The organism is Klebsiella sp. GG_Kp175 (assembly GCF_040062325.1).
Lineage (GTDB): Bacteria > Pseudomonadota > Gammaproteobacteria > Enterobacterales > Enterobacteriaceae > Klebsiella > Klebsiella quasipneumoniae.
Genome location: NZ_JBEAFX010000004.1, coordinates 112255 through 223283, shown reverse-complemented (window position 1 = coordinate 223283; position 111029 = coordinate 112255). Strand labels below are relative to the sequence as shown.

Sequence of the window (111029 nt, the reverse complement as noted above, 5' to 3'; positions counted from 1 at the left end):
GGCGATCCTGGTGACCCACGATCGCGAGGACTGTCCGCCGACGGGGCGCTGCCTGACGATGGAGCGCTGGCAATGAAGAGCAATAGCGTGCAAACCTGCGTTACCGCAAAGAAATCAACGCCTGGCAAGCGGAGAATACGCCCTCCACTTTTTACCGTCGGGCATTTCGATGAAACGTGTTTCTCAATTGACCGCACTCGCCCTGTTCATGGGGCTTGCTGCTTCCACCACCTTCGCCGCTGAAACCATGCCAGCGCTCACTCTTTCCCACCTGCAACAGCAGCACGGCGTGGCCATCGACACCCGCCTGAGCGCTTATTACAACGGCTGGCCGCAGCGCGCCAACGGCCCGGAAGGGCATGAGCCGCAGGCGCTGAATCTTTCCGCCCGCTGGCTCGGCGCCATGAGCGACGAGCAGCTCCGCGGCTGGGCTAAGCAGCACCAGCTCCAGGCCGATACCCCCCTTGCGCTGTACGGCAGTCCTGAGGATAACGCCAGCGTCGCGGCGCGACTGAAACAAGCGGGCTTCACCCGGCTCAACACCCTGAGCGACGCCCTGAGCCAGGGAGACCGTCTGCAAAAGCTGCCGCACTTTGAACAGCTGGTTTATCCGCAATGGCTGCACGACCTGCAGCAAGGGAAAAGCGTGGCCGCCGCCCCGGCCGGCGACTGGAAAGTAGTTGAGGCCGCCTGGGGGGCGCCGAAGCTCTATCTGCTGAGCCATATCCCGGGCGCGGGCTATATCGATACCAATGAGGTGGAGAGCGAACCGCTGTGGAATAAAGTGTCCGATGCGCAGCTGAAGGCGATGCTGGCGAAGCACGGCATCCGCCATGACACCACGGTGATCCTCTACGGTCGCGACGTTTACGCCGCGGCGCGTGTGGCGCAGATCATGCTGTACGCCGGCGTCAAAGACGTGCGCCTGCTGGACGGCGGCTGGCAGACCTGGTCCGACGCCGGTCTGCCGGTGGAGCGCGGCATGCCGCCGACGCCGCAGCCGGCGCCAGATTTTGGCGCGCCGATCCCCGGCCAGCCGCAGCTGATGCTGGATACCGAGCAGGCCCGCGGCCTGCTCCACCGTCAGGACGCCTCGCTGGTCAGCGTCCGCTCGTGGCCGGAGTTTATCGGCACCACCAGCGGCTACAGCTATATCAAACCGAAGGGCGATATCGCCGGCGCCCGTTGGGGCCATGCCGGAAGCGACTCCACGCACATGGAAGACTTCCATAACCCGGACGGCACCATGCGCAGCGCCGACGATATCGCTGCCCTGTGGCGCCAGTGGAACATCCTGCCGAACCAGCAGGTGGCGTTCTATTGCGGGACCGGCTGGCGGGCCTCGGAAACCTTCATGTATGCCCGGGCCATGGGCTGGCCGCACGTCGCTGTCTATGACGGCGGCTGGTACGAATGGAGCAGCAACCCGCACAATCCGGTCGCCCGCGGCGAGCGCGGCCCGGAAAGCAGTCAGTAACCCCCCCCCACCAGCGCGTCGCCACCAGCCGGCGACGCGCGCTTTCCCGCTCACGCCACCCGCTTTAAGGTCTGGTAGCCGCTGGCGATACGCGTCGCCGTCGTCAGCCAGCACAGCGCGCCAAACAGCCACGCCAGCCAGGCGAAATGCGCCGGAAACAGGCAGCCAAGGACAAACAACAGGATGGTCTCCGTCCCCTCCGTCAGTCCCCCGAGATAGTACAGCGATTTATGGGCGTAGCCGGGATTGGCGATCTGGTGCCTGGCCGCCAGGGCGGCAAAAGCGAGAAAGCTGCTGCCGGTGCCGATAAAGGCAAACAGCAGCCAGCCGCCCGCCAGGGCATTGTTCAGCGGATCCGCCAGAATAAAGCCGAACGGCACCAGGGCGTAAAAGAGAAAATCCAGCGCAATATCGAGAAAGCCGCCCGCGTCCGTGAGCCCGCGCCGCCGCGCCAGAGCGCCGTCCAGGCCATCCAGCAGGCGGTTAAGGAGAATGGCCGCCAGCGCCGCGCCATACCACCCTAATGCCAGAAATGGCAGAGCCAGCACGCCGATGGCAAAACCGAGCAGCGTCAGCCTGTCTGGTGAAATACCCGGGCGGTCAAGCGCGCCGGCGACAGCGTTAAGGAGGGGTTTGAGGCGAGGATGCAGGTGGCTATCAAGCACGAGGATCTCCAGCAGAGTTGGCGGTTGTCAGTGAAGGTCTATGGCGGTGATAATAGGCCAGTTTGGCCTTATTAACGTTGATGCTTATGCTAAAAATGATTGAAGTTGTCGCCGCCATTATTGAACAGGATGGCAAAATTCTGCTGGCGCAGCGCCCGCCCCACGCCGACCAGCCGGGAATGTGGGAGTTCGCCGGCGGCAAAGTGGAGCCAGGTGAAAGCCAACCGCAGGCGCTGACCCGGGAACTGCAGGAGGAAATGGGCATCATCGCCCACCCGGCATGCTATATCGCCAGCCATCAGCGGGAAGTCTCCGGTCGTCAGATCCATCTGCACGCCTGGTGGGTGCCGGATTTTCAGGGCGTGCCGCTGGCCCACTATCACAGCCAGCTGCGCTGGTGCCTTCCTGCCGACGCCTTAACCCTCGATCTCGCCCCGGCCGATATCCCCCTCCTGCACGCCTTTATCGCCCGGCGCCCGTCCCTTTCCCTCCGCTGATCCGCTCGCCGCCTCGTCATCGTTTTTAGTTATGACGGGCGGGCAATTATAAATTTTGCTGACGGCTTAATTTTTCCTTGCTTGCCTAAGGATTAGCGGTGTTATAGTCGGAAAATCGGTTTTTTCAAGGACCGAATCATAATAAATACATGCAACCACAACCATAAGGGGAACTTATATCTATGGATCAGACGTGCACTCTGGAAGGCTTTCTCACCCGCGTTCAACAGCGCGATCCCCATCAAACCGAATTTGCTCAAGCCGTCCGGGAGGTCATGACCACCCTGTGGCCTTTCCTTGAGGAAAATCCGCGCTATCGTCAGCTTGCTTTGCTGGAACGTCTGGTGGAACCGGAGCGCGTGATCCAGTTCCGCGTGGTGTGGGTGGACGACCGCAATCAGGTCCAGGTCAACCGCGCGTGGCGCGTGCAGTTCAACTCGGCCATCGGCCCGTATAAGGGCGGAATGCGCTTCCACCCGTCGGTAAACCTGTCGATTCTCAAATTCCTTGGCTTCGAGCAGACCTTCAAAAACGCCCTGACCACGCTGCCGATGGGCGGCGGGAAAGGCGGCAGCGATTTCGATCCTAAAGGCAAGAGCGATGGCGAAGTGATGCGCTTCTGCCAGGCGCTGATGACCGAGCTTTATCGCCATCTGGGCCCGGATACCGACGTACCGGCGGGCGATATCGGCGTCGGCGGCCGCGAGGTCGGCTTTATGGCCGGAATGATGCGTAAGCTCTCCAACAACAGCGCCTGCGTCTTCACCGGTAAAGGCCTCTCATTCGGCGGCAGCCTGATCCGTCCGGAAGCCACCGGTTACGGCCTGATCTACTTCACCGAAGCGATGCTCAAACGTCACGGCCTCGGCTTCGAAGGCGCTCGCGTGGCGGTTTCCGGCTCCGGCAACGTCGCGCAGTACGCCATTGAGAAAGCGATGGAGCTTGGCGCGCGGGTGGTCACCGCCTCCGACTCCAACGGCACCGTCGTTGACGAAGCGGGCTTCACCAAAGAAAAACTGGCCCGCCTGATCGACATCAAAGAGCGTGCCCACGGCCGGGTGGCCGACTACGCCCGCGAATTTGGCCTCACCTATCTCGAAGGCCAGCAGCCGTGGTCAGTGCCGGTGGATATCGCTCTGCCTTGCGCCACCCAGAACGAACTGGATGCCGACGCCGCTCGCCAGCTGATTGCCAACGGTGTGAAGGCCGTGGCGGAAGGCGCCAACATGCCAACCACCATCGCCGCGACCGATCTGTTCCTTGAAGCTGGCGTGCTGTTTGCCCCGGGCAAAGCGGCCAACGCCGGCGGCGTGGCGACGTCCGGTCTGGAGATGGCGCAGAACGCCGCGCGCATGGGCTGGAAAGCGGAAAAAGTGGATGCCCGTCTGCATCACATCATGCTGGATATCCACCACGCCTGCGTGCAGTACGGCGGTGAAGCGAAGCAGACCAACTACGTGCGCGGCGCCAATATCGCTGGTTTCGTCAAGGTGGCGGACGCCATGCTGGCCCAGGGCGTGATTTAACCTCCCCTCACGCCATCCCGGCGGCTGCCCGCCGGGATGTCTCTCACGATGACATCGTGATCACCACTTTCCCCAGATGCTGACCACTGTCCAGACAGGCATGCGCCTCGGCAATTTCCGCCATCGGGTAGCTGGCGTAGATCATCGGCTTGCATTTCCCAGCCTCAAGCAGCGGCCAGACGTGGCGCCGCAGCGCCTCGGCAATCTCCTGTTTCTCCGCCGCCGTCCGGCCGCGCATGGTGGAACCGGTGACGGTGGCCCGCTTGAGCATCAGGGTCTGAATGTCGACCTCATGGGCCATTCGCCCGCCCATAAAGCCGATGATGACCAGCCGCCCGTCCTTTTTCAGCAGCCCCAGGTTGCGGTTAAAGTAAGGGCCGCCCACGATATCCAGAATGACATCCACCCCTTCATCGTTGGTCAGCTGATGAATTTTCTCAGCGAAATCTTCGGTTTTGTAGTTGATCGCCGTGGCGTAGGGCCGCAGCGCGGCAATTTTTTCGTCCTGGCCGACGGTGGCATAGACGGTCATCCCCAGCGCGTTACACAACAGGATCGCGGTGGTGCCAATCCCGCTGGCGCCGCCGTGGATCAGAATGCTCTCGCCGGGCTGCAGCTTACCGAGCTGGAAAACGTTCGCCCACACCGTGAAGAAGGTTTCCGGAATGGCGGCCGCTTCGCTAAAGCTGAGGCCAGCCGGGATCGGCAGCGTCTGGCCTGCCGGGACGGCGCAGTATTCGGCATACCCGCCGCCGTTGGTCAGCGCGCAGACGCGATCCCCGGGGGCAAAGGCCGCAACCTGCGCACCAACCTTCACGACCACGCCCGCCACCTCGAGGCCGGGCACGGGGGTAACCCCCTCAGGCATGGGATACAGACCCTGGCGCTGCAGAATATCCGGCCGGTTGACGCCCGCCGCTTTCACCTCGATGAGCACCTCATGCTCCCCGATAGTGGGGATCTCACCTTCGCGGATCTGTAAAACCTCCGGGCCACCCGGTTGGCTGATAGCGATATATTTCACGGGTCCTCCTTATCGCCTGTCAGAGAATTAAGCAAGGCATCGGGAAGGGCAATGGGCGCCCCCGTTCTGCGGGGCGATCGTCCCCCCCTTCCCGGCTGTTTAGTGTAGACCATTGACCAGTCTGGCGGAGAAACGGCGGCCGTGGGGAATGGCCTCCTCACGGCCGCCGGGCAGGTTATTGCGGCGGCGGCGCGGCATCCTCTGCCGCTTTTTTGCCTTTCGCTTTGCCTTTACTGAACGATTTTTTCGCCCCGCCCGGCGCCACCAGACCGCGGAACTGGCGCACCGGCGTGCTGCGCGCCTGCTCGATTAGCTGATACAGCGTGCCCACCAGCGGCTGCATAAAGTCCTGATAGCGGCACTGTTTCTCGCTGATTTGCGTCAATACCGACTCCCAGTGGGCGGTCATGTCCGGTCGACCGGCCATCTCCGGCAGGGAATGAATCAGCGCCCTTCCGGCCTCCGAGGAGTGGATATAGCGCCCCTTTTTAGTCAGGAAACCGCGCTTAAACAGCAGCTCGATAATCCCGGCGCGGGTTGCTTCGGTGCCGAGGCCGTCAGTAGCGCGGAGGATCTTCTTCAGATCTTTATCCTGCACGAAGCGGGCAATCCCGGTCATCGCCGACAGCAGCGTGGCGTCGGTAAAGTGGCGCGGCGGCTGCGTCTGGCGCTCCACCACTTCGCCCCTCTCGCACAGCAGTTCATCGCCTTTGGCCACCACCGGCAGCGGCGTGCCGTCGTTCTCTTCATCGCGCTCTTTGCTGCCAAGCAGCGTCCGCCAGCCCGCCTCGGCCAGAAAACGCGCTTTGGCGACAAACTTACCGTTGGCGATCTCGAGGTCAATCTGGCATTTACGGAACACCGCGTCCGGGCAGAACTGCATCAGATACTGGCGGGCGATCAGGGTGTAGACCTTCGCTTCGTTATCGGTGAGTTTGACCTGGCTGCTGCGGGCGGTCGGGATAATCGCATGGTGCGCGTCGACCTTTTTATCATCCCAGCAGCGGTTGCGGATCTCCGGATCCACCACCGGCTGCGGCAGCAGATCCGCCGCATGGACGGCAATCGCATTCAGCACCGCATGGCGGCCGGCGAAATGTTCTTCCGGCAGGTAGCGGCTGTCCGAACGCGGATAGGTGATGAGCTTGTGGGTTTCATACAGCTTCTGGCAGATATCCAGCACGTTTTGCGCGCTGAAGCCGAAACGTTTGGCCGCCTCAATCTGCAGCGCCGACAGCGAAAACGGCAGCGGCGCGGGTTCGGAATCGCGCTTATCGTTATAGCCGGTCACCAGCGCCGGCTGGCCTTCAATACGCTTAACCACGTGCTCGGCCAGCGGACGATGCAGCAGGCGCCCTTCTTCATCCTGGTAAGGTTCGCAGGCTTCACTCGGCACCCAGGTCGCGACAAAGCGCTCCTCCTGCGGCGTGACGATATGCGCTTTGACATCGAAGAAGTCTTTGGCGACGAAGTTTTCAATCTCTTCATCGCGGCGCACCACCAGGCCGAGCACCGGGGTCTGCACCCGCCCCACGGAGAGCACCCCCTGATAGCCGGCGTTGCGCCCCAGCAGGGTATAGGCCCGGGTCATATTGATGCCGTACAACCAGTCGGCGCGCGCCCGCGCCAGCGCCGACACGCAAAGCGGCACAAACTCGCTGTTAGCGCGCAGGCGGTTGATCGCCCGCTCAACCGCCTGCGGGTTAAGATCGTTTATCAAACAGCGCTGCACCTGCTGACGCTTCTCCGGCGCCAGCTGCAGGTAGTCGAGCACCTCATCCACCAGCAGCTGCCCCTCACGGTCGGGGTCGCCGGCGTGGATAACCTCCTCGGCCTCGCCGAGCAGGCGCTTGATGACATTCAGCTGTTTGGTGACCGAAGGTTTTGGCTGCAGCTGCCATTTCTCCGGCACAATTGGCAGATCGGTGAGATTCCAGCGGGCATAGCGGCTGTCATAGACGTCCGGCTGCGCCTGCTCCAGCAGGTGACCGATACACCAGGTGACCACCTGCCCGTTGCCGCACTCAATAAAGCCATCGCCTTTGCGATGCGGTTTAGGCAACACATCGGCGATAGCCCGACCGAGACTCGGTTTTTCTGCAATAAACAACCGCATCGAATCAACGGATCTCGATCATGGGTCGTCCGCCGCGGGCGGTCACCAGCTCGCCGATGGCGGCCAGCTTAATACCGAACTCCGCCGCGGCAGCCTGCACTTCCGCCTCCGCCTCCGGGGTCACCGCCAGCAGCAGACCGCCGGAGGTCTGCGGGTCGCAGAGCAGATCGCGCCACTCCGTCGGCATCTCGCCCATCAGATGGCCGTAGCTGGCAAAGTTGCGCCCGGTGCCGCCCGGCACCGCGCCGGCGGCGATATACTCCTCCACCCCCGGCAGTTTCGGGATATCGGCATAGCGCAGTTGCGCCTGCACGCCGGCTCCGCGACAAACCTCGCTGAGGTGGCCGAGCAGGCCAAAGCCGGTGACGTCGGTCATCGCCTTCACCCCGTCGATAGCGGCAAACGCGGCGCCGGCGAGGTTCATCTGGCACATGGTCTCCGTCGCCAGCCCCTGATGCTCCGGCTTGAGCAGCGATTTTTTCTCTGCGGTGGTCAGCACGCCGATCCCCAGCGGTTTGGTGAGATACAGTTTGCAGCCCGCCTGCGCGGTGCTGTTTTTCTTGATGCGCTCGGTGGGCACCACGCCGGTGACCGCCAGACCGAAGATCGGCTCCGGGGCGTCAATGGAGTGGCCGCCCGCCAGCGCGATCCCGGCCTGCTGGCAGGCAAAGCGCCCGCCCTCCACCACCTCGCGGGCGATTTCCGGCGCCAGGGTGTTGATCGGCCAGCCGAGAATGGCAATCGCCATAATCGGTTTCCCGCCCATGGCGAAAATATCGCTGATGGCGTTGGTGGCGGCAATGCGGCCAAAGTCGAACGGATTATCGACAATCGGCATAAAAAAGTCGGTGGTGCTGACGATTGACGTGCCATTACCGAGATCGTAAACGGCGGCATCATCGCTGGTTTCGTTGCCGACAAGCAGGTTCGGGTCGACGAACTTCGCCTGCTCGCTATGCAGGATGGTTTCCAGCACTTTCGGGGAAATTTTACAACCACAACCGGCTCCGTGGCTGTATTGCGTTAAACGAATGGCTTGCTCGCTCATGGACATCTCCTGTCATTGCAATCCCGCTATGTTAGCGCCCAAACGCCAGGGTGGTAAGTACGACAGTCTGAAATCGCTTATGGTTGCTCATTAAGCAGACAAAAAGCCGTTTTTGCGAGACGCGGCAATTTTTTCCCGACCATTTTCACTTTTACTTAAAGATGACAGAAATGTGACAACACAGGACTGTCTTCTCTGGAATGATTATGACGTAAGGAAATTCTAATGAAAAAGCGTGTTCTTGCCCTTTGCCTGGCCAGTTTTTTCTCCGTTAACGCCTTCGCACTGGTTCCCCCCGGTAACGATGTCACCACCAAGCCCGATCTCTACTATCTGACCAATGCCCAGGCCATCGATAGCCTGGCGCTGTTGCCGCCGCCGCCGGCGGTGGGCAGTATCGCGTTCTTAAACGATCAGGCGATGTATGAGCAGGGGCGCCTGCTGCGCAACACCGAGCGCGGGAAGCTGGCGGCAGAGGATGCCAACCTCAGCGCGGGCGGCGTGGCTAACGCCTTCTCCAGCGCCTTTGGTTCGCCGATCACCGAAAAAGACGCGCCGCAGCTCCATAAGCTGCTGACCAATATGATTGAAGACGCCGGCGATCTGGCGACCCGCGGCGCGAAAGAGAAGTATATGCGCATTCGGCCGTTTGCCTTCTACGGCGTCTCCACCTGCAACACCACCGAGCAGGACAAGCTGGCGAAAAACGGCTCTTACCCGTCCGGGCATACCTCCATCGGCTGGGCCACCGCCCTGGTGCTGGCGGAGATCAACCCGCAGCGGCAGAACGAAATTTTGAAGCGCGGCTATGAGCTTGGCGAGAGCCGGGTGATCTGCGGCTATCACTGGCAGAGCGATGTCGATGCGGCGCGCATCGTCGGCTCCGCGGTGGTCGCCACGCTGCACACCAACCCGGCCTTCCAGCAGCAATTGCAGAAAGCCAAAGACGAATTCGCCAAAACGCAGAAGTAACGTCATCACCGTTGAACTCCCGGATACGGCGCCTGGCGCGCCTTGTCCGGGCGACAAATCGCGATTGATTCGAAGGGTAGGGTTTGAAGGCCGGGTCAGGCGCCAGCCGCCGCCCGGCATAGATGCGGCTCCGAGCTTGCTGCCGTCGCCCGGCGGCGCTGCGCTTGCGCGGCCAGCCGGACGGTTCCCTCTCCCTCCGGGAGAGGGCCAGGGTGAGGGGAAGCACTGCAGTGTGGTTGTTTATGTTATCTGTGGCTTCAGCGTAGTTTGCGCTCCCGGTTAATCGTCTGCGTTATGTCACTCATGGCGCCGGGAGCGCACAGGGGGCGGCCAGTCGCCGCCGCCCCCTGTACCCCCGGGCTCCGGCCAGCAAAATCGCCGCTGCGCGGTCCCTTCGACTTATCCCTGCAGGCTTCGGGTCGGGCCGAGGCAGCGTCCATGCAAAACACGGCCCTCAGCCCGCATCCATGCGGGCTGCCCCGGCCTGCCGGGAACGTCTCAGCGATTTTGAGGCCGCCAGCACCGGCAGTTTCAGCAAGAAAAGTGAATAAATTAACGACAGGTCGTACGAACGTAGGCCGGGTAAGGCGACAGCCGCCACCCGGCACAAAATCGGCTCCGTACCCGCTGTCCTTGCCCGGCGGCGCTGCGCTTGCGCGGGCCTACAGACAGTCAGAGCCGGATGCGTTGGCCGGGTAAGGCGCAAGCCGCAGCCCGGCATAACACCCGCTGACTCAGAATCGCGTCACAAACGGCGCGGTATCCGGCAGGGCAATGGTGGTTGAGGCTTTCAGCTGCGGCGTGCCCAGATAGAGGAAACCGACGATTTTATCCTGCTCGCGGCACTCGAAGCCGGCGCGCACCACCGGGCTCTCGGTCAATGCTCCGCTGCGCCAGATGCCGTTGAATCCCTGAGCCAGGGCCGCCATCTGCATCGCCATCACCGCGCAGCCAGCGGACATCTCCTGCTCCCAGCGCGGCACCTTCGGGTGGTCTTCACAACGCGCCACGACGGTAATGATTAGCGGCGCGCGGAACGGCGCATTTCGGGCTTTCTCTATGCCCTTCTCATCCTGACCGGCCTCCCTGGCCCCCTTTTCCAGCAACTGACTGAAGCGTTCGCGGCCGTCATCGGCGATAATGAAAAAGCGCCACGGCTGCAGGGTGCCATGATCCGGGGCGCGCAGCCCGGCGCGCAGAATGTTTTCCAGCTGTTCGCCAGCCGGGGCCGGTTCCGCCAGGCGGGAAGCGCTGCGGCGATTAAGCAGTAGGTCGAGAGCATCCATCTGTATAACTCCTGTGATGTCATTTTTCATAAAATTAACATGCACAAGGATTTTGTTACAGCGCGGTCGGTGATTCCTGCTGACAACCGACGGCTCACTCTTTAGGATAGCCAGACGCGGCGGCCCCTGCGGCCTGCCCATTTTTAGATAACGTTAGGGAGAAGACATGCGAACCCTTTGGCGACTGATTGCCAGCTTTTTTAAATGGACGTGGCGGATACTCAACTTTATTCGCAAACTGGCCCTCAATGCGATCTTCCTGGTACTGGTGCTGGTGTGTATCGGCATCTGGAGCCAGTTCAGCAGCACCACCAGCGAACATGCCGCCCGCGGCGCGCTGCTCCTGGATATTACCGGCGTGGTGGTGGATAAACCTTCCGCCAGCAGCAAACTCGGCGTGATAGGCCGCCAGCTGTTTGGTGCCAGCTCGGACCGTTTGCAGGAGAATTCTCTGTTCGATATCGTGCAGACCATCCGTCAGGCGAAGGATGATCGTAATATCACCGGTATTGTGCTGGATCTGAAAAACTTCGTCGGCGGCGATCAGCCGTCCATGCAGTACATCGGTAAAGCGCTGCGCGAATTCCGCGACAGCGGCAAACCGGTCTATGCCGTCGGCAGCAGCTACAGCCAGGGCCAGTACTACCTGGCGAGCTTTGCCAACAAAATCTGGCTCTCGCCGCAGGGCGAGGTAGACCTCCACGGCTTCGCCACCAACGGGCTGTATTACAAGTCGCTGCTGGATAAGCTGAAAGTCTCCACCCATGTCTTCCGCGTCGGCACCTATAAATCCGCCGTCGAGCCTTTCATTCGCGATGACATGTCCCCTGCCGCCCGCGAAGCGGACAGCCGCTGGATTGGCGAACTGTGGCAGAACTACCTCAACACCATTGCCGCCAACCGGCAGATCACCGCCCAGCAGCTCTTCCCGGGCGCCCAGGGCATTATCGATGGCCTGCGTAAAGTGGGCGGCGATACGGCGAAATATGCGCTGGACAATAAGCTGGTGGATGAGCTGGCGACCTCCACGGAAGTGGAAAAAGCGCTGACCAAACAGTTTGGCTGGAGCAAAGCGGATAACAATTATCGGGCGATTAGCTATTACGACTACAACGTGAAGACGCCGTCTGACCAGGGTTCCGCTATCGCGGTGATCTTCGCCAACGGCGCCATCATGGACGGCGAGGAGACCCCGGGCAACGTCGGCGGCGACACCACCGCAGCGCAAATTCGCGATGCGCGCCTCGACCCGAAAATTAAGGCCATCGTTCTTCGCGTGAACAGCCCTGGCGGCAGCGTGACCGCCTCGGAAATCATTCGTGAAGAGCTGGCGGCAGCCAAAGCCGCGGGTAAACCGGTGGTCGTTTCAATGGGCGGCATGGCGGCGTCCGGCGGCTACTGGATCTCCACTCCCGCGGATTACATCGTGGCGAACCCAAGCACCCTCACCGGCTCCATTGGCATCTTTGGGGTGATCAACACCGTGGAAAATACCCTCGGGTCGATTGGCGTCCACACCGACGGCGTCGCCACGTCGCCGCTGGCGGATATCTCCAGCACCAAAGCGCTGCCGCCGGAAGTGCAGCAGCTGATGCAGTTGAGCATTGAGAACGGCTATCAGCGCTTTATCACCCTGGTGGCTAACGCCCGTAAGAGCACGCCGGAGAAAATCGACCAGATAGCCCAGGGCCACGTCTGGACCGGGGAAGATGCCAAAGCCAACGGTCTTGTCGACAGCCTCGGCGATTTCGACGACGCGGTGGCCAAGGCCGCCGAGCTGGCGAAGCTGAAAACCTGGCACCTTAACTACTATCAGGAAGAGCCAACCTTCTTCTCGATGGTGCTGGACAGCCTGACCGGCTCGGTACGCGCCTCGCTGCCGGCCGCCATTCAGGCCTGGCTGCCTGCGCCGGTGGCCGCGGCGGCCGAGACGGTGAAAGCGGAAAGCGACAAGCTGGCGGCGTTCAACGACCCGCAGAACCGCTATGCCTTCTGCCTGACCTGCGCCAACATTCGTTAATACGCAGCGGCTGCCCCGTCTCACGGGGCAGCCTTTTTTCCGCACCTGCCAGCGCCGCCACAAAGCGAGCGGCCAACACTGTATTTTTTCCTCCGTCTCTTTATACTGCGCCTGTCTACGACCAACCTAAGCGATGCTATGCAAAAAAAATCGATTTACGTTGCCTACACCGGTGGGACCATCGGTATGCAGCGCTCCGAACACGGCTATGTACCCGTTTCCGGCCATCTGCAGCGTCAGCTGGCGCTGATGCCGGAGTTCCATCGTCCGGAGATGCCGGACTTCACGATCAATGAATACCAACCGCTGATGGACTCATCCGATATGACCCCTGAGGACTGGCAGCACATCGCCGACGATATCCGCAGCCATTACGCGGAGTATGATGGCTTTGTGATCCTCCACGGTACCGACACCATGGCGTTTACCGCCTCAGCGCTGTCGTTCATGCTGGAAAATCTCGGCAAACCGGTGATTGTGACAGGGTCACAAATCCCGCTGGCCGAGCTGCGTTCCGACGGCCAGATCAACCTGCTCAATGCCCTGTACGTCGCCGCCAACTATCCGATTAACGAAGTGGCGCTGTTCTTCAACAATCGACTGTTCCGCGGCAACCGTACCACTAAAGCCCATGCCGACGGCTTTGACGCCTTCGCCTCGCCCAACCTCGCGCCGCTGCTGGAGGCCGGGATCCATATTCGCCGTCTCGGTACCCCGCCGGCGCCGCAGGGCCGTGGGGAGCTGATTGTGCACCCCATCACCCCGCAGCCGATTGGCGTGGTGACGATTTACCCCGGCATCTCCGCCGACGTGGTGCGTAATTTCCTGCGCCAGCCGGTGAAAGCGCTGATCCTCCGCTCCTACGGCGTCGGCAATGCCCCGCAGAATGGCGAGTTTATTCAGGTGCTGGCGGAAGCCAGCCAGCGCGGCATTGTGGTGGTCAATCTGACGCAGTGTATGTCCGGCAAAGTGAACATGGGCGGCTATGCCACCGGCAATGCCCTCGCCCAGGCGGGAGTCATCAGTGGTTTCGATATGACGGTGGAAGCGACGCTGACCAAGCTACACTATCTGCTGAGCCAGCAGCTGGACGTTGACGCCATTCGCGCGGCGATGCAGCAGAATCTGCGTGGCGAACTGACCCCTGACGAAGCTTAAGGAGGAAGTATGGCACATCGAGCGCTGTTACTGGTTGATTTGCAGAACGACTTCTGCGCCGGCGGCGCGCTGGCGGTTCCCGAAGGCGACAGCACCGTCGAGGTGGCCAACGCGCTTATCGACTGGAGCCTGGCGCGCGGCGAGCCCATCGTCGCCAGTCAGGACTGGCATCCGGCGGATCACGGCAGCTTCGCCAGCCAGCACCAGGTGGAGCCCTACACTGTGGGCGACCTGGACGGCCTGGCGCAAACTTTCTGGCCGGATCACTGCGTTCAGCACAGCGAAGGCGCGGCGCTGCATCCCCTGCTCAAGCAGCAGGCGATCGCCGCCGTGTTCCACAAAGGGCAAAACCGGGTCATCGACAGCTACAGCGCTTTTTTTGACAACGGTCACCGGCAGAAAACCGAACTGGACGGCTGGCTGCGTGGTCAGGGGATCGTGGAGCTGACCGTTCTCGGCCTCGCCACTGATTATTGCGTGAAGTTTACCGTGCTGGATGCTCTGGCGCTCGGCTACGCGGTCAACGTCATTACCGACGGCTGCCGCGGGGTGAACCTTCAGCCGCAGGACAGCAGCCAGGCGTTTATGGAGATGGCCGCCGCAGGCGCCACGCTCTATACCCTTGATGACTGGCGGGAAACCCACGCCTGATCCTTCACCCGGCGCTTCCGCGCCGGGTCTTCTTCTGCCGCTTCGTTATCGTCCATAAATTGAACTCTCTCGCAGTTTCAACAAGTTATTGCTGGTAGTCTGGCAAGGCTGTTTTTTCGCCACGCCATTTCCGTGGCGCGGTTATTTTTTTATGTCAAAGAGGAACCACTATGAAACGTTTGCCCTTGCTGGCAGCCTTGCCCCTGCTTTGCGCTTCCGCGCTCTCTGCCCAACCGCTGATGTCCGTCGGCTATTTCAACGGCGGCGGCGACGTCACTGCCGGGCCGGGCGGGGATATCGACAAGCTGGACGTCCGGCAGATCACCCATCTCAACTACTCGTTTGGCCTTATCTATAACGATGAAAAAGACGAGACCAATGCGGCCCTGAAGGATCCTGACCATCTGCACGAGATCTGGCTGTCGCCAAAGGTGCAGGCGGATCTGCAAAAGCTCCCTGCCCTGCGTAAACAGAACCCGGACCTCAAGGTCCTGCTGTCGGTCGGCGGCTGGGGGGCGCGCGGTTTCTCCGGCGCGGCGGCAAGCAAAGAAACCCGTAAGGTGTTTATTCAGTCTGCGCAGGAAATTGTTGAAAAATATGGTCTGGATGGGATTGACCTCGACTGGGAGTTTCCGGTCAACGGTGCGTGGGGGCTGGTTGCCAGTCAACCGGCCGATCGCGATAACTTTACCGCGCTGTTAAAAGAGCTGCGCGCAGCGTTTGGTACGAAGAAACTGGTTACTATTGCCGTGGGCGCCAACGCCGAAAGCCCGAAAAGCTGGGTGGATGTCAAAGCGGTGGCCCCGGTGCTGAACTACATCAACCTGATGACCTACGACATGGCCTACGGCACGCAGTACTTCAACTCGAACCTGTATGACTCCAGCCACTGGCCGACGGTCGCCGCGGCGGATAAATACAGCGCCGATTTTGTGGTCAACAATTACCTGGCCGCCGGGCTTAAACCCAGCCAGATGAACCTCGGGATTGGTTTTTATGGCCGGGTACCAAAACGGGCGGTCGAGCCGGGGATCGACTGGAGTAAAGCGGATGCGCAAAAGAACCCGGTCACCCAACCCTATTTTGGTCCACAGCAGATCGCGCTGTTTGCCTCGCTGGGCTATGACCTGAGCAAAGACACCTACGTGAAATACAATGATATCGTGGGCAAATTGCTCAACGATCCGCAGAAACGCTTTACCGAGCACTGGGACGATGAGGCGAAAGTGCCGTGGCTGTCGGTGCAGTCCACGGAGGGCAAGCCGCTGTTCGCCCTTTCCTATGAGAACCCGCGCTCGGTAGCCATCAAGGCGGACTACATCAAGGCGAAGGGCCTCGCCGGGGCGATGTTCTGGGAGTATGGCGCCGATGACCAGAACCAGCTGGCCCGCCAGCTGGCGGAATCCCTGGGGATCAAACACTAATCGCGGCTGTTCCTCCGCCGCATCGTCGCCGCCGGGCGGCGTGACGCAGGCAGCATCGCCTGCAATGCAGGTATATCGCGCCGCCCGGGATAGGTTATGATGCCTGTTATCCGCTGCGCCAGGGGCTGGCGCAGCTTAACCGTTTGACAGGAGGCAGGGGGCCATGGCCTATATCCCCAAAAATTACGCACGTCTGGAAGTGGGTTATCGCGAAAAGGCGCTCAAGCTCTTTCCCTGGGTATGCGGACGCTGCTCGCGGGAGTTTGTCTACTCCAATCTGCGCGAGCTGACGGTGCACCATATCGATCACGACCACTCCAATAACCCGGAAGATGGCAGCAACTGGGAGATGTTGTGCCTCTACTGTCACGATCACGAACACTCCAAGTACACCGAAGCCGATCAGTATGGCTCCACGGTGGTGGCCGGCGAAGATGCGCAAAAGAGCGTCGGCGAGGCCACCTACAATCCGTTTGCCGACCTGAAAGCGATGATGAACAAAAAGTAAGCGAAGCGGCTGACCGCCGGGCTCGGTCGTAGACGCTAACCCTTCCGGCGCCGGATCACCCGACGCCGGAACCTCTCCCCGCCGGCCGGCAGTTTATTGCAGCTTCACGGTTGCGATCGGCTTCGGCACGATACCGAAATCTTCCTTCAGCTGCTGTTTGCTCTTCATCACCATCTGCCCGCGAGTATCGATGGTCATATGCTGGGCGTCGGTGTTATACCGGGCCTGCCACAGCATCACCAGCTGCAGGCTATTTTCCTTCTGCTCCGGCGTCAGCGCCACGCCATCCGGCCATTTTCCCAGCTCCACCGCCGTCGCCAGACGCTGATACACTTCCGGGGTCATGCTGTCGATAATTTGCTCAATATCCATCTTCCGCTCATCTCCACCTGGAATAATTTGCTGAATCGTTTCTTCAACCCTTGATCTGCTCGCCGTTCTGCTCATCGGTGAAGCTGAGCGACGCCGAATTCACACAATAGCGCTCGCCGGTCGGCTGCGGGCCATCCGGAAACACGTGACCGAGGTGGGCATCACAATTTCCGCAGCGGATCTCTATGCGCTGCATGCCGTGGGAGCTGTCGTCCAGATAGCGAATGGCCTCTTCGCTTACCGGCTCGTAGAAGCTCGGCCAGCCGCAGCCAGAGTCGTACTTGGTCTGGGAGTTGAACAGCGGCGCATCGCACACCAGGCAGTGATACACGCCATTTTTCTTGTTGTGCAGCAGCCGTCCGGTGAAAGGCGGTTCGGTACCATGATGTTGGGTCACGTAAAACTGCATTTCGCTCAAGCCGTTTTTCAGCTCTTCCGGGGAGGGTTTATTTGCCATGGGCTTACATCTCGCTTTGCAATGGACAACTTTCGCCCCAATTCTAACAAAACATTAACAATGAAGCGTACACTTTTGTTCTAAACTTATCCGGTGCCCACAGGCAGCCAGATAATTGTGACTTAAATCACGTTTTTATCTTAAATGCCCTTTAAAATTCCGCGCGCAGCCCCCATATGGAATTGGGCTCAAAGGGAGAGTGAGGCAAATCAATCGCGCAAAGGTCTGCTCAGGATTGATTTGTCGCAATGATTGACACGATTCCGCTTGACGCTGCGTAAGGTTTTTGTAATTTTACAGGCAACCTTTTATTCACTAACAAATAGCTGGTGGAATATATGACTATCAAAGTAGGTATCAACGGTTTTGGCCGTATCGGTCGCATTGTTTTCCGTGCTGCTCAGAAACGTTCTGACATCGAGATCGTTGCAATCAACGACCTGTTAGACGCAGAGTACATGGCTTACATGCTGAAGTATGACTCCACTCACGGTCGTTTCGACGGCACCGTTGAAGTGAAAGACGGTCATCTGGTCGTTAACGGTAAAAAAATCCGTGTTACCGCTGAACGTGACCCGGCTAACCTGAAGTGGGACGAAGTTGGTGTTGACGTTGTTGCTGAAGCAACCGGTATCTTCCTGACCGACGAAACCGCTCGTAAACACATCAACGCTGGCGCGAAAAAAGTCGTTCTGACTGGCCCGTCCAAAGACAACACCCCGATGTTCGTTCGCGGCGCTAACTTCGACACTTACGCTGGCCAGGACATCGTTTCCAACGCATCCTGCACCACCAACTGCCTGGCGCCGCTGGCTAAAGTCATCAACGACAACTTCGGTATCGTTGAAGGCCTGATGACCACCGTCCACGCTACCACCGCTACCCAGAAAACCGTTGATGGCCCGTCTCACAAAGACTGGCGCGGCGGCCGCGGCGCAGCTCAGAACATCATCCCGTCCTCTACCGGCGCTGCTAAAGCAGTAGGTAAAGTACTGCCAGAACTGAACGGCAAACTGACCGGTATGGCGTTCCGCGTTCCGACTCCGAACGTATCCGTTGTTGACCTGACCGTTCGTCTGGAAAAAGCAGCGTCCTACGAAGAAATCAAGAAAGCTATCAAAGCCGCTTCTGAAGGCGCAATGAAAGGCGTTCTGGGTTACACCGAAGACGACGTTGTTTCTACCGACTTCAACGGCGAAGTTTGCACTTCCGTATTCGATGCTAAAGCGGGTATCGCACTGAACGACAACTTCGTTAAACTGGTTTCCTGGTACGACAACGAAACTGGCTACTCCAACAAAGTTCTGGACCTGATTGCCCACATCTCCAAATAAGTTGAGATGAAAAAGTAATCTGTAAGAGCGACTTCGGTCGCTCTTTTTTTTGTCTGCAGAGATAGGATTGCACAATGATAAATAAAATTTTTGCTCTCCCGGTGAATGAAACCATTTCGCCCGTTATCTCCCGTCGCCAGCTGGACGACCTGGAGCTGATTGTCATCGACCATCCGCAGGTGAAAGCCTCTGTGGCGCTGCAGGGGGCGCATCTGCTCTCCTGGAAACCCGCCGGTGAAGAAGAAGTCCTGTGGCTGAGCAACAACACCCCGTTTAAACAGGGCGTCGCCCTGCGCGGCGGCGTGCCGATTTGCTGGCCCTGGTTTGGCCCATCGGCGCAGCAGGGCCTGCCGTCGCACGGCTTTGCCCGCAACCTGCCGTGGACCCTGGAAGGCCATGATGAAGACGACGGCGGCGTGATGTTGACCTTTGCGCTGCAGAACAGCGCCGAAACCATGAAGCTGTGGCCGCATGAGTTCACCCTCTATGCCCGCTTCAAGCTGGGCAAGACCTGCGAAATCGAACTGGAAGCCCACGGCGAATTTGAGACCACCTCTGCCCTGCACAGCTACTTCAACGTCGGCGATATCGCGGCGGTGAAAGTGAGCGGTCTTGGCGAGCGCTATATCGATAAAGTGAAAAATGCCGAAGAAGGCGTTCTGAGCAACGGCGTGCAGACCTTCCCGGATCGTACCGACCGCGTCTATCTCGACGCCGAAGGCTGCAGCGTGATCCACGACGACGCGCTCAGTCGCACTATCGACGTGGTGCATCATCATCAGCACAACGTGGTGGCCTGGAACCCGGGCCCGGCGCTGTCCGTCAGCATGGGCGACATGCCGGACGATGGCTACAAAACCTTCGTGTGCGTCGAAACCTGCTGCGTGACCCAGCCGCAGAAAGCCAGTGAAGAGACCCCGTCTCGCCTGGCGCAAACCATCAGCGTGAAAAAACGCTAAGCGCAAAAAGCCCCGTTTATCACGGGGCTTTTTCTCTTCTCCACCAGGATGCGCTGTGGGTTAAACCATATCCAACCGGGTTTTCCGCGGCGGCGGTGGATAGAGGCGGTCCAGCTGCGCAAGCTCTTGCGGGCTGAGAACGAGATCAAGCGCGGCGGCATTCTGCACCACATGTTCAATACTGGCCGCTTTCGGGATCGCCAGCATTCCCGGATGACGAATCACCCAGGCCAGCAGCAGCTGCGCCACCGTCACGCCCCGCTCGTTAGCCATTTTGATGATATCGGTATGCTGAAAAAGTCCATCGCGTAAGCGCCCCGCCTGCGCCAGCGGACAATAGGCCATCACCGGCAGGGTGTGCTGCTGGCACCAGGGCAGGAGATCGTATTCAATGCCCCGCGACGCGAGATGATAGAGCACCTGATTGGTGGCGCAGCGTTCGCCACCCGCCGTGCGCCACAGCGCCTGCATATCGTCGGTGTCCAGATTGGAGACGCCCCAGCGGCGGATTTTACCCTCGGCCACCAGCCTTTCCATCGCCTCGACCGTCTCCTCTAGCGGGATATCGCCCCGCCAGTGCAGGAGATACATATCCAGATAGTCGGTCTGCAGCCGGCGCAGACTGTTTTCACAGGCGCGGCGCATCGCCGCGCCGCCGGCGTGCCAGGGATAGACTTTGGAGACCAGCACTACCCGGTCGCGCAGGCCGCGGACCGCCTGGCCCACCACCTCCTCCGCCCCGCCGTCGGCATACATCTCAGCGGTATCGATTACCGTCAGGCCATGGTCGATGCCCGCGCGCAGTGCAGCCACCTCCTGCTGACGCTGCGCCGCGTTCTCGCCCATATACCAGGTCCCCAGCCCGATGGCCGGAACTGCCGCCTGCTCGCCAAAGCATACTGTTTTTTTCACCATCGTCTCCTACTTAGCGCCCTGCACCACCATAAAGCAAAACAGGGCACGAAGCCCTGTTTTGATGCATAAAGCGCACTGTAATAATGCACAATCAGAAGGTGTAAGTGATCCCGGTTGAGATCAGACCGCTCCAGGATTTGTCCACCATCGGGCTATCGGTAATTTCATCCGACAGACGGGTGTAGCGCGCAATACCGTATACGCTCCAGTCGCCGAGGAAGCGATAGTTGGCCGACAGCTCCAGATACGGGTTCCAGCTGCTGTCCGGATCGTAGCTGCGCATGCCGCTACGACGGGACTCGTGCTGCGAGACGCCATAATAGTATTCGTTCTGATTGTCGCTGTTCCACTCCACGCCGATGCCCGGTGTCAGCGTCAGGTTCCCGTTGGTGTAGCGGTACAGCCAGGCGAGATCCCAGTTGATGCCGTTGCTGTTATCCAGCGTATCGCCGGCAATCGTCGTGCGCAGGAAACCATAGGGCGTGTTGTGGACATAAGAAAGACCGGCCATCACGGTTGATTTACGTTTATCCAGGCGACGCATTTGTTCGCTATCGCTGTCGCCCGGCTTGAAGTACATCGGCGACCAGTAAGCCGTTATCGACAGCTTATCATTGGTGTCATTCCACAGGTAGTAACCCCCACCCAGACCGTGGAACCAGAAGTTATCGCTCTCATAACTAATGACCGGCACCGGATAAACATCCGCATCATACTGCTTGTACGGATGCTCAACGATGCCGACGCCAGCGCCAAGCGTGAACTTCCCATCGGCATGCGCCGCGCTGGCGGAGGTCGCAATCAGCACGCCGAGTGCCAGAAGTTTGATTTTAGTCACAATCCATATTCCCGTTGTCAAATAATCAGCCCGTGCAGTTTACCGTCGTAGGTCTCATGCCTCAAATTCTTTACCCGATATGACACAAATCGTTCACTTTCCCACCCTTCTCTTACCATCTGGTGACAGCCCGATGACAGCTTCACGTCCCGGCGAAGCAAAAAGCGTCTTTTTCAGGATGAGTTATTGATATGTCATTGAAATTGATTTTCTGCGTCATGCAAGATTTCTAAATGCATCTACGCTTAAATTTAGAAGGTGTAATTGCAGGGCACATTCACGCTACCCCACCCGCAACCTGGCATAAGGGTTGCTGGATACCAGGAGAGCGATGTTCAGCTTATGTCTTCCGGGGGCCCCCACTATTCATATGAACGGCTCTCAACCTGTGCTAAAAAACGAAAGGACGGCATGCCATGAATATATTCGATCACTATCGCCAGCGCTATGAAGCTGCCAAGGACGAAGAGTTCACACTGCAGGAGTTTCTTACCATCTGCCGGCAAGATCGCAGTGCCTATGCCAATGCGGCAGAACGTCTGTTGATGGCCATTGGTGAACCCGTCATGGTTGATACGGCTCTCGAGCCGCGGCTATCCCGTCTCTTTTCAAACCGGGTTATCGCACGCTATCCGGCGTTTGAAGAGTTTTACGGTATGGAAGACGCCATTGAGCAGATCGTTTCCTACCTCAAGCATGCCGCCCAGGGGCTGGAAGAGAAGAAACAGATCCTCTATCTGCTGGGACCGGTGGGCGGGGGTAAATCATCGCTGGCTGAACGGCTGAAAGCCCTGATGCAGCGCGTGCCTATCTATGTGCTGAGCGCCAACGGCGAGCGCAGCCCGGTTAACGATCACCCGCTGTGCCTGTTCAATCCGCAGGAGGATGCGCAGATCCTTCAGAAAGAGTATGGCGTCCCTACCCGCTATCTCGGCACTATTATGTCGCCATGGGCGGCCAAACGCCTGCATGAGTTTGGCGGCGATATCACGAAATTCCGCGTGGTCAAAGTCTGGCCATCGATTCTCGAACAGGTCGCCATCGCCAAAACCGAACCGGGCGATGAAAACAACCAGGATATTTCGGCGCTGGTGGGTAAAGTGGATATCCGCAAGCTGGAACACTATGCGCAGAACGACCCGGACGCCTACGGCTACTCCGGTGCGCTGTGCCGCGCCAACCAGGGGATCATGGAGTTCGTCGAGATGTTTAAAGCGCCGATCAAGGTGCTGCATCCGCTGCTGACCGCGACTCAGGAAGGTAACTACAACGGGACCGAAGGGATCTCCGCCCTGCCGTTTAACGGGATCATCCTTGCCCACTCAAACGAATCGGAATGGGTGACCTTCCGTAATAACAAAAACAATGAGGCCTTCCTCGACCGCGTCTATATCGTCAAAGTGCCTTATTGCCTGCGGATCTCCGAAGAGATCCGTATCTATGAAAAACTGCTCAACAGCAGCGAGTTGACTCATGCGCCATGCGCCCCGGGCACTCTGGAAACGCTGGCGCGCTTCTCGATTCTGTCGCGCCTGAAAGAGCCGGAAAACTCGAGTATCTACTCGAAAATGCGGGTCTATGACGGCGAGAGCCTGAAAGATACCGACCCGAAAGCGAAATCCTATCAGGAGTATCGCGACTACGCCGGGGTGGATGAAGGGATGAACGGGCTCTCCACCCGCTTTGCCTTTAAGATCCTCTCAAGGGTGTTTAACTTCGACCATGTTGAAGTGGCGGCCAACCCGGTGCATCTGTTCTATGTCCTGGAGCAGCAGATTGAGCGCGAACAGTTCCCGCAGGAGCAGGCCGAGCGCTATCTGGAGTTCCTCAAAGGCTATCTGATCCCGAAATACGCCGAGTTTATCGGCAAAGAGATCCAGACCGCCTATCTGGAATCCTACTCCGAGTATGGGCAGAACATTTTCGATCGCTATGTCACCTACGCTGACTTCTGGATCCAGGATCAGGAATACCGCGATCCGGACACCGGCCAGCTGTTTGACCGTGAATCATTGAATGCCGAGCTGGAGAAAATTGAGAAGCCGGCCGGGATCAGCAACCCGAAAGACTTCCGTAATGAAATCGTCAACTTTGTGCTGCGCGCCAGAGCCAACAACAGCGGACGTAATCCGAACTGGACCAGCTATGAGAAACTGCGCACGGTTATTGAGAAGAAAATGTTCTCCAATACCGAAGAGCTGTTGCCGGTCATTTCGTTTAACGCCAAAACCTCAACCGATGAGCAGAAAAAACACGACGACTTTGTCGACCGCATGATGGAGAAAGGCTACACCCGCAAACAGGTTCGCCTGCTGTGCGAGTGGTACCTGCGGGTTCGTAAATCGTCCTGATGCGTCCAGCCCGGCGGTGCGCCGCCGGGTCAACTGCAGCTGAATGATGATAAGTAAAGTTGGCTAATGCAGTACAGGAGGGCATATGACCTGGTTCATAGACCGACGCCTGAACGGGAAAAACAAAAGCGCCGTCAATCGTCAGCGCTTTTTGCGCCGTTATAAGGCGCAGATTAAACAATCAATCTCCGAGGCCATCAACAAGCGCTCGGTGACCGATATTGAGAGCGGAGAATCCGTCTCGATCCCGACGGACGATATCAACGAGCCGATGTTTCATCAGGGTCGCGGCGGACTAAGCAACCGCGTCCACCCGGGTAATGACCATTTCGTGCAAAACGATCGGATCGAACGCCCGCAAGGGGGCGGCGGCGGCGGTGGCAGCGGTCAGGGGCAAGCCAGCGCCGATGGCGAAGGGAAGGATGAGTTTGTCTTCCAGATTTCAAAAGATGAGTACCTGGATCTGCTGTTTGAAGATCTCGCCCTGCCGAACCTGAAGAAAAATCAGCACCGGCAGCTAAACGAGTTTAAAACCCATCGCGCGGGTTTTACCTCTAACGGGGTGCCGGCCAACATCAGCGTGGTGCGTTCGCTGCAGAACTCGCTGGCCCGTCGGACTGCGATGACCGCCGGCAAGCGCCGTGAACTGCGCGCTCTGGAGGAGGATCTGGAGACCATTAGCCGCAGCGAGCCGGTGCAGCTGCTGGAGGAGGAGCGCCTGCGCAAAGAGATTGCCGAGCTGCGGGCTAAAATTGAACGGGTGCCGTTTATCGACACCTTTGACTTACGCTACAAAAATTACGAAAAACGGCCGGAGCCCTCCAGCCAGGCGGTAATGTTCTGCCTGATGGACGTCTCAGGCTCGATGGACCAGGCCACCAAAGACATGGCCAAGCGCTTTTATATCCTGCTGTATCTGTTCCTCAGCCGGACCTATAAAAACGTCGATGTGGTCTATATCCGCCACCATACCCAGGCGAAAGAGGTGGATGAACACGAATTCTTCTATTCTCAGGAAACCGGCGGCACCATCGTTTCCAGCGCCCTCAAGCTGATGGATGAGGTGGTGCAGGCGCGTTATGACCCGGCGCAGTGGAACATCTACGCCGCCCAGGCGTCGGATGGCGACAACTGGGCCGATGACTCCCCACTGTGCCACGAACTGCTGGCGAAGAAAATTCTGCCGGTGGTGCGTTATTACAGCTATATCGAAATTACCCGCCGGGCGCACCAGACCCTGTGGCGCGAGTATGAACACCTGCAGGCGACCTTTGATAATTTCGCCATGCAGCATATTCGCGACCAGGAGGATATCTACCCGGTATTCCGCGAACTGTTTCACAAGCAGTCCTCTAAAAGTGAAGCGTAGTTAAATAAAATCAGCCAGTTAGTGTCACCTGCTGGCTGATTTATTTTTTAAATGCTTTTATTTCTCTATTAATCAATACGCCCATTTTTTGTGCAGAATAGATGCAGCTGCCTCATCGCAAAATGCTTCTTTCCCCCATGTTGTACATTCCAGGTACAAATCCCTAACCCTGTGTATTATAACTGCCTAATCTGCTTCAAACATTCACGCGATCGTCAGCGTTGCACTGTTTCCACTCTCAGGAGCCTGCTATGACCCCTTTTTATCAATTGACCGCCACCCGCCTGCGCGGCCAACCTCTCTCCATGGCTGACTATGCTGGCAAGGTGGTTCTGGTGGTGAATACGGCCAGCCATTGTGGCTTCACGTCACAGTATGCTGGCCTGGAAGCGCTCTACAAAAAGTACGCGGCTCAGGGGCTGGTGGTGCTTGGTTTTCCGTGCAACCAGTTTGGCAAGCAGGAACCCGGCGGTGCGGATGAAATCGAGCAGACCTGTCACGTTAACTACGGCGTGAGCTTCCCGATGTTTGCGAAAGTGGACGTCAACGGCCCCGCTGCACACCCGCTGTTTCGTTATTTGAAACAAGCGTTGCCCGGCGTGCTCGGCGGACGGATCAAGTGGAATTTCACCAAGTTCCTCATCGGTCGCGACGGCACACCCCTCACGCGTTTTGCGCCGTTCACGACACCGGAGAAAATGGAGGCTTCCATTGTTGCCGCCCTCAAGCGCTGAGTGTGCAGTCATTCCACGTTCACCCAACGGTGGCTGTCTGCCCATACAAGATAGATGTTGGTTCCTGGCCTGTAGCCGACCGCGCCAGCTGTCGCCGGAACGCCCCATTTCACGTCAGGGGCTGTAAACGCGCAAAACCGTAAGATGCTATATGCGAAGCGCCTGTTTCTGGTTGACGAACTTATCAGTTGCGGGAGAATAATGCTGACAAACGCATGCCAGCTTATTCCCGTCAGGATCGCGCAGGTAGGCCACATAAAAGTCGGGGCCATAGGCGGGGCGTGTGCCCGGTGCGCCTTCATTTTGCCCTCCTGCAAGAAGGCCTGCGGCATGGAACTGTCTGACAATCTCTGCGTTATCAGCCTGGAATGCAAACATTGTCCCGTTTCCCGCCGTTGCGGAATGTCCGTCAAAAGGAGGGCAAATACAAAAGCTGAACGCCTTATCCGGATTATTTTTATCTCCCCACATTGCCCAGCTGTCTGTCCAGGCAGGCAGACGTGAGTAGCCAAGAACATTAAAAATAGCGTCATAAAAATCTACTGAGCGCTGAAAATCATTGGTACCTATCGTGATATAAGCCAGCATCTTATGACATCCTCTTTGCCGTTTCCCAGAACAGGCAGGATACCTCTTAACGTAACAATAAACGATTTCCTCTGATGCGCCTGACGCCGTTTGCCGTCTGAGCATCGGCGGTTTCGACATAGCCCGACCTGTTAAACGCTGGCGCAGTTGAGCGGTCCAGGGTTAATTAACCGGTGACGTCAGTCGATCTCACGCGGCCAGCAACCGTCTGTTGCTGGCCGATCTTCCACCTGCCCGGTCATCAGTCTACAGCGGCGACACGGCCTCAACTTCATGCTGAAACACGTAGGGGTCGGAGAGGAGTTCGAATACTTCATCGTCCGGATAGGTGACCGCGACGTGATAGTCTTCGCCTGCGAAGGCTTTGACCGCCGCGAGATCCTGCCAGTAGGTGGCGAGAAAGAAATGCGCCCATTCGCCCTGGTTTTCCCGGCGCACCAGGGCGCCTCTGTTGCCGGCGATGCTCTGAGCGTGTTCCACGCCGGTCCGCTCGAGGTGGCGGGCAAACCCCTCAGCATGCTGCAATGGCACACAGCCGTGCCAGGTCCTGACAATCATTTGCATTCTCCTGTGGTGATAAACATCTCACCCTAACATCGACAGGCATTTCTGGGGGAGCGCAACAATGCGGCGCTGGCCACAACACAAAATTATTTTGCCGGACGGGGATATCCTCTCACTCTGCACGATTTTTGACTGCGGAGCAGCATTGGGCCGAATATTGCGCGGCGAGTATCGCTGTTAGCTGGCGCGGAAAAAATCGTGGCTCGTCAGCCTCGGGCAGTCGTATCGCTACACGCCCAAGCCGCGCCCCTTCAGGGCATCGCCAGCCGATCCTGATGGGCCGCAAAGAGGGTGATGAGATGGTCGGCGATAACCCGCACGCGTCTGGACCCGGCCAGGTCGGAATGCATCACCAGCCAGAGAGTCTGATCCGCGCCGATCTCCGGCTGCAGGCACTGCAGGCCGCTGGCCCGGGCCATAAAGTGCGGCAGAACGCCCAGTCCGAGGCCCGCGGATACCGCGGAAACCTGGGCCACGAGCGTATTGGCTTCGACTTTACACGGCCGGCCGCGCAGGGTGCGCGCGATCCATTGGGCGGCCGGCAGGTGCTGGTGAGTTTCCGGCCACCCCACAAAGTCCGCCTCGCTCAGCGACAGGCCGTCCGCACCAGCCAGATAGCCGGCGGCGCCATAGACGCCAAACCCCACCGTCCCCAGTCGCTTTAACGTCAAATGCCCGGCCTCAGGCTTGACCATGCGGATCGCCAGATCGGCATCCCGACGGTGCAGGTTCACCGGCTGCACGCCGCTCAGCACCTCCACCCGCAGCTCGGGATAATGGTCCAGGAGCCCTTTCAGGGAGGGCAGAATAAAATGCGTGGCCAGGTTATCCGAGGTGGCCAGGCGGACAACCCCGGCGACATGCCCCTGCAGTTGCGCCGCTTCGCCAAACGCCAGGCCTGCGTATTCCAGCGCCTCGGCCCGCGCGAGCAGGGCTTCGCCATCATCGGTCAGGCGATAGCCGCTCTGATGGCGGCTGAAGAGCGGAACGTTCAACGCCTGCTCCAGCCGATCCAGCCGGCGGGAGACCGTGGCTATCCCCATGTTCATCTTGTCGGCGGCGCCGCTCAGCGTTCCCGCCCGGGCGATGGCGAGGAATATGCGCGCATCATCCCAGTTAAATTCTGCGGTCATTTGTTTTCCATTTATGGAAAACGACTCTCCGTTTTCCGCTATTTTTTATCAGTTTCGCAGGGATGATACTGCACGCCACTCGCGGAGACAACCAGGCCATCCGGTCGCCTGCTCTCTCCTCACCTGAACGTCCGTGTACCGCGCGGAACGCTCCTTTCCTAAGGATACGCCTGATATGAAAGAGATTGCTTTACCCCTCCACCCGGCGCCGGCGCGCGTCTGGATAGCCGTCGTTGCACTCGGGATCTGCGCCTTTTCAATCGTCACCAGCGAACTGGCGCCGGTGGGCATGCTCAGCGCCCTGGCGGCGGATTTTCACCAGACTGAATCCGGCATGGGTCTCGCCGTCACCGCCTATGGCTGGGTGGGCGCCCTGGCGGCTCTGCTTTCCGGCGCAATGCCGGCGCGTATTTCCCGCAAGGCGCTGCTGGTCGGGCTGATGCTGATCCTCGCGCTTTCCTGCCTCGCCGCAACCCGGTCTTATTCGATGTTCGCCCTGATGAGCGCCCGCATGATTGGTGCCCTGGCGCATGGCGCCTTCTGGGCCTTAATTGGCATCGTCGCCGCGCAGATGGTGCCGCCGCACCGGCTGGGGCTGGCCACGGCGATCATTTTTGGCGGCGTGTCGGCGGCAAGCGTAGTGGGGGTGCCGCTGGCGAGCTTTATCGCCACCCTGGCGGGCTGGCGATACGCGTTTATGGCGATGGCCTTGCTGTCACTGGCCGCCGCTGCGGTGCTGTGCTCGACGCTGCCCGCGCTGGCCGCCCCAGCCCCCGTCAGGCTGCGCGTTTATCGTGATATTTTCCGCAATCCGCTGCTCGGTGGCCTGTATGGCGCCACGGCATGCATCATTACCGCTCACTTTGCCGCCTTCACCTACATTGAACCGCTGCTGATAAATCTGCAGGGAGTCCCGACGACCGCCCTCTCCGGCCTGCTGCTGCTGTCAGGGGTTTCCGGGCTGCTGGGTAACGTTATCGCGGGGAAGCTCATCGATCGTCATCTGAAGGGGCTGATTTTCGCTGCGCTGCTGCTGAGCGGGGGCGCGTTGGCGATCCTTGGCACCGCCCGTTTTGCGCCACTGCCATTCTGTTTTAGCGGGCTACTGTTAGCCCTGTGGGGCACCGGCATCGCGATTGTGTTCGTCGGCTTACAGACCTGGCTACTGCGCAGCGCGGTCGCGGTCGCCCAGCCGGCGTCAGCCATTTACGTGGCCATTTTTAATGCCGCCATCGGCACCGGGGCGCTTGTCGGCGGCCAGCTGATCGCCTCAGCTGGCCTGTCGGGAATGGTGTGGCTGGCGGCGGGGACCATGGTGGGCAGTACGCTGCTGATCGCTCTGCTGAAAGCGCCCTCGGGCCGCTAAACGCTGCCCTGTAAAACCGCGTTTTCACGGTCCAGCGTGAAGACCTGCCACACGACGCGGGTCGCGCTCAAGGTAAAAATGGCCGTCGCCAGCGTATTTTCCTCATCAGGATCGTCGGGAGACAGCCGGTAAATCGGTAACAACGGATCCTGCTGGTCGGAGAGCATCGCTTTCGCTGTCACGCCATCCAGCGGCGGGTTCGTCGCCAGCCACGCGTCCAGGCGCCGCTGGCGCGAGCCGGAGCTGCAGGTCACGATCTGTTCAATAGCCGCAAGCTGGGGATGGATCAGATGGTTGGCATGCCCGCTGGTGGCGGACAACGCGAGCACCGAGCTGCCGGAGCCGGTGGCTTCCACGCTAAACAGACGGCTATCGCCCATCTGGCCCAGGATGTGGTGAAACGCGCCCGCGCGAGGCGTGGCGCTCAGCAGAGTGACGGCTTCCTCTAAGGTGGTGGCGTTCAGCGAGGCGCGGGCCAGAATCTGGCGCGGCATCCCGTCCGGACGATGCACGGCGCGAATATTGTTGACCGTATTGACTATCCCCTTCTCATTCACTGCGAAGGTATGTCCGCACAGGGAGCCGGGATAGGCGAAGCTGGTAAAGGCGAGGCCCACGTCCGGGGTTATGCTGACGATGGCGCAGTCTTCACGCAGCTGCGGGAAGCCGTCTTCATTGTGCGCAATGATCAACTCGCCCTCTGCGCTTCTCCCCGCCAGAGTGGTGCAGCCATCCGACGTCGAACGCACCAGATCGCCGCGACAGTTCCAGGCGAACACCTCATCCACCGGCGCCTGCAGCCCCTCCGCCATGCCCTCCAGCTCCTGCCAGATCAGCGGGAACTGAGCCTGCACGGCTGCGCGCATGCGCTGGGTCTGTTCCGTCGTTTTCAGGGCGGCCACCGTTTGCCACAGCGCCGTTTGCCTGATTTTTGTCTGCCAGGCCTCACGACCAAACGCGCCAAGCTGCTGACCGACCGCAAAAGCGGAACCTCGGATTGCGATTGTTTTCATATTGTCATTATTCACTTATGTTCAGGATACGTGTTGCAAAAACTCTTGCAGACGCGGATTGCTGCTGGCCGTGAGCAGCGCCTCAGGTGAACCATCTTCGGCAATAGTGCCGCCATCAATAAAAATCAACCGGGAAGCCACCTCTCTGGCAAAGCCAATCTCATGGGTCACAATCACCATCGTCATGCCCTCTTCGGCCAGCGAGCGCATGACCTTTAACACCTCATGCCGCAGTTCAGGATCGAGGGCGGATGTTGGCTCATCAAATAACATCATTTTGGGTTTCACCGCCAGGGCGCGAGCTATCGCCACACGCTGCTGCTGACCGCCCGAGAGCTCGGCAGGATAGTGGTTAGCGCGTTCACGCAGCCCCACGCGATCCAGCAACGCCAGCGCCTGCTCCCGCGCTGTGGCCTTGCTCTGCTTGCGCACGCGAAGCGGACCGAACATGACATTCTCCAGGGCGGTCAGATGCGGGAACAAATGAAACTGTTGAAACACCATACCGGCTTCGCGGCGAATATCACACTCATTCGCGTGCGGATCCGTAATATGCATGCCCGCCACCAGCAGCGTGCCCGAGGAGATCTCTTCCAGCTTGTTAATACAACGCAGCAGGGTCGATTTTCCCGAGCCGGAAGGACCGATGATCACCACCACCTCGCCCGCTTCAATCTTTAAATTGATATCGTGCAGCACCTGAGTGGCGCCGAAGTTTTTCGCCACCGCGCTAAATTCAACCATGCTCATAAAATATGGATCCTTTTCTCAACTTGTTTTAGCAGGAAGCTCAGGCACAATGTCAAAAACAGATAAATCATCGCCACCGCCGTCCACACCTCCAGCGCCCGAAAGTTGCCGGCAATAATCTCTTGTCCCTGACGGGTTAATTCTGCCACGCCAATCACAATAAACAGCGACGTATCTTTAATACTGATAATCCATTGATTGCCTAATGCCGGGATCATCCGCCGAAAAGCCAGCGGCATAATGACATGCCACAGGGTGCTGCGCGGCGATAATCCCATCGCCAGGCTGGCTTCTTTAAATCCTTTATTGATCGACAGAATCGCGCCCCGGGTGATCTCCGCTATATAAGCCCCGGAGTTAATCACAATGGTGATAATGGCGGCAGGAACCGGGTCAATACGCACCGGCAACACCATCGGCAGGGCGAAGTAGATAAACATCACCTGCACCATAATTGGCGTCCCGCGGATTAATTCCACAAACACCAGCGATACCGTTTTGGATATTGTCCCACCTAATGCGCGGCAGGTCCCGGCCAGCAAACCAATGATTAATCCACCTAACAAACCTGATAACGAAATAATTAGCGTCAGCTGCAAGCCTTGCATCAGCAGCGGCAATGCATCCCAAATATAGCGACTGTCAAAATTCATGCTTCTACCCGTAAAGAAAATATGAGGTCGGATCGCTCCGACCTGGCAGGGTTATTTCGGCTGTTTAGCAAACCACTTTACGTAAATCTTGTCGTAGGTACCATCGGCGCGCAGGGCCTGCAGGGCCTGGTTGACTTTTGGCGTCAGGCTGCTGTTTTTCTGCATCGCAAAGCCATACTGCTGTGGCAGAATGCTGTCCGTCTCACCAGTGGATTTGACCTTGCCATTACCCGCCGTCTTCACGTAGTAAAGGACATTCGGCGAATCATGAACGACGGCATCGAGATTACCGGCCTGCAGGTCAAGGTAAGCGTTATCGATATTCGGGAACTCGATGTAATTCGCTTTATATTTGCTTTTCATAAAGCTGGCTGCCGCCGTCCCCTGCTTAAGGCCGACTTTTTTCCCGGTCAAATCACTGAATTTAACAATGGAATTGTCGGTACTTTTCACGGCTATTAACAGGTCGGCATTATAATATCCTTCACTGAAGTCCACGACCTGCTTGCGCGCATCGGTAATCGTTATTCCCGCCATCGCCACGTCCAGATTACGCGACTGCAGACCGGGGATCAGGCCGCCGAAATCCATCGGCCTTAATTCGTAGCTGATATGCATTTTCTTCGCAATCGCGTCCCACAGATCGATATCAAAGCCGACATATTTATCGCCTTGTTTAAATTCAAATGGAACAAAGGCAGTATCGACACCCACCGTTATTTTATCTTCTGCTGCTGTAACAAAACTGGCTGAACAAATAACTAATGCCAGCGTCAGCTTTAATTTCTTAAATAATCCACTCATAATTACCCTCAGCGTCAGTGAAATAGCCTACAACGAACGTCACCCTGCGAAATATCTCGCCGGAAGAACCAATAACAAGAGCTGATATACCGGGCGCAGTTTTATGCGCCCGAATAAAAACGATAACTTATGCAGAAAACAGAGAGTCAGAGGTAGCCGGTGCTGGCGTCTGGGCGCTGTTCATCACCATGGAGAGAAAACTGTAATAACCGTTTATTCCAATCAGATCCACCACGCCCTTCTCGCCCCATAACTCAATGGCTTGCTGCCAGGTCTCATCGCTGACCTTTTGCTGTTGATGCAGCTGCTGACAGAAGTCATAGACCGTCTGCTCATCGGGCCGGAGATCCACGGGCCGGCGCCTTTCCTTAATCGCCTGAACCGCCGCGGCAGCGATCCCTTTCTCGCGTGCTATCGGCGCATGGATCGCCCACTCAACCGGCTGCGACCAGTGCCGCGCGGTCAGCAAAATCGCCAGTTCAGAAAGACGCTGGCCCAGCGCGCTGCGATAGCGCAGGTACTCCCCCATACGCTGGGCATGGGCCATCAGCTCGGGGCTCCGCAGCAGCGGTTCAAAGGGCGGCAGCAAGGCGCCGCGCGGTCCGTTGATAATCTCTTCCGCTAACTGACGCTGCTGAACATCCCATTCCTGTTCCGCCAGGGGCGGTAAACGATTGCTCATAATTTCCCCGTCTCTTCACGGATCACGCAGTTCAGGGTATCGACCACAAAATCGAGCTGCGCCGGGGTGATGATAAACGGCGGTGCAATCAGAATGTGGTCGCCAGACTGGCCATCGATGGTGCCGCCCATGGGATAGACCATCAGTCCACGCGCCATGCAGTTTGCTTTGATCGCAGCGTGCAGCTTCAGGGAAGGATCGAACGGCGTTTTGTCGTCTTTATCACGCACCAGCTCGACCCCCGCAAACAGGCCGCGTCCGCGCGTATCACCGACATGCGGTAACTCCCCCAGCACCTCGCGCAGCGCCTTGTGCAGATAGGCGCCCTGCTGTTTGACGGCGTCCAGCAAATTATCCCGCGCGATCACTTGCTGCACCGCCAGGGCTGCCGACGCGGCGGTGGCATGACAAATGTAAGTGTGACCATGCTGGAACAACCCGCTGCCCGCCTTTAGCGCGGAGACGATAGTCTCACTCGCCAGCACCGCCCCAATCGGCTGATAGCCTCCGCCGAGTCCTTTGGCGATGGTTACTAAATCGGGCACCACGTCATCCTGTTCAAACGCATGCAGCGTCCCGGTCCGCCCCATACCGCACATCACCTCATCCGCGATGTACAGGATGCCGTATTTGTCGCACAGGCGGCGGACCCCTTGCAGATAGCCCGGCGTCGGCGGCGTGGCTCCCGTCGTCGCCCCCACCACGGTTTCGGCACAGAAACCGATGATCGTTTCCGGGCCGGCCTCAAGGATGGCTTGCTCCAGCTCATTAAGCAGGCGCTCGGTATATTGCTGTTGGGTCTCGTCAGCCCGACGATCGCGGTACTCATTGCAGGCGGAGACGCGGATAACATCCATTAATAAGGGAGCAAACTGACGACGGCGCCATTCGTTCCCCCCCACCGCCAGCGCGCCCAGCGTATTGCCGTGATAGCTCTGTTTACGGGCGATAAAGCGGGTGCGCGATGGCTGGCCGATCTCCACAAAGTACTGCCGCGCCATCTTCAGCGCTGTCTCTACCGCCTCAGAACCGCCCGAGACAAAGTAGGCGTAGTTAAGCTCGCCGGGCGCCGTGCGGGTGAGATGTTCGGCAAGCTGCTCGACGGCATCGCTGGTGAAAAAGCTGGTATGCGCATAGGCCAGCCGATCGATCTGGCGGTGCATCGCCGCCAGCACATCAGGATGCGCGTGTCCGAGGCAGGAAACCGCCGCCCCGCCGCAGGCATCAAGATACGGTTTTCCCTGGGCATCAAAGATATAGGCCCCTTGCGCACGTGAAGCCACCATCGGCGTGCTACGCAGGCTGCGGTGAATGACATGACTCATACTGGGTTCTGCTCCTGAATCCGCTACATGAATTGAGCGTATCTTGCAGGATCCATTTGGATCACGTCAACGAATTAAAGATATAAATGCATCCTTTATTCTTATAATTGATACATTTGAATCATTTATCAGGACTTACCGGGGATCACGTAGGCGCCAGACTCAATAAGATAGCGTTCGGCATTTTCAATTTTACTCACCGCCTCCCGACCGTGGCGCACCACCAGCATCGCCAGCAGGCACTCCACCAGGCCCATGCCGGAGACCACGGAAGGGAAAAATGACGGACTGTCGATGGAGAACAGCAGCGTGCAGTCTGCCGCCTGCGCTAAGGGGGAAACCGGCGAGTCGGTAATGGCGAGGATCTTCGCCCCGGCCTGCCGGGCTGCCTGTAAAACATCCAGTGATTCGCGTGAATAGGGAGCAAAGCTGGTGAGTAAGACGCAGTCCCGGGCGGTTAGTTCGCGGGTAAAAACTTCGATATTGCTGGCCAGGCCATCGATCAATGACACCTGGCGGTTAAACAGTCGATAGACATAGAACAGCGACCACGCGATCGGAAAGCTGGCGCGGAATCCGCAGATATAGACATTCTCCGCGCTATCGAGCAAGGTCACCGCCTGCTCCATCTCCTGGGCATTTTCATTTTGCGTAAAGGTCAGATTCGCCTGATGCGCCTGAAAAACCTCTTTATACAGCTGCGTTTGCGTCCCGCGGGCCATCATTTTTTCCGCTTTTGATACGTATGTATCATTGCGCAGCCCCAGATCGTCAATGAAATCACTTTTCAGCTCGCTCCAGCCGCGGTAGCCCAGCCGCTGCGCCAGACGCAGCAGCGTCGCCGGTTTTACCCCGGCTTCCGCCGCGAAGGCACGCATTGATAACACCACCAGCTGACTGGCATTTTGCAGTGAGAACTCGGCGGCGCGTTGCAGCTCGGGCGACAACCCGCCGAATTCATTAATGATTTTTTCCCTGAGATTCATGGCAGCCACTGACTGGTTTTAAGTGAAAGCTATCTAATCATATTTGAGATCAAGACTCTATAGGCTGGTATAACACCCGGGGGCCATCCTTTGCGCTCCTGAGCATGGCGAACCGCGGTGCCCGTCACTTCTCCAGCCAGTCGATAAAAAACGCCATAAACGCCGACACCTGCGGCGGTTGCAGCTTTCGCTGGGGAAAGACAAACTGCAGCCCAACCTCCTTGCGGTCTAAGGGGCTAAATCCGGTGAAGCGATCGGCAAACAGCACCTGAAGCCGCCCCTCCTCGACATCCCTCTTCACATCCCACCATGATTTACCGGCGATCCCCGCCCCGCTGAGCGCCCACTGCCGCAGCAACGCCCCATCGTCGCAGACCATCGCCGGCGTCACCCGGATGATCTGCTCTTTTCCCGCCTCCTCAAAGCGCCACTCGTTCATCACCACACCATGCCGCTCCAGCGCCAGGCAGCGGTGATGATGCAGCGCCTCGGGCGAAGCCGGCGTTCCAAGGGCGGCAAGGTAAGCCGTCGAGGCCACCAGCACCCGGTGGTTAGGACGGATGTGGCGGATGGCCAGGCTGCTGTCCGGCAGATTACCGACGCGAATGCTCATATCCAGCCGGTTGGCGACCAGATCCTCCACGCGCTCGCCTAAGTAGACGGAAAAGGTCACTTCCGGGTGACGGCGGGTAAAGTCGACGATGGCCGGGCTAAGGTATTGTCGGCCAAAGTCGGAGGGGGCGGAAAGGCGAATATCGCCGCTCAGGACGCCCTCTTTTTGCGTCAGCAACGACTCGGCGTGGCGCGCCTCCTCCAGTACGCGCCGCGCGGCATGATAAAAATCTTCCCCCGCGTTGGTCAGGGTGATAGCGCGCGTGGAGCGATGGAACAGGCGGGTCTGGTAACGCTCTTCCATCGCCTTCAGGCGGGCCGTCATGGTGGCCGGCGAAAGTGACAACCGTCTGCCGGCGGCGGAGAGTCCCCCCGCTTCGGCGACTGCCACCAGCAGCGCCATATCTTCCAGTTTGCCCATTTTTCGTATATCCCGAAAAGTGAATCTATTTTTCGTCTAATTATCAAAATCAGCTCCCGACTGTAAAGTGATTTCCATTCCACTTCGCAAGGGACACCACTATGAACACGCTCTCACTTTTTGATCGTCATCGCATCGGTACGCTGCCGCTGAAAAACCGTATCGTCATGGCTCCCATGACCCGGGCGCGCGCGCTGCAGCCGGGAAATATCCCCTCCGCGCTGATGGCGGAGTATTACCGCCAGCGCGCCAGCGCGGGATTGATCGTTACGGAAGCGACGCAAATATCTCCCGAGGGACAGGGATATTCCTGGACGCCCGGCCTGCATTCCGCAGACCAGATTGCCGGCTGGCAGTTGACGACCCGAGCCGTACATCAGGCCGGCGGCGTTATTTTTTCTCAGCTCTGGCACGTGGGACGCATGTCGCACGCCCGTTTTCATGCGGATGGTCAACCCGTGGCCCCCTCGGCGCTGGCGCCGGACGCCCAGGTCTGGGTGGTGGATGAGCAGGGCCGGGGCCAGATGGTGGACTGTTCACCGCCGCGGGCGCTCTCCCGGTCGGATATCCAGCGTATTGTCGCCGATTACCGTCAGGCGGCGCGCAATGCGATCGCGGCGGGGTTTGACGGCGTGGAAGTACACGGCGGCAATGGCTATCTGATCGACCAGTTCCTGCGGCGGACCGCCAACCAGCGTACCGATGAGTACGGCGGCAGCCTGAACAACCGGATCCGTTTTGCCCAGGAGGTGCTGACCGCCATCGGCGACGCAATCGGCCGCGAGCGGACGGGCATCCGCCTTTCCCCCTTCATTACCCAGCGCGGGATGAATGACCCGCAGGTGATCGATGCCATCCTTGCCCTGGCGGCCTGGTGCGAACAGCAGGGCATCGCCTTTATCCATCTGGCGGAGGCGGACTGGGACGATGCCCCAGCCGTTCCCCGACGCTTCCGCGACACGCTGCGCGCGACCTTCAGCGGCACGCTGATCGTGGCCGGGAATTACGATCAGCAGAAGGCGGAGCGCATTCTTGACGCCGGTCTCGCCGACCTCGTGGCTTTCGGCCGGCCGTTTATTGCCAATCCCGACCTGCCGCAGCGGCTTCTGCACCGCTGGCCGCTGGCGACCGTCAGCGATCCCGGCACGCTGTTTGGCGGCACGGCGGCGGGCTATACCGACTATCCCTTCTATACGGAGCATAAAGAGTGAAAATGACCCGCAAAATGTTACCTGCCGGCCGTGGTGTCGCGGTTGCCCGCACGCAGGCCAGACGCGGCCTCACGCGCCATCGCTGCGCCACCGCGCTGCTGCTTGTCGCAATGTCCGGCTCCGCGTATGCAGCCCAACAGGATCTGCTGAAGCCGGCGCAACTCATCGCTGACGGCAGCCTTCCCGCGGCCACACGCGCCGCCAATGAATATGTCGCCAGGCAGTATGCCACGTTCTGGAATACCGGTGATGACGCGCTGGCCCGGGCGGCGCTGGCGAAGAATTTTATCGATAAAACGCCCCCGGAAGGCCGCCGACAGGGGCCGGAAGGAGCGATCCTCGCCTCCAGAGCGTTTCGCCAGGCGGTGCCGGATTTACGCTGTGATGTCGAACAAATGATCGTGGCCGGTGACCGGGTGGTCTCACACTTACATTTTCATGGCCACTTTACCGGGATCTTCGGCACCCGGCAGGGTAAGGGACAAAATATCGATTTTATCGCCACCGATATCTATCAGATCCGCGGCGGTAAAATTACCGCCAACTGGCATATTGAAGATAACCTGACGCTGATGAAACAGCTGGGCGCGCAATAAGCCGCCCCCGGAGGGTGCGTCAGCGATCGCCAACACGGCGAGCCGCCCCGGTCTCCGCTGGGACGGCTCGCCTGGCGTCAGCCGGCGCTTAGATTTGCGCCAGCCCGCCGTCGACATAGATCTCTGCGGCGTTAATAAAGCTCGACTCATCCGACGCTAAAAACACCACCGTCCGGCCAATCTCCTCCGGCTCGCCCAGCCGCCCGAGCGGTACGCCGGCGGCCAGAGCATCGAACAAGCCCTGGCGGTCCGCCTCCGCCACCAGCCCTCCCAGACCCGGGGTACGTACCGGCCCCGGGCTGACCACATTGATGCGGATCCCGCGGTCGCTAACCTCCAGCGCCCAGGAGCGCGCCAGGCTGCGTACTGCGGCCTTACTGGCGCTATAGATGCTGAAGTTAGCCGTCCCTTTTACCGCCGCCGTAGAGCCGGTCAAAATCACCGAGGCGCCGTCGGTGAGCAGCGGCAGCGCTTTCTGCACGGTGAACACCACCCCGCGCACGTTAGTGGCAAAAATCCGGTCAACGTGCGCTTCGGTAACGGCGCTGAGCGGCAGCATGTCTCCGCCGCCGGCATTGGCGAACAGTACATCCAGCCGGCCGGACTCGTCGGCAATGGTCGCAAATACCGCGTCAAGGTCGCTTAACACGCCGGCATCAGCGCGGATCCCGCGGGCGGCGGGTCCGATGAATCTTACCGCCGCATCCAGCTCCTCCTGACGGCGGCCGGTGATGTACACCTTCGCGCCCTGCTCCGCCAGCGCTTTCGCCGACGCCAGGCCAATCCCGGCGCTGCCGCCGGTGACTAACGCCACTTTATCCGCAAGTTTTTTGCTCATGGTGCATTTCCTTGGTTAGAGTATAAACAGGCCAGGCTCGCGAAAGCGCCCCGCCGGGTATGGAAAGCACTGTAATCGTCCCGGCGAGGCGGAAAAATGGCCTAATCTGAAAAACACTCTTCCCCTCGGTGGATAATCACCTCCAGTAACCAGGATAAAGCGAATAATGGACCGGTTTTCAGCTCTTAAAGCCTTCACCCGCGTTGTCGAAGCCGGCAGCTTTACCCGCGCCGCGGACTCGCTGAATATGCCCAACGCCACCCTCAGCAAAACCATTCAGCAACTGGAGGCGCATCTTGGGGTTTCTCTCCTGCAGCGCACTACGCGGCGTATCACCGTGACGCCGGAAGGACGGGAATACTATGAAAAGGCCCGGCGCCTGCTGGAAGACCTGGAAGAGATCGACGCCGCCTTCAATACCGCCCGCAATAAGCCAAAGGGCCATCTGCGGATCGCCATCGGCGGGTCGACCGCGCGCGATGTGCTGATCCCGCTGCTGGCGGACTTTATGACCACCTGGCCGGATATCCGTATCGATTTGCAAGTGGCCGATAAGCCCTCGGACCTGATCGGCGGCAATATTGACTGCGCCATCCGCGGCGGACCGATGGAAGACTCGACGCTGATTGCCCGTAAAATCGGCGAGGCGGCGCTGGTTACCTGCGCCACCCCGGGCTATCTTCAGCGCTATGGTACGCCCGCCTCACCGGATGAACTGAACCATGGCCACCGGCTCATCAGCTACCTGTCGCCGACCAGCGGCAGAGCGTTTCCGTTTCGTTTTGCCCGTCACGGCGTCAGCACCGAGCTGAAGACGGAGCACCATCTCGGCATCAATGAGAGCAACGCGCATATTGCCGCCGGCGAGGCGGGCTTAGGCATTGTGCAGACCTTTACCTATTCGCTGAAACCGGCGCTGGCGAGCGGCGAGCTGGTGGAGATCCTCAGCGCCTGGCGCCCGGCCCCCTATCCTTTTCACGTTGTCTATGCCCGGCACCGGCACGTCCCGCCCCGGCTCCGCGTCTTTATTGACTGGCTGGCGGCGGTTTTTCCGTCTGCGGTGCAGGGATAGCGCGCGTTATCTGACGCGGAGCAGGTCGCCGTATCGCGTGGTGTAGCGCGGCGATAGCATCTCTCGCTTCATCTGCCACTGCTGCTGGACCCCCTGGCCGGCAAAATAGAGCGCCCCCCTGCCGTTTTTCGCATTCAGCTGGTCGAGCACCTGCATCAGCCTGGCGCTGTTCTGCCGCGGGGCAAGCTCGTCGAACAGGTTCAGCTGGGCGACGCCCTGGCTGTAGAAATCGCCGAGCATCACCCCGGCCTTCTGATAGCGATGCCCCGCTTTCCAGATGGCGTCCAGGCAGTTTGTCGCCGCGGCGATAATATCCCGGGAATCCTGCGTCGGCGTCAGCAGCTTCAGTGAGGCGCTGTTGCCGTAATAGGGTTCATTCAGCGCGAAGGGGCTGGTTTTGACAAAGGCGGAGACGAACCGGCAGTACTGATGCTCACCGCGCAGCTTTTCTGCTGCCCGCGCGGCATAGCTGCAGATCGCCTGGCGCATATCCTCATAGGCCGTAATGCGATCCCCGAACGAGCGGCTGCAGATAATTTCCTGCTTAGCGGGAGCAAACTCCTCCAGCGCCAGGCAAGGCTCGCCGCGCAGCTCCCGTACCGTTCGCTCAAGCACCACCGTGAAGTGCTTGCGGATAAAGCGGATATCGCTCTCCGCCAGCTGGAGTACCGTGCCGATCCCCATTGCCTCAAGCTTTTTACCGATCCGCCGCCCGATGCCCCAGACCTCACTCACCGGCAACAGCGCCATCAGCTTCCGCTGCCGCTGCGGGCAGGATAAATCCACCACCCCGCCCGTCTGCCGCTGCCACTGCTTCGCCGCGTGGTTGGCCAGCTTCGCCAGGGTTTTGGTCGGGGCGATCCCGACGCCCAGCGTCAGATGGGTGCGCTGCTGCACCGTGGCGCGGATTTCCCGGCCAAAGTCGGTCAGATCTTTGCAGTGGCGCACGCCGCTGACATCGCAAAAGGCTTCATCGATACTGTAAATTTCGCAGCGCGGGGCGAGCTCTTCCAGGGTGGTCATTACCCGGTTGGACATGTCGGCGTACAGCTCATAGTTGCTGCTGAACGCCACGACGCCGTGGCGAAGAAACGCCGCCTTCTGCTTAAAGTAGGGTTCGCCCATTTTCACAAACGGCTTCGCCTCCGCCGAGCGGGCGATCACACAGCCATCGTTGTTCGACAGCACCACCACCGGGCGCCCCTTCAGGTCTGGCCGGAAGGCAGTCTGGCAGCTCGCATAAAAGGCGTTCACATCACAGTGCGCGAACATGATCAACCCGCCGCCTTGATGATGTAGGTCACCACGCCGAAAATATCGAGCGTCTCCTCGCGGCCGACCACGATGGGCGAATAGGCCGGGTTCATCGGGTTAAGCTGCACCCGGGGCAGAAGTTGCAGCTTTTTTACCGTAAATTCGCCGCCGACGGCGGCAATGACGATATCGCCATGCTCCGCTTTACGCGCGCTGTCCACCACCAGCAGATCGCCTTCGTCAATGCCGGCATTGATCATGCTGTCGCCTGCGGCTTTGACAAAATAGGTCGCGCTGGGATGCTGCACCAGCAGCTCGTTGAGGTCGATTCGCTTCTCGACATAGTCCTGGGCCGGGCTGGGAAAGCCGCACTGCACCAGGTCGGCAAAAAAGGGAAAGGAGACAATCTGACGTAGCTCAACCGGCGTGTAAAAGTTCATTTTTTAACCCACCACACAATACTGAATATATATACAGTAGTTTTGCCTGTTTTGCCGGTCAATATCGGCTCCAGCTATCAATCGCCAGCACTGAAATAACTCCTTGATGTCAATGGGGGTCCTCTTCAGCGCCCGCGAACCGTTTGCTGCTTTTGCGCGCAGCCCGCCCGCCGCGCAAGGTGGTAGATGCGCCGCGCCGCGGCATTCGCTTGACACTGTACATTAATACAGTAAAACTAACGCCCGCGATCAGCATACAGAGGACAGAAGATGTTTGTGGAACTGATTTATGACAAGCGCAATTTTGCCGGGCTGCCGGGCGCCAGAGAGACCATTCTTAACGAGCTGACCAAACGCATGCAGCGCATTTTCCCGGAGGCGGAAGTGCGCGTGAAGCCGATGATGACGCTGCCGGCGATCAACACCGACGCCAGCAAGCATGAAAAAGAGCTGATCAGCCGCACGGTGCAGGAGATGTTTGAAGAGGCGGACATGTGGCTCACTGAAGAGTAATGCCGCCCGTTAGTCGCGGCGCCCCCCTCTTTAAGAGCTTTCCCGGATGTGGCAGAGCCACGGGCAACAGTACAATAGCGGCGGTTGCAGACTGGCAATGCAACCTTCGCTCACCTGCTGGCTCTTGCATACGGCCAGCAGGTGAGCTTCCCGGGCATGCCTGCCGGCCTTTCCTCATCGCCCTCACAGCGTCTCCGGTAGCGCCGCTATAATTCTATCCGCCAGTTCGCGATGCTCATGTACCTTCCCGCATTTAACAATAATCTGTCTGGCGTTGTCATAGCCCGGCGCCCACAGCCGATTATTAAGCAGAACGTCCTTGTAGACCGCGATCAGCGGTTTGTTCCACGCCGCCGCCATGTGCACCACCGAGGTGTCCGGGGAGATAATCAGCTCCGCCAGGGCGATCAGCGCCATCGCATGGTGTAACGTGTTAAATGGGTTAATTACCACCTCCGGCGGCAGCGGGATGCGGATCTCACGCCGGTGATCGAGCAGAATAACCGCGATCCCCGGATGGCGAGCCAGCAGCTTGTCGAGCAGTTCGGCCAACTGCGTCTGCGAGAGACTGCGGTCGCCATGGCCGGCAAAAATATTAATCACTACCGCTTTTCTGCTCAGCGACGCCAGATACTGCGCCACCTCCTGCATAATCGGCCCGGGCACCGCCAGGTCGTAAGCGTCCAGCCCGCGGGTGTCCAGTTTGAGATAATCGGCGATCAACTCGAACGTTTTCGTCACGTGCCAGCGCTGGCAGTCAAAATCAAAAGAGTGGGAATAATGCTTAATCGACGGCCATTTATTAAACCCGAGCACCGATTTCGCTTTTATTTGTCGGAAAAGCCGCAGGCGATGCACGGGAATATCGAACAGCGAAGGGTCAATAATAATATCGTACTTATTATTAGCCAGTTCATTAATAACATCGCGGGGAACGTTATGATTAAATTTTCGCAAAAAATCGGCGGACGTAACCGGTTCAGCTTCATAAATATAGCGGATCCGCTGGTTATAACGCATCACCTGGCTATTAGAGGTCGTCAGCAGGAAATCAACGATATAGCCTGACTGATGCAGGCATTTCACCAGCGCGGAATCCACCACCACATCGCCGACCGCCCCCTCATTGCGCATCAGTAAGACGGTTTTCGCGGACGACAAATCCACCGGCTGACGGCGTCGGCGATCCCAGAGCGCTTTCGCCACGCCCACCCGCAGGGCATTACGTACTTTCTTAGTAAAGTAATTTCGCCGTCTGTTGAGCTCCCTTATTTTATTAAACTTCTTGCGTGGGGAGCCCTGCATGGTTGCATCGTGCATCATCCTAACCTCATTACGGCAATCATTAATATTCTGTGTCGTCCGATAGAGACTGAGCGAAATAAAAAAAGTTCGATTGAAAATGAAAATCATTCTTTTTTTTATTTACAAAACTCATCCAGCCCTGCGGGATTGCACCACAGCACTGTGAAGCAATAATGAGTGAATAGTGAATTTGCCGGCCCACCGTTGGCAGGCCGGCGCAACAGCGCTAAGCTGGCTGCTTTATGAAGTCAGGAGGACGCTATGCTTGAAGCAGTAGAAGGTAATATCCATCAGCGGCTGTGCGCGCTGCTCGACGAACATCAGGCGCGCTATCGGGTGATGGCGCACGAGGCGGTCGGCCAGTGCGAAGCCGTCTCGGCGATCCGCGGCACCGCGCTTGGCCAGGGCGCGAAAGCGTTAGTCTGTAAAGTCAAAGGAAACGGCGTCAACCAGCATGTGCTGGCGATCCTCGCCGCCGATCGGCAGGCCGACCTCGCCAGCCTGGCCCGGCATATCGGCGGCAGCAAAGCCTCGCTGGCCAGCCCGGCGGAAGTGGAAGCGCTCACCGCCTGCGCGTTCGGCGCCATTCCCCCCTTCAGTTTCCATCCGGCGCTGCGGCTGGTGGCCGACCCGCTGCTGTTTGAGCGCTTCCCACAAATCGCCTTTAACGCCGGGCGCCTGGACCGATCGATCATTCTCGATACCGAAGACTATTTACATATCGCCCGACCGGAGATCGCGACCTTTCGCCGTCTTAGCTAACCGGGCATCGGCCCTGATTTCCGCCGCATGGCGTAAAAATCCTGTTTATTCACGCCACGATGCGTAGAGTCAGCAGGATATTTTTTGGCATTCTTTTTTTGGCAAGGACCTCTGTACATGTTTGATACCACCCTGTTGATCCTGCTGGGTCTGGCGGCGCTCGGCTTTATCAGTCATAACACCACCGTAGCAATCTCCATCCTCGTGCTGATTATCGTGCGCGTCACGCCGCTGAACGCCTTCTTTCCCTGGATTGAGAAGCAGGGCCTGACCGTCGGGATCATCATTCTGACTATCGGCGTGATGGCGCCCATCGCCAGCGGCACGCTGCCGCCATCGACGCTGATCCACTCCTTTATGAACTGGAAATCGCTGCTGGCGATTGCGGTCGGGGTGTTTGTCTCGTGGCTTGGCGGACGCGGCGTCTCGCTGATGGGCTCCCAGCCGCATCTGGTGGCCGGGCTGTTGGTCGGTACGGTGCTCGGCGTCGCCCTGTTTCGCGGCGTCCCGGTGGGGCCGCTGATTGCCGCCGGGATCATCTCGCTGTTTATTGGGAAGTCGTAGCCAGGCTGCCGTGATAGCGGCCCGGCGTCTGCCCCAGCCCTTTCTTAAACATGGTGATGAAGGCGGTGGTGGAGTCGTAGCCCAGCGCCTGGGCCGTCTGCTGCACCGTCTGCCCGCGGATCAGCAGCTGCAGTGCAAGGATCAGCTGCAGCTGATGGCGCCAGCGGCGAAAGCTCAGCCCCGTTTCACGCACCACCAGCCGCGCCAGATTGCGCTCGCTCATCGCGAACTCCGCCGCCCACTGGCTCAGGGTCTGCCAGCGCGCCGGATCCTCGGCCATCATCGTCACCATCTGGCGAATTTTCGGGTGGTTCGATACCGGCAGCTGCAGGTGCTCCTGCGGCTGACGGGGCAGCTCATCAAACAGAACCTGCACCAGCCGGGCCGTGGCGGGGGCGGCCAGCGACTCCCCGCCGCGTTCCGCCAGGGCGAGGATCAGCTCCCGCACCAGCGGGGAAATCTTTAACGTACAGCAGCGGTCCGGCATCGGCGCGGCACCCGGCTCGATGAACAGGAAGCACACCTGGGCGCCGGGGGTGGCGCGGTTACTGTGGGAAAGCTGCCCCGGGACCCACACCGCATACTGCGGTGGCACCATCCACATCGCGTTCTCCACCTCGCAGGTTAAGGCGCCGTGCAGGGCGAGGATCAGCTGCCCCTTACGGTGGGAATGCGCCGGAATATACTGCTCCGCCTCCACCACCCGAATACGAAAGGCAATGGCCGATTCGTGGCCACTGTCCGGTTCATAACCATCCAGACCCAGTCCGATCATCATGTTGTCCGATATTAGCGATAATCTGTCATTTTAGCTTGATTTAAACAGAGGACAAAGTCGCTATCGTAACCCCCTCGTTAGTTACCTTGAGAATGATATGTCTTCTGTGATCTCCTCCACCGGCCGCCGCTCCGCGCTGCTGATTGCCGGTATCCTGCTCATCGCCACCACCCTGCGCGTGGTCTTTACCGGCGCGGCGCCGCTGCTGGACGCGATTCGTAGCGACTATGGCCTGACCACCGCGCAGACCGGGCTGCTCACCACCCTGCCGCTGCTGGCCTTTGGCCTTGTCTCGCCGCTGGCTGCAGGGGTTGCCCGCCGGTTCGGCATGGAGCGCAGCCTGTTGCTGGCGATGCTGCTGATCTGCGCCGGCATTGCCCTGCGCTCCCTGCCCTCCGCTGCATGGCTGTTTATCGGCACGGCGGTGATCGGTTGCGGCATTGCGCTGGGAAACGTGCTGCTGCCCGGGCTGATTAAACGGGATTTCTCGCAGCATGTCGCGCGGATGACCGGCGCCTATTCCCTGACGATGGGCGGCGCAGCGGCGCTAGGCTCGGCGCTGGTGGTCCCCGTGGCGATGGCCGGATTCGGCTGGCGCGGGGCGCTGCTGCTGCTGATGATCTTTCCGCTGCTGGCGCTCCTCAGCTGGCTGCCGCAGTCCCGGCGTCAAGCGGAGGCCCCGCTGACCGGCTCAGGCGCCATGCATAACCGGGGGATCTGGCGGTCGGCGCTGGCCTGGCAGGTGACGCTGTTCCTCGGCATCAACTCGCTGGTCTATTACGTGATTATCGGCTGGCTGCCGTCGATTCTGCAGAGTATGGGCTATAGCGAAGCGCAGGCCGGCTCGCTGCATGGCCTGCTGCAGCTGGCGACCGCTGCGCCCGGCCTGGCGATACCGCTGATCCTGCATCGGCTGCGCGACCAGCGCGGGATCGCGGTGCTGGTCGCCCTGATGTGCGCCATCAGCGCCGCCGGACTGTGGCTACTGCCAGGGCTGGCGATCGGCTGGACGCTGCTGTTCGGCTTTGGCTCCGGAGCCACGATGATCCTCGGCCTGACGTTTATCGGCATGCGCGCCAGCTCGGCGCACCAGGCCGCGGCGCTGTCGGGGATGGCGCAGAGCGTCGGCTATCTGCTGGCTGCCTGCGGGCCGCCGCTGATGGGCAGGATCCACGATGCCAATGGCGACTGGCATATTCCGCTGCTGGCGGTGGCGCTGATTTCGCTGGTGATGGCGATCTGCGGCGCCCTCGCCGGGCGCGACCGGGAGATTCATCCCTGAAGATGACCGGCAGCGGGCGCTGCCGGTAGGGTTATTGTGCCGCGGCGCGCAGCAACGCCTGCACCAGCGGCGCAGGACGCCCGTCCAGCGCGTGGCGCTCATGCTGGAACAAGGTGGCGACAAAAAACGGGTGCGTCACCAGCTCGACGGCGCGGATCTCACCCTCTTCATCCCAGCCGGTGACGCGCAGATCGCCCTGCTCCAGCTCCGCGGCAAACGCGCTGTCCACACCGTAGCGGCAGTGGTAGCCCTCTTCAATGCTCTCCCGACCATAGGCGCGGGCAATCAGCGTATTCGCCCGCAGCTCGACGACGGCACAAGCCTCCACCAGCGAGCAGCTGAGGGGCGCGATCACCATCCGCCCTTCGCTGTCGGTTTCCGCATGACCGGCATCCTGCCAGCCGAGCACGTTACGGGCGTATTCAATCACCGCGTGCTGAAAGCCGCCGCAGGTGCCGAGGAAAGGAATGCTGTTTTCACGGGCATAGCGGATAGCGGTAAACGCGCCTTCCGGGTGACGATACGGGCTGCCGGGAACGACCCAGACGGCATCGTACTCCGCCAGCGCGTCGCCGGAGGCGATCGACGGGGTGGCGAGCCAGTCATATTTCACCGGCTGCTCCAGCACGGCGGCAGCATCGTCTATTGCCAGGGGAATGGCCTGATGGGCAACAATATCGGGGTGATAATCGCCGACAAGGGCGAGGCGTAAAGGGGTTTTCATAGCAGGTTCCTTATGTCTGGACGAGACGAGCAGCACAAGGCACGTCAGGATAGCGATCCCCTCTGTGGAACACAATCCTTATTTTCACCCCACCGCCGTGGCCGGCGGGTGAGGTATACTGGAGCAAGCGCAAAAGGGAGAGAGGATGAAAAGTAAGCTTTTGGTCAGCGCCTGCCTGATGGGATTCCAGGTGCGATATAACGGTAGCGAGAAAGCGCAGCTGGCGGCGACCCTGTCCCGCTGGCAGCAGGCGGATCGTCTGGTGATCCACTGCCCGGAGCTGGCGGCCGGTCTGCCGACGCCCCGCCTGCCGGCGGAGATCGTCGACGGCGCCGGCGGCGATGTGCTTGCCGGGCGGGCGCGGATCGTGGAAAGCGACGGCCGCGACGTCACGGGACATTATCAGCTGGCCGCCTGGCTGGCGCTCAGCGCCGCCCGGGAAGCGGGCTGTCAGGCGGCGTTACTCACCGACGGCAGCCCCACCTGCGGCAGCCAGTTTATCTATGACGGTTCCTTTCGCGGGCGGCGCAAAGCGGGCGCCGGCGTGGCCGCCGAGCTGCTGCGCGCCCACGGCATCACGGTATTTTCCGACGGGCAGATCCCGCAGTTGCTCGCCTGGATGGCACAGAGGGAGCAGGATGATGATTCAATGTAAACGGGTGTACGATCCGCAGGAAAGCAGCGACGGCTACCGGGTGCTGGTCGACCGTCTCTGGCCGCGGGGGATTAAAAAAGAGGCGCTGGCCTGTGATGAGTGGTGTAAAGAGTTAACGCCGTCCGCTGAGCTGCGGAAAGCCTTTCACGGCGAGGCGATCGATTTCGACCACTTCAGCCAGCGCTATCTTCAGGAGCTCGACGCCCATCGCGACACGGGCCTGCGGCTGGCGGCGCTGGCGCAGCGCCAGACGCTGACGCTGCTGTACGCCGCGAAGAACACCGAGCAGAATCATGCCCGGGTGCTGGCCGCCTGGCTGGCGGCCCTGCCGGTTACGATTTAGCCGGATGGTCCCGGCGCCATAGCGCCCACTCATCGAGAGTTTCGCCGCTGGGCAGCTTGCACTGGGTGCTGACGCCCTGCGGCGTTTGCACCGGCACCCGGATGCCGCCGGATTGCTGACAGTAGACCGCCGCGGGATTGGGCATGCCGATGGTTTTCGTCGGCGCGGTGGGCTGCGGCTGGGCACAGCCGGCCAGCGCCAGGGGCAAAATAGCCAGTAACTTTTTCATCTTTTCTCCCTTTCTCCAATTCCCGGGGATTTTAGCCTGAATCTCCATGGTTTCTCCATCTTGCCTGCACTTTTCCCCCGTAGAGTAGCCCCTGTTCTCGAACTGACCAGAGAACAGATCATTCCATAATCAATGAGTTTTTCCCCGTCGCCCCCGACGGGGCTTTTTTTTGGGATTTAATGAATTGAAATAAAAGGATTTATTTCAAAAATGTCCACATATCGACCACATTGACAAGAATAGCCCCCTTTCCAGGGGGCTATTTTTATACCGCAAGACTAAGTTGACGGTTCCCGTAATGAGAAGCCGGGAAAGCGTCGCCGGGGATAAATCCTGGCGGCAAAGGATCTGCGCTGGTTGAGCGCTTCGTTACTCTGCGCTCTACGGTGTTAAGTGTCGTGAATGACTCGCTGCATTCAAGGTTCTGGCATTGATGGTATTGCCGGATGGTGAACTCGCTTAACCGGCGGCTGGTGCGGGTGCGGGCGTTTGCGCCGCAGTAGGGACAAACAAACATGATGATCTCCCATAGGGAGTTGAACTCACGGCTATTATGGCCGCTACTGTTCAGTTTCTGCAATCCAGTCGCTTATTTTCGCCTCAAGCTCCATTTTCGTGGTAAATCCATTATCACCGATCACATGTTCCGCTCTGGCAATGATCCAATCCTGATTATCGATTTCAGGCTTAAAGCCCGACACGGTCAGATGCATACCCGGGTATAAATCGGCGCGGCCGCGCGCCAGGGTTATCGAAAACTGTGCCGCGCCTTTCTGGAGCTGTATCCATTTTGCCGCAGCTGCGCGCCTGGCTGCCGTTTCGTTCTGATAGGTTTTACGCAAAACATACACGTTACCTTCAGCGCCCTCCATGTAATCCCCTTCCGGGCGGCTGCTTTTCTCCTCAGACTTTTTTCTGGCAGTATTTGTTTTGCGCTTAGTGACCTTGACCGGTTTTTTCTTACCGAAATTAAGATCCAGCCAGTACGCCCGCACGCCGGTGTAAGCATCGCGATCGGCAATGCGGAACCTGTGGCGATCTCCACTGGCACGGGTTATCTCAGCCGATGGCAGCGCCCTACCAGATGCACTGACACCGCCCCCAGGCAGGATAAACAGCAGACAGCCATTTTTCACGGTGGCAATGGCCCCCAACATCTCCGCCATGCGCGTTAAAAACGACATGTCACTCTCTTCGGTCTGATCCGCATGGTCGATCTCAATGTCGATCAGGGCCTCGCTAATCATCGGCTTCAGGTCATAGCGCCGGGCTATGGCCGATACCACCCGCTCTACCGTCACATCATGCCAGGACACCTCCCGCCTGACGTTCATCTCTTCGCGAAAATCAGCGCTGTGCGCGGTGATGTCGATAACATCCGGCGGCCCGCTATGCCCCACCTCGTCAACGGTGTAGAGACCTTTGTAGATCAACGCCTCACCCAGCCAGCCGATGGACACCGCCAGCTCCGCACCACGTGGGGGTAAATCTGTTACCCCGTCAGAGTCATCTACTGACAGGGTTAGCTGGTCAGCATCAAAACCGTTGTTATCTGTAACAGATAGCGAGGTGATGCGGTCGGCCAGTTCGGTCAGGGCAACCCCACCCAGCGTGATGCTAAAATCCGGTGTCTTTACGACCTCACTTAATTTATCTACATACGCTTCGGCTGCTGTTGTCAGCGTGTCTGCTATCGACATAACTCCCCCGTTTTTTGCTGATGATTCCATGCCCGCGCGCGGGGCTGAATCCCTTTTTGTTGTCAGCGAACTGGCAGACCGGCAACCAGGCGACGCCAGCAGACTTAACGTTGAATATTGCCCTGAACTCAAAGAGCAACATGATGGTGAACTTATGTCTGAAACTCGTTTTCACGGCGTCCGCTCTCGCGAAAATACCGACCTACAGCAGGCAATCAATGACATTGATTCCAGCGTAATCGGTATTGTTGCGGTTGCTGATGACGCCGATCCGGAAACCTTCCCGCTCAATACGCCGGTACTGCTGACACGGGTGCGTAACGTCCTCGGCAAGGCAGGTAAAACCGGGTCACTTTACAAAACTCTCAAAGCCATTTCCGATCAGTGCAGTCCGCGTGTTGTGATTGTCCGGGTGGAAGAGGCTTCCGGTAACGGCCCCAGCCAGTCTCAGGCCGTTATTGGCGGAACAGATGGCGACAGCTACACGGGAATGTATGCCCTGCTGACAGCGGAAGCCAAAACCGGCTATCGGCCGCGCATCCTGGCGGTGCCGGACTACGACACCGAGGAAGTGACGTCACAGCTTTGCGTGATTGCCCAGAACCTGCGGGCTTTTGTTTATGCCGGTTGTAACGGCTGCGCGACCATGGCGGAGGCTATCGCTTATCGCAAAACCTTCGCTTACCGCGAGCTTATGCTTATCTGGCCGGACTTCATCGCTTACAACCCCCTGACGGATGATAACGAAACGTTTCCTGCCCCGGCATACGCCTGCGGCCTGCGCGCCGCTATTGATAACAGCCAGGGCTGGCACAAATCACTGTCCAACGTTGTAGTGAATAACGTTCTGGGTATTTCGAAAGATGTGTTCTGGGCATTGCAGGCAGAAGACAGCGACGCCAACGAGCTGAACAACAACGAAATCACAACGCTTATCAAGCGTGACGGTTTCCGCTTCTGGGGTAACCGCACCACGGACACCGAAACCTACACTTTCGAGGTGTTCACCCGTACCGCGCAGATCCTGGCGGACAGTATTGCGGAGGCGCAATTTACCTCTGTTGACAGCCCGCTCACTCCGGCCAACGTGAAAGATGTGGTAAGCGTCATCCGCTCTGCTCTCAGCAAAAAAGTCACTGCCGGCCAGCTTATCGGCGCTGACTGCTGGTATGACACGCTGGACAACGGCACCACGGATTTGCGCCAAGGAAAACTGATTGTGCGCTATAGCTACAGCCCGGTCCCACCGCTTGAAGATCTGACGCTATACCAGACCTTTACTGATGATTTTTACGAACCGGCGTTCGCGTCGCTCGGGGGTGAATAATGGCTATTCCTCACAAACTGCGGCTTTTTAGCTGCTTTGTTAACGGCGACAACTATCTGGGAAAAGTGACCTCTTTCACTCGCCCCAAACTGTCACGAAAGGTAGAGGACTATCAGGGCGGTGGCATGCTGGGTGCGGTCGGGGTTGATCTCGGCCTTGAGGCTGGCGCGCTGGATTCCTCCATTGTTTTTGGCGGCGTCATTAAGGCTCTGTTTCTCGAATACGGAGCAGAAATTGACGGCACGCGGCTGCGCTTTGCGGGTGAATATTTCACTGATGGCGAAAGCCAGCTTGTCGAGGTGGAGCTGCGCGGACGATTTACTGAACTTGACGGTGGAGATTCAAAACAGGGAGAAGACACCGAGGAAAGCTACACCTTTAAATCCACCTACTACAAATTCTCCATAGATGATCAGCCCATTATCGAAATCGATCTGCTGAATTTCATCTACAAAAAGAACGGTCAGAACATGTTCCCGGACCGCATCACCTCTGCCCTTGGCATGGGCAATTGATAACCTTTCAGAGGGTGGCAAAGATGCCGCCCGGAGATTTTAAACATGGCTAAAAAAACTAAAAACCTGTTCACGCTGATGCAGCCGGTAGTTCGTAAAGACAGTGAGATCGGTCAGGTGGAAATCACCGGCGCTATCAGTCAGGCCGGATCGTTGCGTGGCCTGAATCTTATCCGCGTTGCCAATATGGATGCAGACTCAATTGCCACGCTGTTGACGCGAGTCACCGCGCCTGCTCTGACACAAAAAGAAATCAACGAAATGCACACTCTGGACTTTATCGGGCTGGCAGAGCTTCTGGTCCCTTTCTTGAATCCGCCGGAGCCTGGAGCGTCGAACGTGGCGGAGACGGAGAGCGAGTAATCACCGTCGCGTTTGACCAGATTGACGATTTGGTTGCTGATATTGCCGTTATTTTTAACTGGCCGCCCTCTGAAATTTTCGGCATGGATCTTGGCGAGGTGATAGCCTGGCGCAAGCGGGCGGCGCTTCGAAGTGGTGCCAGAGATGAAGAGTCTTGATATCCGCGTTGCTTTCAGCGCTATCGACAGATTTACCCGCCCCGTTAATGCTGCCCGCCAGAGTGCGGGCGGCCTATCCGACTCCCTCAGAAAAACACAATCCACCCTGAAAGGGCTCGATAAGAGCGGTGCCACTTTTCAGCGAATGACCGCGGCCGTCGGCAAAACCGACCGTTCCATCTCACGTGCTCGTACCCGCTTTGATGGCTTATCAGAAGCGCAACGTAAAAACGGAACGCTGACGGAAAAACAGCAAATACTGATGTCGCGACTGGGTGAGCGGCTTGATCGGTTGACCGCAAAACGCGTGACGGAAGTGGCTCGCCTTCGTGAGAGTGCATCAGCCCTGCGCCAGCATGGCGTCATGCTTTCCGGTAGTAGCGCCACTATAGGTAACGCGATACACCGCACAGAACAATACAACCAATCCCTTGAACGGGAAAAACGGCAACTTGCTGCGGTCACTCAAGCTCGTAAACGTTACGAGGGTGCGCAGCAGATGGCCGGGAAGTTGCGCTCTGGCGGTGCCATAGCATTAGGTACAGCAACCGCAGCCGGGTACGGCGCCGGACGCTTCCTGTCACCTGCGGTTGGTTTTGATGAGGAAATGTCAAACGTCCAGGCGCTGACGCGGCTCGATAAAAGCGATTCACAACTAGCCGCCCTGCGTGCTCAGGCCAAAAAACTCGGCGCGGAAACCGCCTTCACCACGCGTGACGCCGCCAGCGGCCAGGCCTTTCTGGCAATGGCGGGCTTCACACCAGATGCTATCCGTGCAGCACTGCCCGGCGTGCTCAATATGGCGCTGGCAGGCAGCATGGAACTGGGTGAAACGGCAGACATCGGCTCAAACATTCTTTCTCAGTTTTCCCTCGATGCCGGAGAAATGGACCGCGTCAGCGATGTGCTGACAGGTACATTTACCCGTACCAATACCACGCTTAGCAGCCTCGGCGAGACAATGAAAGTTGTCGGGCCGGTAGCAGCAGGACTTGGGATTAGCCTGGAAGAAGCCGCAGCCATGACCGGCACGCTGGCGCGCGTGGGTATTCGCGGTAGCGAGGCTGGTACGGCAATGCGTCGCTCACTCTCCCGCCTGGCCTCCCCCACTACGGCAGCCAAAAAGGCACTTAAAGAGCTGGGAGTGGAAACTGCCGACGCGAGCGGAAAGATGCGACGTCCGTTCGATATTCTTCTCGATCTACAAAAACGCGTTTCCCGCTTTGGTGAGGTGGATCAGGTTTCATTTTTCAAAGATATCGCCGGAGAAGAGGGTTTTACGAGCCTCCAGTCTTTGGTCAACGGCGCAGGTGATGGCTACCTCCAGTCACTCTATGAACAAATCGCTGAAGCGCATAAAAATCAGGAGGCATTCGCCGTCGCTAACAAGAAGAAAGACAACCTTGGCGGCGATTTGAAGGAGCTGGACAGCGCGTGGGAGGCGTTCCGCATTTCTGTGGTTGAGACAGTAGACGGCCCATTGCGCAGACTGACACAGGGGCTTAGTCGGGTTATTGGCACTATTCAAAGCTGGGTAGAAGAAAACCCCAGACTTTCACGAACGTTGTTACTCGCCGGTGGTACTGCACTGGCATTAACCGCAGTAATTGGCGGTCTGTCATTAGCTGCTGGTCTGCTGATGGGGCCGCTTGCAAAGCTCAGGCTGGGGTTTGCGCTTCTGTCCGGCGGGAGCGGAATCGGAGGTACGGTATCAGCGTTCCGCATGTTGAGTGCTGCGGGCGGTAGCTCACTGGTAAAAATTAGCGGATGGCGTGCTTTACTCAGCGGCCTGGCAGGACGCATCGGCGTATTAACCAGAATGATGGTACCCCTGCGCGGTGCGTTACTTGGCGCCTTTACCTCTCCGGGGACTGCTATCAGCGCCCTGTCAAAAAGCATTGGCGGGCTGGCATTGCGGCTAACCGGGATCCCTGCTCTCTTCGGCATTGTAAAAGGCGGTATTGCGGCACTGGGCGGCGGATTATCAATGCTCTTGAGCCCAATCGGTTTAGTGGGTGCTGCGTTTGTAGCTGCGGGAGTACTGATCTGGAAATACTGGGGACCAATTAAGGCCTTCTTTAGCGGTTTTTTTACAGGCGTCATCCAGGGGTTAGCGCCAGTTTATAACGCATTTTCCCGGCTGGCGCCCGTTTTCGGGGTCATTGGGGATGGCGTCAAAAACGTCTGGAACTGGTTTAAAAAAGTATTAACGCCCGTTGAGGAGAGTCGCGAGGCACTAAACAAATGCGCCAGCGCCGGGCAGATATTTGGAGAGGTCCTGGGGTCTGCACTTAGCGTACTGCTTTGGCCGCTTCAGAAGTTAATGGAAGGTGTTGGCTGGTTACTGGAGAAGCTCGATCTCATCCCCGATGGCATTGAAAGAGCCAGGCTGGAAGCAGCCAGACTCAGGGCTATTCCGGTTATGTGGGAATGGGATGAAAAATCCGGACGCATGGTTAAAAGGGAGTGGCAATGGTCGTCTGAAAAGCCTGCAAGCAAAGGCAGCGCCCCGCCGCCCAATGTGCTCGGGGGCAACTCTGGAACAGAGCGGCGGCTGGGCCAAATCGCGGATAACACCAAAGGCCTTTTAGATGAGGAAAAGCGCAAACGTATCGGGCCGGGTGACATTGTATTTAAAAATCTCCCTCCAGCCCTTGCAGTACGTGGTGAATGGCAGGAGTCGAAGCTTGTCCGCCAGTCTGTCAGTGCTCGCCCGGTTATTGCCGCTGGCGAACCATTGATAAAACAGACGCAGGCATGGCAACCGGTACACCGAAATCAAAGCACCCACACGGCGGCTGCGGCTTCAGGTTATAGTTTTTCCGGTGATATTCATGTTCATCTGCATGGCATTCAGAACAGCAATCCGCGCGAACTGGCGCGACTTGTTGGCGAAGCGGTCCGCGCAGAAATTGACAAACAGCTACGCGCTGCCCGGGGTTCGTTCCGGGACCATGATTAACAGGAGTTATAGCTATGATGATGGTGTTCGGACTTTTTGTATTTGAACTCAGGACACTGCCCTATCAGCAATTGCAGCTGTCTCGTAACTGGCGGCACGTTAAAAATGATCGTGTGGGCCGTAGTGCAAAATGGCAGTACGTTGGCGCTGGTGAGAACCAGCTGACGCTTGGCGGACTACTGTATCCTGAAATCACTGGAGGCAACCTGTCATTGGGTGCGGTCTCGACAATGGCTTACACCGGACTGGCCTGGCCGCTGATTGATGGCGTCGGCTCAATTTACGGGATGTATGTAATCACGGGTTTGCAGGAAACGCATCAGGAGTTTGATCGCTACGGTAAGGCGAAAAAAATTGAGTTCACTCTTTCATTGCAGAGGGTTGATGAGGATATCAGAGAACGACTGAAAAGTTCTTCAGTTAGCGATCTGATTGCAACACTGAAGGACGGTGCCGAAAGCACGTTAAATACTGCACAGAAGATGGTTAGCTATCCATATAATGAGCACTAGAAACTTGCTTCCTCATAAACCACTACAGCTCAATGCAAATATCATCCGACTTTAGCATAGAATATGTCAACCTGGTGATCAAATAGTCATCATGAACGAAAGATATAATTCGAATGAGTAGTGTCTGCTTGAATCTGAATGGCCAATTTTTTCGAGAATCTCCGTTCAAAAACCATAAGACCGCATTCAATTCGGACACATTAGAATTATATTTGGAATTATTTTCATAGAAAATACTTTCCCAGCGCAACCCAGAACTGCATAATTGCATCTGAAATAAAGAAGGATCAATTCATCATGAACAGGAGTCCTTTAGCAAAGAGTATAATCAAGTAAAAAAATCACAAACTGAAGTGAGTTCTTAAATTTGGACCTGCCATAAAAGAAATTTGTCAGGTCCAAGAATAAAGTAGCCAGCTATGACATAAGCCATGTAAGTAAAGAATTTTTGTTATTAAAAATTCTTTCACAACTTTTATTTATCATTGGGTTATTTCCCGTAGGTAGCGCCTGCCGTATATCTTCCTTTAAACCGACACAGCGTTTACCAGCAGCAAAACAATACCCTAATTCAAAAGCAACCCCTTCATCAATATGTGCTCCATTTAGAACAACCAAAATTATATCCGCATTATTCATTGCCATTACATCTGCTTCAAAAATCTTTTTCTCAGCAACATCGAGAGAAGCACTTTCCGCCATAATATCCCTCAACAACAAACCATCTTCTTGAGGCAAAAAAACATTAAACTCTGATTCCAAATACTTTTTAAGCTCTCGGTTATATGACAATTCGGCCTCATTAAACAAAGGTGCCGCCAGATAGATGTTTTTTTTAGCTACCATTTGCAATATTCTCCATATGGCCGTTTAAGTCGGATGGAAGGTACGATGATGAGAATATAATTCTCGCAACATCACGAATAACATCATTTTCTTTTCTATTAGTAGAGTAGATTAGTTTCGGATTAAGAGGTCCATAAATCTTCATGCTCTTCTGCTGCAGATCATTAATTTTATCTTGCGGCCAATCGCTTTCTTTTCTCTTTGTTATTAATCGCGACCATATTTCATCAGAGTCGCCAATCATATGGATAATTTCACCAGATGCAATCTTCATCTTTGATTTACCTGGTCTAATACCTTGTTCCAACATAAGTCTGGCCCTTTCACTTTCAGAAATATTCACCACAAATGACAGTGGATCTAACGGTGATCTATCAATGAGATAAATTCCTATTTTTTTATTTTGTAAATAGCTATTTTTCTTGCCAAACTGCTCATTAGTCCAAGAATCTATTGTCATTGTTTTTGTTGAGGAAAGATGGTCTGGTGACAGAGCCATATCAGCAGGTCGCTCATCAAACCATTCATCGAGTGTAATAAGATTACCAAACTGACTAACTACTGTAGATTTTCCCGTACCAACGGCCCCCACAAGATAGTAATTGTATTTCGTAGGAAGACCTAAGATATCTGATATTCGCATAAAATCTTCTTCAGGCATAGTAATAGCCTTTAAAAAACATTTAATCTCCTCGCTATTAAAAAATAAAGTAATTAAATTATAATTATTAAAGTTCGCTTCAAAAATTGCTGACTTACTTTTTGGTTCTAACTCACATGAATTCTCACCAATGTATTTTATATAGTAATTATAATTACCAGGACTAATGGAACTAGCTTTACGTAGTAAATGTAAAAGAGTAGAGTCAGTCAATGAATGGCCAATCAGCACGCTCGTTTTTTTTGTCAGAACATGAAGCAAGGTAGATAAATTTCCGCCGATACCGTCGAGCAACTGATCAGCAAAAGCACCATCAGAAAATATCAACTCCTCACTCTGAAATTTTTTTCTGTCCAATGGTAAAAAACCATTCGGATGATATATAACACACTTGTCTTTGGTAAATTGAGAGTGATGTGACCAAACTGTCTGGTAAGGGCGTTCGTTTCGTGTCGGATTTAGGTCTTCACAAGACAAACCATACTCGATATAATCATCAAAATTATAATTAACAGTTAATTCTGAGTGTTTAATAAACTCTATCATTTCGATGAAGTAAGGATGCTTATTAATAACATCTTTTCTCTTGTTAGCATCTGTGTCTTCATATAGAGCTTGATGAATGATTTCTCGCCAATCAGCCAGAATTTTCCTTTCGATTAAAACATCACTAGAATATTGATTATTCTCTTGTATTTCCTTTTTTCTATAAGAACAAAACATTTCAAATAATACAAGCGCTGCTTTGCCTGGCGCGTCGTTTACAGTTTTTACTTCTGGAGCTTTATCTTGCATTGAGACTTTAATTCGGTCAATTAACTTATCCCAAAGAGGCAAATCAAGATCCCAACTAATCCCCGCCCCCAAAACTAAGCTTGCTTTATTCTTGCAAAGCTGAACACGAAGCTGGCAAATATATTTCCAAGCATCTTGAATCGAAGAGGATTTGAATTTTTCAGTATTAATATTCATCGGCACTCCACTACCTCATAGGATGAAACTAGTATCTCCCTAAGGATAGCATTTAAACAAACCATCATCTACATGAAAAAGTCATTCTGCTAGGGTGTAAAAAACGCCTACATCATTTGAAAAGCTTATCTTTTAGGAAAGAGTGTTCACATGCCTACATCAGTAAAAATGCCCGAGCCGTTTATGGAGTTCAGGAGACAATCGGAATCATCATATTCGGTGCAGAACCGATATCAAAATGGAGCATAGGTCATTCTGTCCGATAATGATGCAGAACAATCAACGAAAAAAGATCTCCCCCCGTAATGCTGTAAGAGTGCCTGCACCTAAGCAAAGTCATTTACGTGATCACCAATAAGCATTTATCGGACTTTACTAGAATAACGCATCCACTTCATCATTTCTGAGGGTATGCAATCGTAACGGTCAAATGAAGCAATAACATGTGGATTGTTAGGCTCACCGTAGTGCTCAAGTTGTCCCCGAAACAGTGAGTCTTTATCAAACATAGAGATAAAACCTTCTAACCCATGAAGTGAGCTTGCTGTTAACTGTTCCATTTATTTCTCCATAAATTAAACCCCAAAAGTAAACTATCAAAAAGCACTTACCCCAAGAAATTTATTTATTATTAACATAAATCATACGAGAGGACCGATATCTCTAGCAGTTGTTTTATCCTCTATCGATTAGCACGATAAGTCTCTGTTTATGATACTGTAGGCGTGTTAAGTCAAGTCTGGTCCACCTCTTATCAATGGCAGAAAGAACCTGAGCTAAGGTGTTGTTATTTATGCCATTCGCTTCCACATGCACAATGTGGTATATTTGTTAGTTACATCTACTGCCTTATTTGTGGACTCTTTCAGCCCTGCCGCATCAGTATAAGTTCCCTCAGTGAGCGCAAGCGGACCGTTTTTCTGGTTATCAGTGCCGTGAGTGGTGTTTGGATCCCACGTTGCACCGGGAGATCTGTCACCAGAGCGGTGCCAATGTGGAGGCAGGTTATCAGCTTCGAGTTTTATTTTGTTACTACCACCAGTCACGCCATACTGAGAACCAATCCTGACAACCCTATCAGCAAAGGTTTCGCTTAAATCCGTCCACGTCTGCCAAGGGAAACGCTCTGCTGGGCTTTTTTCACCTGAAATGATGATCCCAACGTAAAAAATAGCGTCAACAATAGCCCTATAGGCCGCTCCGTTGCTGTTGAGTCCCAGCGCCTTCAGGGCTTCGGATGTATCGTTCAGATCGGAAAGATTATTTTCTTTCTGAAGTGCGCCGGTAATGCGCGAGTCATCCCCCGCAGCTACCGTCTCCGCATCGGTGCCTACATTCCGTGTCGCTGAGTTCCCCAGCCCCAGATTCTCCCGGGCCTCTTTGGTATCGTTTAAATCAGAAAGATTTTGCGCTCGCCGCAGATAGCGTTTATCACCTGTTTCCTGCGTGAGTGTGGCAAGCGTCGGATCGATAATGAGCTGTACATTTGAGCTGTGCGTCAGCGTCAACACCAGCGTCAAAATGATCTCTTTGATGATGGAATCTGATTGCGCCGGGAGGTATGTCGCCGGGTATGCGCCGTAAGCAATGAGCGTACCTTTAGCGCTAACCAGCCCCGCTTCTCTGAGCGTTTTACCCGGATAATCCTGACAGTTGATAACGATCTGACCGCTGATAAACCCCTCATAGCTTGAATCAGAGTCAAAGGTTTCACGGCCAAACTGTCCAAAAAGCGCCGTCACCGCCGCCAGGTCATCGGGATCGGTCGGCAATGTCACGCCGCCACCATCGCCGATCAGTACAGCGGTAATATCCACAACCTCCCCCGCCTGATACGCGGCCTCGATTTCGGCGGCGCCCGCCGTGGTTAGTGTCAGTCCCGTGGCCATTATGCCTCCACATTTTTTGTTGCTGGCTCAATGCCGTACACACTGGCAAGGCGATCATAAAAATCATCACTTACGGTCTTGCGGTCAGCATCGATATCGCCTTCATCAAGATAAATCACGCCGGCGATCTGAAGCCGGTTCAGGTGCTCAAGGAAAAACACATCGGTCTGGCAAAAGTCGATCAGGAATTTTAATTGATTGAATGTTTTCATAATTTATTCGTTATCCAGTTGCCGGGTAAATCGTCGTAATCGTCCAGGCCCATGCAGGCATAAAACGCGTAATAGTGCGCGGTGACGTTCGGCACCTTGTCCATAAATACCAGGCCTTTACCGGCCAGTAATGCGCAGCTCCTGAATATTGCCGTTGTGGTGACAATCTCCGGGTAACTCGCAAGATTAAATATCGTGTTAACGTCGCTACGTAATGACGCGCAGCCGTCAAACAGATAACCCACCGTCGTTACCGCCGTGGTGTTGAGTAATCCCGCCCCGACGACTTCCAGCGCACTGCATTCCGAAAAGACATTCGTGAATACCGTGGCACTTATGCTGGCGGCAAAAAGACCGGCTGGCACTGAGCGCAGGTTTTTACAGCCCCTGAAAGTCTGGCCGTAAGAGGTCACCAACGGGTTGCCGCTGAACAGGTTTTCCGGTATTTCCTCCACGCCGGTATTCTGGAACGTGGCGCCAAACGAGGTAATAAGAGAGCAGGACGCGAACAGCGTCGGCGGAATATTTACCAGTGAGGTGCAACCGTAAAACGTCGATCCGGCGCCGGACAGCAAAATGTTGTTTTTCAGCAAATCGCCGGGCAATACCGCCAGTGAGGTACAACCCGAGAATGTCAGCGTTAACGAAGTGAGATTGATGCAACCATCAAGCAGGCCGGACGGTAGCGCGATCAGTGCGCTGCAATCACGAAATGTCGATCCCATACCTTTCAGAGATACCATGCCACTAAACAGTTCTTTTGGCAGTCCAGCCAACGCGGAGCACTTGTCGAACAAGAAATCGACGGCTGTCACTTTGGCGCAACCGGCAAACATATCTCCCGCGAGAGAAACCAGAGAGCGGCAACCTGAAAACGTATAGCCCAGGCTGGTTAACGCGCTACATCCCCGAAATGCGCCGTCCCCCACAGAAACCAGCGAAGTACAGTTTACAAAAGCGTATGTGAATGTCGTTACCAGCGCTTTCTCAGCAAAAGCATCAGCATCAATTTTCGTGAGCGATCCACAGTTAGCAAAAGCGTATGAGAAAGTGGTGACTTTCGCGCAGTCAGTAAAAGACGGGAGCGCCGTCAGGCTACTGCACCCATAAAACGTACTGGCAAAGGTCGTCACCTCTACGCAGCCGCTGAAAATATCTTTCGCTACAGTTTCAAGAGAGCGGCAGCTGTAAAATGCAGAGGCGAATGTCTGCGCCAGGCTGCACCCGGCAAATAAACCCGCGCCGACCGTTTTCAGCGAACTGCAACCAGAAAAGACCGTGCCGAAATAGGTCACTTTCGACAGACCAGCAAACAGGCCTGCAGGAACAGAAATAAGCTGCGAACAGCCAGTGAATGCACCGCCAAAATGATTCGCTTCAGAACATGTTTTAAAGAGGTTGGCGGGAATTGCCGTCAGTGCCGCACAATTCTGGAATACGCCGGTGAATGCGCCGCCCGGAACATCCGCAAACATATCAGCAGACAAGGCAAGAAGATTTTTACACTCCCTGAAGCTATAAGAGAATGTCCTTGCTGAACCGCATCCTGTAAATATTCCCGTGCCGATATTTGCAAGCATTGAGCAACCATCAAACGCGTAACTGAAATTCACCGCAGATACACAGCTGTGGAACAGATTATTGCCGATACTGATCAGGCCGGTGCAGCCTGCAAATACCGATGAGAAGTCGATCGCATCGGGCTGGTTTGCAAATAGCCCCGATGGAACCTCAGTAAGCGATGTACACCCTCTGAATGCGTCTGAAAAATCCTCTATCTTCATGCGAGAAAACAACGATGCCGGAATACCTGTAAGCGACGAGCAGTTGGTAAAAATATTTTTGCAGTTATTCACGTTTGGCAAATCGTCAAATGCTCCGGGACGAATAGCCATTAATCCGGTGGTATCCAAAGCGAACCCTGAAAGATGACCTCTTTCCCCTGTAACACTAATCAATTCCACAACAGGGTTCAGTTTCGAAGAATAGTTAGATAAGCGGCTGCGCAGACAGGCAGTTTCCGTGTTCTTAACCGTGATGGTGTATTCCTTTCCCTGTACTAATTCACGTGTAGGAATAACCCAACCTGAAGCTTCACTGGCGGGATCGAAACGGTAATCCCGGCTGTCAATGCCGTCGCCATAGTCAACCGTGAAACCCTCGTCCATATGAGCAAAGAATATTGGCCTGGTTGCACTGTCGATGCGGGTAATGAACTTCATTACCGCGACCACTTTCACACTGATCACCGCACTGACGCCGTTAGTCGTCTTGACGGTGACCGAACAGGTGCCCCGCTTCACGCCCGTAACCAGAATAGCGCCGTTGACTATTCTGGCGGTCGCAATTGTTCTATCCGACGTGGTTACCGTAAAGGTTTTATCTTCCGCGTATTCAGGGAGGATGGTTACAGTGACCGTTTCCGCGTCACCAGGGGCCAGATTCAGCTCGTAACGGGATAAAACCACCTGCAACGGAACAAAGCGCGGCGTGATTTTCTCCGTGGCGTACATGTAACCGGCCGCATACGAGGTTCCCTGAAGTCGGCCAAATACATGAACGGAAAACCAGCTGCGCAGATTCCTGGCGCGCAGCACCGCCAGTTTTAGATCCTGCTGGTCGTATTCCGTCACTGGCAAATCGTTCTGATACACGTTCAGGCGAAAGGTATACGGATCCCCTTTCGGGTTCTGATTGAACCATTCAACAATATCCGTCCCGAAAGGACTGTCCACCAGGGCATGACGGACGGCGGCGACCGTACCACGATGGCGGTGGATGTAGTGGGCGCGCTTGATCGCATCGCGTTTCTTTTGTTCTGACCAGTTAATATTCCAGGTATCAACCTGATATTCCCACGCCAGCCACGGCAGCAGCGCCAGCGGGCAACTGTCCGGATCTTTAACCCAACGAATCAGATATACAGGCAACCTTTCCAGCGCTGCGGCGCTGGCTCTGTCGATGGCCCGCTCCACGGCGGTGGCGTTGGGGGGCAGAATGCTGGCGGGATAATTAGCGGTCATGGTCCATCACCACAAGATTGATTTTAACGGAGGTGCAATGCGGGGCTTCGCCCATCGTCGCAACGACGTCGGCGACGGGTGAGTGCAAATCGACGGTGACAACGCCGTCCTGATGCAGCGCCCCGTCTATGCCTGACCGTGCAGCGGTGGCGTTGATAAGATGCACAGAGGCAGTGTATTCGTTCAGTGCTGCGGTGGCTTTTTCCAGCACCGTGGCGGTGTCCACGCCATAAGGGACGTAAATATCAGCAACCACCTGATAACTCACAATCACAGCGGAGCGGACATAATCAGCCACATAATCCGTAATCGGACGCACGTCTTCCGGGTTTACCGCTGACAGGACTTTATCAAGCAGCGCCTGCGGGGCAGTCCCATCTCCGGTACGTGACAGCACGTAGAGAAAAACGCGTCCTTCTTGGTTATGGGTTTCAGGGCCATAGGCGCGCACATCGAGCACATCCGCATCAGCCCCGCGCGCAAAATAGTGATAGGCATTACGGGCACCCGCCGTGCTCAGGCGCGCCCATGAGAGCAGCGCGCGGGCGCGCAACTCTTCGTCGCTTTCGTATACGGCGTCTGCCTCGTCGGTGGCTTCAGTAATCAGCAGACGTTCAGTGTCAAAATTACCCGCGACCTGATCGAGATCCGCCCCCAGGGCGCTGGAAAGCAGCACCGCGCGCACGGCTTCATTGATACGTTGCAGCAGATTGATCTCGCGATAGGTGAATGCCTGAGCCAGCGCGGCCATCGGTTCAGATTCAAGCAACAGCGCAGCAGACACAGAAGCCTGAAGTTCCGCAGGCATGGCCGCCACGATAAGCGCTCGGATATCAGCCAGCACCGTTTCAAAATCCGGCACCTCGACGATATCAGGCTGCGGGATCTGAGATAAATCGACAGACGTTTGCACGCTAGCTCCTTAACCTGATGGTGTTGCTGGTATCTGTCATGGTTTCCGTGATAGTGCCGGCCAGTTCAGCAGTCACCGCGCCTGTTTCTGAAAACACCACATTGACGGTGGTCAGACTGATCCGCGGCTCCCACTGCGCCAGCGCAATAGCGGTGGCGCCCATCAGCTGCATGCGGGTGACGGTGTTCTGTGGCGCATCGAGTAAATCAGGTACCACGCTGCCAAAGTCCCGGCGCATCACACGGGAGCCTATTGGCGTGGTGAGGATTTTTGTCACAGACTGCCAGAGCTGATCGTGATCGGTCAGCGAACCGGTGCCTTCCGGGTTCATCCCCGTGTAACTGGCTGTCACTGCGGGCCTCCTGTAGTACTCCCACCAGACTGCACGCCACCGTGTTTATGTTCATGTACGGTGATCCCGTTTGACTGCAACACGCCGCCGGAATGGAACACATCACCGGCCATCGTGCCGCCGTGGGTCAGTTCGAAAGTGCGCGTTTTGAGGTGTTCCGTGCATTCCACCTCCGGTGTGTCCAGCGTGACGCGGGTCTCTGCCTGGATATGCGCGGTTTTAATACCGGTCACGGACAGTGCTCCGGCATCGGCGGCGGCGTCGTAATGCAGGCGCGCGCCATCCGGTGCGGTGATGCTGATTTCCAGCAGGTTGCTGCCCGTTGGCGGATTATCTGCGCTGTATGCAGAGCCAATCACAAACGCGTTTTCAGGGTTGCCGCCCGGACAACCGATCCAGACCTGCTCCCCTATCGAGGGCGGCAGCCAGATGCTGAATGCCCCTGCGCGGGTGACGTTCCAGCGGATCCAGGTGGTCAGCAACCTGCCGGAGCGAACGCGCACCGCTTTCTTGTCGGCGCTGATTTGCTCCACCACACCCTGGCGCAGAATGTTTTCCAGCAGGCGCATCAGTTCGGCATTCATGACGCACCGCCCAGACTGCTGATAACGGCGTTTTCCGTAGCGCTCAGGTCTGCCGGAGTTATGCCCAGTAGTTCACGCGCCGGGTACTGCGCGTAAGCGCCCGGACCAACCTCGTCTTTGAGGCCGTACTGGTGAATACGGGCAATGCGCGCAGCGATGCCATCAAATCCTACGGTGACGCCGCCCGCGTCCGGCCTGAGCTTCATAAAACGCAGGGTGCGCAGGCGGGTAAACATCGGTGCTTTTTTTGTCTCTGAATGCGTAGCTGATTGCGTTTTGATTTCCAGATACCGCTCGATATCGGCCCGGTAGAAGGTGCGGATATCCCGGCGCTTCTCGTCAAAACCCGTGATTGTCCGGCCATATTTACCGCGCCCGCCGCGCCAGTTTTTCAGCGCCCGCACCTCGTTATTCCAGAAGAACTTGATCCCCTGCTGGGTGCGGTAAACCTTACGGCGGCGCACGGCATAGCCGCTGCCGTCCGGGTTTTTCTGTGACGCGATACGGCGCTGCTGACTGCGACGCAGTGCCAGACCAATTTTGCGCGCGGTACGGGTGCGCCCCGCCGGGCTGACGCCGTCGAGAATGTCCTGAAAGACCTGATCCAGCTCGCTGAACATGCGATCGCTCACGTTCCGGCCTCCTGAAGCATACCTTCAAATACTAGCCCCCAGCCTGCGGCGTGGGGTGCCAGCACGCGCGGTCGAGGCTCCGGCAAATGCTCGGCGCACGGCACGCCGTTTTCATCCAGTTGCACCAGTACCCGCTGATGTACCGGCAGCTCAAACATCAGATCGGCGGTGTCATCGCTATTAATCAGCGTGGTGAATTTTATCTGCTGGTTTTTATCGGGGTTAAGCAGCAGATCGGGCTGATTAAACCAGAGCCAGGCCATCAGCGGCAGCGTGAAGTCGTCAATGCTCCCGGCGTAGTTCATGACGAACAGCACCAGAGAATAGCGATACATGAAAGACGGTGTTTCACCGGTGGTTTCAATGCCACCCTCTTCAACAAACACCGTCCAGGCTTCCGGGTTCGCCCGGCACCAGGTGTTTGCTTTCTCTATGGCGGCGCGGAGTGTGTTTATCTTCAGCATTTATGGCTCCTTTCGGGTGTTCTGGCGCAGGCTGTCCCACTGGCGGATCGCCGCTTTGTCAGCATTGCAGGCATCAAGCGCATCCATCAGCCTGTCGCTGAATATCGCCACCGCGCCCCAGGTCACTGGCTTATCCAGCGCCGGGCGTGGTGTCTCTTCGGTCAGACTCTCCGGGACGGGTTCACGGACCAGCTGAATGACCGGCGCGGGCGGCGCGTTTTTGCAGGCTACGACTGACAGCGTCAGGCACAGGAGTAACAGCGCACGCGTCACCATTGAACGCGGCCTGCATTGCTTCACGTCGGTGCTCCCCTTCTGCATTACGCTGTTGCTCACGGACTCTCACCTCTGCCAGTAATTTGTGGGTCTGTATGGCGGTCGCCTTCACTTCCTGAATAACCTGGTCGTAACCGGTCGCCGTTTCGGTCAGCAGCTTGTTGCGGGTCCGGGCCTCGCTCAACTGGTCGGTCTGCCACCAGACAGCAGCCAGAAGGACAAGCATCACAATCACACTGCCCGCCCTCATGACGGCGTACTCAGGCCCAGCAGGCACCAGGCTTTAAAATCATTGCGCCGGTTAACCAGGCCGGCGGAGCGCTTACCGCCCACATTGACGAAATCAGTCAGCCTGTTGCACATCTGCGGCCATTGTCTGGCCTGGGCATGCTTCCAGATCGTGGTCCTCTGCTTGCGTCCGTTTTTATCGGTGAACCACATCAGCCCGGTGCAGCCCAGATTCAGGGCCGCATCCGTCATAGCCTCAAAGGTGAGTTGCGGCATGTCGGCACCATGGAAATTGTTATTGATGCAGTTCTCCGCCCGTTGCAGATCGTTGATCCAGCGCCGCGCTATTTCCTGGTTGCTGTATTCGCGGTTTTCCACGCCGCCCGTGGAGCCAATGCCAACCGTCAACACCCCCGCCGTGCAGTAATAAGGCGTGCTGCGGCAGTCTTCCCAACCTGCAATTTTCTGCTGCCCTTCTTTCGATGTTCTGACGCTCCCGGGCGCCAGCGAAATGCCCAGAGCCACTATCACCGCAATCGAACATTTTTTGATGATGTTCTTCATGCAGGTTTGTCTCCGTGCAGTTGCTCCAGCAACTGCCGCTCACGGTCCGACAGGTTGCGGGTTTGCGCCTGGCGGAGAATCTGCTCGATCAAATCGTTACGGCGCTGGCTGGCCTGCTCAATGCGGCGGCGGTGAATCGCCAGCCGGACGGCGGAAACAATCCCCATAAGAAGGCCAGCCAGCGCCAGTTTTTCGCTGACGGTCATGACGCCCACGCCGGTCACCAGGGCGGATGTTGCAAACGCAAAATATTCGTTAATACGATCCAGAGTCATTCCCATAACTGGACGGTTACCCGTTCCACCTCGCTGGTTATCACGGGCATTTCGATCTCCTGCCCGGCATTCAAAAATATCTGGTTGCTCAGTCCCGGATTGGCTTCGAGCACCTTCTCCGTGACACCTGCGGTTTTGCCGTAATGACGCCAGCAAAGCTGATCAACCGTGTCGTTTTGCAGCGCCCTGACTTTCATCAGAACAGCTCCGCATAGATCCGGGCTTCTTCCCGAATGTCAGCGATACTCCAGCGCCCGTCCCGCCAGAGATCATCTATTTGCCTGTCCAGGGCTTCGGCGTCTTTGTCACCTTTTGGCGTAGTGCCAACATCCCTGTAACCCTCCAGAACACTGGCGCGCGTGAAGGAGTAGACCGCACGCCGGAAGCGGTAAACTTTTGCGCTTTCGCCGTTAATCTGCTCGACAGGTTCACCGACAGAAGTCAGCAGCACAGAGGCCAGAGATTCCGCACCTTCCGCTTCCCTTTGCTTGCGCCAGTCCTTCAATTGATCCGCGACATGCAGCGCGGCCTCCGTTGCCATATGCATTAATCGGGATGTTGTAATGTCACCGGCGATGCGGGCAGCCAGGCGCAGATCGTGGAGTTTTACCGTCGGCCAGAAAGTGCCGATGGCAATCTGTGCGCCGCCGTCGTCCACGTCTGTCACATCACTTTCAGCAGGTCTGACGGGGCGCTGTGCGATAAAACTCATCGTCGTTTCTCCGGTAGGTCAGGCGGTGGGCGTCCGGTAAAAAGACCGCATTACGGGCAGATCGCCGGGCGCGCCGCCTGTGGCGCGGGGCCAGTTCATTACGCTCAGGCGTTTACTTTGTGGCGGTTTTCGTTGTCTTTTTTGCCGCCGTTTTGCGGGTGGCTCTTTGAGTGCCGGCCGCCGTTTTCGTCTGCTTGCGCGTTCGTGTTGCTTTTTCTGTTGCGGGTGTTTCGGTTGCTGCTGTATCGCTGGATGAAGTCTCATCTTCCGCATCACCACTTGCCGCGCTGGTCTGCGGAGCCTTTTTCAAAGCGCTGACCAGAGAAGCGATCTCCCGTTTCACACCGGCACCCGGGTTCAGGCTCATGGCTTCCCGGAAGAGTTTCAGCGCTTCGCCTTTGGTTTCCGCGTCTTCCGTGGCGCGACGGCAAAACGCCCTCACCTTGCACAGCTTCGCGCGGACCTCATCCGGCATATCACTGTCAGCCACAATTTCGGCCAGCTCGTCCAGCATGGGGATATAGCCTGACAAATCGGCTCCGGCGTCCGTGGTGGCGAGGTTCAGAATGGGATTGCAGATTTCCTCGGCCAGTACCGTGGGTGCCGGGCGGCGATAGTTGTCATCCGGCATGCTCAGGCCATGCTTAACGACATAGCGCCCGATACGCAGCGCCAGCGCATAGTCGGAGCAGTCCACCGCCCACACCATCAGCGTGGTGATGACCGGATCCGCGCGCCCGCTGTCGCCCTCGATCGTGCCGTCAATCCATCCCTGAAATTCAGGAAGGATGCTGGCCTTTACAGCGGCCTTCGCCTGGCGGGACTGGATTTGGCTTAGCGAAGATTTATGCATATGCAGGCGAAAGAGGATCTGCTCATGCGCGGTGCGCGTCTCCGCGTCACGCTCATCACTGATGCCCCGCCTCTCTGCCATGACCTTCTGAAAGTGTCTTTGTGCCGGTGTCAGCATGGGTTCATTCTCCTGGGCGGGCTTGCTGCCCGCCATGTGATGGGGATTATCAGGCGAATGTCACGCCGTCGATCATGGCAATCATGCCGTACTCTTCAATGACATAGTCATCATTGCTGGACTGGTAAGTCGCCACGCGGTTGTAGTGCGGCTCTTCCCGGATAGAGCGACGCAGGGAGCCTTTCTGGTAGTACACAGAGAGGTTTTTAAGGTTGGTGATCAGCACTACATCTTCAGGAATACCCGGGACAAAGACCGTCGGCAGACCGCCGATCTTTTCCTGGCTGACAATGAGCTGCGCGGCCAGCAGTTCGGTATTCGGATTGGTCTGGCTGAGCGCGTTCACTTTCGGCAGGTTCACTTTCAGCAGTAGATCGGACGAGAGCACAGTCACCAGGCCGGGAGCGCGGCGGAACCAGGGATCCATAAGGCTGTGACGCGCATCAAGCACGGCGGCATCAATATTGCCGTAGGTGCCTGACGCAATTACCGCGTTATTCTCATCACGGGAGGTCAGCGTGATACCCGGCATAATGCGCTGCGGCGCTTCATTGCGGATTTTTTGCAGCCAGCCAACGCCGCAATCCTGCAATAACGGGTAGGTCGTGCGGTCGGAGTTTTCAGAGTAATGCGTGCCATTAAAGCCAATCATCTGGCGATCCAGCCCCAGCTGACGAGCCATCGCATTACTGATTAATGACTGAAATTCAGGGTGACCGGCCCACGCGTCCAGCTCCGCATACGAAAGCGCATAGTCATAGTTGGTTTTGCGGCAGTGGTAGTTCTGCGGCTCTTTGTTATGGTTCGGTGCAGGGTTACGGCGGTTGGTGCCGTCCGAGCTGTTATTGGTGCTCGCCATCGGTCCCTTACTGCCAATTTTTACTTTCTGCCCTTCCTGCTCTTTAACCCCAAAGTGGTTAACCAGCTTCATGAAGTCATCCGACTCCATGGCGGCCTGTTCCAGTTTTTGCTGGATAGTAGGATCGACGCTGAAACGATTGGCAACGGCTGAGGGTGAGACACCGTTCAGATGTGCCTGGCGCACAATGTACTTATCAAATAGTTCGCGGGTCTGGTTTTCCATGGTTACCTCTTAGAAGTCTGCAAGCTGCGCGCTGCTGTTGCCGGTTGCCGCCGGTCGTGCGCTGTAATTTTCTGCGGGCTGGAGCTGAAGCTGACCGCGCAGCTCGTTAAGTTCGCTGGTCAGTTGCTGAATGGTGGCTTTATCCTGTTGGCGGTCCTGTTCCAGGGCACTGAACCGGTCAATCTGGTCTGCCTGAGATTGAGCAACGGCTTCAACAACCTGATGCAACTGACTGAAACGCTGATCGTCGGTTTTCTGGCCTTTGCCAAGGATGCCCATCACGCGGTTGAACCAGTTGACGCTCTCCTCGCTGCGATGAGCTGCCAGTTCGATCACTTCAGCTTCAAGCGCATCAGAGAACAGCGGCGCCTCGATCTGCTGGTTATTGAAGGCCATCACCTGCGCGCGCTGCTGCGCGGCAAATTTAAGGCGCTCAGTCCCCAGACTTGCCGGAGTGTCGGTCATCGCCAGGCCGACCACATACGCCTTGCCGTTAAGAGCAAACTGCGGATGCAGCTCAATACTGGAATAGATTTTTTTTCCTTCATCGGTGAGCTGCTTCATTCGTGCCGACGCGTCGATCTCGGCATAGAGCGCCGTACGACCGGCCAGCGGCCCTTCGGTGATATCCTCCGCGCTTAATGCCACAACATCCCCCATGGCGCCAAAATTGCTGTCAGGAAGCATGGAGAGATAGTGCTCCACGTTCACGCGGGCGCCGTAAACGGCCGGGTTGTAGCTCGCCGCCGCATCGCGGAGGTGCTGCGGCTGGATCTCGCGCCCGTCAACGGTGGCGCCGGAAACCGCAACGCGAAACTTTTTGCGGGCGGGTTTAGTCGTGCTGGCCATGTCGTTTTATCCTGTTGATTAATGTCAGTCGCTGCATCATCGCAGAGCCTGAAAGCCCGGCGCCACGCGGTTTTGTTGTCGGAGAACGGCCAGACCTGAAAGCCCGAGCCGCGGGGATCGCGCGCAGGTAATCTCCCTGCTCAAAAGGGGGAAGTGATGATTCAGGATGCGTTTATTCGATTAAGGGCAAAGCAGCTCTACTGGCAGGGTTACCCGCCCGCCGAAATTTCGCGACTCATGGGTATCAACTCAAACACGGTTTATTCCTGGAAAAAACGTGACGAGTGGGACGACACAACGCCTATCAAACGGGTAACGCAATCCATTGATACCCGTCTATGCCAGCTGAGTGCGAAGGACAATAAAACCAGTGGCGATTTCAAAGAGATTGATCTGTTAACCCGGCAGTTGAAAAGGCTGGATACCGGGCAGACCACCACTACCACCGGCGTTAAAAAAACCAGTCGTCGCAAGAAGAAAAATCACTTCTCCGAGGAGCAGATCGAGGCATTGCGCTCAAAAATTCTCGACTCTCTCGCATGGCACCAGCGCGGCTGGTACGAACAGCGCGATCAGCGTAACCGGATGATCCTCAAATCGCGGCAGATCGGGGCAACCTGGTACTTTGCCCGCGAGGCATTACTGGGCGCACTGAGAACGGACGTTAAGCACGACTATCAGCGCAACCAAATTTTTCTGTCGGCGTCCCGCAAGCAGGCGCTCCAGTTCCGCAACTTCATCCGTAAAGCGGCTGAGGAGGTGGACGTCGAACTTAAAGGCGGTGAGCAAATCACGTTGTCAAACGGCGCGGAGCTGCATTTTCTCGGGACGTCGGCGGCGACGGCGCAGTCCTATACGGGGCACCTGCGATTTGATGAGTTTTTCTGGACAGGAAACTTTATCAACCTGCGCAAAGTTGCCGGCGCCATGGCAACGCTCAAAGGCTTAACACGCACGTACTTCTCCACGCCATCCAGCGAAAGCCATGAAGCCTATCAGTTCTGGACCGGCGATCGATGGAATGCGAAACGGCCTAAAGCGCAGCGCGTTGACTTTGACGTTTCATGGAAGAAAACCCATAGCGGCGTGCTTTACCCGGATAAAACGTGGCGGCAGATCGTCACTATTCAGGACGCTATCAACAACGGCTGGGACTACACCGACATTGATGAAATCAGGGACGAAAACAGCCCCGATGAATTTGAAAACCTGTACATGTGCGAGTTCGTCAAAGACGGCGAAAGCGCGTTCAATCTTAGCCAGTTACTGGGGTGCGGCGCTGACGGGTATGACGACTGGCCCGACTGGAAACCGTTCGCCAGTCGCCCTATGGGGCAACGTGAGGTGTGGCTGGGCTACGACGCCAACGGCGGCAGCGGCAATGGTGATGCCGGTGCTCTGTCCGTGACGGTCCCTCCCCTTGTGGCCGGCGGCCGGTTTCGAACGGTTGAATTGAAGCAACTGCGAGGGCTTGAGTTTGAACAGCAGGCGGCGGTCATCAAAGAGGCTGCCGAGCGCTACAACGTCACTCATATCGCCATTGACGGGCAAGGCGTCGGGGAGGCGGTCTGGCAGATTGTTAAAAACTGGTTCCCGGCGGCTATTTGCTATCAGATGAGCCTTTCTTCCAAGCGCGCCCTTGTCCTCAAAATGTTGCAGGTCATACGCGCCGGCCGCTGGGAATATGACCGCAGCGAGCAGGGTCTGGTCAGAGCCTTTAATGCTGTTCGCAAAGTCGTTACGCCCGGCGGTTTCATCACTTACGAAACTGACCGATCACGCGGCGTAAGCCATGGTGATATGGCGTGGGCAACCATGCTTTCGATTATTAATGAACCGTTAGGCCAGGAAAGTGGCGGCGGTGGTTTCGCAATGGGATGGTAACTTTGAAAAAGAAATACGGTAAAAAGCCGATAGCCAGCACCGCCGGCCCTGACATTGTGGAGTCACTGAAGGCCGATCCCGCGTTGACAGCGTTCAGCTTTGACGGACCTTATCCCGTGCGGGATATGGCCGATTTGCTGGACAATCTCTATTGCATGGATAACGGGCGATACTATGAGACACCAGTAGATTTTTACGGACTGGCTAAAGCTCCGCGCCAGAGCGCCTGGCATGAGTCGGCGTTGTATTTCAAACGTAATGTGCTCACCGGCTGTTTTATCCCGCACAAACTGCTCAATCGCCAGACCTTTTCCGCGTTTGCGCTGGACTGGTTCACGTTTGGCAATGCCTATCTCGAATTGCCGCGTAATCGTCTGGGCGGCCCGCTTCCCTTCAAACACTCTCTTGCGAAGTACACCCGGCGCGGGAGCACAGATCTCGATCAATACTGGTTTATCCGGCGCTGGAAAGAAGAGCACACGTTCAAATCAGGAACGGTTTGTCACGTTCTGAACCCTGATATCAATCAGGAAGTCTACGGTATGCCGGAATATATGGCAGCACTGCTGGCCGCCAGCCTGGCCCACTCCGCTGACATGTTCCGTAAGCTGTACTACGACAACGGATCTCACGCCGGATGCATTGTCTATATTGGCGCCGGGCAGGTTGACGATAAAAGCATGAAGGCAGTCAAGGAGACACTCACCGGCGCGCGCGGTAAAGGCGCATTTAAAAACCTGCTGCTGCATGCACCAGGCGGCGGCAAAGACGGCGTGCAAATCCTCCCCTTCCAGCAGATCACGGCGAAAGATGAGTTTATCAACATTAAGAACGCCACGCGGGACGACATACTCGCGGCGCACCGTATCCCGCCGCAGCTGATGGGCGCCATGCCGGAGGGAAACGGATCTTTCGGGGATATCGAGAAAGCCGCCCGGGTCTACGCTATCAACGAGCTGACGCCCGTAATGGAGGCGCTGAAGGTGGTCAACGAGTGGCTAGGAGAAGAGGTGATCCGTTTCAACCCATATGCGTTGCTTACCCCTGAGAAATAACCGTCAAAAAAATTCAGTTTCTTTAAACAACATCAGCCATCTGTAACAGGCCAGCGTTTTCGCTGGCCTCATCTTACCTGCTTAAAGAATCCCGCATCAGCGCCCCTCTGCGCGTCGCTGCTTTTTCCCTGCGCGAAGCATGCATCCACCCAAAACGACCGCTCTCCGTGACGCAGAATCCGTGAAATTGCGTATTCTTCCGCCTTCCCTACCCTGACCCGTTTGCGGGGGCTTGCCCCCCGTCACCTGCGCGCAGTTATCCTGTCGTTTTTCGTGCATGCACAAAACCGGCCTCAGAACGTGCTCTGCATGGGTTTAAAAGGGATAAAGTGCATCAAAAAAATTGCGCGAGTTTGTGCGCTATTATGCTTCGCGCTGAAACGGACCATTCGTGTTTAAGAAGTGTTCTGTTTAACCGATGCATATTTCATCTGCCTATCACTATGTTTAATGCCCGTTATGAGCGAGAATCAGACATTCAAACCCTCGCACACAGTATATTAAAGTCAACTTAAAACATCACCTTAATTGAGGTTAATAAACAGGAGATATATACAAATTAGAACGCCTAACCTCTACATTTATTGAATATTTATTAACTATATCTTGCAACAAATTCAGCATCCATTCCGGTGAGCGAGGTGATAAATGTATTTTTTTGACAAACTTATTTATATCAACATCGATAGAAATTACATTTGGAGTCACAGCACAATCAAAATCCACTTTGTTATTTTTTTTATCGATAGGAAGATTCTGAATCAAAAACCTAACTTCCCGTTCATGCTCAAATGATTTTCTTTTGTGAGTAAAAGCATAAAATACATTTCCCATTGGGAATATTTCTTTGTCATAATCTATATAATTAACCAAACCAAGCATTGCTTCCGAAGGCAATATATTTTTTAAATCTGAGTATGTAGTTTCAATTGCGACCGAAGCATCATTTTTGCTATATAGATCCCACATAGCAGCAGATTCAAAATCATTTGCATGCCAACAACTTATGTATGTAGCTTTTCTTAACTTTTTATTGAAATCATAGATAGCTCTCGCGAACTTAGCATTATCTTCAACCTCTTCCTCCTTCAACTCCTGTATATATTTCATGATCTTTCTAGGATAAGTTCCTTCATAGGGATCATCAAATAGATCTGATCTACATGCATATAACTTTTGGTGAGTAATTAATGCCATGAACTTAGTGAAATCCATGTATTTCCAGAGTGAAATATTTTCAGTGTTTGGTTGGGTAAAGCATTCGTGGTCTGTCGTTGCAGTCATAGGAATGGACCTCTATAAAAAATCATTATTACACGTTCATGTAATATTTTTTACTAACACTTTAAAAAAAATAATAAATCCGTTAACTATAAATTGTATTTAACATGGTTTCAACAGTCAATTGATAATCATAAAAAGTCCTTTGGATATAAGACATATTCAAAAAACATCCGCTCCAGGGTCGAAGCGTACAAGCTAAATGAGTTGAAGATCCGCGCTGAGCGAGAAACAGTCACATAAGGTTAAAAAATTTCAATCATCATCTAGAAAATAAATGCCCATAAATTTAATCCCGACTACCTTCATATTCGACAACATTAGCAAGTAAATGCGGATACCTATCCTTTAGCTCAAGCAGTTTTCCATAGAATCTATCTTCTTTTATATTCGGAAACATATAGCGAGGTTCTCTTTTACCCTCATAGTCAAAATCATTATCGAGATATATTATAAAATCCAAATCAGTGATTGCTATGTTACGTTCATAGTCAGAAAATAATGGTAAAGCACAGCCTTGTCTTATAACCCTCTCAGGTCTGTATGTTTTAAACAAATCAAATTCTTCAATTAAAAACTCGGTTTTTTTGACTGGTGGATCTCTAAAACAAAAGCCATAAATAACACCGTTATGCTCACCCTTTTTAACCTTGCTATGATATGCCTTGCCATCCGAATTAAAAAGAAACTTATGAGTGGCAAAGAATATGGCTGTTTCAATATCAAATGATATATCTAAACCCGCTGTTTGAGTTGCATAATGCTGCTCCACCTGCATAATGTCGAGTGCATAGGAATTGTCAGAGTATATATTAGGATTATTAGGTTCGAGTTCTTGCAGGAAACTAAGGATACTTTTTTTTTCATTTTGAATAATACTGAATGAATAAATATCTCCTTTTTGTCTATATAAACCAGGGAATATAGATATTTCATTTCCGTTTTCATCCGCTCTTACTGGGTTCGGGATTTTTCTCTTATAAGTATATTGAGATACTTGACCACGGAATGAAAGTCTACCTTCATTAATATAGCGCCTCCTCCTTGGCTCAGATAAAAAACTTTCTATATCTTTATAATTTTTCACTGTAATTTCCGTAAAACTAGGTAATTTTTCGAATACATTATCTCCTTGGATATATTTAACAAAATCATCAATATTAAACAAACTGGAATGCTGTTTATTACCATACATCTTGTCACTAACTCTCCACAATTGGAAGCCTGAGAATGGGTCATGAAAATTCCTGAGTATATAGCCGGAATCTATTACATCATTTATCAATTTCTCTGGGATATTTTTATCTCGTAGTATTTCAATAAATTTCTGTTCAAGCATTTTCCTAACCCTTTTCATTAAATACAAAAGTTCACGACTTAGTAAATATATTCAAAAATCACCACTCACTAATCACATTGACTTTCCTTTATTTTCGTAAGAAACACTTCTTCTGTACATCTTTATTGACCTTGTTCCAAAACGCCCCCTGCCATGACCAAAAAACATAGAAAAAACAACGAGAAATGACATTGTCGTACTTATCACAACAAACCAATTTAAAGATTTAGTCTCTTCAAGAGAATGAATTAGGTTCTGGTCAAACAAATATTTAATACCTAGAAGAGGCCAAATGAAAACAAAAACAAAACTAACAATTTCATTTATTTTAGAAACAGAATATGTCACTTGGGGATGAACGGTTTTATACAATGGACCTGTAAAGGCATCTTCAAGCAAATCAACATGAACTTCCCAATGCCGCTGCCACGATTTACTACCCATATTAGTTAAGTGCCAGGCTACCGAAAGTACGAAACCGATGCATATTAAAAAGTACACTTCAACATGGTTAAATCTATCATATTTGACATAGTTCTCTGATGAAACCAAAGCAAAGTAACCTACAAATATACTTGCAATAAATGCCCAAAAATATGTCGCTCTTTTCCAATACATTTCAATTTCGAAGTTTCTTGTTGCCCAAGCTTTCTCAAAGGCTCTCTCTGCTTTAGCTGGACATATGTTTACTAACGTGTCATAGTATTCTTCCTCGGTAAGCTCAGATAATTCAGAAGACTTCTTCTTATATATATACTTAATAAAACTCATTTAAATACCCCCCTTAAAGAGACTTGGTTAATATTCAACCTCACACAAAGCCACAACATCACTTAAACAAAGATTTTAAAATTTATTTGTAGCATTGATTGTTAGAAACATCATCATTTTTCCAATTTATTTATACATTCATTAAGCATCAACTTTACAATGTATCAACATCCCATATAATGCTATTTAATACACCACTGATTTCCAGTGTGCAAGGTATTTTAAGTGAAAATAAACCATAAGTTATCCCTAAGATAGCAGGCTATTCTGAAGAGAGCATACATTTATCATGCCCATGACTAGTTGCAATGCTAAACACCAATACTAAGCGCACAGTCGGACGCAGACGCGAAACATGGCGCGACTCTACGATCATGCACCTTTCTGTTTCGACAATTTGCATACCTCGCATACTCTTCAGCCATAATGTATCGCCTGGCTCCGGTACTGATGGCAGATCCAGGACTATCTCATGGCGAGTGCTCCTTTTAAGCCAGGTAACGATATCTTCATGAATTTCTACAGTGAACGAGGTCATAATTTCTTCCTGATAGCCCTTTGGCAGCGATCAAGCAGCTCACTTTGTCTGGTCAATGATGCCCGAGCGTTGTTGGCGTGTTTAAACAACCGGCGCTCCACTATTAACTCCCCTTCTCTGATGGCAAATTCCATTTCGCCACGCGACAGAATGCAGCCACCTACTAACAATTTAACCTCCCGGTCACTGATAACGATATTACGTCTATTCAGTTCGACGATCGCGTGGTCAGGCAGTTCTTGCGAGATCCCGCTAATGCCTTGCTGCGGTGAATTTCGCCCTTGACCGTTCGCTGCCGTGCCGTTCTGTTGAAACAATGCTGACTCTGACTTTTTCTTTTGGAATTCCGAAGCCACTGCGGCGTAACTGTCCGCGCGCCGTTCCGCCTCAACCCGTAGCTGCTCGCGCCAGCGCTGCTCTGCCTCTTCCGGCGTCAGGCTCATATTTTTCGCAGCGGTGACTTTTGGTCCCCATGCCAGCGCGGTTTCGTCATTAATCGACGTGCGCAGACCGCGCGCGGTACGCATGAAGGCTTGATCTGAGCTTTCGCGGGGGGATTTTCTGAGCCTGCTAGTGATCTCCTGCCTTTGCTGGCGTGAATATCGTCTCAAAGCATCGATATTCAGCGGAAGTTCTGTCACTGAACTGTCGTCTGGCGCGGTTTTATCAACTGACACCGCCGTTTCTGACGGTGGTTTTTCGTCCGAATCGGCGCGGCCAGTACAGTTATTGACAGAACTCCAAGGGGCCGCGTCGCGGCCTTCTAAGGTCAAACTCTCGACCGACGATGGCTTACGCTTCGGTACGATTTTGTAATCATTGGTACGGGTATAAATGACCGATTCACTGATCGTAAACGGACAATAGACGCCGCTGATTTTGGCTACTGTGTCACCATAATCATTGCCGTTTTCGGTGTATTCGTAATTGAGGCGAACACGCAAACAATCGCGAGTTACAAACGGGCCGCCCTGGGCGTTGACGTATCCCGGCCAATCAGGGGCATCAGCCGCAGCGCGGGCAGCTTCAAGTTCCGGATGCAAGACAAGCTCACGACTTCCCAGGCGCCTTAGCTCGCGCCAGGTGGATACAGGCGCGCCGCCAATCTGTTGAAACTGGCGAATACTCCAGCGTGAAGCCCACGCCCGCACGCGCTTTGCCATCTCTTTAACGGGTTTGCCTGACTCGTGATCAAACTCGCCATCCATTCCATAACCGTCGATATTTTTTGAGATGTACTTTGCGATGTATCCCGTTGCCGATCCAAACTCTTCATCAATTGGTTTGGCAGTAAAACGATACTGAGCCGCGCCGGGTTCGCTTCCATCCATCTGGAGTGCGTACTCATGAAAAATTTCAGTGGCAAGCTCCACCTCTTCCGGGCGGAGAAATAACAGCAGGTGCCAGTGCGGCGTTCCGTCGTGATGTGGTTCGGCTACACGAAAACCAAATGTGCGGATGCCTTCCCTTCCCCATTTGGCGCGTACACGTGACCACACGTTGCAAAGGTACTTTTGAGTTTTGCGTGGGCTGGCATTGCAGTATCTATCGTTGCGCTTGCCGGAATGCACATGCGTGGCGTGATAACGTGACGGTGCGGTCAACGTGTAGAACATGCCAACCAGTCCCATCTCGTTAGCCATATCCTCAAAACCGCGCATGCGGACCATCAATTCATGCCGGGCGATCTTCGGGTTGGAAACGCTGCCCATGACCTTATCGAGCAAGGAGCTACGCTCGCCAGTGTCCTGGTCTTCCAGCTCCATCGCCTGAAGGTATTCAAAGTTGGCTTTTTTTTGAGCTACCCACTCCCTAAGGCAAGGTTCAGAGCAATAAGGGGATGCCACTTTGCTGACATAGCTAGTGGCGATCATGAGGTGCTCACGCCAGCGGTCATGAATTTTGCGGAGCTTACCTAGCCACCACTTTTCCTTTTGAAGTCTGGCAATAACACGCAATGCATCTTCTGCTGTCAGTACTTCATCGCAATACTGTTTCCAGCCAGGGATCGCAATATTGAGTGAGGTCGCTTTACTGGCAATAGCGCCGTAAGCGTAGATCGTGGAAAACTCCACATCTGCCGTTTTCTCGTACCGAAAATCAAACTCGCGCATAAACTCGCTTTTCATCAGATTGGCGAGCCTATAGGCCAGTCGTTTCAGGCGCTTTTTATCTGCCCATGGCAGCAGATGAAAATCATCACGTAGCGGAAAGAAAATTGCAGGCAGATTACCTTGTGGCAGATATTGTGCGTTTACCGCATCAACTCGACGCAATACATGGCGCTCAAACGTGTTGAATAACCAGCGTACAGCCTCTTTCGGGTTCCTACGGTCCAGAGTTTCCAGGTGCATTGAAAAACGCTTGCGGATAAACGAAGGGAGAGCCTGGACGCGGCGCCGCAGATGACGCGCCAGTCTTGTGCGATCAAATGCCCTGCGCGCCTCCCCATCACGAGGGCGCAACGGTACCCGATAAACAACATCAACAAGATCGCTATAGGCAAGTGCCTTACGCTCGCCTTTTGGGGTGAGATACTCAATTGCAGACTCTTCGGCGTTGCTTGGATTAATAGCCCGCCGTTGGGCATTCCAGCTCCATGCCAGGGCTGTGGAATCAGGCATAGCTCACCGTCGTTATCTTATTTTGCCTGGGCTACGCCACAACAAGCCGGCACGCCAAACATTTCGGCATATGCCGCATCGCCCATCACCGCCCCACAGTCCGGGCAACCTCCACCACCAGAACGACCGCAACCGCCGCACACGCGAAGTACGCCAATAACTTCACCGGCCATATGGCGGGTTTTGGCGCTAACGGAACGTCGAACTCTGAAGGCGTGGAGATTGAAAGCGGAGTAGATCTGGCGTGTTTCTGGTGTGTCGCTATTCGAGATGACCGAGCGCGTGCCATGCTGGCAATTAACGTCCAGTAGCGCCGTAACCAAAGCGCGGTGATCGTCCAGGGTAAATGGCTTGCCGTAAGCGGTAAAATTGGCTGTTTTGCTAGTCGGGATGTACGGCGGATCGCAGTAAATCACGGAGTCCAGGCGATTCCTGGTGACGTACGGAATGGAAGTACGAAAATCATTACAAAGAAAGAGCGCGTGAGTATCCCGCGCCTTTTCGGCAAATAGGCGCATTTCTGCTTCTGGAAAATAAGGCGCCTTATAGCTGCCAAATGGAACATTGAAACCGCCATCCCTGTTGGTGCGATAAAGCCCGTTAAAGCAGTGGCGGTTCAGGTATAAAAATGAGGCCGCCCACCGTACAACGTAATCATCTGCACACTCGTCATCCCACGACAGGTGGTTGAACAACTTGCGCTCTTCGTAATACCTATCTTCGTTATTGCCATTTCTGAATACGTTCCTGGCGATCAGTATCAATCTTTCAGGGTCTTCCCTGAGCGAGCGGAAGAAATTGATCAATGCACGATTGCTGTCACAAAGCACATAGCGGCGGTATTCCGTATTCATAAAGACTGTGCCACTGCCTACAAAGGGCTCAATCAAGCAATCGGCTTTAGGTAAGTGCTTCAGCAGCTCCGGCAACACGCGGGTTTTACCGCCAGCCCACTTAAGAGGTGACTTATTCATTTGCGGCATTCCTGGTTATAGGTTTCATGGGTCATCAGTCGCCACTGCTTACCACCGTTTTTGCTGAGCAAACGCCAACGGAGGCCAATGCGGATCACGAGATAGGCGTGTGGCTTGACGCGGGTGTAATTACGCTGTCCACGAGCAAAGCAATTCAGGGCGGCAAGCGCCCTCTTACAAACCGGCAACGGCGCGTTACAAACAACAGACAGATGCGAATGCATGGCGGCCCTCATAGCGATCCAATGTGTGGAGAGGTCAGGCGCTGCCAGATTTCGCAGACTTGCTCCGCTTGATATCGCGCGTCAGTGAGCGTGTAACGCGCCAGGGCGCTTCTCGCATGAGGCGCATAGTCTGTGGCAGCAGCAAGGTCCAGAAGTGAACGAATGCAGCGGTATTTTGTGCCTTCAGGGAAAATGCCTGACACCTCTAAGCGATCCACGGCATAACGAAGTGAAACCAGTTTTTCCGGGGCACCTTTGAACCATACGAATAACGCCGCGTTCCGGGGACAGGTGTTGTCGGCGATGAAAGCAGCAAGGCTGCAAAGTGCATCTTCTTCAGCTTCGGTTGCGCTCATCACTTCGGCGCGCCAGTGAGAGTCTTTTTTCATCCAGTCGAATGCCGTACTAATGCTGATACGGCCCTTCAAGCTTTCAGATTGACGAATGTCTATCGAAGAATAAAAAACCTTTCCGATCTGCCCTGTTGAGGGTTCAAAAAACACAGCTTCAATGGCACACAGAGGTGATGACGGTTTCTTATCAACGTTAATCAAATCGATCATTAAGTGATTCACGGTCTACTGCCCTCGCTGGTGATTGTTTCGTGGTTGGCTATCCACTGCTCAAGTGCTGAATAAATCTCTTCGGGGGTAAGGCCTTGCTCTTTCAGCAGGCCCATGCGGATGCGCAGCAATCCGAGTAAGTGGGCGCGCTCGCCTTTGCGCGCATTGGTGCTGATTCCCATAAACTCTGGATCGCTTATTCCGCCTTCCGGCTTTATTGACGTAACCGACATGCAACCTCCTGAAAAAGGCAAAACGTATCCCCGGCAAAGTAAATGCCGTTATTATTGAAGCGGGTTAATCAATTGTTTTAGCGCGATTTTCTTTTAATCTGCTTGAATATCCTTTCATGCCAGTAATACATGAAATCAATAAAGGTCATTCGCGCGCGATCGTGATTACCGCGAATTGCTTTTTCGAGCCCGTAAATTATTAAATCTTTAGACGGGCTTTTTGAACTAATGGTGATACGAGCACCATTTTTTAGATGTACAGTGAACCCCTGCTCGGCACTTTCCACTGCTTCTCTAATCAGCATTTCCTGTTCCCAAGATGTTTTTTCTTCGGTGAACATGGCGTACTCCGATGATCAGTTAAAGCGAGTGGGCTCCAGCCGCCAGGAGGCTCTAGCTCCCAGTTTCAGGTGTTCCAGGATCTCCGGTGTAACCTCTACGGTTACCTCCTGCGGCTGAACAAACTTCATAGCCTTCTTCAGTTGCTCAGCGTCCAGAGATAGCAGGTCGTATGGTTTAGGGATATCACCATCGGTGACGGAAATAATGATGTTGCGGAGTTCTTCAAGAGTGCATTCATCATTCTCGCCTTGAAGCATCGCGAAATGATAGAGGTGGGATACGCCGTGGCGTAAAAGCTGGAGAGAGTAATCATGATTCCATTCCAGAAACTCTTTATTGAAATGGAAGCATTGTAAAAGCGAGTTAATTTTGTCTGCATATTCGAGTTTCATTTTGGCCCCCAGAGATTAAAAAGCAATAAACCGCTTTTTACTCATGATTCTGTCAATCGTTCGGCATGCTTCTGATAAAGCAAAGTCAATGCCGTAATAATGGCCTGTGTGCGTAATTTGATAGCGCTGGCGGTTGTACGGTTTTTTGCGTGGGAGTTTCAGAATAGTAAAACCACAGTAGAGGCTGGTTTTGCTATTGAGCTGTGATACTGATCCGCGGCTACCGTTCTTCATGTTTCCTCCCCTGAAAACGGCTATCGACCTGGCTCACCGAGACCAAGCCACATCAACCACCCTTCCCTGATCTCCTTAGGACGACTTTCGTAGGCCAGTTTCATGCCGTTGTTCCAGGCTGGAAGGTAAACCCAGTATTCGCCGGCACGGCCAGAAGTAGACTGGGGATCGGTCATCTCGATTACAGGAAGCTTCCCTTTCTCGATCATTCCTCTTACCGCAGCCGGCGTTTTCCCGATGAGTCTGGCAAATTCCTGATAAGGAACCGCATCGGTCGTGCTTGTGATTTGCTTTACCATTAACATTTCCTCGTTATTCGGTTCATGGATTGCTCTTAATGGCTTATAGTTGGCTTTAGTGTTCAATACTAAACACTTAACGGTTTACATCTAAACACCATACTATTGAGATCTAAACACCATGTCAAACGCGTTAAACGAGAAAATCGTCTTAATAAGAAAGTCTGAGTATCTAAGTAGACAGCAACTCGCTGATCTAACTGGAATTCCTTATGGGACTTTAAGTTATTACGAAAGCGGACGCTCAACCCCACCAACCGACGTAATGATGAAGATTCTGCAAATACCTCAATTTACTAAATACACACTGTGGTTTATGACCGATCAGGTTTCGCCTGAAGCCGGTCAAATCGCACCGGCCCTCGCACACTTTGGGCAAGACTTAACAACCTCGCAGCACTCAGACCAAAAGACTGGTTAACAATTAACCAGTCCTACATACATTTCAAATGTCTATTATTGGTCGAAAAGTATTCATCACATAATTGCAACGCGTTGAGGCCGAAAGGCAAACGCACCCATCGGAGGGTTTTCTTATGACTATTAAGAAACTCGATGATGGTCGATATGAAGTGGACATCAGGCCTGCTGGTCGCAATGGAAAGCGTATCCGCAGGAAGTTTGATAAGAAAAGTGAAGCTGTAGCGTTCGAGAAGCATACGCAGTTCAACCACCACACCAAAGAATGGTTATCAAAACCGACGGATAAGCGGCATCTGTCTGAACTGATACAGCTTTGGTGGAATTTGAAAGGCAAGCATGAGGAGCACGGTCGGATAAACCGCAACAAGTTAGATATTTTTTGCAGGATTACCGACGATCCTTGTGCTTTTCAGATTACAAAAGCGCTGATTAGTCAGTATTACGCGGCAAGAAGAAGCCAGGGCATTAAAGCTTCCACCATTAACCGTGATCTCAACAGCATCAGTGGCATGTTCACAGCGCTTATCGAGGCCGAGTTGTTTTCGGGTGAACATCCGATCAGAGGGCGGAAGAAGTTGAAAGAAGATGTCCCCGAAACTGGCTATCTGACAGAGGACGAAATCAAGCACTTGCTCTTTAAACTGGATGGCGACAACAAGAAGATAGCTGTTCTGTGTTTAAGTACTGGTGCTCGCTGGGGCGAAGCGGCTCGACTCAAGGCGGAACACATCATACAGAACCGTGTGACGTTCGTTAAAACCAAGAGTAACAAGCAGCGGACTGTTCCAGTTTCAGCGGAAGTGGCAAAACTCATAGCGGATGGTAAACGAGGATTGTTATTTGGTAAGGCGTCTTATTCTGACTTCAGGCAGATACTCAGGGAAGTAAAACCTGATCTTCCGACCGGCCAGGCGACGCATGCACTACGCCACAGTTTCGCGACGCACTTTATGATTAATGGGGGAAGCATCATTACATTACAGAGGATCCTAGGACATGCGCGAATTGAGCAAACTATGGCCTACGCTCACTTTGCGCCCGAATACCTCCAGGATGCAATCTCACTTAACCCGCTGAGAGGTGGTGCTGATGCGTAAAATGTCCACATTATGTCCACACTTAAGTAGGTAAATATGGCTTTCAACGGTCTTGCGTGCCGCGCAACCCCGCATTGCACCGTTGAAAGCCGTAGTGTCTGGGGTGGCTAACGCACCCGACGGGGCTTTTTTCCCGGCGAGTCGACAAGTATTCCCCAGAAAGATGTGATAAATTTAAAAATATCACTGTTTATTCGACGCTGATGTCCGTTTGCAGCCCAATATGCTGGGGTGACGTTTGGCGTGCTGGAGCTGTATTATTCATGTCAGATTTTATTCTTGCCCGGGTGTCGCAAACCCTCGCTACGGAACAGTCCCTGGAAACCCTGGTGCGCCAGCTGCTGGAGATGCTGGAGGCGGTGACGCGAATGGAGTCCACCTACCTTACCCGCATCGATATCAACGCCCAGCGGCAACAGATCATGTTCGCCCACAACAGCAGCGAAATGCAGATCCCGGAAGGGTTTTCCGTTCCCTGGGATGAATCCCTGTGCAAACGCGCCCTTGAGGATCAGTGTACGTTTAGCAATGACGTCGCCCGTCGCTGGCACTCCTGTATCGCCGCCCAGGAGCTGGGGATCGCCACCTTTTTAAGCATTCCAGTGCGCCTGGCCGACGGATCTCTGTTCGGTACCCTCTGCGCCACCAGCCGGCAACAACAGCCTTATAACCTTGAAGGTGAACAGGTCATGGGCCTGTTCGCGAAGCTCATTTCCCACTACGTGGAAAAAGACACCCTGGTGCAACAGCTGCAGGCGGCAAACGTCGCGCTGGAGCTGCACTCGTCTACCGATGAGCTCACCCAGCTCCCTAACCGCCGCGCGCTGTTTAAGCAACTGGCGCTACGCTTTGCCTCCGCCCGCGCTCAGCAGCAACAGGTCGCGCTCATTTTTATCGATCTCGACGGTTTCAAAGCCATTAACGATCGGTTCGGCCATCCGTGCGGTGACAGCTTTCTGGTGCAGGTCGGTGAACGACTCACCGCCGTCGCGCGCCGTGAAGATATCGTTGGCCGCCTTGGCGGCGATGAGTTTTTGATCGTCGGTAGCGCCCAGCCGCCTGCAGCGCAGCAGGCGTATGTCACCACCCTGCGCCAGGCCCTGTGCGGGGTCTACTTCCTCGGCGAACAGCGTATCAACTATGAGGGCGCCAGCTTCGGGGTGGTCATCTGCGATCCGCAGAGTATCGATGTTGAAGCGGCCTTACGCGCTGCCGATGAGGCGATGTATCAGGATAAGAAGTCTCGCCGGCAGGAGAATTTTATTCATATTGACTAAAGTCACGCGATATCCAGTATCATGCAGGGCATCATTCGTGGGTACAGGGACACTATCATGAAATTGGGTATTCTTTTCCCGGTGGCGATCTTTATCATCGCCGTCGTCTTTCTCGGCTGGTTTTTTGTCGGCGGCTATGCGGCGCCGGGCGGGGCATAATGAAAAAAAGCACCATTATTATGCTGGTTGTCGCCATCGTGGCGGTGGCCGGCGCCCAGTTCGGCTGGTGGTGATCGCCGCGACGATATTGCGGAGTTGTCCTATCCCATCAATAAGTTAACGCTTTACACTCACGTTATCCGCCGCGGCATTCTTGGCCACGGGGAAAGAAAAATAGCGGGAGAAGTAAGGATGAAAAAGCCGATCGTGTTACCGTTGATTATCGCGCTGTGCACGCTGTTATCGGGATGCATTGTTGACGATGGGTATCACCACCATCGCCACCACCACCATCACCATTATCATGACGATGATTAATGCTTCACGCTGTTGATGAGCCGATAAGACAGGGCGAACCGCGGTTCGCCCGTTGACGCTTAATCCTGACGCTCGTCGCCGAGGAAAATAAAGCCGAGCGGAATAGCGAAGAGCGCGGTAAAGACGATGCTGTAAACTGTCACCATCGCCCCCTGCAGGAAGAACATAGACGTCGTCCACTCCGAGTACGGCATATTGTACTCGCTCACCACGCCGCCAAAGGTCGCCCGTCCCACCACCGCCAGCGCGATAGCAAACACCGCCGCGAGCGACAGACAGTATTTTTTGCAGTTTTTATTGCTGAGGAGTTTTTGCAGAATCATCCGGGCTTCCTTTTTGCTGAGCGATAAACGGCTGTATATGTAACACCAATGCAATAAAAAATGAAGGGTTTTTGTTACAGGACAGAATAAGAGGCGGCGGGCCGGTCTGTAGGTAACCGGCCCGTGGGGATCAGGACTGCAGGGTAGCCAGGCGCGCGGCGAACCCAACGAAAACCAGGCCAATCAGGCTGTTGCCAAGTTTAGCCAGCTTCTTGCGGGTTTTGACGTAGCGGGTGACAAACGAGCCGGAGAGGATCAAAAAGCTCATATAGCAGAAGCTAATCACCTCAAGGGTCAGCGCCAGAATAAAGAACGCCACCCCGGGGGCTTTGGCGTTGACATCGATAAACTGCACGAAAAACGACACATAAAACAGAATCGCTTTCGGGTTGGTCAGGCTCAGGGTCAGGGAACGCTTGAGGATCGCGCTCGCCGGCTCTGCGCTGGCGTCGGCCTGGCCGTCACGCTGGGTCAGCACCGCATAGAGCATTTTGCCCCCCAGCCACAGCAGGTAAATCGCCCCGAGGTAACGGACGACGTTAAACAGCACCGGCGTGGTCTTAATCAGCGTCGCCACGCCGGCAAAGGCCAGAAACATCAGCACCGCGTCGCCAATAAAGACGCCCGCCGCCGCCAGATAGCCTTTCTTCACGCCGTGGGCAATGCCCGTCTTCAGCACAAAAAACGTATTAGGGCCAGGGACGAGGATGATAAACACCGCCCCGACCAAGTAAGTCAAATAATTCAGAACACCAAACTCAGCGAACACTCTGCACTCCTTCGCGCACGACTAAAACATGATCCGGCTCACGTTACCCCAACTGTCGGGATTTTGAAAGCGCAGCCTGTGCGGGAAGGTTAATAGACGGAAGGTTCACCCAGCGGGCGGGTTTTAAAACGGCGATGCACCCACAGATACTGCTCAGGGGCGCGGAGGATCTCGCGCTCAATCACCTTGTTGATATAGCCGGCGGCGATCTGCTTATCCTCACCCGGATAGTCATTCATCACTTCGCTAATATGCAAGCTGTAGCCCTGGCGATCCAGCTTGCGCACCATGCTGATGCTCAGCATTTTCGCCCCCGATAAGCGGGAAAGCACATAGGTGCCGTTGGTGGTTGCCGCCTGCGGGACGGAGAAAAACGGCGCAAACACGCTGCCCTTGGGGCCGTAATCCTGGTCCGGAGCAAACCATACCGCTTCGCCTGATTTTAAGGCATGTACCAGGCCGGTCAGGTTGTTACGATCGATCATCGCTTTGTTCGAGCGCAGGCGACCGCGGGTTTGCACCCACTCCATCAGCGGACTGTTATGCGGACGATAGGTGGCCATCATTGGACGACACAGCCCCATGGCGCGCCCGCCCAGCTCCAGCGACATAAAGTGCACGCCGACGACCATCACCCCTTTCCCGCCGCTAAGCGCATGATTAAGATTGGCAAAGCCCTCGACATCAAACCATTTTTTGACCCGTTCGTCGCTCCAGAACCAGGCCATGCCGGTTTCAATCAGCCCCATTCCCAGCGACATAAAGTTTTGATCGATCAGGGTCTCGCGCGCCGCCGGCGACATCTCCGGGAAGCAGAGTTCAATATTGCGCCGGGCGATATGTTCGCGGCGTTTGAGAAAACGTCGGGAAAGACGACCCGCACTGGTGCCGATAAAATGCAGCAGCGGATAAGGCAGTTGTACAATCAACCAGAGGATGCCGAGCCCAAACCAGGTCAGCCAGTTGCGCGGGTGTAAAAGTTGTTTATTAAATACGCAGGCCATGATTTTTCCTGTAAACATTAATTATGTGGTAACGCTTAAGGAAAACAGAATCCATTTATCATCATTAGGCGGTACGTACAGCAAGTAGGACAATACTAATCCGCTGAAATTCCCTCCGGCAAGTAAAAAACAACGTGCTGACAAAAAAACATAATTGCGGCACAAATGTTACTAAATGTAAACTTAAATCTTATCCTCTTCTTAATATATTCATCGTGCATATCATTTTCACGCTAATCATCAGCGTTACTACCGGACATAATCGAAACCCGACGCGAGAACGCCTTGTCTGCCGGGGTCTGATGCCCGCTCAGCCACACGGCCCGCAGCCTGCCCGCGTCTCCAAGCTCTTCGTCTGTGCCGCGAAAAAATAAAAGGGTTCCCCCTTCAGCGTGACTCATTTTTTATCCGTCAGCATAAGGAATATTAAAATCGCCTTAAGGGAATAATTAAGAATAGACTTATTTAAAGATGCTTTAAAAATAAGCACCCTGGCAATTGTTTGCGCGTTAATACCGCCCTTACCCGCCGCTGAAAAAATATTTCTTTACGCCTTACCGGCATAAAGCACCGTGTTTAGCGCGGACAGTGACCCGACGTCGGGTCACTGTAGGGCAAACCGCAGCGAAGACGTGATGGACGCCCCGGCGGCAGAGGATCAGTAGGTGTGGAAATATTGCTGGATCAGCAGCGGATCTTTGGTCTGCGTCAGCGCCGTCATCAGCAGAATACGCGCTTTCGCTGGATTGAGGGAATCGGCCACCAGCCCGGGCTGGCTGTCGTCCGGCGGCACCACGCCACTGCCGGTGCGGGAGGAGCGCACCACCACGATGCCCGCTTGCTGCGCTTTTTTAATACCGGCGGCGCTACGTACCGACACCGAACCTGCCCCCGTGCCGGCGTAAATAATACCGTCGGCATGATGGGCGATCGCCGCATCGTACATATACTCCGGGTCGTCCTGGTAACCATAGATGATCACCACTTTCGGCAGAGCCTTCAGCTGACGCACATCGAAGACCGAGCGCAGAGTGTGGACCTTATCCACCCGCGTTTCAAACTGGGGTTTTCCCCCCACCACGACGCCAAGATAACCCTCCTCCGACGCCCGGAAAGTATCCAGCGAGGTGGCATTGGTTTTGGTGACGAAGCGCGCCGCGCCGATGCGGTCGTTAAGCACCACCATTACCCCGCGCCCGCGGGCATCCGGGTCGGCGGCGACGGTGACGGCTTCCAGCAGATTCATCGGCCCGTCGGCGCTGATCGCCGTCGCCGGACGCATCGCGGCGGTAAAGACCACCGGTTTATTGCTTTTCACCGTCAGATTGAGGAAATAAGGGGTTTCATCGAGGGTGTCGGTGCCATGCGTGATCACCACGCCATCGACATCATCCCGGGCTAATAACGCATTCACCCGCTTCGAGAGCTGCAGAATAATATCGCTGGTCATATTCTCACTGCCGATATTCGCCACCTGCTCACCTTCGACGTGGGCAATTTTACTGATTTCCGGCACGGCGTTAATCAGCGTCTGCACGCCAATTGCCCCGGCTTTATAGCCCGTCGTCTGGGTATTGCTGGCCGCCGAGCCGGCAATCGTCCCGCCGGTGGCTAAAATGACAATATGCGGTAAACGCGTCTCGCTAAACGCCAGGCTGCTTATCGTCAGTAACGCAATGGCAAGTAATGCTCTAAAATTCATACAGGTCACTCCCTTCATAGACATTAATCAAACTTACGCTTGCTTAATGCAAAGGGCTTGCCAGAATTGATATCTTTTACGGGGGGTAAATGGTTAACTATCAGACAATAATAAGGTTCTCGCCTCAACATCGCCCAAATCTGGTGCATGACTGGATCTGAACCGGGCAGGCGCCATGACCCCATACATTATGAGTTTTTACCCGTTCAGCAACACACAACACGCATTGCGATCAGATTATCGACACTTCCGTCACCCTCGAGGTCATTTATGCCCGCCAGGTGACGCGAACGGAGAACAGAAATGCGCATTGCCCTGAAGTCGGCCCTGATGCTGACCACCAACGTCATTCAGATCATTAACCCTGAACTGCACCGGCATATGCAACGAACGGCCTTAATCGCGCTGACGCTGGCGCAAAGGCTGGGGCTGCCTGCCGAGCGTCAGCAGACCATTTTTTGCGCCGCGCTGCTGCACGATATCGGCGTACTGGGTGATAGACGCACCATCCATTCGCTGGATGCCATCGATAATATCCACGATCCGCATCAGCGCCAGGGGGCGGCGATGCTTGAGGGGTTAGCAACCTTCCAGCCCATCGTCCCCTTTATTCGCGACCACCACTTTAGCCCGGAGCACCGCGGCAGCCGCGAACAGCATATTGTCTATTTCGCCGATGCCTTTGAACGGCTGCTGCCGGCGGATAGCCGCGTGGCCGCGTGGCCCACGCGGGCAGTGGTGGAGCAGTTCGTCACCCTGCACCGGGAGATCGATCCGCTGCTCTGCGATACCCTGTGCGAGGTCGCTGAAAATGCGAGCTTCTGGCAGCACCTGCATCCCGGGCATATTCAACGGCTGCTGGAAATTATTGCCCCCATCAACACGCTATATCTGGATATTGACGGTCTGAAAGATGTCTGCCTGCTGATTGCCAAAATTGTCGACACCTACAGCAGCTTTACCGCCAGCCACAGTATTATGGTCGGGGAAATCGCCCGCCAGCTTGCCCATTGGATGCAGCTGCCAGAGCCCACCTGCCAGCAAATACAGGTTGCCGGCTATCTGCATGACATTGGTAAAGTTTATATCCCTCTTTCTATTCTGGAAAAAGAGGGGGAGCTGGATGACGACGAGCTGAGTCAGGTACGCGAGCACAGCTACATGACCGGAGATCTCCTGAGCGACTACAGCGAGCTTGGCGACATTATCAACTGGGCCTCGAATCATCATGAAAAACTGGATGGCAGCGGCTACCCTCTGCATCTCGAAAAGGATCACCTGACCCTCGCCGACCGGATTATCTCCATCGCCGATATTTTCACCGCCCTGACCGAAAATCGCCCTTATCGTAAAGGGATGGCCTGGCAGGAGGCCTTACAGATTATGGAAACGGATGTTATAAATGGCGCTCTGGATCGCGATGTCTTTCTCGTTTTACGCCACCATGCGGAAACGCTACACGCCATCATTCTTCAGACCCTTGAACACCCCCGCAGCGAGCACCGTCCCTGAAGCGGGCCGCCGTCATAACCGGGGGCGGGTTCTATAATTAAAACCGCTTCATCTGCATGCAAGGAAACACAGGGTGAGAATCGCCACCATCACCAACTGGGCCTACGGGATCACCGTCGGCCTGACGCTGGCATCCGGGAGCGCCATGCTCATGGCCTCCAGCGCTGACCGCGTCGAACGCCAGGCGGTACAGCAGCGCCAGGTCTTTGATACCCTCTCCGACGAGGTGGAAAACGACGCCTGGGCGCTGTCTGACCTCGCCCGGCTATACGTGGTTAAGCCCTCGCCGGAGACGCTGGAGCAGTATCAGCAGCTGCAGCGGAGCGACAAAAGCATTGAGCTGCGGCTGGCCAGATTGAAAGATAACGGCGCCAGCCGCGAGGAGCTGGCGCTGCTGCACGATGGCCTGCAGATTGCCGCTGAACTTCAGGATGAACAGCAGGCCGCCCTGGCGCATGTCGCCAACGGCGATGCGCCAGCGGCCATCGCGATACTGTATGGCAAAGCGTACGAGACCGAGCTGGAACGTATGCAGACGCAGATCGATCGCTTCCGCCAGATGCTCGAAAATCGCGCCGCCGTTGCCATTGACCAGGCTACCGACCGCTCGCGGATCTGGCGAACCCTGTCGGAAATCATGGTCGGCCTGACCGCCCTGATGTTTTTGTTCGTCCTCGGCTTTATTCTCAAACGCCGGGTGCTCTACCCAGTGGTTCGCCTGAGCGACGTGGTGCAGCGTCTCGCCTCCCAGGACTATGCGGTGGAGACGCCGCAGTTCACTCAGGTGGATGAGATTGGCGATATGGCCCAGGCCATCCGCATTTTTCGCGAGAACGGCCTGGCCCGCCAGCAGCTGGAGCAGCAGCGCGACGCCGACTGGGCGATCCGCGAACTGCTGGCGCGCATGACCCAGCGGCTGCAGGGCTGTGAAACCATTGAGGATGTGATTAAGGTGGCGGAACTGTTTGCGCCGAATATCGCCCCGACGATCCCCGGGAAACTGTATATTCTGGATACCGATCCCTGGCAGATGCGCTGCGTGGCGCAGTGGCTGGCGCCCGCCGGGGAGACGACGCCCTTTTCACCCGACGACTGCTGGGCGATACGTCGGGGACTCAGCCATCCGCCGGTGCAGGGCGAACCCGATATCACCTGCTATCATCTGCCGGAGGAGCACGCCGGCCAGTCGCTCTGCGTACCGCTTATCGCCCAGGGCGAAGCCATCGGGCTGCTGACCTTTCAGAACGTTACCGCCAGTGACGCCCCTTCCCGGGCCTACCTTGAGCTGATGGCGGAAGCGCTGGGCCTGGCGCTGGCCAATCAGCGTTTACGCAGCGCCCTGCTGGAAAAAGCGCTGTTCGATTCCCTGACCGGCCTGCGTAATCGCCATCATCTTGACGAAGCGCTGCATTCACAGATGGCGCTGGCGGTCCATACCCACACCCCGCTGAGCTGTCTGATGATCGACATCGATCATTTTAAAGCCATCAATGATCGCTACGGCCACGAGGCCGGGGATCTGGTGATTAAGAGCGTCGCCACCATCGTGCAGCGCGCGGTGCGCGATATCGGCATGGCTTTCCGCTACGGCGGCGAGGAGTTTCTGGTGCTGCTCCCCGGCATTGACGAAGCCGAGGCGCACCAGTGCGCCAGCGAGATCTATACCCAGGTGCATAATATGACGCTGCGCGATGGTCTGACCGAAATAGGTCAGGTGGATGTGTCGATTGGTATCGCCAGCTATCCGCAGCATACCCAAAGCGACAGCCTGCTGCGCGCGGCGGACGCCGCGCTGTACCGGGCGAAAGAGCTGGGCCGCTCAAGGATTGTCAGCTTTGGCCGCCTGAAGACCGGTTAACCGGGTGAGTGCTCAGTCGCATTGAGCAGCGAGATGACTTTCCGTACTACCGCCGAACGGATATGGCGGTGGTAAACCATGCTCAGCTCACTCTCCGCCAGCCGGTCCTGAAGATCGATGTACACCACGTTATCGAGGCGTAAGGCCCGCGCCGAGACCGGAACCAGGGCCACCCCGACCCCGGCGGAGACCAGGCTAATCATCGAGGTGACGTCGTTGACCCGCTGCGCCACCTGCGGCGTAAAGCCCGCGACGCGGCAGGCGTCAATAAATACCTGCTCCAGCCCGGTGCCCTGCGGATCGTTAAGAGAGATCCAGTTATCCGCGCGCAATGAGGCCAGATTGAGCGCCCCTACCCCTGCCAGTGGATGCTGCTGATAGAGCGCCAGACAGAGCTTTTCCCGCATAAACGGCCTGACCACCAGCGCGTCCGGCGGCGAGGCCAGCGGCGCGCGGATGATGGCGATATCCAGGCGCAGATCCAGCAGCGCTTCGTAGAGCATTTGCACATCGCCATGCACCAGCGACAGCTCAATCCCCGGCCAGTCGGCGCGCAGCTCGCGCAGGAGCCCCGGCAGTTTGCTGTCGTACATCGCGCTGGAGACATACCCCAGATGCAGTCTTCCCTGCTCGCCCCGCGCGGTGCGCTGGGCGTCCAGTGCCGCCTGGTCGACCATCTCCAGCGCCAGCCGCGTCTTCTGCCAAAAGGCCTCGCCCGCGGCGGTCAGGGTCAGACGGCGGTTAGCGCGGGAGAAGAGCACCACCCCCAGACGCTGCTCGAGCTGTTTGATCTGCTGGCTGAGGGCGGGCTGGGCGATATGCAACCGCTCCGCCGCCCGGTGCATATGTAACTCTTCGGCAACGACCACAAAATGGCGTAACGCTCGCAAGGACATGGGCAGACTCCGGTGGGCTTGATTGATAACAAAAATATTATCAATAAAGCATGAATGATGCAATTGATAACCATTAGCCTGCGAAGCATACTGTGCGCATCGACACGCTAAGGAGAACATCATGACCGCACCGATTCAGGATCTGCGCGACGCCATCGCGCTGCTGCAACAGCATGACAATCAATACCTCGAAACCAATCATCCGGTGGACCCTAACGCCGAGCTGGCCGGCGTTTATCGCCATATCGGCGCCGGCGGCACCGTGAAGCGCCCCACCCGCATTGGCCCGGCGATGATGTTTAACAATATTAAGGGCTATCCGCATTCGCGCATTCTGGTGGGCATGCACGCCAGCCGCCAGCGGGCAGCGCTGCTGCTGGGCTGCGAAGCTTCGCAGCTGGCGCTGGAGGTGGGTAAAGCGGTGAAAACACCGGTCGCGCCGGTAGTCGTCCCGGCCGACAGCGCCCCCTGTCAGGAGCAGATCTTTCTGGCCGACGATCCGGACTTTGATTTGCGCACCCTGCTCCCGGCGCTCACCAACACCCCGATCGACGCCGGCCCCTTCTTCTGCCTGGGCCTGGCGCTGGCCAGCGATCCTGACGACGCCTCGCTCACCGACGTCACCATCCACCGCTTGTGCGTGCAGGGCCGGGATGAGCTGTCGATGTTTCTTGCCGCCGGCCGCCATATCGAAGTGTTTCGCCAGAAAGCCGAGGCAGCCGGAAAACCGCTGCCGATAACCATCAATATGGGTCTCGATCCGGCCATCTATATTGGCGCCTGCTTCGAAGCCCCCACCACGCCGTTTGGCTATAACGAACTGGGCGTGGCCGGCGCGCTGCGTCAGCGCCCGGTGGAGCTGGTGCAGGGCGTCAGCGTCCCGGAGAAAGCCATCGCCCGCGCCGAGATCGTTATTGAAGGCGAACTGCTGCCCGGCGTGCGCGTCAGAGAGGATCAGCACACTAACAGCGGCCACGCGATGCCGGAATTTCCCGGCTACTGCGGCGGCGCCAACCCGTCGCTGCCGGTGATCAAAGTCAAAGCGGTAACCATGCGGCACAATGCGATCCTGCAGACGCTGGTGGGACCGGGGGAAGAGCATACCACCCTCGCTGGGCTGCCGACGGAAGCCAGTATCTGGAATGCCGTCGAGGCTGCCATCCCGGGCTTCTTACAAAATGTCTACGCCCACACCGCGGGCGGCGGTAAATTTCTGGGGATCCTGCAGGTGAAAAAACGTCAGCCCGCCGACGAAGGTCGTCAGGGACAGGCTGCGCTGCTGGCACTGGCGACCTATTCCGAACTGAAAAACATCATTCTGGTTGATGAGGATGTCGATATCTTTGACAGCGACGATATCCTGTGGGCGATGACCACCCGCATGCAGGGGGATGTCAGCATCACCACCCTCCCCGGTATCCGCGGTCACCAGCTCGATCCTTCCCAGACGCCGGAATACAGTCCGTCGATCCGCGGGGAAGGTATCAGCTGCAAGACGATTTTTGACTGCACGGTCCCCTGGGCGCTGAAGCCACACTTTGAGCGTGCGCCGTTTGCCGATGTCGACCCGCGTCCGTTTGCTCCGGAGTATTTCGCCCGTCTGGAAAACGGCCACGGTCAGTAAGTCAGTCAAGCTGGGCGACTGGCGCCGGACACGCGGCGTCTGTCGCCCGATTCAGCGCCATCCGGAGCGGATGGCGAAGGCCGGGTTAATTAATCGCCGCGGCGAGGTCTTTTTTCACCTGCTCACGCTGCTCGGCAGTCAGCACCTGGCTGACGTCAAAGTAGTATTTCACACGATAGTAGCGCACCTGCTGATCCAGCTGGCCAAAAGCAGCCAGCTGCTGTTTGACTTTAGCTTCATCCCATTTCCCGGAGTGAATAACGTCGGCCAGGGCGCCGTCCTGATAGCCGCTGATTTTAATCTGGCTCACATTGTTTTCGAATCCCTGACGCAGCGCCTGGATTTTGGCGACCTGCTCCTCACTCAGCTTCAGATGCTGGACGACCGGGTCCTGCGAGACAGACGGCACGTCAGCCGAGGTCGACGCCTGGCTGGCGGCGGTGAAGCAGGTGGTCAGCGCAATGGCGATCAGGGTGTTACGCAAGCGTGTATTCACAATGAGTTATCCTTCAGGCAAGTAAAAGAGACGGGATTATCATCGCGGGAATAAAGCCTATCTGTAACAAAGCATTCGTTTAAAACTGGATAAGAAAAGAATGGCAGGTCACCGAAACCTCGCCCCGGTGGGGGCTCAGCAGCAGAGAAAGATATATTCATCCTTCCAGTAACGGCCCTGACCAATGATATCCCCGGCCGCAGTGATTAACCGTTTTTGCTTTTCGGTTTCGATCCCCTCCACAATCACATGCCCGGTCAGGGTATGAATAGCCTGTAACAGCCCAGGCAAAGCGGGATCGTTTTCTTTGTCCCAGAAATAATCTTTATCCACTTTGACGCAATCGAAGCGAAATCGCTCCAGCAGCCGGAAAGTCGTGCGTCCGCGTCCAAAGTCATCCAGCCAGACCGGGCAAAGCGCCGCCAGCGTGCTCAGCGCCGTCAGTTCGCGACCGGCGATAAACTCATGAAAATTCTCATTTATTTCCAGGGCGATGTATTTACTGGCGCGCAGAAAATCACACAGATAGCGGTCGGTCAGAATAAAATGGCTTAATAAATCATCAATATTCAGCGAGATCGGCTTATTATCGACCTGGGAAAAATCAAAGACGGAAAGCAATTCGATTTGCCGGGTAAATAGTGCAAGCTTGTCGCGTTCGGTGAGCGTGGAGAAAGAAAACGTGGGCGCGGAGGTGTTATTTTGTGCGGGTGCTATAATGTCTTTAGTGAGCAATTCCCACGAGTGGTAGGCACCATCATCGCTAATAGCGGGCTCCAGAACGAAGCGATAAGAGGTATTTTTCACGTTTTCTTTAACCATTTAAAAAATACCAGAAATAAGAAAGGGTTAAAGCATGTCATATATTTCCCGCCAACAAAAATAGTTTAAAATGATCGATAAGAAACATTCGATAGCCAAAAGCTATCAAGATATAATTTATTGATCGGTAAAGTGAATTAATATAAATTTGCCACCGCTGTCATACCCACCTAAGTCAAAATTAAAATATCGTTTCAAACCAGCTAGTTACAAAATAATCCATCACCAGGCATTGCGGCTTCATGCTTTTTCTCTACGGGGAAAAAAGCATGGAGTAATAAAACCGAAAAAAAACAAGCCGCCAGTTTTTGGCATTTTTATGCCGAAGATCAATAACGCATCACCCGGCACGGCCCGCCTGCCACGCCGTCTGCAGGCGATAAATCAGGCAGACGGGTCAACGAAACGTCATATTTTCCCGCTACCTTACTGGCAAAAGAGGCGAAGTGGGAAAAGGGTAGTGAGAAGAATATACGGGGTACCGCTGGCGCTGATGCTAGTCATGCTCAGCGCCAGCGCGTGGCTGGAACCGGCTCCGCGGCATGCCGCCAGAGGCCTGTGCGTCTGGTTTGATGGAGCAATGGTCGACTGCCTGCAGAGGCAGCGGCTGGGCGAAGGGAGGCCCGCTCACGCGCTGGCCAGACGATAAACCGGTACCCGCCGGGTGGTATTGAACAGAGTGTCGCAGACCTCCACCTCCTCAGTGACAATGGCCATACCGGACCGGCGCAGCTGGGCAATGTCCGCCGCTACCCGCTGACTGCCGAACCAGAACAGGGCATCCAACGCGGTAACCGGCAGGCCGGCGATTAATGCCTGCCGGAGTCGATCCCGGGCTGGTTTAATCTCCCGGGCGATCTGCTGGTACGGCGCCGCCGTCTGGCCCGTCGCCTCGACGCGACGAATACGGTTTGTCAGGTGGTAATGAAAGCTCTCCGGTACAGCCTGTAAATCCTGCTTCAAACTGTAGACGCAGCCGTAACGTTTGCCGTTGAAAACGGCGGCTTTACGACTGAGCTGCAGCGTCTCGCGGACGTCGGCGATCAGCTGCGGCGCGCGCACCAGCAGCAGGCGAAAAGGCAGCTCGAAGCTGGTGACATAGTCGACGTTCAGCAACGCAATGCGCAGACGCTCCTCTGCCCCGGCCTGCAGCTGACGGCACTCCTGATAGACTTCTCGCCACTGCTCCCGCAGCCGCGACGTTTCACCGGCTTCGGTAAACTGGTATTTTTCAATATCGTAATCAATTCTCCCGAGCACCGCACATTCCTTCCTGAATCAGTCCCGGCGTTATACTATCATCCTCCGGCGCGGTACCCTATGCCCAGCGCCGTCGCCTCTGTCGGTTATTTACGATAAAGATAACGGGTGATGACTACATCAAGAACAAACAGCAGGAAAATAACGCTGCTTAACCACAATAAGCCTGCGAATAAATCAAGTAATTGCATCGTTGTTCCCTCGCCGTTGGCCATAAAAATAAAGCCCCATCACCATAAGGTAGTTAAGAACTACCTTAACAGCCACAGATTAAAAATTATTTAGCGATATGAAATCCCGAGCCCTTGCAGGTTCATTTTACTGACATCAAATTGTCATCAAACAATGTCTATCATCAGCCGACGCCGCAGGATGGTTCCTGCCGTCATGGTATCGCCGGCAAACGCGCGACCGCACGGTTTAACAACACGGAATAATATCGCCCTACCTCACTCTTACTGTCATTGCATAATCTTATATCAGGCGCCATTACCATTCTGCTGAATAATCCGGAATGCGCTATAAGTCATAAACGCCCTGCTGATTGGTTGACCATGGAGAAATACGATGCCCAGCGAAAAAGCCCGCAGCCTTGACCATTTCTATGAATTACTGGCGACAGGACAACATCAGAAAATCGAACTCGATTTTGACGTCGCCGCAGACGATTTTTTTAAAATCGCCACCGAGTTTGGCGACATTGGCGCGAGGATCACCCGGGTGAATGAGCGATTTATTATTAAGATCAAGTCGCCGAAAGCGTAAGCCCCAGCCCACCCTTCCTGGCGGGCTCTGTGGCTCGCAGGGAGTCACAGCCTGCCCCTGATTGAACGCACATCGCGTGGGTACGCTTTCCTGTTGGCGGGTGACACCTTGCGCATGTTGGGCTTTGCCGCCGTCTCCAGGCCCGGAACCCTTTTTGACCCTGCGGTGATCCGGGTGGAGAAGATAATGATCGGTATCTTAAGCGCCGACCTGACCGACGGCTTCGGGCTGCCGGTGCGCCCCCATATTGACACCCTGCCCAAGCAAGGAGGGAACGGATCGCCGGTCTGCCCGCGACTACCTGGTTCATTCCCGGGCCGCCGGCGCGTATCTCGCTCAGTGATAGCCTTCGCTGCCGGACACTTTGCCGCGAAAAACGTAATAGCTCCAGGCGGTATACATCAGGATCACCGGGATGATCAGCAGCGCCCCCGGCAGCATAAATACCTGGCTGGAGGGCGGCGCGGCGGCATCCCACAGGGAGATGTGCGGCGGAATAATGTTCGGCCAGACGCTGATTCCCAGCCCGCTGAAGCCGAGGAATATCAGGCCCAGCGTCAGGATAAAGGGACGAGCATGGCTTGCGGGGCGCGCGCTCAGGCGCCAGATCCACAAGCTCAGGGTCAGCACCAGGATCGGCACCGGCACGAACCAGAAGAAATTGGGCAGCGTAAACCAGCGTTCCGCCACGTAGCGCCAGCCCAACGGCGTCCAGACGCTGACCACCGCGATCACCGCCATCAACGCCAGCAGCGCCTTGCGGGTCAGCTCGCGCATCCGTTGCTGCAACGCGCCTTCGCTTTTCATGATCAGCCACGTGGTGCCCAACAGCAGATAGGCTACTACCAGCCCCAGACCGCAGAACAGATTGAAGGGGGTAAGCCAGTCCAGCGTCGAGCCGGCGAAGCGGCGGTCAGCCACCGCAAAGCCGTTGATAAAGGCGCCGACGACAATCCCCTGGCTGAAGGTCGCCAGCAGCGAGCCGCCGGCGAAGGCATAGTCCCAGAAGGTGCGATGCGAGGGAACCGCTTTAAAACGAAACTCAAACGCCACGCCGCGGAAAATCAGGCCGATGAGCATCGCCGTCAGCGGGATAACCAGCGCATCGGTGATCACCGCGTAAGCCAACGGAAAGGCGCCGAACAGCCCTGCCCCGCCGAGCACCAGCCAGGTTTCGTTACCATCCCAGACGGGCGCCACGCTGTTAACCATCACGTCGCGCTCTTCGGCGTCATGCACCACGCTGAACAGCATTCCGATGCCTAAATCGAAACCATCCATCACGATATACATCAACGTGGCGAAGACAATGATGACAAACCAAATCACCGAGATATCGATGCTCATGATGCGTTCTCCTCATCCCGCACCGGCTCTGCCGCCGAGAGCGGACGCGCCGGGGTGCCTGCGGTTTGCGAGGTCAGCTCCGTCACCGGCTGCGGCCCTTTTTTGATAAGCCGGAAGATATAGTAATACCCCACGCCAAACACCGCGCAGTAGACCACGATAAACACCAGCAGGCTGATGGCCATCTGCAGCGTGCTGTGCAACGACACCGCGTCCCGGGTGCGCAGCAAACCGTAGATCACCCACGGCTGACGGCCCATCTCGGTGGTCACCCACCCGGCGACCAGCGCAATCAGACCGGCGGGCCCCATACAGAGCGCAAACCACTGGAAGGGACGCGAATGGTACAGCCGCCGCCGATAGCGAAGCCAGGCGCTGCAGATCCCTAAGGCGATCATCAACACCCCCATCCCAACCATAATGCGAAACGACCAGAACACGGCGGGCGAATAGGGCCGGTCCTCTTTCGGGAAATCTTTCAGGGCCGGCACCTGCTTATGCAGGCTATGGGTGAGGATCAGGCTGCCGAGCGCCGGGATCTCCAGGCCATAGCGGGTGCGCTCCTGCTCCATATCCGGCAGACCAAACAGCAGCAACGGGGTGGCCTCGCCGGGCCGGTTTTCCCAGTGCCCCTCAATCGCCGCAATCTTCGCCGGCTGATGTTCGAGGGTATTAAGACCGTGCATATCACCCACCACCGCCTGGATCGGCGCCACCAGCAGCGCCATCCACATCGCCATCGACAGCATTTTGCGGATGGCCGGCGAGTCATTGCCGCGCAGCAGATGCCAGGCGGCGGAGGCCCCGACGAACATGGCGCTACTGAGAAACGCGGCGATCGCCATATGGAATAAGCGATACGGGAACGAGGGATTAAAGATAATCGCCAGCCAGTCCTGCGGGATGAGGTGGCCATTTTCGAGGGTAAAACCCTGCGGCGTCTGCATCCAGCTATTGGAGGCGAGGATCCAGAAGGTGGAGACCAGGGTGCCAAGGGCTACCATGCAGGTGGTAAAAAAATGCAGCGCTGGCGGCACCTTGCTCCAGCCGAACAGCATCACGCCGAGGAATCCCGCTTCGAGGAAGAAGGCTGTCAGCACTTCATACAGCAGCAGCGGGCCGGTAATACTGCCGGCAAATTGAGAGAATCCGCTCCAGTTGGTGCCGAACTGATAGGACATGACTAATCCGGAAACCACGCCCATACCAAAATTGACGGCGAAAATTTTCAGCCAGAAGTTGTAGAGCGAGCGCCAGACGTTATCCCGGGTTCTCAGCCACATCCCCTCCAGCACCACAAGGTAGCTGGCAAGGCCGATGGTGATGGCCGGAAACAGAATATGGAAGGAAACGGTAAAGGCAAATTGCAGTCGGGCCAGATGAAACGCGTCAAATTCAAACATAATCCGCACCATCATTGTGAAACGCCCCGGCCGCAGCCGGGGCTTATGCGAACATCACTTAGCCGATGATGACGTGTTTTGCTTACCGGCGCCGAGTTCGGCGCCGGTCAAAGGATCACCCTGCGGGTCAGACTGTGTTCGCTTCAGCATCGCTTTGCACAGCGCTTCCTGCTCCGGCGTCAGGCCGACAGAGGCGCTGCCATCTCCGCCATCCACGGCCGGCTGCGGATCCTTGACATAATCGAAGTGTTTGTCACTGTTCCAGCTGCCGCGTACTTCTCCACCCTCAGACATATTGTAGTAGGTGTTCGCGTACTCGCTAATGGGCGGCAGTTTGCCCGGTGGATAGTTATTACGAATCGACTGCAGCGCTTTCTCAAAAGAGAGCTGATGCGCCGCTTCGCGAGTCATCAGGAACGCCAGCGCGTCCTTCACGCCGGGATCGTCGGTCACGTTGATCAGCCGTTCATAGACGATCTTCGCCCTCGCCTCCGCCGCGACGTTCGATCGCAGGTCTGCGGTGGGTTCGCCGATAGTATCAATGTAGGCCGCTGTCCACGGCACGCCCGCCGAGTTGGTCAGCGGAGTACCGCCGCCGTAGAGCAGCGACGTAATATGGCTGTCGTTGCCGTTGGCGGTGAGCGAACGATAGAGTTCCGCCTCGCTCTCGGTGCCCTCCGCCAGCGCCCCTTTGGCGCCTTTATTTAGCATGCCGACCAGGGTGCCAATGATCTCCAGATGGCTTAGCTCCTCTGTCGCGATATCCATCAGCATGTCTTTACGGCCGGGATCGTCATCGCTTAATCCCTGAGTGAAATAACGACACGCGGCGGCCAGCTCGCCCTGAGGGCCGCCAAACTGTTCGAGCAGTAAATTCGCGAGCCCCGGGTTGGGTTCAGCAACGCGCACGGTATACTGCAGTTGTTTCACATGACGAAACATAGGCCTGCCTCCTGGGTTATTTTTTCGCTTCTACGCCGTCAGCATCTGAACGCAGGAGAAACTGCTCCGTGGTCTGAGGAATATGTTTGATCAGCCAGTCGGCCATTTCCCGCTCTTCCGCCAGGATGGCCTCAATGGCTGGGATGGAGGCGGTATCGCCCGCTTTTTCAGCGGCCGCCAGCAGAGAGGTATAGCAGGCGATCTCAAACTGCTCGAAAACGTACCCGCTGATCGAGCCTTTGACGATTTCATCGGAAGGAAACATTCCGCCAATGGACTGACCGAGAGCCGCCATTTTACTCATCGAATCTTTAATCACCGAGCGCGAAATGTCGTTGCGGTCGAGGATCTCTTCCAGCACGGTAATTTGCCGTTTGGTCTCATTAATATGCTGTTCGATTCTGGCACGGAGATCCGGATAATTATCGATACGGCCAGCCATTGATTCCAGCATGGATTCTGCCTGTTTTTCCATGGCATGCGCATCTCGTAGCCAGTCATGATAATGTTCAATGTGATTCATCGTGATTTCCTCGTGTCAGGGAGCGTTTATTTTTCCGCTTTTTTATTAATATTACCTACCGCCAGGTCGGTTAATTTAACATCGGTTTGCTTTTCTTCTTCCAGGGTTTCGGCCAGCAGTTTGACCGCTTTTTTATAACCCAACTGTTCCGCCAGGGTAACCAAGGTACCGTAACTGGCAATTTCGTAATGCTCGACCTTTTGCGCAGCGGCAATTAACGCGGCATCGCGTACCTCATTTTTTTCCGTGCTCTCAACGACTTCATTGGCCTCTTCGATCAATCCTTCCATGGCCACGCATTTCATGCGTTTGATTTTCAGACCAGATTCCTGCTCAATAATCTGGTCGATACGTTCAATCTGGCCCTGGGTTTCTTCAAGATGAGCATTGAACGCCGCGCTGAGTTTTTCACTGGACGCCGCTCTGGCCAGTTTTGCCAGCCCGCGGGTTAATTGTTTCTCTGCGCTGTAGGTATCTGAGAGCAGGTGAATAAATACATCTTCAATGCTTTTCATATTCATAGAAATACCTTCTGGAGTCAGAAAATAACTGCGAGTCTGTGACAGACTCGCAGGAGATACTTTCACTTCAGGGTGCAAGGAAAAGGATAATCAGGAATTATCGGACTTGCGGCCACCACCGTGGCTGTTTTGTCCGCCTTTTTTACCCGCTTCAGACGCACGCTGCGGATCATTTTTAAAGTTCCCGCCGCTGTGCTGACCACCTTTACGACCTGCTTCAGAAGCTTTTTCACGGTCTTCAGCAAAATTTCCGGAACCACCACGATGCTCTGCCATATTTCACCTCATGTATATCGGTTATGTCAGTACGATACGAAAATATTCCGTATCACTCGTCGTTCGATATTTAAATCTAGCGAGTAATGCTGGTTAGTCAAATTATTACCCCGTGTTTTTGATGCCTTTTAGGAGTAATTCGGAATAATTCTACAAAACACATCAAAAATAACCAAACGGTACATTACCGCTAACTTACTGTGTTCAGGGAAATAATGCACACAGAGCACCACTGTGGCAAAGAATTATTTATACTGGCGGAGTACTCCTGTTGGGTTATATAACGAAGCGGCAGTACTGCCCTTAGTCTGGTTGAAATTCAGATTTTTTCTTTTTTTAAGGCCAAAAAAAAGCCGCTGGGGAAGCGGCTGGAAAATAAAACGGAGCGAATATCATGCCCGATTAAGCCTGGCATACATAAGGGGAATAGGCAAATAACCTCAAATAACCTCAACAAACCAGCCGCTAAATAAGCGAAGCGTGGAATACATTCACTGAGTGGAATATCACGCAGTTCCATTATAAGTACTCTACGCTTTATTTTTACTGTGGTTTATCGGCGGCAATAACGTTAGGTCACAATGCCTTTTCGCCTGCTGCTATCAGCCATTCTCTCCAGGAGAAGACTTTATGAAAGCACTCAATTATCATGGCCCCCATCATGTCAGCGTCGACACCATGCCCGACCCGGCCCTTGAGGCGCCGGACGATATTATTCTGCGCGTCACGGCGACGGCGATCTGCGGTTCCGATCTGCACCTTTACCGCGGTAAGATCCCCGGCACGCACCATGGTGATATTTTCGGCCATGAATTTATGGGGGAAGTGGTGGAAGCAGGTTCCGAGGTCACCGCGGTTCGTAAAGGCGATCGGGTGGTTATCCCGTTTGTCATCGCCTGCGGAGACTGCTTCTTTTGTCGCCTGCAGCAATATGCCGCCTGCGAAAGCACCAATAGCGGCCAGGGGGCGACGCTCAACCGAAAAGGCATTTCGCCACCGGCGGCCCTGTTCGGCTACAGCGATTTGTACGGCGGGATCCCCGGCGGCCAGGCGGAATATGTGCGCGTTCCCAAAGCCAATACCGGACCGTTTAAAGTGCCGGACACCTTACCCGATGAAAAGGTGCTGTTTCTGTCAGATATTCTGCCTACCGCCTGGCAGGCGGTAAAAAACGCCGAGGTCAAACCCGGCAGCAGCGTGGCTATTTTTGGCGCCGGCCCGGTTGGCCTGCTGTGTGCCTCCTGCGCCAGGCTCAATGGCGCAGAGCAGATATTTATCATCGATCATAACGATTACCGACTCGACTTCGCGCAGCGGCGCTATGGCGCGATCCCGATAAACTTCGACCACCATGACGATCCGGCGCAGTGGATTATCGACAACACCGCCGGCCATCGCGGCGTCGATGCGGTGATTGACGCCGTCGGCTTCGAGGCGAAAGGCAGTCTTACGGAAACCGTCCTCAGCACCCTGAAAATCGAGGGCAGCAGCGGGAAAGCGCTGCGCCAGTGCATCGCTGCCGTGCGCCGCGGCGGCATCGTCAGCGTGCCCGGGGTTTACGCCGGTTTCATTCACGGATTTATGTTTGGCGATGCCTTTGATAAGGGGCTGACCTTCAGAATGGGGCAAACCCACGTCCATGCCTGGTTGCCGGATCTACTGGCGCTTATTGAGCAAGGGTTGCTCACCCCGGAGGAGATTGTCACTCACCATATGCCTCTGGAGGAGGCCGCGCGCGGCTATCAGATCTTTGAGAAACGTGAAGAGGCATGCCGCAAAGTGATCCTCGTGCCGGGGATGCAGCCCGGAAAGGCAACGCTTTGAGGCGGAGATTAACGCAGCGAAATCCCTCGGAGGCCAGTCTGCGCCGTGCTATAAAAACAGCATGCGCTGGCCGGCCGTCGCTGATACAGCCGTTAACCACAGGGGAAGGAAATGCTCGAGTTACGCCCGAATTGCGAATGCTGTGATAAAGATCTGCCGCCAGACTCACGCGAAGCGTTTATCTGTTCGTTCGAGTGCACCTTTTGCCAGGACTGCATGACGGCGCGGCTTAACGGCCATTGCCCGAACTGCGGCGGCGAACTAGTGCGGCGTCCGGTGCGTCCCGAAGAGGCGCTCCGGCGCCACCCCGCCTCCACCCTGCTCCGCCATGGGCAGTAAAACCGGATGAGCAGGCGTAGCGAAAAGGAGCCCTCGGGCTCCCTTTCTTCATCCTTATTTCGCTGCCGAAAAGCGCCACTCTGCGGCGGTCGACAGCGTCACAAATGGCCCGGCAAGGGTGACATTGTGATGGCCAATGATGTCAGGCGCTGATAAACGTTCGTTATCCATGGTTGAGTGCGCATCTGAGATCAGCACCGTCCGTAATCCCAGCGCCGATGCCGCTCGGCAGGTCGTGTCCACGCAGAATTCGGTTTTCATCCCGGCAATAACCAGCTGTTTTACGCCGGCCTGAGCGAGCTGATGCGCAAGGTCAGTTTGCTGAAAACAGGAAGGGTACTTTTTAATAAAGACGATATCCCGCTCGCCGTTAACACCCATCTCAGGCAGCAGTTGAGTTAATGGACTTTGCGCGGAGAACGGAGAGTCGTCAGCTCCGGTATGGCGGGCAAAGAAGACGGGCACCTCAGCCTGTCTCGCTTTTTCAATCAGCAGGCAAACGTTCGCCAGAAGCGCATCGGCCTGATACGGGGAAACCGGGCCACGGAAAAGCCCCTGCTGCATATCGATAATTAACAGGGCATCCTCAGATGAAATCATGATGGGTCTCCATTCAGTCTGTCACGAACGGAGAGGTCTCTCCCCGTCCACATTGGCGGGGAGTGAGGATCTGTTTGTCAGGAGCCGGTCACAGATACGCCCACACCACCGCAGGTTACGGTCGTGGTGGTGACGGTGGTGGTTGGCTGCACTGACGTAATCATTATCTGACCTTCACTTATTCTTTACAGATAAAACATAAGCGCCATTAAAACGGCTCTTTTCTTATAGCATTGAGCTGAGACGGATGGCAATTTATGCGTGAACAACGCAGCCGCTTTACGCAACCATTAACGGCTTACAATATAGGCGCGAAGGATTTCACCTGCTGAAAGAATATGTTTCACAGTATATGCCCGAGCCTCCTGTGGATTATTTTGCTGGCAGGCCATCAGGATCTGCTGATGCTCATCCTGGAATTTCAGCGTATCCGACAGCAGTCTGTTCTGAAAAAGCTCATATCTTTCAATCTGCTCGCGCAATTCACCGATCATCTTCAACAGGCGCTGATTGTTACACTTCCGATACAGCAGTTCATGAAACTCGCGGTTATACCTCCCCTGCAGCTCGGGTTCAGAAGCGCTACTCAGCAGCTGATGCACCAGCTCTGCCCGGGCAAGCGTTTCCGGGTCCATATTCTCCAGGCTATGAAAAATGGCTTCACCTTCCAGGAGTGCCCGCAGCTGATAAATTTCATCGACATCTGCGGCCGTCAGCGTTTTCACCACCGCGCCACGATTTCTGAAAATCTCAACCAGACCTTCGCGCTCAAGCTGCTGTATCGCTTCTCTCATTGGGATACGGCTGACAGAAAACTGGCAGGCCAGGTCGCGCTCCACAAGCCGGTCGCCATCTCGCAATGCCCCCTTGTTGATTAAGATTTTTAACTCACTGGCAAGGATATCGGCGGTCGAACGGGTAGCAGCGTTCATTTGGCTCTCTTTACATCATTCATAAATGGTATACCATTATACCATTCGAGCCAACGTCATGACAACCTTGCGATTCTACCTGCGGCTTCGTTCAGGCAATGCAACTGGACGATACCGCAGTGAAGAAATTCATCCCTCTACAGAGAAAGGCAAACCAATGGAACATGCTTATACCAGTCATATCACATGGACCGGCAATCAGGGCACGGGTACCTCGGGTTACAAGGCTTATGCCCGGACCTGGGATATCGCGGTAAAGGGAAAAGAACCCATTCATTGTTCAAATGATCCATTACTGGGCGGCGATCCCGGCAAAATGAACCCGGAAGATCTCCTGCTCTCTTCTCTCTCTGCCTGTCACATGCTGTGGTACTTACATCTGGCCTCAGATGCCGGCATTACGGTCATGGAATATCAGGACTCGCCGGTGGCAACGGGTGAAGTATTAAAAGGGGGCGCGGGTCGCTTTATTTCTGCTACCCTCCGGCCGAAAATCACCGTATTACCAGGTACCGATCTCGACGCCGCCGCGGCCCTTCATCAGCAGATCCATCACGTCTGTTTTATCGCCCGATCGGTCAATTTCCCGGTCAGCTACCAGCCTGAATTTATTATCTTTAACGCAGAGTAACTCGTTTCTGGCGCGATCATCCGGTGCGCAGGAAATGTGGCTGGGGTATCCAACCTCAGCCACACTTCGCTGCACGCCGAAGCATCCTGCTCTGGTCGTCATTAGACTGCACGGACATTCACCACGGAGCAGACTTATGATTGCAGTACTTTTTGAGGCCGACGCCTTACCGGAAGCACAGGAAAGATATCTTCAGCTGGCGGCCGGGCTGACGCCTTTGCTTTCAGACACGCCGGGGTTTATTGCCATCGAGCGTTTTCAGAGCCTGAATTCGCCCAGCAAAATCCTTTCGCTATCCTGGTGGGAAGATGAAGCATCGGTGGCCAACTGGCAGCAAAATGAGCGGCATCTGGCTGCCCAGCGCGAAGGCAAAGCATCGATTTTTTCATACTACAGAATACGCGTTGCCCGCGTGTTCCGGGATTA

Annotated in this window: 124 protein-coding genes and 2 pseudogenes (2 of these 126 only partly in view); 49 read left to right on the top strand and 77 right to left on the bottom strand. The window is 55.6% G+C overall.

What is annotated here, in order from left to right; genetic code table 11:
* A protein-coding gene (locus tag ABLU73_RS09805; RefSeq protein WP_004203804.1) for an ATP-binding cassette domain-containing protein crosses the window boundary here: on the top strand, positions 1-76 show its final stretch. 557 nt of this gene lie to the left of the window's left edge; 76 of the gene's 633 nt are visible here — the last part of the coding sequence; the start codon falls outside the window, past its left edge; its stop codon occupies positions 74-76.
* Between the two features lie 93 nt (positions 77-169).
* The gene (locus tag ABLU73_RS09800) at positions 170-1477 is read left to right on the top strand and encodes a sulfurtransferase (RefSeq protein ID WP_004203802.1); all 1308 of its coding nucleotides are present in this window, start codon (positions 170-172) and stop codon (positions 1475-1477) included.
* Between the two features lie 50 nt (positions 1478-1527).
* Here the strand turns inward: ABLU73_RS09800 and ABLU73_RS09795 are convergent, their stop codons facing one another.
* Positions 1528-2142 (bottom strand): CDP-alcohol phosphatidyltransferase family protein, encoded by a 615-nt coding sequence (locus ABLU73_RS09795; RefSeq protein ID WP_264923546.1) that lies wholly within the window; start codon positions 2140-2142, stop codon positions 1528-1530.
* 86 nt (positions 2143-2228) lie between these two features.
* On the opposite strand from ABLU73_RS09795, the gene ABLU73_RS09790 reads away from it, so the two are divergent.
* Together ABLU73_RS09790 and gdhA are read left to right on the top strand one after the other, a co-directional pair.
* Positions 2229-2639 carry a pyrimidine (deoxy)nucleoside triphosphate diphosphatase gene (locus tag ABLU73_RS09790; protein ID WP_025999077.1) on the top strand — a complete coding sequence of 137 codons (411 nt, stop codon included), beginning with the start codon at positions 2229-2231 and terminating at the stop codon, positions 2637-2639.
* Positions 2640-2821: 182 nt separating this feature from the next.
* On the top strand, positions 2822-4165 hold the full coding sequence (gene gdhA / locus ABLU73_RS09785; RefSeq protein ID WP_004203797.1) for an NADP-specific glutamate dehydrogenase: 1344 nt from the start codon (positions 2822-2824) through the stop codon (positions 4163-4165).
* Positions 4166-4208: 43 nt separating this feature from the next.
* Here gdhA and ABLU73_RS09780 read toward each other — a convergent pair whose 3' ends face one another.
* From ABLU73_RS09780 to selD, 3 genes are all read right to left on the bottom strand, one after another.
* Entirely contained in the window at positions 4209-5189 is a 981-nt protein-coding gene (locus ABLU73_RS09780) for an NAD(P)H-quinone oxidoreductase (protein WP_064177941.1), read from the bottom strand.
* 175 nt (positions 5190-5364) lie between these two features.
* Entirely contained in the window at positions 5365-7305 is a 1941-nt protein-coding gene (locus tag ABLU73_RS09775) for a DNA topoisomerase III (RefSeq protein WP_004203795.1), read from the bottom strand.
* Positions 7306-7309: 4 nt separating this feature from the next.
* Positions 7310-8353, bottom strand: coding sequence for a selenide, water dikinase SelD (selD, locus tag ABLU73_RS09770; RefSeq protein WP_023318002.1), 1044 nt, complete (start codon positions 8351-8353; stop codon positions 7310-7312).
* 225 nt (positions 8354-8578) lie between these two features.
* On the opposite strand from selD, the gene phoC reads away from it, so the two are divergent.
* The gene (phoC, locus tag ABLU73_RS09765; protein WP_004203793.1) at positions 8579-9325 is read left to right on the top strand and encodes an acid phosphatase PhoC; all 747 of its coding nucleotides are present in this window, start codon (positions 8579-8581) and stop codon (positions 9323-9325) included.
* 734 nt (positions 9326-10059) lie between these two features.
* Here the strand turns inward: phoC and ABLU73_RS09760 are convergent.
* The gene (locus ABLU73_RS09760) at positions 10060-10611 is read right to left on the bottom strand and encodes an NAD(P)H nitroreductase (RefSeq protein ID WP_004176531.1); all 552 of its coding nucleotides are present in this window, start codon (positions 10609-10611) and stop codon (positions 10060-10062) included.
* Positions 10612-10777: 166 nt separating this feature from the next.
* Here ABLU73_RS09760 and sppA point away from each other — a divergent pair, with 166 nt between their 5' ends.
* The 5 genes from sppA (at position 10778) to yajD (ending at position 16372) form a co-directional block, all read left to right on the top strand.
* The gene (gene sppA / locus ABLU73_RS09755; protein WP_004203792.1) at positions 10778-12631 is read left to right on the top strand and encodes a signal peptide peptidase SppA; all 1854 of its coding nucleotides are present in this window, start codon (positions 10778-10780) and stop codon (positions 12629-12631) included.
* Positions 12632-12769: 138 nt separating this feature from the next.
* Positions 12770-13789: an asparaginase gene (gene ansA / locus ABLU73_RS09750; RefSeq protein ID WP_186933592.1), complete on the top strand. Its 1020-nt coding sequence runs from the start codon at positions 12770-12772 to the stop codon at positions 13787-13789.
* 9 nt (positions 13790-13798) lie between these two features.
* Positions 13799-14440 carry a bifunctional nicotinamidase/pyrazinamidase gene (pncA, locus tag ABLU73_RS09745; protein ID WP_004203790.1) on the top strand — a complete coding sequence of 214 codons (642 nt, stop codon included), beginning with the start codon at positions 13799-13801 and terminating at the stop codon, positions 14438-14440.
* A gap of 170 nt (positions 14441-14610) precedes the next feature.
* Entirely contained in the window at positions 14611-15864 is a 1254-nt protein-coding gene (locus tag ABLU73_RS09740) for a glycoside hydrolase family 18 protein (protein WP_192080071.1), read from the top strand.
* Between the two features lie 163 nt (positions 15865-16027).
* Positions 16028-16372, top strand: coding sequence for an HNH nuclease YajD (gene yajD, locus ABLU73_RS09735; protein WP_002901254.1), 345 nt, complete (start codon positions 16028-16030; stop codon positions 16370-16372).
* A 93-nt stretch (positions 16373-16465) separates the two neighbouring features.
* Here yajD and ABLU73_RS09730 read toward each other — a convergent pair whose 3' ends face one another.
* Complete coding sequence (locus ABLU73_RS09730; protein WP_004203787.1) at positions 16466-16744, bottom strand: YeaC family protein; 279 nt, start codon at positions 16742-16744, stop codon at positions 16466-16468.
* Positions 16745-16787: 43 nt separating this feature from the next.
* Positions 16788-17201 (bottom strand): peptide-methionine (R)-S-oxide reductase MsrB, encoded by a 414-nt coding sequence (gene msrB / locus ABLU73_RS09725; RefSeq protein ID WP_004203786.1) that lies wholly within the window; start codon positions 17199-17201, stop codon positions 16788-16790.
* A 338-nt stretch (positions 17202-17539) separates the two neighbouring features.
* Here msrB and gapA point away from each other — a divergent pair, with 338 nt between their 5' ends.
* Both gapA and ABLU73_RS09715 read left to right on the top strand, forming a co-directional pair.
* Positions 17540-18535: a glyceraldehyde-3-phosphate dehydrogenase gene (gene gapA / locus ABLU73_RS09720; RefSeq protein ID WP_264923548.1), complete on the top strand. Its 996-nt coding sequence runs from the start codon at positions 17540-17542 to the stop codon at positions 18533-18535.
* Between the two features lie 74 nt (positions 18536-18609).
* Positions 18610-19494 carry a D-hexose-6-phosphate mutarotase gene (locus ABLU73_RS09715; RefSeq protein ID WP_004203783.1) on the top strand — a complete coding sequence of 295 codons (885 nt, stop codon included), beginning with the start codon at positions 18610-18612 and terminating at the stop codon, positions 19492-19494.
* Between the two features lie 60 nt (positions 19495-19554).
* Here ABLU73_RS09715 and ABLU73_RS09710 read toward each other — a convergent pair whose 3' ends face one another.
* Both ABLU73_RS09710 and ABLU73_RS09705 read right to left on the bottom strand, forming a co-directional pair.
* Entirely contained in the window at positions 19555-20409 is an 855-nt protein-coding gene (locus ABLU73_RS09710; protein ID WP_023317989.1) for an aldo/keto reductase, read from the bottom strand.
* Between the two features lie 91 nt (positions 20410-20500).
* The gene (locus ABLU73_RS09705; protein WP_004203780.1) at positions 20501-21247 is read right to left on the bottom strand and encodes a MipA/OmpV family protein; all 747 of its coding nucleotides are present in this window, start codon (positions 21245-21247) and stop codon (positions 20501-20503) included.
* 416 nt (positions 21248-21663) lie between these two features.
* Here ABLU73_RS09705 and yeaG point away from each other — a divergent pair, with 416 nt between their 5' ends.
* From yeaG to ABLU73_RS09690, 3 genes are all read left to right on the top strand, one after another.
* Entirely contained in the window at positions 21664-23598 is a 1935-nt protein-coding gene (yeaG, locus tag ABLU73_RS09700) for a protein kinase YeaG (protein ID WP_004203779.1), read from the top strand.
* 85 nt (positions 23599-23683) lie between these two features.
* Positions 23684-24967, top strand: coding sequence for a YeaH/YhbH family protein (locus ABLU73_RS09695; RefSeq protein WP_348850161.1), 1284 nt, complete (start codon positions 23684-23686; stop codon positions 24965-24967).
* Between the two features lie 251 nt (positions 24968-25218).
* On the top strand, positions 25219-25701 hold the full coding sequence (locus tag ABLU73_RS09690) for a glutathione peroxidase (RefSeq protein ID WP_004203776.1): 483 nt from the start codon (positions 25219-25221) through the stop codon (positions 25699-25701).
* Between the two features lie 147 nt (positions 25702-25848).
* Here the strand turns inward: ABLU73_RS09690 and ABLU73_RS09685 are convergent, their stop codons facing one another.
* Both ABLU73_RS09685 and ABLU73_RS09680 read right to left on the bottom strand, forming a co-directional pair.
* The gene (locus ABLU73_RS09685; RefSeq protein ID WP_004203774.1) at positions 25849-26289 is read right to left on the bottom strand and encodes a VOC family protein; all 441 of its coding nucleotides are present in this window, start codon (positions 26287-26289) and stop codon (positions 25849-25851) included.
* 246 nt (positions 26290-26535) lie between these two features.
* Positions 26536-26847: a hypothetical protein gene (locus tag ABLU73_RS09680; protein WP_004203773.1), complete on the bottom strand. Its 312-nt coding sequence runs from the start codon at positions 26845-26847 to the stop codon at positions 26536-26538.
* A 67-nt stretch (positions 26848-26914) separates the two neighbouring features.
* Here ABLU73_RS09680 and ABLU73_RS09675 point away from each other — a divergent pair, with 67 nt between their 5' ends.
* Positions 26915-27034, top strand: a complete 120-nt coding sequence (locus ABLU73_RS09675) for a hypothetical protein (RefSeq protein ID WP_032425956.1) — start codon at positions 26915-26917, stop codon at positions 27032-27034.
* Positions 27035-27104: 70 nt separating this feature from the next.
* On the opposite strand, the gene ABLU73_RS09670 is transcribed toward ABLU73_RS09675, so the two are convergent.
* Positions 27105-27986 (bottom strand): LysR family transcriptional regulator, encoded by an 882-nt coding sequence (locus ABLU73_RS09670; RefSeq protein WP_017898598.1) that lies wholly within the window; start codon positions 27984-27986, stop codon positions 27105-27107.
* A gap of 175 nt (positions 27987-28161) precedes the next feature.
* Between ABLU73_RS09670 and ABLU73_RS09665 the strand changes: the two genes are divergently transcribed.
* A complete protein-coding gene (locus ABLU73_RS09665; protein WP_049004539.1) occupies positions 28162-29352 on the top strand; it encodes an MFS transporter in 1191 nt (396 codons plus the stop codon).
* Here the strand turns inward: ABLU73_RS09665 and ABLU73_RS09660 are convergent.
* The 8 genes from ABLU73_RS09660 to ABLU73_RS09625 form a co-directional block, all read right to left on the bottom strand.
* On the bottom strand, positions 29349-30365 hold the full coding sequence (locus tag ABLU73_RS09660; protein ID WP_080846966.1) for a C45 family peptidase: 1017 nt from the start codon (positions 30363-30365) through the stop codon (positions 29349-29351). The two genes, ABLU73_RS09665 and ABLU73_RS09660, sit on opposite strands and share 4 nt — an antisense overlap.
* 21 nt (positions 30366-30386) lie before the next feature.
* Positions 30387-31109 carry a glutamine ABC transporter ATP-binding protein GlnQ gene (gene glnQ, locus ABLU73_RS09655; protein ID WP_004203768.1) on the bottom strand — a complete coding sequence of 241 codons (723 nt, stop codon included), beginning with the start codon at positions 31107-31109 and terminating at the stop codon, positions 30387-30389.
* A gap of 2 nt (positions 31110-31111) precedes the next feature.
* Positions 31112-31768 (bottom strand): glutamine ABC transporter permease GlnP, encoded by a 657-nt coding sequence (gene glnP / locus ABLU73_RS09650; RefSeq protein ID WP_004203767.1) that lies wholly within the window; start codon positions 31766-31768, stop codon positions 31112-31114.
* Positions 31769-31819: 51 nt separating this feature from the next.
* Positions 31820-32572 carry a glutamine ABC transporter substrate-binding protein GlnH gene (gene glnH / locus ABLU73_RS09645; RefSeq protein ID WP_017898602.1) on the bottom strand — a complete coding sequence of 251 codons (753 nt, stop codon included), beginning with the start codon at positions 32570-32572 and terminating at the stop codon, positions 31820-31822.
* Positions 32573-32699: 127 nt separating this feature from the next.
* The gene (locus ABLU73_RS09640) at positions 32700-33254 is read right to left on the bottom strand and encodes a hypothetical protein (protein WP_023317981.1); all 555 of its coding nucleotides are present in this window, start codon (positions 33252-33254) and stop codon (positions 32700-32702) included.
* On the bottom strand, positions 33251-34579 hold the full coding sequence (locus tag ABLU73_RS09635) for an aspartate aminotransferase family protein (RefSeq protein WP_017898604.1): 1329 nt from the start codon (positions 34577-34579) through the stop codon (positions 33251-33253). The genes ABLU73_RS09640 and ABLU73_RS09635 overlap by 4 nt, the downstream gene beginning before the upstream one ends.
* A 128-nt stretch (positions 34580-34707) precedes the next feature.
* The gene (locus ABLU73_RS09630) at positions 34708-35565 is read right to left on the bottom strand and encodes a MurR/RpiR family transcriptional regulator (RefSeq protein WP_180404731.1); all 858 of its coding nucleotides are present in this window, start codon (positions 35563-35565) and stop codon (positions 34708-34710) included.
* 124 nt (positions 35566-35689) lie between these two features.
* A complete protein-coding gene (locus ABLU73_RS09625; RefSeq protein ID WP_180404733.1) occupies positions 35690-36598 on the bottom strand; it encodes a LysR family transcriptional regulator in 909 nt (302 codons plus the stop codon).
* A 101-nt stretch (positions 36599-36699) separates the two neighbouring features.
* On the opposite strand from ABLU73_RS09625, the gene ABLU73_RS09620 reads away from it, so the two are divergent.
* Positions 36700-37809 carry an alkene reductase gene (locus ABLU73_RS09620; protein WP_043522464.1) on the top strand — a complete coding sequence of 370 codons (1110 nt, stop codon included), beginning with the start codon at positions 36700-36702 and terminating at the stop codon, positions 37807-37809.
* A gap of 2 nt (positions 37810-37811) precedes the next feature.
* Positions 37812-38405 (top strand): ester cyclase, encoded by a 594-nt coding sequence (locus tag ABLU73_RS09615; RefSeq protein ID WP_114505935.1) that lies wholly within the window; start codon positions 37812-37814, stop codon positions 38403-38405.
* 88 nt (positions 38406-38493) lie between these two features.
* Here ABLU73_RS09615 and ABLU73_RS09610 read toward each other — a convergent pair whose 3' ends face one another.
* Positions 38494-39243 (bottom strand): SDR family oxidoreductase, encoded by a 750-nt coding sequence (locus ABLU73_RS09610; RefSeq protein WP_023317977.1) that lies wholly within the window; start codon positions 39241-39243, stop codon positions 38494-38496.
* A gap of 166 nt (positions 39244-39409) precedes the next feature.
* Here ABLU73_RS09610 and ABLU73_RS09605 point away from each other — a divergent pair, with 166 nt between their 5' ends.
* Positions 39410-40315: a LysR family transcriptional regulator gene (locus ABLU73_RS09605; protein WP_264923550.1), complete on the top strand. Its 906-nt coding sequence runs from the start codon at positions 39410-39412 to the stop codon at positions 40313-40315.
* A 6-nt stretch (positions 40316-40321) separates the two neighbouring features.
* Here ABLU73_RS09605 and ABLU73_RS09600 read toward each other — a convergent pair whose 3' ends face one another.
* Together ABLU73_RS09600 and ABLU73_RS09595 are read right to left on the bottom strand one after the other, a co-directional pair.
* Positions 40322-41587 (bottom strand): Y-family DNA polymerase, encoded by a 1266-nt coding sequence (locus ABLU73_RS09600; RefSeq protein ID WP_004203752.1) that lies wholly within the window; start codon positions 41585-41587, stop codon positions 40322-40324.
* Between the two features lie 2 nt (positions 41588-41589).
* Positions 41590-42009 carry a translesion error-prone DNA polymerase V autoproteolytic subunit gene (locus ABLU73_RS09595; protein WP_004203751.1) on the bottom strand — a complete coding sequence of 140 codons (420 nt, stop codon included), beginning with the start codon at positions 42007-42009 and terminating at the stop codon, positions 41590-41592.
* A 270-nt stretch (positions 42010-42279) separates the two neighbouring features.
* Here ABLU73_RS09595 and ABLU73_RS09590 point away from each other — a divergent pair, with 270 nt between their 5' ends.
* A complete protein-coding gene (locus ABLU73_RS09590; RefSeq protein WP_004203750.1) occupies positions 42280-42522 on the top strand; it encodes a DinI family protein in 243 nt (80 codons plus the stop codon).
* Positions 42523-42705: 183 nt separating this feature from the next.
* On the opposite strand, the gene ABLU73_RS09585 is transcribed toward ABLU73_RS09590, so the two are convergent.
* Positions 42706-43842 carry a glycosyltransferase family 9 protein gene (locus tag ABLU73_RS09585; RefSeq protein ID WP_167875949.1) on the bottom strand — a complete coding sequence of 379 codons (1137 nt, stop codon included), beginning with the start codon at positions 43840-43842 and terminating at the stop codon, positions 42706-42708.
* On the opposite strand from ABLU73_RS09585, the pseudogene ABLU73_RS09580 reads away from it, so the two are divergent.
* The 3 genes and pseudogenes from ABLU73_RS09580 to ABLU73_RS09570 all read left to right on the top strand — a co-directional run bounded on the left by ABLU73_RS09580 (position 43837) and on the right by ABLU73_RS09570 (position 45153).
* Positions 43837-43993, top strand: a pseudogene (locus ABLU73_RS09580) (hypothetical protein). The gene ABLU73_RS09585 and the pseudogene ABLU73_RS09580 sit on opposite strands and share 6 nt — an antisense overlap.
* Before the next feature lie 95 nt (positions 43994-44088).
* Entirely contained in the window at positions 44089-44589 is a 501-nt protein-coding gene (locus ABLU73_RS09575) for a YbaK/prolyl-tRNA synthetase associated domain-containing protein (RefSeq protein ID WP_004203748.1), read from the top strand.
* A gap of 117 nt (positions 44590-44706) precedes the next feature.
* Positions 44707-45153: a DUF441 domain-containing protein gene (locus ABLU73_RS09570; RefSeq protein ID WP_004203746.1), complete on the top strand. Its 447-nt coding sequence runs from the start codon at positions 44707-44709 to the stop codon at positions 45151-45153.
* On the opposite strand, the gene ABLU73_RS09565 is transcribed toward ABLU73_RS09570, so the two are convergent.
* Positions 45137-45931, bottom strand: a complete 795-nt coding sequence (locus ABLU73_RS09565) for a helix-turn-helix transcriptional regulator (RefSeq protein ID WP_072206980.1) — start codon at positions 45929-45931, stop codon at positions 45137-45139. The genes ABLU73_RS09570 and ABLU73_RS09565 overlap by 17 nt on opposite strands.
* 106 nt (positions 45932-46037) lie before the next feature.
* Between ABLU73_RS09565 and ABLU73_RS09560 the strand changes: the two genes are divergently transcribed.
* The gene (locus tag ABLU73_RS09560; RefSeq protein ID WP_264923561.1) at positions 46038-47213 is read left to right on the top strand and encodes a CynX/NimT family MFS transporter; all 1176 of its coding nucleotides are present in this window, start codon (positions 46038-46040) and stop codon (positions 47211-47213) included.
* A 31-nt stretch (positions 47214-47244) separates the two neighbouring features.
* On the opposite strand, the gene ABLU73_RS09555 is transcribed toward ABLU73_RS09560, so the two are convergent.
* On the bottom strand, positions 47245-47937 hold the full coding sequence (locus ABLU73_RS09555) for a CTP synthase (RefSeq protein WP_065697225.1): 693 nt from the start codon (positions 47935-47937) through the stop codon (positions 47245-47247).
* A gap of 145 nt (positions 47938-48082) precedes the next feature.
* Here ABLU73_RS09555 and ABLU73_RS09550 point away from each other — a divergent pair, with 145 nt between their 5' ends.
* Both ABLU73_RS09550 and ABLU73_RS09545 read left to right on the top strand, forming a co-directional pair.
* Positions 48083-48592: a DUF523 domain-containing protein gene (locus ABLU73_RS09550; protein ID WP_004203740.1), complete on the top strand. Its 510-nt coding sequence runs from the start codon at positions 48083-48085 to the stop codon at positions 48590-48592.
* A 4-nt stretch (positions 48593-48596) separates the two neighbouring features.
* Positions 48597-48935, top strand: a complete 339-nt coding sequence (locus ABLU73_RS09545; protein WP_074194547.1) for a DUF488 family protein — start codon at positions 48597-48599, stop codon at positions 48933-48935.
* Here the strand turns inward: ABLU73_RS09545 and ABLU73_RS09540 are convergent.
* The 3 genes from ABLU73_RS09540 to ABLU73_RS09530 form a co-directional block, all read right to left on the bottom strand.
* Positions 48925-49164, bottom strand: a complete 240-nt coding sequence (locus ABLU73_RS09540) for a DUF333 domain-containing protein (protein ID WP_049115115.1) — start codon at positions 49162-49164, stop codon at positions 48925-48927. The two genes, ABLU73_RS09545 and ABLU73_RS09540, sit on opposite strands and share 11 nt — an antisense overlap.
* 265 nt (positions 49165-49429) lie before the next feature.
* Positions 49430-49681: an ogr/Delta-like zinc finger family protein gene (locus ABLU73_RS09535; RefSeq protein WP_004216467.1), complete on the bottom strand. Its 252-nt coding sequence runs from the start codon at positions 49679-49681 to the stop codon at positions 49430-49432.
* 43 nt (positions 49682-49724) lie between these two features.
* Positions 49725-50864, bottom strand: a complete 1140-nt coding sequence (locus tag ABLU73_RS09530; protein WP_040171987.1) for a phage late control D family protein — start codon at positions 50862-50864, stop codon at positions 49725-49727.
* A gap of 154 nt (positions 50865-51018) precedes the next feature.
* Between ABLU73_RS09530 and ABLU73_RS09525 the strand changes: the two genes are divergently transcribed.
* From ABLU73_RS09525 to ABLU73_RS09500, 6 genes are read left to right on the top strand one after another with little or no spacing between them, the layout of a single operon-like run.
* A complete protein-coding gene (locus ABLU73_RS09525; protein ID WP_040171984.1) occupies positions 51019-52191 on the top strand; it encodes a phage tail sheath family protein in 1173 nt (390 codons plus the stop codon).
* A complete protein-coding gene (locus ABLU73_RS09520; RefSeq protein WP_040171982.1) occupies positions 52191-52706 on the top strand; it encodes a phage major tail tube protein in 516 nt (171 codons plus the stop codon). Before ABLU73_RS09525 ends, ABLU73_RS09520 begins: the two co-directional genes overlap by 1 nt.
* Positions 52707-52751: 45 nt before the next feature.
* On the top strand, positions 52752-53069 hold the full coding sequence (locus tag ABLU73_RS09515; RefSeq protein ID WP_004131585.1) for a hypothetical protein: 318 nt from the start codon (positions 52752-52754) through the stop codon (positions 53067-53069).
* On the top strand, positions 53069-53227 hold the full coding sequence (locus ABLU73_RS09510; protein ID WP_075648464.1) for a GpE family phage tail protein: 159 nt from the start codon (positions 53069-53071) through the stop codon (positions 53225-53227). Before ABLU73_RS09515 ends, ABLU73_RS09510 begins: the two co-directional genes overlap by 1 nt.
* Positions 53214-56189, top strand: a complete 2976-nt coding sequence (locus tag ABLU73_RS09505) for a phage tail tape measure protein (RefSeq protein ID WP_327747464.1) — start codon at positions 53214-53216, stop codon at positions 56187-56189. Before ABLU73_RS09510 ends, ABLU73_RS09505 begins: the two co-directional genes overlap by 14 nt.
* 14 nt (positions 56190-56203) lie before the next feature.
* Positions 56204-56701, top strand: a complete 498-nt coding sequence (locus tag ABLU73_RS09500; protein ID WP_040171978.1) for a phage tail protein — start codon at positions 56204-56206, stop codon at positions 56699-56701.
* Positions 56702-57118: 417 nt separating this feature from the next.
* Here the strand turns inward: ABLU73_RS09500 and ABLU73_RS09495 are convergent, their stop codons facing one another.
* The 19 genes from ABLU73_RS09495 to ABLU73_RS09405 all read right to left on the bottom strand — a co-directional run bounded on the left by ABLU73_RS09495 (position 57119) and on the right by ABLU73_RS09405 (position 72207).
* Positions 57119-57547 (bottom strand): nucleoside 2-deoxyribosyltransferase, encoded by a 429-nt coding sequence (locus tag ABLU73_RS09495; RefSeq protein WP_040171976.1) that lies wholly within the window; start codon positions 57545-57547, stop codon positions 57119-57121.
* Entirely contained in the window at positions 57537-59180 is a 1644-nt protein-coding gene (locus ABLU73_RS09490; RefSeq protein ID WP_040171974.1) for an SIR2 family protein, read from the bottom strand. The genes ABLU73_RS09495 and ABLU73_RS09490 overlap by 11 nt, the downstream gene beginning before the upstream one ends.
* A 362-nt stretch (positions 59181-59542) precedes the next feature.
* Positions 59543-59740, bottom strand: coding sequence for a hypothetical protein (locus ABLU73_RS09485; RefSeq protein ID WP_135721644.1), 198 nt, complete (start codon positions 59738-59740; stop codon positions 59543-59545).
* Positions 59741-59971: 231 nt separating this feature from the next.
* Positions 59972-61069, bottom strand: coding sequence for a phage tail protein (locus ABLU73_RS09480; protein ID WP_040171972.1), 1098 nt, complete (start codon positions 61067-61069; stop codon positions 59972-59974).
* Positions 61069-61281: a hypothetical protein gene (locus ABLU73_RS09475; protein ID WP_040171970.1), complete on the bottom strand. Its 213-nt coding sequence runs from the start codon at positions 61279-61281 to the stop codon at positions 61069-61071. Before ABLU73_RS09475 ends, ABLU73_RS09480 begins: the two co-directional genes overlap by 1 nt.
* Complete coding sequence (locus ABLU73_RS09470; protein ID WP_040171966.1) at positions 61278-64304, bottom strand: phage tail protein I; 3027 nt, start codon at positions 64302-64304, stop codon at positions 61278-61280. Before ABLU73_RS09470 ends, ABLU73_RS09475 begins: the two co-directional genes overlap by 4 nt.
* Positions 64294-65217, bottom strand: a complete 924-nt coding sequence (locus ABLU73_RS09465; protein ID WP_040171963.1) for a baseplate J/gp47 family protein — start codon at positions 65215-65217, stop codon at positions 64294-64296. The genes ABLU73_RS09470 and ABLU73_RS09465 overlap by 11 nt, the downstream gene beginning before the upstream one ends.
* 1 nt (position 65218) lies before the next feature.
* Positions 65219-65569, bottom strand: coding sequence for a GPW/gp25 family protein (locus ABLU73_RS09460; protein WP_040171960.1), 351 nt, complete (start codon positions 65567-65569; stop codon positions 65219-65221).
* A complete protein-coding gene (locus ABLU73_RS09455) occupies positions 65566-66153 on the bottom strand; it encodes a phage baseplate assembly protein V (protein ID WP_038989693.1) in 588 nt (195 codons plus the stop codon). The genes ABLU73_RS09460 and ABLU73_RS09455 overlap by 4 nt, the downstream gene beginning before the upstream one ends.
* Positions 66150-66785, bottom strand: coding sequence for a phage virion morphogenesis protein (locus ABLU73_RS09450; protein ID WP_020316957.1), 636 nt, complete (start codon positions 66783-66785; stop codon positions 66150-66152). The genes ABLU73_RS09455 and ABLU73_RS09450 overlap by 4 nt, the downstream gene beginning before the upstream one ends.
* Complete coding sequence (locus ABLU73_RS09445; protein ID WP_040171957.1) at positions 66782-67249, bottom strand: phage tail protein; 468 nt, start codon at positions 67247-67249, stop codon at positions 66782-66784. The genes ABLU73_RS09450 and ABLU73_RS09445 overlap by 4 nt, the downstream gene beginning before the upstream one ends.
* The gene (locus ABLU73_RS09440) at positions 67250-67585 is read right to left on the bottom strand and encodes a peptidase (protein ID WP_157983171.1); all 336 of its coding nucleotides are present in this window, start codon (positions 67583-67585) and stop codon (positions 67250-67252) included.
* Positions 67586-67771: 186 nt separating this feature from the next.
* The gene (locus tag ABLU73_RS09435; RefSeq protein ID WP_004213111.1) at positions 67772-68317 is read right to left on the bottom strand and encodes a lysozyme; all 546 of its coding nucleotides are present in this window, start codon (positions 68315-68317) and stop codon (positions 67772-67774) included.
* The gene (locus ABLU73_RS09430; protein ID WP_040171955.1) at positions 68314-68598 is read right to left on the bottom strand and encodes a phage tail protein; all 285 of its coding nucleotides are present in this window, start codon (positions 68596-68598) and stop codon (positions 68314-68316) included. Before ABLU73_RS09430 ends, ABLU73_RS09435 begins: the two co-directional genes overlap by 4 nt.
* Entirely contained in the window at positions 68589-68789 is a 201-nt protein-coding gene (locus ABLU73_RS09425) for a tail protein X (protein WP_004131559.1), read from the bottom strand. Before ABLU73_RS09425 ends, ABLU73_RS09430 begins: the two co-directional genes overlap by 10 nt.
* Positions 68789-69304, bottom strand: a complete 516-nt coding sequence (locus tag ABLU73_RS09420; protein ID WP_004213109.1) for a head completion/stabilization protein — start codon at positions 69302-69304, stop codon at positions 68789-68791. Before ABLU73_RS09420 ends, ABLU73_RS09425 begins: the two co-directional genes overlap by 1 nt.
* Before the next feature lie 112 nt (positions 69305-69416).
* Positions 69417-70274 (bottom strand): phage terminase small subunit, encoded by an 858-nt coding sequence (gene gpM, locus ABLU73_RS09415; RefSeq protein WP_040171952.1) that lies wholly within the window; start codon positions 70272-70274, stop codon positions 69417-69419.
* 49 nt (positions 70275-70323) lie between these two features.
* Positions 70324-71358 carry a phage major capsid protein, P2 family gene (locus ABLU73_RS09410; RefSeq protein WP_004213107.1) on the bottom strand — a complete coding sequence of 345 codons (1035 nt, stop codon included), beginning with the start codon at positions 71356-71358 and terminating at the stop codon, positions 70324-70326.
* Between the two features lie 9 nt (positions 71359-71367).
* Entirely contained in the window at positions 71368-72207 is an 840-nt protein-coding gene (locus ABLU73_RS09405; RefSeq protein WP_032432788.1) for a GPO family capsid scaffolding protein, read from the bottom strand.
* 156 nt (positions 72208-72363) lie between these two features.
* Between ABLU73_RS09405 and ABLU73_RS09400 the strand changes: the two genes are divergently transcribed.
* Complete coding sequence (locus tag ABLU73_RS09400) at positions 72364-74091, top strand: terminase family protein (RefSeq protein WP_040171949.1); 1728 nt, start codon at positions 72364-72366, stop codon at positions 74089-74091.
* Positions 74085-75146, top strand: coding sequence for a phage portal protein (locus ABLU73_RS09395; protein WP_052450951.1), 1062 nt, complete (start codon positions 74085-74087; stop codon positions 75144-75146). The genes ABLU73_RS09400 and ABLU73_RS09395 overlap by 7 nt, the downstream gene beginning before the upstream one ends.
* Positions 75147-75680: 534 nt before the next feature.
* Here the strand turns inward: ABLU73_RS09395 and ABLU73_RS09390 are convergent.
* The 11 genes from ABLU73_RS09390 to ABLU73_RS09340 form a co-directional block, all read right to left on the bottom strand.
* Entirely contained in the window at positions 75681-76430 is a 750-nt protein-coding gene (locus ABLU73_RS09390) for a hypothetical protein (protein WP_348850156.1), read from the bottom strand.
* A 286-nt stretch (positions 76431-76716) separates the two neighbouring features.
* Positions 76717-77766 (bottom strand): FRG domain-containing protein, encoded by a 1050-nt coding sequence (locus ABLU73_RS09385; RefSeq protein ID WP_040171943.1) that lies wholly within the window; start codon positions 77764-77766, stop codon positions 76717-76719.
* A gap of 72 nt (positions 77767-77838) precedes the next feature.
* On the bottom strand, positions 77839-78537 hold the full coding sequence (locus ABLU73_RS09380) for a hypothetical protein (RefSeq protein WP_052450950.1): 699 nt from the start codon (positions 78535-78537) through the stop codon (positions 77839-77841).
* Positions 78538-79071: 534 nt separating this feature from the next.
* A complete protein-coding gene (locus ABLU73_RS09375; RefSeq protein WP_071561155.1) occupies positions 79072-81699 on the bottom strand; it encodes a replication endonuclease in 2628 nt (875 codons plus the stop codon).
* Positions 81700-81716: 17 nt separating this feature from the next.
* The gene (locus ABLU73_RS09370; protein ID WP_071561154.1) at positions 81717-82673 is read right to left on the bottom strand and encodes a Dam family site-specific DNA-(adenine-N6)-methyltransferase; all 957 of its coding nucleotides are present in this window, start codon (positions 82671-82673) and stop codon (positions 81717-81719) included.
* Between the two features lie 232 nt (positions 82674-82905).
* A complete protein-coding gene (locus tag ABLU73_RS09365) occupies positions 82906-83460 on the bottom strand; it encodes a 3'-5' exonuclease (RefSeq protein WP_177229451.1) in 555 nt (184 codons plus the stop codon).
* 8 nt (positions 83461-83468) lie between these two features.
* Complete coding sequence (locus ABLU73_RS09360) at positions 83469-83693, bottom strand: hypothetical protein (RefSeq protein WP_004213098.1); 225 nt, start codon at positions 83691-83693, stop codon at positions 83469-83471.
* A gap of 77 nt (positions 83694-83770) precedes the next feature.
* A complete protein-coding gene (locus ABLU73_RS09355) occupies positions 83771-84034 on the bottom strand; it encodes a hypothetical protein (protein ID WP_023328079.1) in 264 nt (87 codons plus the stop codon).
* A 15-nt stretch (positions 84035-84049) separates the two neighbouring features.
* Positions 84050-84427 carry a hypothetical protein gene (locus tag ABLU73_RS09350; RefSeq protein ID WP_071561152.1) on the bottom strand — a complete coding sequence of 126 codons (378 nt, stop codon included), beginning with the start codon at positions 84425-84427 and terminating at the stop codon, positions 84050-84052.
* A gap of 15 nt (positions 84428-84442) precedes the next feature.
* On the bottom strand, positions 84443-84661 hold the full coding sequence (locus ABLU73_RS09345; protein WP_004131515.1) for a hypothetical protein: 219 nt from the start codon (positions 84659-84661) through the stop codon (positions 84443-84445).
* 20 nt (positions 84662-84681) lie between these two features.
* Positions 84682-84960, bottom strand: a complete 279-nt coding sequence (locus ABLU73_RS09340) for a regulatory phage cox family protein (RefSeq protein ID WP_023339925.1) — start codon at positions 84958-84960, stop codon at positions 84682-84684.
* A 121-nt stretch (positions 84961-85081) separates the two neighbouring features.
* On the opposite strand from ABLU73_RS09340, the gene ABLU73_RS09335 reads away from it, so the two are divergent.
* From ABLU73_RS09335 to ABLU73_RS09315, 5 genes are all read left to right on the top strand, one after another.
* Positions 85082-85381 (top strand): helix-turn-helix transcriptional regulator, encoded by a 300-nt coding sequence (locus ABLU73_RS09335; protein ID WP_048024533.1) that lies wholly within the window; start codon positions 85082-85084, stop codon positions 85379-85381.
* A gap of 115 nt (positions 85382-85496) precedes the next feature.
* Positions 85497-86480, top strand: coding sequence for a tyrosine-type recombinase/integrase (locus ABLU73_RS09330; protein ID WP_004216842.1), 984 nt, complete (start codon positions 85497-85499; stop codon positions 86478-86480).
* Positions 86481-86743: 263 nt separating this feature from the next.
* Positions 86744-87757, top strand: a complete 1014-nt coding sequence (locus ABLU73_RS09325; RefSeq protein ID WP_017898645.1) for a sensor domain-containing diguanylate cyclase — start codon at positions 86744-86746, stop codon at positions 87755-87757.
* A gap of 57 nt (positions 87758-87814) precedes the next feature.
* Positions 87815-87916 carry a YoaK family small membrane protein gene (locus ABLU73_RS09320; RefSeq protein ID WP_004150782.1) on the top strand — a complete coding sequence of 34 codons (102 nt, stop codon included), beginning with the start codon at positions 87815-87817 and terminating at the stop codon, positions 87914-87916.
* A gap of 192 nt (positions 87917-88108) precedes the next feature.
* The gene (locus tag ABLU73_RS09315) at positions 88109-88234 is read left to right on the top strand and encodes a hypothetical protein (protein WP_004203733.1); all 126 of its coding nucleotides are present in this window, start codon (positions 88109-88111) and stop codon (positions 88232-88234) included.
* Between the two features lie 59 nt (positions 88235-88293).
* Here ABLU73_RS09315 and ABLU73_RS09310 read toward each other — a convergent pair whose 3' ends face one another.
* The 4 genes from ABLU73_RS09310 to fraE form a co-directional block, all read right to left on the bottom strand.
* Positions 88294-88557 (bottom strand): DUF2534 family protein, encoded by a 264-nt coding sequence (locus tag ABLU73_RS09310; RefSeq protein ID WP_004203731.1) that lies wholly within the window; start codon positions 88555-88557, stop codon positions 88294-88296.
* Between the two features lie 130 nt (positions 88558-88687).
* Entirely contained in the window at positions 88688-89326 is a 639-nt protein-coding gene (leuE, locus tag ABLU73_RS09305; RefSeq protein WP_004203730.1) for a leucine efflux protein LeuE, read from the bottom strand.
* An 89-nt stretch (positions 89327-89415) separates the two neighbouring features.
* Complete coding sequence (lpxP, locus tag ABLU73_RS09300) at positions 89416-90330, bottom strand: kdo(2)-lipid IV(A) palmitoleoyltransferase (RefSeq protein ID WP_017898648.1); 915 nt, start codon at positions 90328-90330, stop codon at positions 89416-89418.
* Between the two features lie 658 nt (positions 90331-90988).
* Positions 90989-92032, bottom strand: a complete 1044-nt coding sequence (fraE, locus tag ABLU73_RS09295; RefSeq protein ID WP_264923551.1) for a fructose-asparagine asparaginase — start codon at positions 92030-92032, stop codon at positions 90989-90991.
* Between the two features lie 303 nt (positions 92033-92335).
* Between fraE and ABLU73_RS09290 the strand changes: the two genes are divergently transcribed.
* Together ABLU73_RS09290 and ABLU73_RS09285 are read left to right on the top strand one after the other, a co-directional pair.
* Positions 92336-93544, top strand: a complete 1209-nt coding sequence (locus ABLU73_RS09290; RefSeq protein ID WP_043519433.1) for an HD domain-containing phosphohydrolase — start codon at positions 92336-92338, stop codon at positions 93542-93544.
* A 73-nt stretch (positions 93545-93617) separates the two neighbouring features.
* Positions 93618-95402 carry a sensor domain-containing diguanylate cyclase gene (locus ABLU73_RS09285; RefSeq protein WP_004203726.1) on the top strand — a complete coding sequence of 595 codons (1785 nt, stop codon included), beginning with the start codon at positions 93618-93620 and terminating at the stop codon, positions 95400-95402.
* Here ABLU73_RS09285 and ABLU73_RS09280 read toward each other — a convergent pair.
* Positions 95399-96298, bottom strand: a complete 900-nt coding sequence (locus ABLU73_RS09280) for a LysR substrate-binding domain-containing protein (protein WP_032425984.1) — start codon at positions 96296-96298, stop codon at positions 95399-95401. The two genes, ABLU73_RS09285 and ABLU73_RS09280, sit on opposite strands and share 4 nt — an antisense overlap.
* A 121-nt stretch (positions 96299-96419) precedes the next feature.
* Here ABLU73_RS09280 and ABLU73_RS09275 point away from each other — a divergent pair, with 121 nt between their 5' ends.
* Positions 96420-97922, top strand: coding sequence for a UbiD family decarboxylase (locus ABLU73_RS09275; protein ID WP_264923552.1), 1503 nt, complete (start codon positions 96420-96422; stop codon positions 97920-97922).
* A gap of 85 nt (positions 97923-98007) precedes the next feature.
* Here ABLU73_RS09275 and ABLU73_RS09270 read toward each other — a convergent pair whose 3' ends face one another.
* The 4 genes from ABLU73_RS09270 to ABLU73_RS09255 form a co-directional block, all read right to left on the bottom strand.
* On the bottom strand, positions 98008-98418 hold the full coding sequence (locus ABLU73_RS09270) for a Spy/CpxP family protein refolding chaperone (RefSeq protein WP_017898654.1): 411 nt from the start codon (positions 98416-98418) through the stop codon (positions 98008-98010).
* Between the two features lie 135 nt (positions 98419-98553).
* Positions 98554-99240 carry an EAL domain-containing protein gene (locus ABLU73_RS09265; protein ID WP_004203719.1) on the bottom strand — a complete coding sequence of 229 codons (687 nt, stop codon included), beginning with the start codon at positions 99238-99240 and terminating at the stop codon, positions 98554-98556.
* A 426-nt stretch (positions 99241-99666) separates the two neighbouring features.
* Entirely contained in the window at positions 99667-99822 is a 156-nt protein-coding gene (locus tag ABLU73_RS09260; RefSeq protein ID WP_032425982.1) for a hypothetical protein, read from the bottom strand.
* Positions 99823-99867: 45 nt separating this feature from the next.
* The gene (locus ABLU73_RS09255; RefSeq protein WP_048323830.1) at positions 99868-100500 is read right to left on the bottom strand and encodes a helix-turn-helix domain-containing protein; all 633 of its coding nucleotides are present in this window, start codon (positions 100498-100500) and stop codon (positions 99868-99870) included.
* Positions 100501-101067: 567 nt separating this feature from the next.
* Here ABLU73_RS09255 and ABLU73_RS09250 point away from each other — a divergent pair.
* Both ABLU73_RS09250 and ABLU73_RS09245 read left to right on the top strand, forming a co-directional pair.
* Complete coding sequence (locus ABLU73_RS09250; RefSeq protein WP_004203716.1) at positions 101068-101265, top strand: hypothetical protein; 198 nt, start codon at positions 101068-101070, stop codon at positions 101263-101265.
* 27 nt (positions 101266-101292) lie between these two features.
* Positions 101293-101466, top strand: a pseudogene (locus ABLU73_RS09245) (FUSC family protein); the annotation flags it as partial.
* A gap of 135 nt (positions 101467-101601) precedes the next feature.
* On the opposite strand, the gene cydB reads toward ABLU73_RS09245, so the two are convergent.
* The 7 genes from cydB to ABLU73_RS09210 all read right to left on the bottom strand — a co-directional run bounded on the left by cydB (position 101602) and on the right by ABLU73_RS09210 (position 106797).
* Positions 101602-102612 (bottom strand): cytochrome d ubiquinol oxidase subunit II, encoded by a 1011-nt coding sequence (cydB, locus tag ABLU73_RS09240; RefSeq protein WP_023317966.1) that lies wholly within the window; start codon positions 102610-102612, stop codon positions 101602-101604.
* On the bottom strand, positions 102609-104015 hold the full coding sequence (locus tag ABLU73_RS09235) for a cytochrome ubiquinol oxidase subunit I (protein ID WP_004203714.1): 1407 nt from the start codon (positions 104013-104015) through the stop codon (positions 102609-102611). The genes cydB and ABLU73_RS09235 overlap by 4 nt, the downstream gene beginning before the upstream one ends.
* A 54-nt stretch (positions 104016-104069) precedes the next feature.
* Positions 104070-104957, bottom strand: coding sequence for a manganese catalase family protein (locus tag ABLU73_RS09230; RefSeq protein WP_004140512.1), 888 nt, complete (start codon positions 104955-104957; stop codon positions 104070-104072).
* Positions 104958-104973: 16 nt separating this feature from the next.
* Positions 104974-105480, bottom strand: a complete 507-nt coding sequence (locus ABLU73_RS09225) for a ferritin-like domain-containing protein (RefSeq protein ID WP_004203713.1) — start codon at positions 105478-105480, stop codon at positions 104974-104976.
* Between the two features lie 26 nt (positions 105481-105506).
* Positions 105507-106001 carry a ferritin-like domain-containing protein gene (locus tag ABLU73_RS09220; RefSeq protein WP_008807707.1) on the bottom strand — a complete coding sequence of 165 codons (495 nt, stop codon included), beginning with the start codon at positions 105999-106001 and terminating at the stop codon, positions 105507-105509.
* Between the two features lie 90 nt (positions 106002-106091).
* Complete coding sequence (locus tag ABLU73_RS09215; protein ID WP_004150795.1) at positions 106092-106277, bottom strand: general stress protein; 186 nt, start codon at positions 106275-106277, stop codon at positions 106092-106094.
* 319 nt (positions 106278-106596) lie between these two features.
* The gene (locus tag ABLU73_RS09210; protein ID WP_139988879.1) at positions 106597-106797 is read right to left on the bottom strand and encodes a hypothetical protein; all 201 of its coding nucleotides are present in this window, start codon (positions 106795-106797) and stop codon (positions 106597-106599) included.
* A gap of 110 nt (positions 106798-106907) precedes the next feature.
* Here ABLU73_RS09210 and ABLU73_RS09205 point away from each other — a divergent pair, with 110 nt between their 5' ends.
* Positions 106908-108101, top strand: a complete 1194-nt coding sequence (locus ABLU73_RS09205) for a zinc-dependent alcohol dehydrogenase (protein WP_348850154.1) — start codon at positions 106908-106910, stop codon at positions 108099-108101.
* Positions 108102-108212: 111 nt separating this feature from the next.
* Positions 108213-108440 carry a DUF1272 domain-containing protein gene (locus ABLU73_RS09200; protein WP_264923553.1) on the top strand — a complete coding sequence of 76 codons (228 nt, stop codon included), beginning with the start codon at positions 108213-108215 and terminating at the stop codon, positions 108438-108440.
* Positions 108441-108494: 54 nt separating this feature from the next.
* Here the strand turns inward: ABLU73_RS09200 and ABLU73_RS09195 are convergent, their stop codons facing one another.
* Both ABLU73_RS09195 and ABLU73_RS09190 read right to left on the bottom strand, forming a co-directional pair.
* Entirely contained in the window at positions 108495-109040 is a 546-nt protein-coding gene (locus ABLU73_RS09195; RefSeq protein ID WP_048323823.1) for a cysteine hydrolase family protein, read from the bottom strand.
* 290 nt (positions 109041-109330) lie between these two features.
* On the bottom strand, positions 109331-109972 hold the full coding sequence (locus tag ABLU73_RS09190; protein ID WP_004203708.1) for a GntR family transcriptional regulator: 642 nt from the start codon (positions 109970-109972) through the stop codon (positions 109331-109333).
* 157 nt (positions 109973-110129) lie between these two features.
* Between ABLU73_RS09190 and ABLU73_RS09185 the strand changes: the two genes are divergently transcribed.
* On the top strand, positions 110130-110603 hold the full coding sequence (locus tag ABLU73_RS09185; RefSeq protein WP_004203707.1) for an OsmC family protein: 474 nt from the start codon (positions 110130-110132) through the stop codon (positions 110601-110603).
* Between the two features lie 136 nt (positions 110604-110739).
* Positions 110740-111029: the 5' portion of an antibiotic biosynthesis monooxygenase gene (locus ABLU73_RS09180; RefSeq protein ID WP_108450528.1), read on the top strand. 34 nt of this gene lie beyond the right edge of the window; 290 of the gene's 324 nt are visible here — the first part of the coding sequence; the start codon lies at positions 110740-110742; the stop codon falls past the right edge of the window.

Excerpts from the sequence above, each read along its gene's own strand:
- ABLU73_RS09515 (WP_004131585.1), top strand. The coding sequence starts at position 52,752 with ATGGCTAAAAAAACTAAAAACCTGTTCACGCTGATGCAGCCGGTAGTT.
- ABLU73_RS09525 (WP_040171984.1), top strand. The coding sequence starts at position 51,019 with ATGTCTGAAACTCGTTTTCACGGCGTCCGCTCTCGCGAAAATACCGAC.
- ABLU73_RS09315 (WP_004203733.1), top strand. The coding sequence starts at position 88,109 with ATGAAAAAGCCGATCGTGTTACCGTTGATTATCGCGCTGTGCACGCTG.
- ABLU73_RS09670 (WP_017898598.1), bottom strand. The coding sequence starts at position 27,986 with ATGACCGCAGAATTTAACTGGGATGATGCGCGCATATTCCTCGCCATC.
- ABLU73_RS09355 (WP_023328079.1), bottom strand. The coding sequence starts at position 84,034 with ATGTTCACCGAAGAAAAAACATCTTGGGAACAGGAAATGCTGATTAGA.
- ABLU73_RS09620 (WP_043522464.1), top strand. The coding sequence starts at position 36,700 with ATGAACACGCTCTCACTTTTTGATCGTCATCGCATCGGTACGCTGCCG.
- ABLU73_RS09410 (WP_004213107.1), bottom strand. The coding sequence starts at position 71,358 with ATGGAAAACCAGACCCGCGAACTATTTGATAAGTACATTGTGCGCCAG.
- ABLU73_RS09325 (WP_017898645.1), top strand. The coding sequence starts at position 86,744 with ATGTCAGATTTTATTCTTGCCCGGGTGTCGCAAACCCTCGCTACGGAA.
- ABLU73_RS09220 (WP_008807707.1), bottom strand. The coding sequence starts at position 106,001 with ATGAATATGAAAAGCATTGAAGATGTATTTATTCACCTGCTCTCAGAT.
- ABLU73_RS09400 (WP_040171949.1), top strand. The coding sequence starts at position 72,364 with ATGATTCAGGATGCGTTTATTCGATTAAGGGCAAAGCAGCTCTACTGG.
- ABLU73_RS09430 (WP_040171955.1), bottom strand. The coding sequence starts at position 68,598 with ATGGGAATGACTCTGGATCGTATTAACGAATATTTTGCGTTTGCAACA.
- ABLU73_RS09715 (WP_004203783.1), top strand. The coding sequence starts at position 18,610 with ATGATAAATAAAATTTTTGCTCTCCCGGTGAATGAAACCATTTCGCCC.
- ABLU73_RS09235 (WP_004203714.1), bottom strand. The coding sequence starts at position 104,015 with ATGTTTGAATTTGACGCGTTTCATCTGGCCCGACTGCAATTTGCCTTT.
- ABLU73_RS09625 (WP_180404733.1), bottom strand. The coding sequence starts at position 36,598 with ATGGGCAAACTGGAAGATATGGCGCTGCTGGTGGCAGTCGCCGAAGCG.
- cydB (WP_023317966.1), bottom strand. The coding sequence starts at position 102,612 with ATGAGCATCGATATCTCGGTGATTTGGTTTGTCATCATTGTCTTCGCC.
- ABLU73_RS09190 (WP_004203708.1), bottom strand. The coding sequence starts at position 109,972 with ATGAACGCTGCTACCCGTTCGACCGCCGATATCCTTGCCAGTGAGTTA.
- gpM (WP_040171952.1), bottom strand. The coding sequence starts at position 70,274 with ATGCTGACACCGGCACAAAGACACTTTCAGAAGGTCATGGCAGAGAGG.
- ABLU73_RS09575 (WP_004203748.1), top strand. The coding sequence starts at position 44,089 with ATGCTTGAAGCAGTAGAAGGTAATATCCATCAGCGGCTGTGCGCGCTG.
- ABLU73_RS09420 (WP_004213109.1), bottom strand. The coding sequence starts at position 69,304 with ATGAGTTTTATCGCACAGCGCCCCGTCAGACCTGCTGAAAGTGATGTG.
- ABLU73_RS09605 (WP_264923550.1), top strand. The coding sequence starts at position 39,410 with ATGGACCGGTTTTCAGCTCTTAAAGCCTTCACCCGCGTTGTCGAAGCC.
- fraE (WP_264923551.1), bottom strand. The coding sequence starts at position 92,032 with ATGAATTTTAGAGCATTACTTGCCATTGCGTTACTGACGATAAGCAGC.
- pncA (WP_004203790.1), top strand. The coding sequence starts at position 13,799 with ATGGCACATCGAGCGCTGTTACTGGTTGATTTGCAGAACGACTTCTGC.
- ABLU73_RS09540 (WP_049115115.1), bottom strand. The coding sequence starts at position 49,164 with ATGAAAAAGTTACTGGCTATTTTGCCCCTGGCGCTGGCCGGCTGTGCC.
- ABLU73_RS09660 (WP_080846966.1), bottom strand. The coding sequence starts at position 30,365 with ATGAAAACAATCGCAATCCGAGGTTCCGCTTTTGCGGTCGGTCAGCAG.
- ABLU73_RS09495 (WP_040171976.1), bottom strand. The coding sequence starts at position 57,547 with ATGGTAGCTAAAAAAAACATCTATCTGGCGGCACCTTTGTTTAATGAG.
- ABLU73_RS09690 (WP_004203776.1), top strand. The coding sequence starts at position 25,219 with ATGACCCCTTTTTATCAATTGACCGCCACCCGCCTGCGCGGCCAACCT.
- ABLU73_RS09505 (WP_327747464.1), top strand. The coding sequence starts at position 53,214 with ATGAAGAGTCTTGATATCCGCGTTGCTTTCAGCGCTATCGACAGATTT.
- ABLU73_RS09200 (WP_264923553.1), top strand. The coding sequence starts at position 108,213 with ATGCTCGAGTTACGCCCGAATTGCGAATGCTGTGATAAAGATCTGCCG.
- glnH (WP_017898602.1), bottom strand. The coding sequence starts at position 32,572 with ATGAGTGGATTATTTAAGAAATTAAAGCTGACGCTGGCATTAGTTATT.
- ABLU73_RS09665 (WP_049004539.1), top strand. The coding sequence starts at position 28,162 with ATGAAAGAGATTGCTTTACCCCTCCACCCGGCGCCGGCGCGCGTCTGG.
- ABLU73_RS09365 (WP_177229451.1), bottom strand. The coding sequence starts at position 83,460 with ATGATCGATTTGATTAACGTTGATAAGAAACCGTCATCACCTCTGTGT.
- ABLU73_RS09570 (WP_004203746.1), top strand. The coding sequence starts at position 44,707 with ATGTTTGATACCACCCTGTTGATCCTGCTGGGTCTGGCGGCGCTCGGC.
- glnQ (WP_004203768.1), bottom strand. The coding sequence starts at position 31,109 with ATGGTTGAATTTAGCGCGGTGGCGAAAAACTTCGGCGCCACTCAGGTG.
- yeaG (WP_004203779.1), top strand. The coding sequence starts at position 21,664 with ATGAATATATTCGATCACTATCGCCAGCGCTATGAAGCTGCCAAGGAC.
- ABLU73_RS09405 (WP_032432788.1), bottom strand. The coding sequence starts at position 72,207 with ATGGCCAGCACGACTAAACCCGCCCGCAAAAAGTTTCGCGTTGCGGTT.
- ABLU73_RS09435 (WP_004213111.1), bottom strand. The coding sequence starts at position 68,317 with ATGAAGAACATCATCAAAAAATGTTCGATTGCGGTGATAGTGGCTCTG.
- ABLU73_RS09380 (WP_052450950.1), bottom strand. The coding sequence starts at position 78,537 with ATGAGTTTTATTAAGTATATATATAAGAAGAAGTCTTCTGAATTATCT.
- sppA (WP_004203792.1), top strand. The coding sequence starts at position 10,778 with ATGCGAACCCTTTGGCGACTGATTGCCAGCTTTTTTAAATGGACGTGG.
- ABLU73_RS09590 (WP_004203750.1), top strand. The coding sequence starts at position 42,280 with ATGTTTGTGGAACTGATTTATGACAAGCGCAATTTTGCCGGGCTGCCG.
- ABLU73_RS09340 (WP_023339925.1), bottom strand. The coding sequence starts at position 84,960 with ATGGTAAAGCAAATCACAAGCACGACCGATGCGGTTCCTTATCAGGAA.
- ABLU73_RS09760 (WP_004176531.1), bottom strand. The coding sequence starts at position 10,611 with ATGGATGCTCTCGACCTACTGCTTAATCGCCGCAGCGCTTCCCGCCTG.
- selD (WP_023318002.1), bottom strand. The coding sequence starts at position 8,353 with ATGAGCGAGCAAGCCATTCGTTTAACGCAATACAGCCACGGAGCCGGT.
- ABLU73_RS09635 (WP_017898604.1), bottom strand. The coding sequence starts at position 34,579 with ATGAGTCATGTCATTCACCGCAGCCTGCGTAGCACGCCGATGGTGGCT.
- ABLU73_RS09310 (WP_004203731.1), bottom strand. The coding sequence starts at position 88,557 with ATGATTCTGCAAAAACTCCTCAGCAATAAAAACTGCAAAAAATACTGT.
- msrB (WP_004203786.1), bottom strand. The coding sequence starts at position 17,201 with ATGGCAAATAAACCCTCCCCGGAAGAGCTGAAAAACGGCTTGAGCGAA.
- ABLU73_RS09275 (WP_264923552.1), top strand. The coding sequence starts at position 96,420 with ATGACCGCACCGATTCAGGATCTGCGCGACGCCATCGCGCTGCTGCAA.
- ABLU73_RS09280 (WP_032425984.1), bottom strand. The coding sequence starts at position 96,298 with ATGTCCTTGCGAGCGTTACGCCATTTTGTGGTCGTTGCCGAAGAGTTA.
- ABLU73_RS09205 (WP_348850154.1), top strand. The coding sequence starts at position 106,908 with ATGAAAGCACTCAATTATCATGGCCCCCATCATGTCAGCGTCGACACC.
- ABLU73_RS09775 (WP_004203795.1), bottom strand. The coding sequence starts at position 7,305 with ATGCGGTTGTTTATTGCAGAAAAACCGAGTCTCGGTCGGGCTATCGCC.
- ABLU73_RS09455 (WP_038989693.1), bottom strand. The coding sequence starts at position 66,153 with ATGAATGCCGAACTGATGCGCCTGCTGGAAAACATTCTGCGCCAGGGT.
- ABLU73_RS09530 (WP_040171987.1), bottom strand. The coding sequence starts at position 50,864 with ATGTCGATAGCAGACACGCTGACAACAGCAGCCGAAGCGTATGTAGAT.
- ABLU73_RS09615 (WP_114505935.1), top strand. The coding sequence starts at position 37,812 with ATGACCCGCAAAATGTTACCTGCCGGCCGTGGTGTCGCGGTTGCCCGC.
- ABLU73_RS09550 (WP_004203740.1), top strand. The coding sequence starts at position 48,083 with ATGAAAAGTAAGCTTTTGGTCAGCGCCTGCCTGATGGGATTCCAGGTG.
- ABLU73_RS09395 (WP_052450951.1), top strand. The coding sequence starts at position 74,085 with ATGGTAACTTTGAAAAAGAAATACGGTAAAAAGCCGATAGCCAGCACC.
- ABLU73_RS09320 (WP_004150782.1), top strand. The coding sequence starts at position 87,815 with ATGAAATTGGGTATTCTTTTCCCGGTGGCGATCTTTATCATCGCCGTC.
- ABLU73_RS09370 (WP_071561154.1), bottom strand. The coding sequence starts at position 82,673 with ATGAATAAGTCACCTCTTAAGTGGGCTGGCGGTAAAACCCGCGTGTTG.
- ABLU73_RS09375 (WP_071561155.1), bottom strand. The coding sequence starts at position 81,699 with ATGCCTGATTCCACAGCCCTGGCATGGAGCTGGAATGCCCAACGGCGG.
- ABLU73_RS09250 (WP_004203716.1), top strand. The coding sequence starts at position 101,068 with ATGCCCAGCGAAAAAGCCCGCAGCCTTGACCATTTCTATGAATTACTG.
- ABLU73_RS09445 (WP_040171957.1), bottom strand. The coding sequence starts at position 67,249 with ATGCTGAAGATAAACACACTCCGCGCCGCCATAGAGAAAGCAAACACC.
- ABLU73_RS09470 (WP_040171966.1), bottom strand. The coding sequence starts at position 64,304 with ATGACCGCTAATTATCCCGCCAGCATTCTGCCCCCCAACGCCACCGCC.
- ABLU73_RS09215 (WP_004150795.1), bottom strand. The coding sequence starts at position 106,277 with ATGGCAGAGCATCGTGGTGGTTCCGGAAATTTTGCTGAAGACCGTGAA.
- phoC (WP_004203793.1), top strand. The coding sequence starts at position 8,579 with ATGAAAAAGCGTGTTCTTGCCCTTTGCCTGGCCAGTTTTTTCTCCGTT.
- ABLU73_RS09640 (WP_023317981.1), bottom strand. The coding sequence starts at position 33,254 with ATGAGCAATCGTTTACCGCCCCTGGCGGAACAGGAATGGGATGTTCAG.
- ABLU73_RS09790 (WP_025999077.1), top strand. The coding sequence starts at position 2,229 with ATGCTAAAAATGATTGAAGTTGTCGCCGCCATTATTGAACAGGATGGC.
- ABLU73_RS09710 (WP_023317989.1), bottom strand. The coding sequence starts at position 20,409 with ATGGTGAAAAAAACAGTATGCTTTGGCGAGCAGGCGGCAGTTCCGGCC.
- ABLU73_RS09210 (WP_139988879.1), bottom strand. The coding sequence starts at position 106,797 with ATGGAACTGCGTGATATTCCACTCAGTGAATGTATTCCACGCTTCGCT.
- ABLU73_RS09425 (WP_004131559.1), bottom strand. The coding sequence starts at position 68,789 with ATGAAAGTCAGGGCGCTGCAAAACGACACGGTTGATCAGCTTTGCTGG.
- ABLU73_RS09730 (WP_004203787.1), bottom strand. The coding sequence starts at position 16,744 with ATGGATATTGAGCAAATTATCGACAGCATGACCCCGGAAGTGTATCAG.
- ABLU73_RS09520 (WP_040171982.1), top strand. The coding sequence starts at position 52,191 with ATGGCTATTCCTCACAAACTGCGGCTTTTTAGCTGCTTTGTTAACGGC.
- ABLU73_RS09740 (WP_192080071.1), top strand. The coding sequence starts at position 14,611 with ATGAAACGTTTGCCCTTGCTGGCAGCCTTGCCCCTGCTTTGCGCTTCC.
- ABLU73_RS09500 (WP_040171978.1), top strand. The coding sequence starts at position 56,204 with ATGATGATGGTGTTCGGACTTTTTGTATTTGAACTCAGGACACTGCCC.
- ABLU73_RS09185 (WP_004203707.1), top strand. The coding sequence starts at position 110,130 with ATGGAACATGCTTATACCAGTCATATCACATGGACCGGCAATCAGGGC.
- ABLU73_RS09595 (WP_004203751.1), bottom strand. The coding sequence starts at position 42,009 with ATGAACTTTTACACGCCGGTTGAGCTACGTCAGATTGTCTCCTTTCCC.
- ABLU73_RS09675 (WP_032425956.1), top strand. The coding sequence starts at position 26,915 with ATGCGGCGCTGGCCACAACACAAAATTATTTTGCCGGACGGGGATATC.
- ABLU73_RS09600 (WP_004203752.1), bottom strand. The coding sequence starts at position 41,587 with ATGTTCGCGCACTGTGATGTGAACGCCTTTTATGCGAGCTGCCAGACT.
- gdhA (WP_004203797.1), top strand. The coding sequence starts at position 2,822 with ATGGATCAGACGTGCACTCTGGAAGGCTTTCTCACCCGCGTTCAACAG.
- ABLU73_RS09490 (WP_040171974.1), bottom strand. The coding sequence starts at position 59,180 with ATGAATATTAATACTGAAAAATTCAAATCCTCTTCGATTCAAGATGCT.
- glnP (WP_004203767.1), bottom strand. The coding sequence starts at position 31,768 with ATGAATTTTGACAGTCGCTATATTTGGGATGCATTGCCGCTGCTGATG.
- ABLU73_RS09485 (WP_135721644.1), bottom strand. The coding sequence starts at position 59,740 with ATGGAACAGTTAACAGCAAGCTCACTTCATGGGTTAGAAGGTTTTATC.
- ABLU73_RS09385 (WP_040171943.1), bottom strand. The coding sequence starts at position 77,766 with ATGCTTGAACAGAAATTTATTGAAATACTACGAGATAAAAATATCCCA.
- ABLU73_RS09680 (WP_004203773.1), bottom strand. The coding sequence starts at position 26,847 with ATGATTGTCAGGACCTGGCACGGCTGTGTGCCATTGCAGCATGCTGAG.
- ABLU73_RS09330 (WP_004216842.1), top strand. The coding sequence starts at position 85,497 with ATGACTATTAAGAAACTCGATGATGGTCGATATGAAGTGGACATCAGG.
- ABLU73_RS09345 (WP_004131515.1), bottom strand. The coding sequence starts at position 84,661 with ATGAAGAACGGTAGCCGCGGATCAGTATCACAGCTCAATAGCAAAACC.
- ABLU73_RS09265 (WP_004203719.1), bottom strand. The coding sequence starts at position 99,240 with ATGGTTAAAGAAAACGTGAAAAATACCTCTTATCGCTTCGTTCTGGAG.
- ABLU73_RS09695 (WP_348850161.1), top strand. The coding sequence starts at position 23,684 with ATGACCTGGTTCATAGACCGACGCCTGAACGGGAAAAACAAAAGCGCC.
- ABLU73_RS09360 (WP_004213098.1), bottom strand. The coding sequence starts at position 83,693 with ATGTCGGTTACGTCAATAAAGCCGGAAGGCGGAATAAGCGATCCAGAG.
- ABLU73_RS09555 (WP_065697225.1), bottom strand. The coding sequence starts at position 47,937 with ATGAAAACCCCTTTACGCCTCGCCCTTGTCGGCGATTATCACCCCGAT.
- ABLU73_RS09630 (WP_180404731.1), bottom strand. The coding sequence starts at position 35,565 with ATGAATCTCAGGGAAAAAATCATTAATGAATTCGGCGGGTTGTCGCCC.
- ABLU73_RS09475 (WP_040171970.1), bottom strand. The coding sequence starts at position 61,281 with ATGAAAACATTCAATCAATTAAAATTCCTGATCGACTTTTGCCAGACC.
- ABLU73_RS09230 (WP_004140512.1), bottom strand. The coding sequence starts at position 104,957 with ATGTTTCGTCATGTGAAACAACTGCAGTATACCGTGCGCGTTGCTGAA.
- gapA (WP_264923548.1), top strand. The coding sequence starts at position 17,540 with ATGACTATCAAAGTAGGTATCAACGGTTTTGGCCGTATCGGTCGCATT.
- lpxP (WP_017898648.1), bottom strand. The coding sequence starts at position 90,330 with ATGGCCTGCGTATTTAATAAACAACTTTTACACCCGCGCAACTGGCTG.
- ABLU73_RS09350 (WP_071561152.1), bottom strand. The coding sequence starts at position 84,427 with ATGAAACTCGAATATGCAGACAAAATTAACTCGCTTTTACAATGCTTC.
- ABLU73_RS09610 (WP_023317977.1), bottom strand. The coding sequence starts at position 39,243 with ATGAGCAAAAAACTTGCGGATAAAGTGGCGTTAGTCACCGGCGGCAGC.
- ABLU73_RS09335 (WP_048024533.1), top strand. The coding sequence starts at position 85,082 with ATGTCAAACGCGTTAAACGAGAAAATCGTCTTAATAAGAAAGTCTGAG.
- ABLU73_RS09585 (WP_167875949.1), bottom strand. The coding sequence starts at position 43,842 with ATGCACGATGCAACCATGCAGGGCTCCCCACGCAAGAAGTTTAATAAA.
- ABLU73_RS09685 (WP_004203774.1), bottom strand. The coding sequence starts at position 26,289 with ATGCTGGCTTATATCACGATAGGTACCAATGATTTTCAGCGCTCAGTA.
- ABLU73_RS09195 (WP_048323823.1), bottom strand. The coding sequence starts at position 109,040 with ATGATTTCATCTGAGGATGCCCTGTTAATTATCGATATGCAGCAGGGG.
- yajD (WP_002901254.1), top strand. The coding sequence starts at position 16,028 with ATGGCCTATATCCCCAAAAATTACGCACGTCTGGAAGTGGGTTATCGC.
- ABLU73_RS09480 (WP_040171972.1), bottom strand. The coding sequence starts at position 61,069 with ATGGCCACGGGACTGACACTAACCACGGCGGGCGCCGCCGAAATCGAG.
- ABLU73_RS09390 (WP_348850156.1), bottom strand. The coding sequence starts at position 76,430 with ATGACTGCAACGACAGACCACGAATGCTTTACCCAACCAAACACTGAA.
- ABLU73_RS09535 (WP_004216467.1), bottom strand. The coding sequence starts at position 49,681 with ATGTTTGTTTGTCCCTACTGCGGCGCAAACGCCCGCACCCGCACCAGC.
- ABLU73_RS09800 (WP_004203802.1), top strand. The coding sequence starts at position 170 with ATGAAACGTGTTTCTCAATTGACCGCACTCGCCCTGTTCATGGGGCTT.
- ABLU73_RS09290 (WP_043519433.1), top strand. The coding sequence starts at position 92,336 with ATGCGCATTGCCCTGAAGTCGGCCCTGATGCTGACCACCAACGTCATT.
- ABLU73_RS09565 (WP_072206980.1), bottom strand. The coding sequence starts at position 45,931 with ATGATGATCGGACTGGGTCTGGATGGTTATGAACCGGACAGTGGCCAC.
- ABLU73_RS09225 (WP_004203713.1), bottom strand. The coding sequence starts at position 105,480 with ATGAATCACATTGAACATTATCATGACTGGCTACGAGATGCGCATGCC.
- ansA (WP_186933592.1), top strand. The coding sequence starts at position 12,770 with ATGCAAAAAAAATCGATTTACGTTGCCTACACCGGTGGGACCATCGGT.